This window comes from Neobacillus oceani (assembly GCF_046237595.1).
Lineage (GTDB): Bacteria > Bacillota > Bacilli > Bacillales > Cytobacillaceae > Bacillus_D > Bacillus_D oceani.
Window position 1 is genome coordinate 3,802,169 of the sequence record NZ_CP143543.1, and the last position, 115,343, is coordinate 3,917,511.

Annotated in this window: 125 protein-coding genes, 3 pseudogenes, 1 riboswitch and 2 other annotated features (1 of these 131 cut by a window edge); of the genes and pseudogenes, 33 read left to right on the forward strand and 95 right to left on the reverse strand. The window is 40.9% G+C overall.

From position 1 onward, the window contains the following. The 6 genes from V1499_RS19255 to V1499_RS19280 form a co-directional block, all read right to left on the reverse strand. Positions 1-60, reverse strand: the start of a protein-coding gene (locus V1499_RS19255) for a GNAT family N-acetyltransferase (RefSeq protein WP_409271735.1). Its footprint begins 462 nt before the window's first position; 60 of the gene's 522 nt are visible here — the first part of the coding sequence; it begins with the start codon at positions 58-60; its stop codon lies off the left edge, out of view. Between the two features lie 45 nt (positions 61-105). Then, positions 106-588 carry a DinB family protein gene (locus V1499_RS19260; RefSeq protein WP_409271737.1) on the reverse strand — a complete coding sequence of 161 codons (483 nt, stop codon included), beginning with the start codon at positions 586-588 and terminating at the stop codon, positions 106-108. A gap of 51 nt (positions 589-639) precedes the next feature. Next, positions 640-1,170: a histidine phosphatase family protein gene (locus V1499_RS19265; RefSeq protein WP_409271739.1), complete on the reverse strand. Its 531-nt coding sequence runs from the start codon at positions 1,168-1,170 to the stop codon at positions 640-642. Positions 1,171-1,557: 387 nt separating this feature from the next. Further along, positions 1,558-2,100: an NADPH-dependent FMN reductase gene (locus V1499_RS19270; protein ID WP_409271740.1), complete on the reverse strand. Its 543-nt coding sequence runs from the start codon at positions 2,098-2,100 to the stop codon at positions 1,558-1,560. Then, positions 2,097-2,531: a MarR family winged helix-turn-helix transcriptional regulator gene (locus V1499_RS19275; RefSeq protein WP_409271742.1), complete on the reverse strand. Its 435-nt coding sequence runs from the start codon at positions 2,529-2,531 to the stop codon at positions 2,097-2,099. Before V1499_RS19275 ends, V1499_RS19270 begins: the two co-directional genes overlap by 4 nt. Positions 2,532-2,613: 82 nt before the next feature. Continuing rightward, the gene (locus V1499_RS19280) at positions 2,614-2,952 is read right to left on the reverse strand and encodes an NIPSNAP family protein (RefSeq protein WP_409271744.1); all 339 of its coding nucleotides are present in this window, start codon (positions 2,950-2,952) and stop codon (positions 2,614-2,616) included. Between the two features lie 110 nt (positions 2,953-3,062). Between V1499_RS19280 and V1499_RS19285 the strand changes: the two genes are divergently transcribed. Next, the gene (locus V1499_RS19285) at positions 3,063-3,419 is read left to right on the forward strand and encodes a hypothetical protein (protein WP_409271746.1); all 357 of its coding nucleotides are present in this window, start codon (positions 3,063-3,065) and stop codon (positions 3,417-3,419) included. A gap of 185 nt (positions 3,420-3,604) precedes the next feature. Here the strand turns inward: V1499_RS19285 and V1499_RS19290 are convergent, their stop codons facing one another. Together V1499_RS19290 and V1499_RS19295 are read right to left on the reverse strand one after the other, a co-directional pair. After that, positions 3,605-4,651 carry a DUF1835 domain-containing protein gene (locus tag V1499_RS19290; protein ID WP_409271747.1) on the reverse strand — a complete coding sequence of 349 codons (1,047 nt, stop codon included), beginning with the start codon at positions 4,649-4,651 and terminating at the stop codon, positions 3,605-3,607. A gap of 207 nt (positions 4,652-4,858) precedes the next feature. Then, a complete protein-coding gene (locus V1499_RS19295; protein WP_409271749.1) occupies positions 4,859-5,293 on the reverse strand; it encodes an Lrp/AsnC family transcriptional regulator in 435 nt (144 codons plus the stop codon). A 151-nt stretch (positions 5,294-5,444) separates the two neighbouring features. On the opposite strand from V1499_RS19295, the pseudogene V1499_RS19300 reads away from it, so the two are divergent. Continuing rightward, positions 5,445-6,503, forward strand: a pseudogene (locus V1499_RS19300) (alkene reductase); the annotation flags it as partial. A 141-nt stretch (positions 6,504-6,644) separates the two neighbouring features. On the opposite strand, the gene V1499_RS19305 reads toward V1499_RS19300, so the two are convergent. The 6 genes from V1499_RS19305 to V1499_RS19330 form a co-directional block, all read right to left on the reverse strand. Beyond that, positions 6,645-8,009: an MFS transporter gene (locus V1499_RS19305; protein WP_409271751.1), complete on the reverse strand. Its 1,365-nt coding sequence runs from the start codon at positions 8,007-8,009 to the stop codon at positions 6,645-6,647. Positions 8,010-8,077: 68 nt separating this feature from the next. Then, positions 8,078-8,668, reverse strand: coding sequence for a TetR/AcrR family transcriptional regulator (locus V1499_RS19310; RefSeq protein ID WP_409271753.1), 591 nt, complete (start codon positions 8,666-8,668; stop codon positions 8,078-8,080). Between the two features lie 128 nt (positions 8,669-8,796). After that, entirely contained in the window at positions 8,797-9,279 is a 483-nt protein-coding gene (locus V1499_RS19315) for an NUDIX hydrolase (RefSeq protein ID WP_409271755.1), read from the reverse strand. A 21-nt stretch (positions 9,280-9,300) separates the two neighbouring features. Continuing rightward, positions 9,301-11,181, reverse strand: a complete 1,881-nt coding sequence (locus V1499_RS19320; RefSeq protein ID WP_409271756.1) for an FtsX-like permease family protein — start codon at positions 11,179-11,181, stop codon at positions 9,301-9,303. After that, positions 11,171-11,935, reverse strand: coding sequence for an ABC transporter ATP-binding protein (locus V1499_RS19325; protein WP_409271758.1), 765 nt, complete (start codon positions 11,933-11,935; stop codon positions 11,171-11,173). Before V1499_RS19325 ends, V1499_RS19320 begins: the two co-directional genes overlap by 11 nt. A gap of 94 nt (positions 11,936-12,029) precedes the next feature. Then, positions 12,030-12,644 carry a hypothetical protein gene (locus V1499_RS19330; RefSeq protein ID WP_409271760.1) on the reverse strand — a complete coding sequence of 205 codons (615 nt, stop codon included), beginning with the start codon at positions 12,642-12,644 and terminating at the stop codon, positions 12,030-12,032. 336 nt (positions 12,645-12,980) lie between these two features. Here V1499_RS19330 and cspC point away from each other — a divergent pair, with 336 nt between their 5' ends. Both cspC and V1499_RS19340 read left to right on the forward strand, forming a co-directional pair. After that, positions 12,981-13,181 (forward strand): cold shock protein CspC, encoded by a 201-nt coding sequence (cspC, locus tag V1499_RS19335; protein ID WP_053367965.1) that lies wholly within the window; start codon positions 12,981-12,983, stop codon positions 13,179-13,181. A 610-nt stretch (positions 13,182-13,791) separates the two neighbouring features. Then, the gene (locus V1499_RS19340; RefSeq protein ID WP_316569412.1) at positions 13,792-13,959 is read left to right on the forward strand and encodes a hypothetical protein; all 168 of its coding nucleotides are present in this window, start codon (positions 13,792-13,794) and stop codon (positions 13,957-13,959) included. A gap of 66 nt (positions 13,960-14,025) precedes the next feature. Here V1499_RS19340 and V1499_RS19345 read toward each other — a convergent pair whose 3' ends face one another. The 6 genes from V1499_RS19345 to V1499_RS19370 all read right to left on the reverse strand — a co-directional run bounded on the left by V1499_RS19345 (position 14,026) and on the right by V1499_RS19370 (position 18,541). Then, positions 14,026-14,439, reverse strand: coding sequence for a hypothetical protein (locus V1499_RS19345; RefSeq protein ID WP_409271762.1), 414 nt, complete (start codon positions 14,437-14,439; stop codon positions 14,026-14,028). Between the two features lie 386 nt (positions 14,440-14,825). Next, positions 14,826-15,311 (reverse strand): hypothetical protein, encoded by a 486-nt coding sequence (locus V1499_RS19350; RefSeq protein WP_409271764.1) that lies wholly within the window; start codon positions 15,309-15,311, stop codon positions 14,826-14,828. 30 nt (positions 15,312-15,341) lie between these two features. After that, complete coding sequence (locus tag V1499_RS19355; protein WP_409271766.1) at positions 15,342-16,190, reverse strand: alpha/beta hydrolase; 849 nt, start codon at positions 16,188-16,190, stop codon at positions 15,342-15,344. Between the two features lie 130 nt (positions 16,191-16,320). Then, the gene (locus V1499_RS19360) at positions 16,321-16,755 is read right to left on the reverse strand and encodes a DUF4275 family protein (protein ID WP_409276341.1); all 435 of its coding nucleotides are present in this window, start codon (positions 16,753-16,755) and stop codon (positions 16,321-16,323) included. A gap of 1 nt (position 16,756) precedes the next feature. Beyond that, on the reverse strand, positions 16,757-17,851 hold the full coding sequence (locus V1499_RS19365) for a metallophosphoesterase (protein ID WP_409271768.1): 1,095 nt from the start codon (positions 17,849-17,851) through the stop codon (positions 16,757-16,759). 420 nt (positions 17,852-18,271) lie between these two features. Continuing rightward, positions 18,272-18,541 (reverse strand): hypothetical protein, encoded by a 270-nt coding sequence (locus V1499_RS19370; protein ID WP_409271770.1) that lies wholly within the window; start codon positions 18,539-18,541, stop codon positions 18,272-18,274. 206 nt (positions 18,542-18,747) lie between these two features. On the opposite strand from V1499_RS19370, the gene V1499_RS19375 reads away from it, so the two are divergent. Both V1499_RS19375 and V1499_RS19380 read left to right on the forward strand, forming a co-directional pair. Beyond that, on the forward strand, positions 18,748-19,200 hold the full coding sequence (locus tag V1499_RS19375) for a hypothetical protein (RefSeq protein WP_409271772.1): 453 nt from the start codon (positions 18,748-18,750) through the stop codon (positions 19,198-19,200). A 26-nt stretch (positions 19,201-19,226) separates the two neighbouring features. Next, positions 19,227-19,583 (forward strand): hypothetical protein, encoded by a 357-nt coding sequence (locus V1499_RS19380; protein ID WP_409271774.1) that lies wholly within the window; start codon positions 19,227-19,229, stop codon positions 19,581-19,583. A gap of 97 nt (positions 19,584-19,680) precedes the next feature. On the opposite strand, the gene V1499_RS19385 is transcribed toward V1499_RS19380, so the two are convergent. Both V1499_RS19385 and V1499_RS19390 read right to left on the reverse strand, forming a co-directional pair. After that, a complete protein-coding gene (locus tag V1499_RS19385; RefSeq protein ID WP_409271775.1) occupies positions 19,681-20,607 on the reverse strand; it encodes a phosphotransferase enzyme family protein in 927 nt (308 codons plus the stop codon). 265 nt (positions 20,608-20,872) lie between these two features. Further along, positions 20,873-21,325 carry an NUDIX hydrolase gene (locus V1499_RS19390; RefSeq protein WP_409271777.1) on the reverse strand — a complete coding sequence of 151 codons (453 nt, stop codon included), beginning with the start codon at positions 21,323-21,325 and terminating at the stop codon, positions 20,873-20,875. Positions 21,326-21,516: 191 nt separating this feature from the next. On the opposite strand from V1499_RS19390, the gene V1499_RS19395 reads away from it, so the two are divergent. After that, a complete protein-coding gene (locus tag V1499_RS19395) occupies positions 21,517-21,906 on the forward strand; it encodes a hypothetical protein (protein WP_409271778.1) in 390 nt (129 codons plus the stop codon). Then, positions 21,834-22,328: a hypothetical protein gene (locus V1499_RS19400; RefSeq protein ID WP_409271779.1), complete on the forward strand. Its 495-nt coding sequence runs from the start codon at positions 21,834-21,836 to the stop codon at positions 22,326-22,328. The genes V1499_RS19395 and V1499_RS19400 overlap by 73 nt, the downstream gene beginning before the upstream one ends. Before the next feature lie 110 nt (positions 22,329-22,438). Here the strand turns inward: V1499_RS19400 and V1499_RS19405 are convergent, their stop codons facing one another. The 3 genes from V1499_RS19405 to V1499_RS19415 form a co-directional block, all read right to left on the reverse strand. Continuing rightward, positions 22,439-22,876, reverse strand: coding sequence for a YybH family protein (locus tag V1499_RS19405; protein ID WP_409271781.1), 438 nt, complete (start codon positions 22,874-22,876; stop codon positions 22,439-22,441). Between the two features lie 180 nt (positions 22,877-23,056). Continuing rightward, positions 23,057-23,407, reverse strand: a complete 351-nt coding sequence (locus V1499_RS19410; RefSeq protein WP_409271782.1) for a hypothetical protein — start codon at positions 23,405-23,407, stop codon at positions 23,057-23,059. A 269-nt stretch (positions 23,408-23,676) separates the two neighbouring features. Continuing rightward, positions 23,677-24,132 carry a GNAT family N-acetyltransferase gene (locus tag V1499_RS19415; protein ID WP_409271784.1) on the reverse strand — a complete coding sequence of 152 codons (456 nt, stop codon included), beginning with the start codon at positions 24,130-24,132 and terminating at the stop codon, positions 23,677-23,679. Between the two features lie 196 nt (positions 24,133-24,328). On the opposite strand from V1499_RS19415, the gene V1499_RS19420 reads away from it, so the two are divergent. Together V1499_RS19420 and ileS are read left to right on the forward strand one after the other, a co-directional pair. After that, positions 24,329-24,460, forward strand: coding sequence for a YjcZ family sporulation protein (locus V1499_RS19420; RefSeq protein ID WP_409271786.1), 132 nt, complete (start codon positions 24,329-24,331; stop codon positions 24,458-24,460). Positions 24,461-24,759: 299 nt separating this feature from the next. Then, positions 24,760-24,997 (forward strand) — a binding site (T-box leader). 60 nt (positions 24,998-25,057) lie between these two features. Then, entirely contained in the window at positions 25,058-28,150 is a 3,093-nt protein-coding gene (gene ileS, locus V1499_RS19425; RefSeq protein ID WP_409271788.1) for an isoleucine--tRNA ligase, read from the forward strand. A gap of 114 nt (positions 28,151-28,264) precedes the next feature. On the opposite strand, the gene V1499_RS19430 is transcribed toward ileS, so the two are convergent. The 4 genes from V1499_RS19430 to V1499_RS19445 all read right to left on the reverse strand — a co-directional run bounded on the left by V1499_RS19430 (position 28,265) and on the right by V1499_RS19445 (position 32,478). Then, entirely contained in the window at positions 28,265-29,371 is a 1,107-nt protein-coding gene (locus V1499_RS19430) for a M24 family metallopeptidase (RefSeq protein ID WP_409271790.1), read from the reverse strand. 415 nt (positions 29,372-29,786) lie between these two features. Beyond that, on the reverse strand, positions 29,787-30,803 hold the full coding sequence (locus tag V1499_RS19435) for a serine hydrolase domain-containing protein (RefSeq protein WP_409271792.1): 1,017 nt from the start codon (positions 30,801-30,803) through the stop codon (positions 29,787-29,789). A gap of 350 nt (positions 30,804-31,153) precedes the next feature. Next, a complete protein-coding gene (locus V1499_RS19440) occupies positions 31,154-31,615 on the reverse strand; it encodes a GNAT family N-acetyltransferase (protein ID WP_409271793.1) in 462 nt (153 codons plus the stop codon). A 389-nt stretch (positions 31,616-32,004) separates the two neighbouring features. Continuing rightward, complete coding sequence (locus V1499_RS19445) at positions 32,005-32,478, reverse strand: MarR family winged helix-turn-helix transcriptional regulator (protein ID WP_409271795.1); 474 nt, start codon at positions 32,476-32,478, stop codon at positions 32,005-32,007. A 122-nt stretch (positions 32,479-32,600) separates the two neighbouring features. Between V1499_RS19445 and V1499_RS19450 the strand changes: the two genes are divergently transcribed. Together V1499_RS19450 and V1499_RS19455 are read left to right on the forward strand one after the other, a co-directional pair. Beyond that, positions 32,601-33,458: an alpha/beta fold hydrolase gene (locus tag V1499_RS19450; RefSeq protein ID WP_409271797.1), complete on the forward strand. Its 858-nt coding sequence runs from the start codon at positions 32,601-32,603 to the stop codon at positions 33,456-33,458. Between the two features lie 20 nt (positions 33,459-33,478). Then, the gene (locus V1499_RS19455; protein WP_409271798.1) at positions 33,479-34,117 is read left to right on the forward strand and encodes a DUF998 domain-containing protein; all 639 of its coding nucleotides are present in this window, start codon (positions 33,479-33,481) and stop codon (positions 34,115-34,117) included. A 335-nt stretch (positions 34,118-34,452) separates the two neighbouring features. Here V1499_RS19455 and V1499_RS19460 read toward each other — a convergent pair whose 3' ends face one another. From V1499_RS19460 to V1499_RS19515, 12 genes are all read right to left on the reverse strand, one after another. Next, positions 34,453-34,899: a DUF6376 family protein gene (locus tag V1499_RS19460; protein WP_409271799.1), complete on the reverse strand. Its 447-nt coding sequence runs from the start codon at positions 34,897-34,899 to the stop codon at positions 34,453-34,455. A gap of 194 nt (positions 34,900-35,093) precedes the next feature. Beyond that, the gene (locus V1499_RS19465; protein ID WP_409271800.1) at positions 35,094-35,555 is read right to left on the reverse strand and encodes a VOC family protein; all 462 of its coding nucleotides are present in this window, start codon (positions 35,553-35,555) and stop codon (positions 35,094-35,096) included. Between the two features lie 50 nt (positions 35,556-35,605). Then, positions 35,606-35,887: a DJ-1/PfpI family protein gene (locus V1499_RS19470; RefSeq protein WP_409276342.1), complete on the reverse strand. Its 282-nt coding sequence runs from the start codon at positions 35,885-35,887 to the stop codon at positions 35,606-35,608. Positions 35,888-36,182: 295 nt separating this feature from the next. Beyond that, positions 36,183-36,722 carry a 6-phospho-3-hexuloisomerase gene (gene hxlB, locus V1499_RS19475; protein ID WP_409271802.1) on the reverse strand — a complete coding sequence of 180 codons (540 nt, stop codon included), beginning with the start codon at positions 36,720-36,722 and terminating at the stop codon, positions 36,183-36,185. Then, the gene (locus tag V1499_RS19480) at positions 36,719-37,342 is read right to left on the reverse strand and encodes an orotidine 5'-phosphate decarboxylase / HUMPS family protein (RefSeq protein ID WP_409271804.1); all 624 of its coding nucleotides are present in this window, start codon (positions 37,340-37,342) and stop codon (positions 36,719-36,721) included. Before V1499_RS19480 ends, hxlB begins: the two co-directional genes overlap by 4 nt. Further along, positions 37,339-38,283: a sugar kinase gene (locus V1499_RS19485; RefSeq protein ID WP_409271805.1), complete on the reverse strand. Its 945-nt coding sequence runs from the start codon at positions 38,281-38,283 to the stop codon at positions 37,339-37,341. Before V1499_RS19485 ends, V1499_RS19480 begins: the two co-directional genes overlap by 4 nt. 5 nt (positions 38,284-38,288) lie before the next feature. Next, complete coding sequence (locus tag V1499_RS19490) at positions 38,289-38,942, reverse strand: hypothetical protein (protein ID WP_409271807.1); 654 nt, start codon at positions 38,940-38,942, stop codon at positions 38,289-38,291. Then, positions 38,939-41,071 carry a hydantoinase/oxoprolinase family protein gene (locus tag V1499_RS19495; RefSeq protein ID WP_409271809.1) on the reverse strand — a complete coding sequence of 711 codons (2,133 nt, stop codon included), beginning with the start codon at positions 41,069-41,071 and terminating at the stop codon, positions 38,939-38,941. The genes V1499_RS19490 and V1499_RS19495 overlap by 4 nt, the downstream gene beginning before the upstream one ends. Positions 41,072-41,203: 132 nt before the next feature. Beyond that, positions 41,204-42,487 carry a citrate transporter gene (locus tag V1499_RS19500; RefSeq protein WP_409271811.1) on the reverse strand — a complete coding sequence of 428 codons (1,284 nt, stop codon included), beginning with the start codon at positions 42,485-42,487 and terminating at the stop codon, positions 41,204-41,206. A gap of 87 nt (positions 42,488-42,574) precedes the next feature. Further along, complete coding sequence (locus V1499_RS19505; protein ID WP_409271812.1) at positions 42,575-43,309, reverse strand: sugar phosphate isomerase/epimerase family protein; 735 nt, start codon at positions 43,307-43,309, stop codon at positions 42,575-42,577. Positions 43,310-43,321: 12 nt separating this feature from the next. Beyond that, positions 43,322-43,942: a bifunctional 4-hydroxy-2-oxoglutarate aldolase/2-dehydro-3-deoxy-phosphogluconate aldolase gene (locus V1499_RS19510; RefSeq protein ID WP_409271814.1), complete on the reverse strand. Its 621-nt coding sequence runs from the start codon at positions 43,940-43,942 to the stop codon at positions 43,322-43,324. Beyond that, positions 43,939-45,009, reverse strand: a complete 1,071-nt coding sequence (locus V1499_RS19515) for a LacI family DNA-binding transcriptional regulator (protein ID WP_409271815.1) — start codon at positions 45,007-45,009, stop codon at positions 43,939-43,941. The genes V1499_RS19510 and V1499_RS19515 overlap by 4 nt, the downstream gene beginning before the upstream one ends. A 652-nt stretch (positions 45,010-45,661) precedes the next feature. On the opposite strand from V1499_RS19515, the gene V1499_RS19520 reads away from it, so the two are divergent. Beyond that, complete coding sequence (locus V1499_RS19520; RefSeq protein ID WP_409276343.1) at positions 45,662-46,144, forward strand: nucleoside deaminase; 483 nt, start codon at positions 45,662-45,664, stop codon at positions 46,142-46,144. Between the two features lie 93 nt (positions 46,145-46,237). On the opposite strand, the gene V1499_RS19525 is transcribed toward V1499_RS19520, so the two are convergent. The 6 genes and pseudogenes from V1499_RS19525 to V1499_RS19550 all read right to left on the reverse strand — a co-directional run bounded on the left by V1499_RS19525 (position 46,238) and on the right by V1499_RS19550 (position 51,905). Next, complete coding sequence (locus V1499_RS19525) at positions 46,238-46,900, reverse strand: hypothetical protein (RefSeq protein ID WP_409271817.1); 663 nt, start codon at positions 46,898-46,900, stop codon at positions 46,238-46,240. A 246-nt stretch (positions 46,901-47,146) separates the two neighbouring features. Next, positions 47,147-47,245 (reverse strand): annotated as a pseudogene (locus tag V1499_RS19530) (dihydrofolate reductase); the annotation flags it as partial. Between the two features lie 98 nt (positions 47,246-47,343). Further along, positions 47,344-48,500: pseudogene (tnpB, locus tag V1499_RS19535) on the reverse strand (IS200/IS605 family element RNA-guided endonuclease TnpB). A 326-nt stretch (positions 48,501-48,826) separates the two neighbouring features. Beyond that, positions 48,827-49,756 carry a nucleoside hydrolase gene (locus V1499_RS19540; protein ID WP_409271819.1) on the reverse strand — a complete coding sequence of 310 codons (930 nt, stop codon included), beginning with the start codon at positions 49,754-49,756 and terminating at the stop codon, positions 48,827-48,829. 123 nt (positions 49,757-49,879) lie between these two features. Continuing rightward, on the reverse strand, positions 49,880-50,797 hold the full coding sequence (locus tag V1499_RS19545; protein WP_409271820.1) for a pseudouridine-5'-phosphate glycosidase: 918 nt from the start codon (positions 50,795-50,797) through the stop codon (positions 49,880-49,882). Further along, positions 50,781-51,905, reverse strand: coding sequence for a carbohydrate kinase (locus tag V1499_RS19550; RefSeq protein ID WP_409271822.1), 1,125 nt, complete (start codon positions 51,903-51,905; stop codon positions 50,781-50,783). The genes V1499_RS19545 and V1499_RS19550 overlap by 17 nt, the downstream gene beginning before the upstream one ends. Before the next feature lie 506 nt (positions 51,906-52,411). Here V1499_RS19550 and V1499_RS19555 point away from each other — a divergent pair. After that, a complete protein-coding gene (locus tag V1499_RS19555) occupies positions 52,412-53,506 on the forward strand; it encodes a carbohydrate kinase (RefSeq protein ID WP_409271824.1) in 1,095 nt (364 codons plus the stop codon). Positions 53,507-53,649: 143 nt separating this feature from the next. Here V1499_RS19555 and V1499_RS19560 read toward each other — a convergent pair whose 3' ends face one another. The 8 genes from V1499_RS19560 to V1499_RS19595 all read right to left on the reverse strand — a co-directional run bounded on the left by V1499_RS19560 (position 53,650) and on the right by V1499_RS19595 (position 59,108). Then, entirely contained in the window at positions 53,650-54,168 is a 519-nt protein-coding gene (locus tag V1499_RS19560) for a hypothetical protein (RefSeq protein ID WP_409271826.1), read from the reverse strand. A 553-nt stretch (positions 54,169-54,721) separates the two neighbouring features. Next, entirely contained in the window at positions 54,722-55,705 is a 984-nt protein-coding gene (locus V1499_RS19565; protein ID WP_409271828.1) for an NAD(P)-dependent alcohol dehydrogenase, read from the reverse strand. Between the two features lie 328 nt (positions 55,706-56,033). Continuing rightward, on the reverse strand, positions 56,034-56,645 hold the full coding sequence (locus V1499_RS19570) for a nuclear transport factor 2 family protein (protein WP_409271830.1): 612 nt from the start codon (positions 56,643-56,645) through the stop codon (positions 56,034-56,036). Then, a complete protein-coding gene (locus tag V1499_RS19575; protein ID WP_409271832.1) occupies positions 56,617-57,156 on the reverse strand; it encodes an RNA polymerase sigma factor in 540 nt (179 codons plus the stop codon). The genes V1499_RS19570 and V1499_RS19575 overlap by 29 nt, the downstream gene beginning before the upstream one ends. 224 nt (positions 57,157-57,380) lie before the next feature. Further along, complete coding sequence (locus tag V1499_RS19580) at positions 57,381-57,746, reverse strand: hypothetical protein (RefSeq protein WP_409271833.1); 366 nt, start codon at positions 57,744-57,746, stop codon at positions 57,381-57,383. Then, positions 57,743-57,958 (reverse strand): hypothetical protein, encoded by a 216-nt coding sequence (locus V1499_RS19585; protein WP_409271835.1) that lies wholly within the window; start codon positions 57,956-57,958, stop codon positions 57,743-57,745. Before V1499_RS19585 ends, V1499_RS19580 begins: the two co-directional genes overlap by 4 nt. A 203-nt stretch (positions 57,959-58,161) precedes the next feature. Further along, on the reverse strand, positions 58,162-58,545 hold the full coding sequence (locus V1499_RS19590) for a hypothetical protein (RefSeq protein WP_409271836.1): 384 nt from the start codon (positions 58,543-58,545) through the stop codon (positions 58,162-58,164). A gap of 146 nt (positions 58,546-58,691) precedes the next feature. After that, positions 58,692-59,108, reverse strand: a complete 417-nt coding sequence (locus tag V1499_RS19595; protein WP_409271837.1) for a hypothetical protein — start codon at positions 59,106-59,108, stop codon at positions 58,692-58,694. Between the two features lie 165 nt (positions 59,109-59,273). Here V1499_RS19595 and V1499_RS19600 point away from each other — a divergent pair, with 165 nt between their 5' ends. Continuing rightward, positions 59,274-59,684 (forward strand): GNAT family N-acetyltransferase, encoded by a 411-nt coding sequence (locus V1499_RS19600; protein ID WP_409271839.1) that lies wholly within the window; start codon positions 59,274-59,276, stop codon positions 59,682-59,684. 73 nt (positions 59,685-59,757) lie between these two features. Here V1499_RS19600 and V1499_RS19605 read toward each other — a convergent pair whose 3' ends face one another. The 4 genes from V1499_RS19605 to V1499_RS19620 all read right to left on the reverse strand — a co-directional run bounded on the left by V1499_RS19605 (position 59,758) and on the right by V1499_RS19620 (position 62,632). Next, entirely contained in the window at positions 59,758-59,967 is a 210-nt protein-coding gene (locus V1499_RS19605) for a hypothetical protein (protein ID WP_409271841.1), read from the reverse strand. A gap of 33 nt (positions 59,968-60,000) precedes the next feature. After that, a complete protein-coding gene (locus V1499_RS19610) occupies positions 60,001-60,378 on the reverse strand; it encodes an SET domain-containing protein (protein WP_409271842.1) in 378 nt (125 codons plus the stop codon). A gap of 315 nt (positions 60,379-60,693) precedes the next feature. Continuing rightward, positions 60,694-61,926 carry an RtcB family protein gene (locus V1499_RS19615; protein WP_409271844.1) on the reverse strand — a complete coding sequence of 411 codons (1,233 nt, stop codon included), beginning with the start codon at positions 61,924-61,926 and terminating at the stop codon, positions 60,694-60,696. Positions 61,927-62,014: 88 nt separating this feature from the next. Further along, complete coding sequence (locus V1499_RS19620) at positions 62,015-62,632, reverse strand: NUDIX hydrolase (RefSeq protein WP_409271846.1); 618 nt, start codon at positions 62,630-62,632, stop codon at positions 62,015-62,017. 475 nt (positions 62,633-63,107) lie between these two features. Between V1499_RS19620 and V1499_RS19625 the strand changes: the two genes are divergently transcribed. The 6 genes from V1499_RS19625 to V1499_RS19650 all read left to right on the forward strand — a co-directional run bounded on the left by V1499_RS19625 (position 63,108) and on the right by V1499_RS19650 (position 70,540). Beyond that, the gene (locus V1499_RS19625) at positions 63,108-63,854 is read left to right on the forward strand and encodes a class I SAM-dependent methyltransferase (RefSeq protein ID WP_409271848.1); all 747 of its coding nucleotides are present in this window, start codon (positions 63,108-63,110) and stop codon (positions 63,852-63,854) included. 430 nt (positions 63,855-64,284) lie between these two features. Next, positions 64,285-65,004 (forward strand): GntR family transcriptional regulator, encoded by a 720-nt coding sequence (locus V1499_RS19630; RefSeq protein ID WP_409271850.1) that lies wholly within the window; start codon positions 64,285-64,287, stop codon positions 65,002-65,004. Beyond that, positions 64,997-66,535 carry a gluconokinase gene (gntK, locus tag V1499_RS19635; protein ID WP_409271852.1) on the forward strand — a complete coding sequence of 513 codons (1,539 nt, stop codon included), beginning with the start codon at positions 64,997-64,999 and terminating at the stop codon, positions 66,533-66,535. Before V1499_RS19630 ends, gntK begins: the two co-directional genes overlap by 8 nt. Before the next feature lie 19 nt (positions 66,536-66,554). Beyond that, a complete protein-coding gene (locus V1499_RS19640; protein ID WP_409271854.1) occupies positions 66,555-67,901 on the forward strand; it encodes a GntP family permease in 1,347 nt (448 codons plus the stop codon). 114 nt (positions 67,902-68,015) lie between these two features. After that, positions 68,016-69,422, forward strand: a complete 1,407-nt coding sequence (gene gnd, locus V1499_RS19645) for a decarboxylating NADP(+)-dependent phosphogluconate dehydrogenase (protein WP_409271856.1) — start codon at positions 68,016-68,018, stop codon at positions 69,420-69,422. A 206-nt stretch (positions 69,423-69,628) separates the two neighbouring features. Next, positions 69,629-70,540 carry an EamA family transporter gene (locus V1499_RS19650; RefSeq protein WP_409271858.1) on the forward strand — a complete coding sequence of 304 codons (912 nt, stop codon included), beginning with the start codon at positions 69,629-69,631 and terminating at the stop codon, positions 70,538-70,540. Between the two features lie 173 nt (positions 70,541-70,713). On the opposite strand, the gene V1499_RS19655 is transcribed toward V1499_RS19650, so the two are convergent. From V1499_RS19655 to V1499_RS19680, 6 genes are all read right to left on the reverse strand, one after another. Next, a complete protein-coding gene (locus V1499_RS19655; RefSeq protein WP_409271860.1) occupies positions 70,714-71,163 on the reverse strand; it encodes a hypothetical protein in 450 nt (149 codons plus the stop codon). A 187-nt stretch (positions 71,164-71,350) separates the two neighbouring features. Next, positions 71,351-72,349 carry a nucleoside hydrolase gene (locus V1499_RS19660; protein ID WP_409271862.1) on the reverse strand — a complete coding sequence of 333 codons (999 nt, stop codon included), beginning with the start codon at positions 72,347-72,349 and terminating at the stop codon, positions 71,351-71,353. A gap of 77 nt (positions 72,350-72,426) precedes the next feature. Beyond that, positions 72,427-73,677 (reverse strand): NupC/NupG family nucleoside CNT transporter, encoded by a 1,251-nt coding sequence (locus V1499_RS19665; protein ID WP_409271864.1) that lies wholly within the window; start codon positions 73,675-73,677, stop codon positions 72,427-72,429. A 245-nt stretch (positions 73,678-73,922) separates the two neighbouring features. Beyond that, positions 73,923-74,927 (reverse strand): LacI family DNA-binding transcriptional regulator, encoded by a 1,005-nt coding sequence (locus V1499_RS19670; RefSeq protein ID WP_409276344.1) that lies wholly within the window; start codon positions 74,925-74,927, stop codon positions 73,923-73,925. Positions 74,928-75,293: 366 nt separating this feature from the next. Continuing rightward, entirely contained in the window at positions 75,294-76,550 is a 1,257-nt protein-coding gene (locus tag V1499_RS19675) for a pyridoxal-phosphate-dependent aminotransferase family protein (protein ID WP_409271866.1), read from the reverse strand. Positions 76,551-77,158: 608 nt separating this feature from the next. After that, a complete protein-coding gene (locus V1499_RS19680) occupies positions 77,159-78,388 on the reverse strand; it encodes a serine hydrolase domain-containing protein (protein WP_409271868.1) in 1,230 nt (409 codons plus the stop codon). Positions 78,389-78,829: 441 nt separating this feature from the next. Between V1499_RS19680 and V1499_RS19685 the strand changes: the two genes are divergently transcribed. Continuing rightward, positions 78,830-80,095 (forward strand): transglutaminase domain-containing protein, encoded by a 1,266-nt coding sequence (locus V1499_RS19685; RefSeq protein ID WP_409271870.1) that lies wholly within the window; start codon positions 78,830-78,832, stop codon positions 80,093-80,095. Between the two features lie 263 nt (positions 80,096-80,358). Here the strand turns inward: V1499_RS19685 and V1499_RS19690 are convergent, their stop codons facing one another. The 7 genes from V1499_RS19690 to V1499_RS19720 form a co-directional block, all read right to left on the reverse strand. After that, positions 80,359-82,473 (reverse strand): ATP-binding protein, encoded by a 2,115-nt coding sequence (locus V1499_RS19690; protein ID WP_409271872.1) that lies wholly within the window; start codon positions 82,471-82,473, stop codon positions 80,359-80,361. Positions 82,474-82,696: 223 nt separating this feature from the next. Further along, positions 82,697-83,677, reverse strand: a complete 981-nt coding sequence (locus tag V1499_RS19695; RefSeq protein ID WP_409271874.1) for an SPFH domain-containing protein — start codon at positions 83,675-83,677, stop codon at positions 82,697-82,699. Between the two features lie 52 nt (positions 83,678-83,729). Next, positions 83,730-84,650 carry a TPM domain-containing protein gene (locus tag V1499_RS19700; protein ID WP_409271876.1) on the reverse strand — a complete coding sequence of 307 codons (921 nt, stop codon included), beginning with the start codon at positions 84,648-84,650 and terminating at the stop codon, positions 83,730-83,732. Beyond that, positions 84,647-85,675, reverse strand: coding sequence for a TFIIB-type zinc ribbon-containing protein (locus V1499_RS19705; RefSeq protein ID WP_409271878.1), 1,029 nt, complete (start codon positions 85,673-85,675; stop codon positions 84,647-84,649). Before V1499_RS19705 ends, V1499_RS19700 begins: the two co-directional genes overlap by 4 nt. A gap of 43 nt (positions 85,676-85,718) precedes the next feature. After that, complete coding sequence (locus V1499_RS19710; protein ID WP_409271879.1) at positions 85,719-86,108, reverse strand: PspA/IM30 family protein; 390 nt, start codon at positions 86,106-86,108, stop codon at positions 85,719-85,721. Between the two features lie 302 nt (positions 86,109-86,410). Beyond that, a complete protein-coding gene (locus V1499_RS19715) occupies positions 86,411-88,225 on the reverse strand; it encodes a S41 family peptidase (protein ID WP_409271881.1) in 1,815 nt (604 codons plus the stop codon). A 330-nt stretch (positions 88,226-88,555) separates the two neighbouring features. Further along, positions 88,556-89,263 (reverse strand): DNA alkylation repair protein, encoded by a 708-nt coding sequence (locus V1499_RS19720; RefSeq protein ID WP_409271883.1) that lies wholly within the window; start codon positions 89,261-89,263, stop codon positions 88,556-88,558. Positions 89,264-89,510: 247 nt separating this feature from the next. On the opposite strand from V1499_RS19720, the gene V1499_RS19725 reads away from it, so the two are divergent. Then, positions 89,511-89,984, forward strand: a complete 474-nt coding sequence (locus tag V1499_RS19725; protein WP_409271885.1) for a hypothetical protein — start codon at positions 89,511-89,513, stop codon at positions 89,982-89,984. On the opposite strand, the gene V1499_RS19730 is transcribed toward V1499_RS19725, so the two are convergent. The 6 genes from V1499_RS19730 to V1499_RS19755 form a co-directional block, all read right to left on the reverse strand. Further along, on the reverse strand, positions 89,981-90,325 hold the full coding sequence (locus V1499_RS19730; protein ID WP_409271887.1) for a DUF952 domain-containing protein: 345 nt from the start codon (positions 90,323-90,325) through the stop codon (positions 89,981-89,983). The two genes, V1499_RS19725 and V1499_RS19730, sit on opposite strands and share 4 nt — an antisense overlap. Positions 90,326-90,421: 96 nt before the next feature. Beyond that, positions 90,422-90,688, reverse strand: coding sequence for a hypothetical protein (locus V1499_RS19735; RefSeq protein ID WP_409271889.1), 267 nt, complete (start codon positions 90,686-90,688; stop codon positions 90,422-90,424). Between the two features lie 28 nt (positions 90,689-90,716). Then, the gene (locus V1499_RS19740; RefSeq protein ID WP_409271891.1) at positions 90,717-91,097 is read right to left on the reverse strand and encodes a VOC family protein; all 381 of its coding nucleotides are present in this window, start codon (positions 91,095-91,097) and stop codon (positions 90,717-90,719) included. Between the two features lie 80 nt (positions 91,098-91,177). Beyond that, a complete protein-coding gene (locus V1499_RS19745) occupies positions 91,178-91,771 on the reverse strand; it encodes a YdeI/OmpD-associated family protein (RefSeq protein WP_409271893.1) in 594 nt (197 codons plus the stop codon). 432 nt (positions 91,772-92,203) lie between these two features. Continuing rightward, complete coding sequence (locus tag V1499_RS19750) at positions 92,204-92,545, reverse strand: DUF3147 family protein (RefSeq protein WP_409271895.1); 342 nt, start codon at positions 92,543-92,545, stop codon at positions 92,204-92,206. Beyond that, positions 92,529-92,948, reverse strand: coding sequence for a MarR family winged helix-turn-helix transcriptional regulator (locus V1499_RS19755; protein WP_409271897.1), 420 nt, complete (start codon positions 92,946-92,948; stop codon positions 92,529-92,531). The genes V1499_RS19750 and V1499_RS19755 overlap by 17 nt, the downstream gene beginning before the upstream one ends. Before the next feature lie 129 nt (positions 92,949-93,077). After that, positions 93,078-93,298 (forward strand) — a binding site (T-box leader). Positions 93,299-93,340: 42 nt separating this feature from the next. Between V1499_RS19755 and argS the strand changes: the two genes are divergently transcribed. After that, positions 93,341-95,026 (forward strand): arginine--tRNA ligase, encoded by a 1,686-nt coding sequence (gene argS / locus V1499_RS19760; protein WP_409271898.1) that lies wholly within the window; start codon positions 93,341-93,343, stop codon positions 95,024-95,026. 106 nt (positions 95,027-95,132) lie between these two features. Here the strand turns inward: argS and V1499_RS19765 are convergent, their stop codons facing one another. Both V1499_RS19765 and V1499_RS19770 read right to left on the reverse strand, forming a co-directional pair. Next, entirely contained in the window at positions 95,133-95,333 is a 201-nt protein-coding gene (locus tag V1499_RS19765) for a hypothetical protein (protein ID WP_409271900.1), read from the reverse strand. Positions 95,334-95,412: 79 nt separating this feature from the next. Next, complete coding sequence (locus V1499_RS19770; protein ID WP_409271901.1) at positions 95,413-95,955, reverse strand: GrpB family protein; 543 nt, start codon at positions 95,953-95,955, stop codon at positions 95,413-95,415. A 333-nt stretch (positions 95,956-96,288) separates the two neighbouring features. Between V1499_RS19770 and V1499_RS19775 the strand changes: the two genes are divergently transcribed. From V1499_RS19775 to V1499_RS19795, 5 genes are all read left to right on the forward strand, one after another. Then, positions 96,289-96,663, forward strand: a complete 375-nt coding sequence (locus tag V1499_RS19775) for a GntR family transcriptional regulator (protein ID WP_409271903.1) — start codon at positions 96,289-96,291, stop codon at positions 96,661-96,663. 4 nt (positions 96,664-96,667) lie between these two features. Continuing rightward, entirely contained in the window at positions 96,668-97,528 is an 861-nt protein-coding gene (locus tag V1499_RS19780; protein ID WP_409271904.1) for an ABC transporter ATP-binding protein, read from the forward strand. Positions 97,529-97,569: 41 nt separating this feature from the next. After that, the gene (locus tag V1499_RS19785; protein ID WP_409271906.1) at positions 97,570-98,220 is read left to right on the forward strand and encodes an ABC-2 transporter permease; all 651 of its coding nucleotides are present in this window, start codon (positions 97,570-97,572) and stop codon (positions 98,218-98,220) included. A gap of 318 nt (positions 98,221-98,538) precedes the next feature. Next, entirely contained in the window at positions 98,539-98,814 is a 276-nt protein-coding gene (locus V1499_RS19790; protein WP_409271908.1) for a DUF2935 domain-containing protein, read from the forward strand. Between the two features lie 54 nt (positions 98,815-98,868). Then, positions 98,869-99,336, forward strand: a complete 468-nt coding sequence (locus tag V1499_RS19795) for a DUF2935 domain-containing protein (RefSeq protein WP_409271910.1) — start codon at positions 98,869-98,871, stop codon at positions 99,334-99,336. 52 nt (positions 99,337-99,388) lie between these two features. On the opposite strand, the gene V1499_RS19800 is transcribed toward V1499_RS19795, so the two are convergent. Further along, positions 99,389-99,853, reverse strand: coding sequence for an NUDIX domain-containing protein (locus V1499_RS19800; protein ID WP_409271911.1), 465 nt, complete (start codon positions 99,851-99,853; stop codon positions 99,389-99,391). Between the two features lie 225 nt (positions 99,854-100,078). Here V1499_RS19800 and V1499_RS19805 point away from each other — a divergent pair, with 225 nt between their 5' ends. Further along, on the forward strand, positions 100,079-100,639 hold the full coding sequence (locus tag V1499_RS19805) for a hypothetical protein (RefSeq protein ID WP_409271913.1): 561 nt from the start codon (positions 100,079-100,081) through the stop codon (positions 100,637-100,639). Between the two features lie 45 nt (positions 100,640-100,684). Here the strand turns inward: V1499_RS19805 and V1499_RS19810 are convergent, their stop codons facing one another. Both V1499_RS19810 and V1499_RS19815 read right to left on the reverse strand, forming a co-directional pair. Next, the gene (locus V1499_RS19810; RefSeq protein ID WP_409271915.1) at positions 100,685-101,257 is read right to left on the reverse strand and encodes a GNAT family N-acetyltransferase; all 573 of its coding nucleotides are present in this window, start codon (positions 101,255-101,257) and stop codon (positions 100,685-100,687) included. A gap of 40 nt (positions 101,258-101,297) precedes the next feature. Continuing rightward, the gene (locus V1499_RS19815; RefSeq protein ID WP_409271917.1) at positions 101,298-102,002 is read right to left on the reverse strand and encodes a DUF5694 domain-containing protein; all 705 of its coding nucleotides are present in this window, start codon (positions 102,000-102,002) and stop codon (positions 101,298-101,300) included. 209 nt (positions 102,003-102,211) lie between these two features. Between V1499_RS19815 and V1499_RS19820 the strand changes: the two genes are divergently transcribed. After that, complete coding sequence (locus V1499_RS19820; RefSeq protein WP_409271918.1) at positions 102,212-102,319, forward strand: YjcZ family sporulation protein; 108 nt, start codon at positions 102,212-102,214, stop codon at positions 102,317-102,319. 90 nt (positions 102,320-102,409) lie between these two features. On the opposite strand, the gene V1499_RS19825 is transcribed toward V1499_RS19820, so the two are convergent. From V1499_RS19825 to V1499_RS19840, 4 genes are all read right to left on the reverse strand, one after another. Continuing rightward, positions 102,410-102,811 carry a GNAT family N-acetyltransferase gene (locus V1499_RS19825; RefSeq protein WP_409271920.1) on the reverse strand — a complete coding sequence of 134 codons (402 nt, stop codon included), beginning with the start codon at positions 102,809-102,811 and terminating at the stop codon, positions 102,410-102,412. A gap of 140 nt (positions 102,812-102,951) precedes the next feature. Continuing rightward, positions 102,952-103,317, reverse strand: coding sequence for a YybH family protein (locus V1499_RS19830; protein ID WP_409271922.1), 366 nt, complete (start codon positions 103,315-103,317; stop codon positions 102,952-102,954). A gap of 71 nt (positions 103,318-103,388) precedes the next feature. Next, positions 103,389-103,703: a DMT family transporter gene (locus V1499_RS19835; protein ID WP_409271923.1), complete on the reverse strand. Its 315-nt coding sequence runs from the start codon at positions 103,701-103,703 to the stop codon at positions 103,389-103,391. Then, positions 103,703-104,044, reverse strand: a complete 342-nt coding sequence (locus tag V1499_RS19840) for a DMT family transporter (RefSeq protein ID WP_409271925.1) — start codon at positions 104,042-104,044, stop codon at positions 103,703-103,705. The genes V1499_RS19835 and V1499_RS19840 overlap by 1 nt, the downstream gene beginning before the upstream one ends. Before the next feature lie 69 nt (positions 104,045-104,113). Continuing rightward, a riboswitch (guanidine-I (ykkC/yxkD leader) is annotated at positions 104,114-104,212 on the reverse strand. Positions 104,213-104,578: 366 nt separating this feature from the next. Here V1499_RS19840 and V1499_RS19845 point away from each other — a divergent pair. Next, positions 104,579-105,397, forward strand: coding sequence for a VOC family protein (locus V1499_RS19845; protein WP_409271927.1), 819 nt, complete (start codon positions 104,579-104,581; stop codon positions 105,395-105,397). Between the two features lie 63 nt (positions 105,398-105,460). Continuing rightward, positions 105,461-106,222 (forward strand): MerR family transcriptional regulator, encoded by a 762-nt coding sequence (locus V1499_RS19850; RefSeq protein ID WP_409276345.1) that lies wholly within the window; start codon positions 105,461-105,463, stop codon positions 106,220-106,222. 93 nt (positions 106,223-106,315) lie between these two features. On the opposite strand, the gene V1499_RS19855 is transcribed toward V1499_RS19850, so the two are convergent. From V1499_RS19855 to V1499_RS19890, 8 genes are all read right to left on the reverse strand, one after another. Continuing rightward, on the reverse strand, positions 106,316-106,780 hold the full coding sequence (locus V1499_RS19855) for a hypothetical protein (protein ID WP_409271928.1): 465 nt from the start codon (positions 106,778-106,780) through the stop codon (positions 106,316-106,318). 778 nt (positions 106,781-107,558) lie between these two features. Beyond that, entirely contained in the window at positions 107,559-108,164 is a 606-nt protein-coding gene (locus tag V1499_RS19860) for a YdcF family protein (RefSeq protein ID WP_409271930.1), read from the reverse strand. 441 nt (positions 108,165-108,605) lie between these two features. Further along, the gene (locus V1499_RS19865) at positions 108,606-109,151 is read right to left on the reverse strand and encodes an NUDIX hydrolase (protein ID WP_409271932.1); all 546 of its coding nucleotides are present in this window, start codon (positions 109,149-109,151) and stop codon (positions 108,606-108,608) included. A gap of 31 nt (positions 109,152-109,182) precedes the next feature. Then, on the reverse strand, positions 109,183-109,716 hold the full coding sequence (locus V1499_RS19870) for a hypothetical protein (RefSeq protein ID WP_409271934.1): 534 nt from the start codon (positions 109,714-109,716) through the stop codon (positions 109,183-109,185). A 17-nt stretch (positions 109,717-109,733) separates the two neighbouring features. Beyond that, the gene (locus tag V1499_RS19875; RefSeq protein WP_409271936.1) at positions 109,734-110,261 is read right to left on the reverse strand and encodes an AAA family ATPase; all 528 of its coding nucleotides are present in this window, start codon (positions 110,259-110,261) and stop codon (positions 109,734-109,736) included. Positions 110,262-110,373: 112 nt separating this feature from the next. After that, positions 110,374-112,311 carry a threonine--tRNA ligase gene (gene thrS, locus V1499_RS19880; protein WP_409271938.1) on the reverse strand — a complete coding sequence of 646 codons (1,938 nt, stop codon included), beginning with the start codon at positions 112,309-112,311 and terminating at the stop codon, positions 110,374-110,376. Positions 112,312-112,993: 682 nt separating this feature from the next. Continuing rightward, positions 112,994-113,314 (reverse strand): hypothetical protein, encoded by a 321-nt coding sequence (locus V1499_RS19885; RefSeq protein WP_409271940.1) that lies wholly within the window; start codon positions 113,312-113,314, stop codon positions 112,994-112,996. Positions 113,315-113,780: 466 nt separating this feature from the next. Beyond that, positions 113,781-115,112, reverse strand: a complete 1,332-nt coding sequence (locus tag V1499_RS19890) for a cytochrome c3 family protein (RefSeq protein WP_409271941.1) — start codon at positions 115,110-115,112, stop codon at positions 113,781-113,783. Positions 115,113-115,343 lie beyond the last annotated feature (231 nt).

Consider the following 115,343-nt stretch of genomic DNA (forward strand, 5'->3'; position numbering starts at 1 on the left):
AACATAGGTGAAGTCATCCATGGTTAACGGCCTTAGTATTATGGATGGCGGTTGGGTCATTTTAAACCATCTCCTCAGGAGTTACTGCCTTACATTACCCGTAAATCATGACTCAATCGGCCAGCTCTTTTGCAACTTACGAATATACATAATCTGGCCAATGTGATAAGCATTGTGGGTTGTTAAATTCGCGAGTATTCCCCACCACTGTACATTTACAGAGAACCCCACCACATCTTTTTCCACTTTTTCCACTGTTAATAAATCCTGCCATCGAAGAAGCACGTCGACTAACTGTTTCCTTAAGTAAAAAAATGTTTGATTGTCAGGAATTTTAAAGCTCTGTTCATTGCTTGAAAGTTGCGGCACAGCATTTACGTTGCCGCTTTGATACCTGGTTTGCCATGCTTGGTTCCAGTAAAGGAGATGCTGCACGATTTCAGCAATACTGAAGCTTTCTTCATCCGGTTTCCAAAAGGCTTGTTCTTCGCTCAAATTTTCCACCGACTGTAAAAAAGGAATATACCAGCTGGGGTCATTCGCATTAGCCAGTAGTTGGTCGGCTAAAACATCTTTTGCATGGACCATGATCCCACATCCTTTTATAAGTATAGTAGCTTAAAATCATGATAACTGGGATTATCCATTTAATTGATAGAATTTATAACTCCCCGTGTCCGAAGAGAGCTTCAATATATTTTTATCCTCGGGTATCCCTTCAAAATAAGCACCGATGCAGCCAGTTGTGCACCGATGTCCAGATACAAGTATCTTCAGGTCTTTATTGCCATATTTGGTTTCAAGTTCTCCCATAAAACCAAATACTCTTTTAACAAAATCAATCGGGTCTTCGACGCCTTTATATACTGCCGGATCAGGGAGTGCTCCAGCCCTCTTTAATTCATTTATATGTACTCCATCCGCCTCTCCCAAATCAAAAACATCGAGCCGATCATCAGTAACTGCCTTCTTTCCAGTTACAATTTCAGCTGTCTGGATCGTTCTTTCCTGTGGTGAAGAAAATACATAATCAAATGCAATATGCTGCAATTCGTCCCTTAATGCCTCTGCCTGGTTTTTGCCAAATTCGTTAAGAGGCAACCCGTTTCTTCCTTGCATTTTCCGTTCTTTGTTGAGATCTGTTTGCCCGTGCCTAATCACATAGATCATATTGGACCTCCCGATAATGAGTGAAAAATTCGTCCTATCTGTACATGGATATTAGTAGTTTAATCTTGGGAGTTGGGATTGAAATTGGTGGAGAAAGTTGTAGTATGAGGATGCTCTGGATGAAACGATAGTAGCTTTTGTTAATCTTAACATAAAATTTGGTAATGACGAGGTAAATAAAGCGGCCTTCCTCGACTATGAAGCTACTGAAGGCACCTGCTCTGTGCGAATCTCATTAGGACAACAAAGCTTCAAAAGCCCCGGGCTCCGTCTGAACAGCCCCTCTTTCATAGGGTTGAAAAATAAAAATACGTTCCCACTTTATTGTGGAAACGCATTTCAATTTATAAACTATTTTTTCAAAAAAACACGTACTAACTTACAAGATTACACCGTTTTCATCAAATCGATGAACACTTCGATTTTGCTGTCGAGGAAGCCGAGTGTTTGTTCATCGACCAAGCGGCCTGTTTGGGCATCGAATTTCTGGTTGGCAAAGCCGATGAGCACTTCGTTTCCTGCAGGCGGCATTTGTTTTGCCTGAAGGCCAGTCAAAATTTCACGCAGATGCAATTGCGCGCGGATCGTTCCGAGCGCCCCCATGGTTACGCCCATCGGGAATACCGGCTTGCCGATGAATACCTTCTCGACGCGGGAAGCCCAGTCTAGTGCGTTTTTCAATACCCCGGGAATGGACCAGTTGTATTCAGGGGTGATGATGATGACCCCGTCCGCGTTTGCGATTTTCTGTTTAAACTCTTTCACTGCCTGTGGTGGGTTGTTTTCCTCGTCCTGGTCATAGAAAGGCAGGGAACGAATATCCGCAATTTCGATGTCGAGCTTGTCCTGGTAGCGTTCCTGCATTGTTTTTGCCAGATGCATGTTCAGTGAATCTTTTCTGATGCTTCCTACGATTGCCACGATTTTCATGATGAATGTCCTCCAGATATGTTATGTATTATTTTTGTTAAAATCTTTTGCAGTTGCAGCGTTTCTTCCGCACTGATTCCGTTCATTACGGTCCGGCTCGCCTCATCCAAAATGGGGACTACCTGATATTCAAGCTGCCTGCCTGCTTCCGTTAAATGAACTTTGAACGTGCGTTTGTCGAAAGGGTCATCGATTCGCTTGATGTACTCCTTCTTTTCGAGGCTCACGATCATGCGCGCGATATTCCCTTTGTCCTTTTTCAGGTGCAGGGACAGTTCGTTCGGGGAAATCCCGTCCTTTTCCCACAGCATCATCATGATTAGATTTTGTTCGGGAGCAAGGTTGAACGGCTCGAGCTGCTTTTTGATGTAATTCGCTATCGTCAAGTCAGCGTTCCGGATTAAGAGTCCAATGTATTTATTTTCATTCAAAGGACCCGCCTCCTTAAGAACGTTGATATATCAACAATAATAGTCAGAATTTTTTACAAGGTCAAGCTTGGAGGTTTTCTTTTTAAAATAAAGTAGTCTTTAACTCTTCGTTTCTTACACTCAAAATATATTCTCCTACCACAAAATCCCTGCCGCCATTTGCTTCGTACCACCGGTTGACGCGCGCGACATGTTCGCGATCGCCCCGGACATTGGCTTCGATTTCCTGGTACTTCTCGTAGCTGTCATATTCCCAGATTGCGAAAATCTCGGTTGTCCTTTCGTCGTTCGGTACCATCCATCTGCCCACTAGCCGCGCCCCATGTTTTAACTGATTCGGGAGATTCGTTTCATTGAAATGCTTATTAAAAACCTCCACAAACTCGTTTTTCACGATATAAAATTTCCTGCGATAAAACATGATTTAAGTCTCTCCCATCAATTTTTTTAAACGAGCGATTGAAAAATAATTGAACATTTTAACGAAAAAGATTACAATTAGTGTAAAATTACACCAAGAAGAGGTGCGAAATGAAAAAGAGTTGGGTTTATGTCATTATGATTGCTTATTGCTTTCCGTTTGGCTATTTTGCCATGTATCAAGATTATAAAGACGGCTCCATGCTTGGTTACCTGCTGTTGATTTTAGGGCCTGCCATCCTTGCTTTTATTAGCAAATTGAAAGGTTATCCATTCCTTATATTAATCGGGAACTTTTTGTCGGCTGGCGTATCGTTTTATTTCTCCAACCAGATGGCCGGGATTGATCGATGGGGATATTATTTTAAACCTTTTACAGCCAATTCACTTTTGCTCACTGTCAGTCTTATAAGTTTGATTCCACAGCTTATCGCAGTTTTGCTGGCTTGGAAAAAAGTAAAAATATAAACAGTTCTCTTTATTCTGGTGCAACTTGAAACTTAGCTTTCTCGGTATTAAAAGGAATCGGGACTCACACCAAGTTTTAGGAACCCCCTGTGTCCCGATTAACAACTATTATTTCCACAAAGCTGGACCGCATGGCAGCCTATGTCTCAAACTGTAGTGAAGAAAATAAAATGCCAAGTATTTCCCTACCGGAGCTTCACACTATAATACCTCATTGCCTTCGTCGAGCCCCGGACTTCAAAAACGCCTGCCGTGATTAAATGCCTTAGCCTGTATTCTAAAAAAGAGTCACCAACATATTGTTCAATTTGGCCGATTGCCTCACCAATTATCCTCGCAGCCATCCAAAAGTCCTTTTTCAATTTCTTGCGACTCAGTTCCTGTGCTATCCTTATTAAAATCTGATCGAAATAATCTTCCCCAACATTGCAAACTTTCCCCGCTTCCCAAATCCTCAGGATAGCATCCCCTGCTGATATCTCCTTCCATTCGCTCTCAAACTTTATCCGATTTTCCGGAGTGAATGACATGTTGTTTCTATTTTCCTCAAAAATTGACCACAATTTTTCCGGATGACATTCGCCGGTATGCAACGGCCTATACTCTATTTCTTCAGTATTATATTTATCTCTAAAGCGTGCTGTGGTATTGAATAGTGAGACATCATTCTTTTTTCCTCTTAACAAATGCATGGCGAAGCTGGCACCGGTTTGTTCGTGCGCGTTTTCCCCAGCCCACACATAAACTGGAACGCCTTCAGGTATAACCTTAACCGCTTCAATTGCATTTTCCATCTTCGATATATATTCATCGAGGTAATCCTGGTCGTTATGAATATGATTTTTTAGCCACTCATGCCTGTTGCTTATACCGGCTTCTTCATCCAGCCCGGACAATGGCCCGATTGCAAATAAATCACGGAACCCGATAACTTGTTCCTTATGAGCCTTTCCCGCTGTTTTCAGCACGTGCTTTAGCATGTGGAGAGTTGATTCGCCAAACACAATATGAAAAGCAGTCGGACTTTGAACACTCTCGTTATTGGAATGGCCAGCACTATTTTTCATGAAATCATCATAAATTTCTCTTAGATCTTTACTTAATTGTTCATCCGGGGCTTCTGTCTCCTCAGCCATTTCAATTCTCAATAAAATGAGGTATAAAAGTGATTTTACCTCTTCTTCGCTGCAATTGTTTACTTTATCTTTCAATTCATTTATCAATTCAGCCACTCCCTCTTAAGCCCCCACAGCCAAATATTACCACAAAAATACGGTCTTGGGGTTTAATTTAAGGTCGACCTTGGAACCCAAAGAATCAGCTGTACCGTTCGCAATTGAATTAGCCCAACGCTTCGCAAGTAGTTTGGAAAATAAAATTAACATAGAAAAAATACTTGAAGCATCATCCTATGGCTCCAAGCATTTTATTATCAGTCCCTATTTTATTATTGGAATCAATTTATTATTTTCTATTGGCGATGATAGTACTATTAATGTGGTTGAATCTCCGAAGGTACCCATCTCGTTAATTGCAACCTCAAGCGATTGTAGTGTCTCAGTAACAACTTTCACCAAAAAGTTATATTGGCCGCTAATTCTATGTAATTCCACTACTTCATTTGATTTATTACAGAAGTCCACAAAGTTTTCACAGCTTTTGGTATGGAATAACAGAAAGGCTGTTATAGGTTTGTTTATTTTCTCTGCCCTCACAATAGCCCGGTAGTGGTCAATAATTCCCTTTTCCTCCATTCTTCGCACTCTTTCGGTAACCGCTGGCTGAGAGAGTGCTACCTCTTTTCCTAGTTCCGTCATGGATATTCGACCTTTCTCCTGTAATACTAAAAGAATTTCTTTATCCAATTTATCCATATTGATTCCCACCTTTAATTTATAAGCAAACTATTTAAAATAAAATTAATTTAAAACTAGTAACGACATATTAACTGTGATTCCTTATATAATTACTTCTTTATATTATATAAAATTATTTATGAAGTTCATACTTTAGTAAAGGAGTTAAGACAACATGGGAAAAAATGAGTTATTAAATCCAATTAAGATCGGTAACTGGTTCTTGAAAACGAAAATTGTCATGGCTCCAATGACACGAAGTTTTGCAAATAACAATACAGGCACGGTTGGTAAAGATATTGTCACCTATTATCGTAGAAGAGCCAATGATGGTATTGGTCTGATTATTACAGAAGGTATTAATCCTTCTCTTAGAGGCAGAGGAACTTTTGGTGTTCCAGGGCTGTATACAAATAGCCAAGTAGAAGCATGGCGGAAAGTAACTGAGGCTGTTCATGAGGAAGGAGGAAAAATTGTGGCACAGCTTTGGCATGTAGGAAGGTTGACACACCGAGAACTGACTGGAGGATTCCCACCACAAGCACCTTCAGTTTTAAAGGCTGATGGCCTTGTCCACCGATTGAGAAAACCTTATGAGACTCCTGAAGAAATGTCTTTGGAAGATATAAAAGAAGTCATCCAAGAGTTTGCTTTGGCAGCTAGAAACGCAATCAAGGCTGGATTTGATGGAGTTGAAATACATGCGGCGCATGGTTATTTAATAGACCAATTTAATTCTGAAGTCACAAATAAACGGACTGATGAGTATGGGGGCGATATATCGAATCGCTTATTATTTATGAAGAAAGTATTAAATGCGGTTATTAAAGAGGTTGGCAAAGATAGAACTATTATTAGATTTTCTGAAATAAAAGATGATATCCCAGGTTATAAATGGGCCAATCCTGAAGAGAATATAAAGGCTTTTATTCAAGTGTTTAAAGAAGCAGGAATCCAAATTATACACCCCTCAACAAATAATTTTACTGAAAAAATGGCTAATGACATGACTTTTCATCAACTTGTAAGGAAATATTGGGATGGGATTATTATCGGGGTGGGGAATTTAAATCCAGAGATTGCTTCTGAAGCGATTAAGGATGGTACAATTGACCTTGCTGCCTTTGGACGTCCTCTACTTGCTAATCCTGATTTCGTTTATAAAATAAAAGAAGGATATCCTATTAAACCCTATCAAGGAGCAATTGATTTAAAATACTTAAATTAGAATTTAACAGTGCGTATAAAGAATAACACATGGGCCTCCATGTGTTATTCTCCGATTTTTTAAAATCTTAACTACTTTTTGGTTAACTAACGCACCAGTTGTGCCTCCAATTCCTTTCTTTTCAACTTGCATATGCCTGTATCAATTTTGAGGGATTTTATATTTTTTATGCATCTTCAACTTGTAAACAATCAAAATAACAACATGTAATATAACCAATACAAAGAAAATGTTACTGTATATAGTACCCATTGATGACTGTAGAAATGGATTCCACGAAGTACTTGCTTGAACATCAACGACTCTCCCGTATATCCCGATTGCAATTGAGCCTGCAATGAAATTTTGCATCATTAACAGGCCCATTCCAACACCTGCATGCTCCTTTGGCAATGTTGTTGAGATCGATTTAGACATGACAATCATCATAAATGATTGGCCCACATTGCCCAAGATTAGAAATAGCGCGATGAACCAAGCAGCTGAACCGATTAAAGTTGAAAGCAGGAAAAAACATACTATTAATAAACTGGATGCAAGAAAGAATAAATAGGATGTTCCCTTCGAATCTGAAAGCTTTCCACCTTGTCTATTCAATAGGGCCGATGCAGCAGCAGCGGGTACCATTGCGAATCCAATCAAGCTAGCAGGGAGTTTTTGTACATCTGCTAGAAATAAAGGAGTTAGGAAAAACAGTGAATAGCCAATTCCTGTTATTAAAAACGCTAACACTAAATTGGATGAAAATTTTTTGTTCTTAAATAACTCGGGTTGAACAAATGGATGCTTCGCAGAGTGAATTCGAATGATGAATAAAATCGAAGCGGCTATCCCCCCGATAATCCAAGCTACATTGTTCGTTACACCTAATAATACTTGGGTAACAGCTAAGGCTAACAATCCTCCGCCTAACCAATCAAGTTCCGTATCGGCTTCTTTCTCATCTCCTAAATATTTCAGATAAAATGGCAACGTAAAAATAAGTAATAGAGGGATGCTGAAAAGCCATCGCCAATCCACAACACTGACAACTAATGCAGAAATAACAGGGCCAAGCGCACCACCTAAAGCTGTTCCTACAAACACTGTCCCCATCGCTGTACCTCTCCGTTCAATAGGAAAATATCTTATCGGAATAAGAGTCGCAGTTGCAGGAATCGTCGCCGCACCAGCTGCTTGTAAGCATCTCGCAACGAGCAAAAGCCAATAGGATGTAGAAAAGAAGCCTAGTAATGACGCGAAACTAAAAAGAATTAAACCAAATGTTAATAAATTTTTCAGTTTATACCGATCTGCTAATTTCCCATATATCGCTGTTCCAATCCCATATATAAGGGTATAGGCCGAAGTAACCCAGCTTACTTGAGAATTTGTGAGCTGAAATTCTTCACTTATAAGGGGAAGGACGAAGTTAAAGAGTAATATACTCATAGACGAAAAAGTGACCGTAAGCATCATAATAATTAATAACTTTTCACTCACTTGCTTTTTTATCATGGTTTCCATTATTTATTCCTCCTTTGCGATTTTAAAAGAAAGTCTGTACTGACTGACATTTCGAAGCAAAAAACATACTAGGGAGTTAATCCCCTAGTAAATAACGCAATACTTTCTTCGATTAATTTCGCGAACCTTTCATCAGTAAACGCAGGGTCTCCGTTCATTCTTCCGTGTGCTAAGCCAAAATTCATATAAAGAAAGGTAATCGCAATTTCCTCCGCATCAATGGGAACCGTTTTTTTCCTATTTCTCATTTCTGCAAAATAGTTAGTTAAAAATTCTTTTAATGCCTGAGGGTGTCTGTGTGAATACTGGTGCAAGCCAGGAACATTTTCCCCTATTTTCATAATGATTCGGAGCATTTTTCTGTTCCGATGCATGATCCTATGATAATTTTGGCTAATTAACAGTAAATCTTCCTTAAGGTTCCAGGTGAGCTTACTATCAAAAATGGCACGCATTTCCTCAGCATAATGATATCGGTCAATTGCTTGCTCTAATAAGTTTTGTTTACTTTGAAAATGTCTAAATAGTGTTTTTTCACTAAAGCCAGCTTCCTTTGCAATTTCCTCTGTTGTAACCCCGTTATATCCATTTTTAGAAAAAAGGTCTATCGCGGCAGTAATGATTTTTTCTGTAGTATCCTGTTTTCGATTTGAAGCCATGAATCCTTGTTCAATCCCTTCTAAGAATGTCAGTACTGACTAACATTAATATATTCTATTTACAAAAATATGTCAAATAACACCTCGTTCTAATTTTTCCTCAATATATCCAAACGCATTGTAAAAGATCAAACGGTCCTATTCAGTTTCACAGCAAACTCCGGATGCGTCACATACTCCATGTACTTAGTTTTCCCGTCGAAGTCTAAATAAGCCTGGTAGCGGGTGCGGATAGCAGGTGTTTCGATATAATCAAGGACGGTCTCCTTGGGAACCCATTTGCTATCTGTCGTTTCATCCGATATCCCCAACTCTCCGCCAATAAATTTACAAACAAAGTCGAACATCACCTTAGTCGGTACATCCGTTACGCCGTCATACCATTTATAAATCGCCGTGTTTGAATAAACCCCAATCAAATGGGAAACCTCAACATCGATTCCGCTTTCTTCCTTTACTTCCCTGATTACCGCATCAATCAGGTTTTCACCGACTTCGACCTGCCCGCCGGGAAATACCCATCCCTGATTGTGTGTTTTCACCAAAAGGATTTCTCCTTGTTCGTTCTCGACGATTCCTCCAGCTGCTGCGATATGCGTTGGCATTGCCATGCTATTTCCCCCAGTCATTTTTTATGAAGATGTTAGATGAACATATACTCTTCTCCTTGTAAAAAGGAAGAATCCTAGTTGAATGCAAAAATAGATTCCAGCAACGAGGAAAAAGTGGAGCATTAATTCCTGGTTTTTCATTACCCCTCCAATGTCCTTGGCCATGGCGATAAAGTACAGAAGAGCCAACGTTGTCCCCACAACCATCGGAACAAAAAATATGGGTGTGATTTCCCAGGAAACGTTTCTCTTCATTTCTTTTGGAGTAATTCCTATATAGTTGAGTTTTGTGTATTTCTCTTTTTCTTTATCAATGTCGGAAAACAAATTCAAATACAGTAAGCTAAACGAACCGAAGCAAAATAAAACGCTTAAAAATGTTGATACGAAAAAGAGGATGCCATTTGACTGTTTATTAAGGTTGTGATCTCCAATTTTTGAAGCGACCTGTCCGGTTCCGAGACTGTTCCCTAGTTCCTCGACGAACGGGCCTGTCATTTTCCAATCGGCTACATTAATTAAATGAATTTTTAATTCCTCACCAGCCAGCGACTCTTTTAGCAGCTCATAATTGGCATCATTTACAACCCTCACCTCGTAGAGAGCTGATAAATTGTTCATTTTTTTTGCTGCAATGGTTTCCTTTAGCATAAAGGTGATTTTTCCATTTGGATTTTGGAAACTTAGTTCCCGCTCCGCCGCATTGCTGCCATCCCAATTCTCTTTTTCCACATTGACGAAATAGATGTATTCATTTCTCTTCAAGTCAATATTGAGTGAAGCGATTTTATTAAATTCACTCACTGGCATAAAAACAAACTCTCCTGTCCACCATTCATTTGGCGAAAGATCGTAATGAAAGATGGGCAGCTGGAGATGTGCTTTTACTGGATTTTTCCCCGAATCAAAATAGGGTTCTGCAGCTTGTTTTTCAGTTTCACTAAAGGCTATATCAAATGGATTTTCCGTTATTACCCGCTTTTCGTCCAGCATGTATGTTGATAAAATAATCGTACTATACAGGATTGTTACCATTATTAGGATTGTAACGAGCATAAGGATAGAGGTTAAACGCCTAAATTTATAATCCAAACTGGACAATAGTAACATGCCGCGATAATAAAAGGGTTTGCTTTTTTTCGTAAGTCCAATTAAAAAACTAGTGAATTGAAATAGACTGATGTATAGGCCTATAAAGGTTGCCATAGCCCAAATCAGCAAATAATCACCGCCCATGACGGGATCCGAATAGGTAAAATAAAGGCCGAGGATTGACACAACCATAATCGCAAATCCTACTCCGCCGAATATCGGGCTTCTCATTTTGATTGCCTCGGCAACCTTGTCGCTTTTCAGGCTCTGCAACACATTTCCTTTTAGGATTTGGAAAAGTGACTTTCCCAACGCTGTGAGAAAGACTATTAGATAGGCAAGGATTGTGGATAGAAACATTTTCACCGTAAGCTGGAACGTGATGCCTTGAATCCCTGCTCCCTCCATTAATAGGGTAAAGAATAGCCCGGAAAACAGGGCACCAGCGGTAATGCCGGAAAGAATGGACAACACTGCAACGAGTCCATTCTCTAACAGCAATAATCTTGTAATATCCCGGTTCGACATTCCCAATGTCATGAAAAGGCCAAACTCACTCTTTCTTCTTTTTATAAAAATACCATGCGCATAACTTATGAAAAAAACAGTGAATACAAGCAGTGCGGCCCCGGGAACCGCCAAGACATATTGAATCGATTGCGATTCCTTTACCTGGACTATTTGGCTATTGAAATAGAGGGTAGAAAACATGAAGAAAAACATGACTGCAAAGCTGTTGCATATTAGGTAAAACATGTACTTTTGATAATTAGCTTTCGCCATTTTCCAAACGAGTTCATTAAAGGACATGGGTTTTCCCTCCCACAAGGTCCAGGTTCTCAATGATCTGAGCCAGGAACTCTTTCCTGTTTCCCTTCCTTTCAATCGTGGAGTGGATGAGGCCGTCCTTAATAAAGACAATCTTTTGGCAGTAGCTTGCCGTAAAAATGTCATGCGTTACGATAAGCACCGTTGTTGAAAGCTCATGAACGATTTTCTCAAAACATTCCATAATGATTGCCGCTGATTTGGAATCCAGGTTACCCGTCGGTTCATCCGCGAAAAGAATACTGGGTTCATTTACGAGGGCCCGGCTAACAGCGGTCCGCTGCTGCTGGCCTCCCGATATGCTGTGGGGATACTTGTTTACTATTGCATCAATCTCAAAAAGGGTTGTTAAATCCTTAACCTTTTTTTCAATTACTTCGGCTTCTTTTTTTTCGAGTATCATTGGGAGAATGATATTTTCTTTCACTGTCAAACTATCCAGGAGATTAAAATCCTGAAAGACGAACCCTAATTGCCTTCGCCGGAACAAGGCAATCTTTTCTCCTTCCATCATGCTAATAGTTTGCCCATCAATCACAACCTCACCTGATGAAGGTTTATCAATACCGCTGAGTAAATTAAGCAGCGTTGATTTACCACTTCCCGATGGACCCATGATCGCAATGAATTCTCCTTCTTCGATTGAAAAACTTACGCCGCGCAACGCAGCCGTGAAGCCTTCATCGCCTTCATTCCCGTAATGTTTAACTAGATTAATAGCATTCAGGATGGCCATTTCCCCACCTCCCCGGTCACATTGGCTCTTGAATTTCTAATGGCCCTTTATAAATAGCAAAGGCATCGGCGTCTGCCAATCCCTTTTAAAAAAACTATTTTTTATAGTTTTTCTCTACCTCTGCTTCGAATTTCTCAACAAGCGCTTCGCTGTTTGTGGTGTTATATTTCTTCTCGAGCGTTGGTTTTAACTTTTGCCAGATGACTGCTTTTTCATAAATATCGCGATCGAAGTTATGGTTGTACTCAACCAGGTTCATATTCATGGTTTCCGCAATGGCGAGATGCTGCGGGAGGGTGCTTGTGTCCGGTCCTGCCTCGATATAGCGGTCGACTTCGGCATCACTGATTTTAATTCCATATCGATCCTCGGCCATTGATTTCCACAGTTTATCTTTTTCCATCGCCTCTTTGGCGAGCGTCTTTACTTGTTTGTCGGATAAGTCTGTATCAAAGAGCAATTTTTCCTTGGCTAATGTCCGCATAACCCACTTTTGCAAATCCTCGTCCTTTTCCAGCCTGCTCGCTTCATTCAGGACATGTTCAAAGATGGCTTTATAGTCCTCCTTTGTGTACGTCTCCAAAATTTCTCTTTGTTCCTCAACGCTTTTCATCTTTATTTGGACTTGGCTCCCGGCATTGGCTTCGCAGCCTGAAGCCAGAAGTACGGCAGTTGCAATCAATAAAAGTGGCTTTATCCCGTTTTTCATAACTCTGCCCCCTTTCCATCCTATACCTTTATTTTACCAGAAGGAGGGATTTCCACCATTATAATTCCAATCATATTGATAAAAGATTCTATCTTAAACTTTCAGATAATCCATTGATCAAGCATTAAGACACACGACGGATCCGTTCATAAAAAATGCCCTGACCCAAGATAGTCTATTTGGCTCATTTGCAATATCTTCCGTTTACTGTTATGATAGAGGAGAATTATTTTTGTTCGGTGTAAAGGATTGTATGAGTTTCGACTTTTCGTCTTGAAGTCACTTTGGGCAGAGATAGTAACACATTGTGCGCTAACGCACTAGGAGGCAATAAAAATGGAACAAGGTACAGTTAAATGGTTTAATGCAGAAAAAGGTTTTGGATTTATCGAACGCGAAAACGGTGACGATGTATTCGTACACTTCTCTGCTATCCAAAGTGAAGGCTTCAAATCTCTTGACGAAGGCCAAAAAGTAACTTTCGACGTTGAGCAAGGCGCTCGTGGACCTCAAGCTGCGAACGTTCAAAAAGCTTAATCATAATATTTGGATACTCAAAACAGGCTCTCTGTAGGGCCTGTTTTTTTATGTTATAAAAAAATCTCAATAAAAAACCCTACTCAACGTTCGAGTAGGGGCATGGTGCTGGTAATGTTAAAAAATTTAAAGCTTCAAAGGTTGTTTACAGTATAACATACCAAGTAGCAATATGGGGATTTTAGCAAAACATTTATTTTTTTAGAGAACAATTTCAGTTTTTTAGATAAGGCGTTTACCCTCCGCGTGGCCCGTGTTTTTCTTGTTCATCAGCTCTTGCACGTGTTCCTTTGGATTCCAACAATTGAATTTATAATTTGGTTTCGTTTCATAACCAAGCCGGCTACATGAATAGTTCATGCCTTCAACCTTTTTTTCGGCCCGGAAATGCCTACAGGTCGCACAGCAGTGAAAGTCTTTCATAATGATGCACCCATTTCTTTTGCCGATGAAACAGTAGATCCATCCCCTACTTCAAAGGCCATTTTTAAAAATATAGCTCTTATCTCCGCATTTGTTGAGTACAGGCACAAGGTGAATTCCATATAGTAGGAGTAAGGTTGCTTGACCCATTGGGAACGGCATGCCAACAACTAAAGGAGTGAATTTGATGGGTTATTATCGTTATGGGTATGGTCCTAGGTTCAGGGGTTATCCTCCTTACCGATACGGTCCTCGCTTCCGTGGCGGTTTCGGTCCGGCATTTGCGGGAGGATTTGCGGGAGGATTCCTCGGCGGCTTTACCGGCGCTGCTGTTGCTCCATTTTTCTTTTATTAAAAGTTAAGTGGAAAACTTCATAAAATGTGTCCGCCAAGAGAACTCTGGCGGACGTTTTACATAGATTCAATCGTTTTCTTTCAAGCTGTCCAATAAAACATATCCAAAAACAACCCCAGCCGCTGTCGTTATGGTGGAAGCCCCTAAAGATGCGAACACTGCCGCAAAAGGCATGTAGTCTCCCATTGGGGTGTAATATAAATACGGTGCCATCCCCACATAAAGTGCCGGCAGCCCAACTGCGACAATTTTAGCCCAATCAAACGTCCACTTCTTTTTTTCAATAATCTCCAAAATCAGCTTGGGAATCCGCAGCAGCATCCCAATCACGACAGGAGAAACAATTGTAAAAATCAAAGTCGGAAACATATTGAAAGACATCTCGGCTTCTTTTTTTAAGTTAATGTGATACTTCATGCCCAAATAAAAAATAATTCCGATAACCACCGTGCTACCCAAGTAATAAAGGAACCTTTTCAAAAAATCCCTCCTTTTTCTACCTATATACGAAAACGCGGCCATAATGTTCCATATTAAAAAAGTGTTTATAGGGCCTTGTTTTTCACCATTTTACGTTTTGCAAGTTCGAGTATGTATAAATTAATCCAAGTAATGAGTGGGATGGATAGTATCAACTGGTAAACGTTAGTCGGCCCAAAGCCAAATAGTCTTACCTCGTCGTTTGTCAGGTAAAAAATCCAGGTGGCTGATCCTAAAAATAACGTATTTAAACAAAATGCAACGAACAATGCCAACCACTTGTTGTTACTTTTTTTCAAAAAAAGGATAGAGGCCGCGGTAGATAGTAAAAATGAAACAAAAATGAGAAGATAAATCAATTCGCCACCACCCGTTCGAAATTTCGGTTACTCCCACTTCGGAAGAGAAAGAGAGGCAACAGTATCTATGTTTTTCAACAGCCATGCCTTATCTCCGTCCTCTTGTACTTTCTGAGCTGCCTGCTTTGCCATTAAAATGTTTTCGTCCCGTTTTTGCTTGTCTCCCTGTACGGCATAGGCTCGGGCCAGCGCCTCATAAGCGAAACCTAAATCAAATGCGCCAAGATCGTTGTTCAAACAAAGGTCGAAGGATTTGTTCGCATGATAGAGTGCGGGTTCAGCTCTCCCTATGAGCGAATATACCCTTGAAATTTGCCATTCGCCCCTCGCAAAATTCAGCGGGTTGCCCGCTAGTCCCCAATGAAAACGCGAAGCATGGGCTGCATTTATCATGGATTCGTCGTCTGCTTCACTCCGTTCGATTTTTTCAATTAAGTCCCACGTATAATTGAATAAGCTGATTGCTAATTTCCTATGTGTTTCTCTGTCTACAGATGTTTTCAATTCAGTCATTTTAAATTGTCCTCCTAAAAACAATTTCATCTAAACTGGCCTATTGGTTATTAGTTTTTTAATACTTTCTATCACAATTCCAGGGTTTTCAAGGTGAACGGAATGCCCGGTGTCTACTTCGATGTGCTCGGTGTGTTCCGTTAAATTCAACAATAACTGTTGGTCCCTTTTCCAACTTTCAGGTTGTTTTTTTGCACTTATCACGATGACGGATAAATTTGGCCTCAGAGGATTGGCGTTAATGAGTTGTTGGGCAGACTGTTCGGAATCTACGTATTCACGATAGGCAGATTGATAGGCACCTAATGTATACCCGATGTAGTTCAGCGATTGACCATACTTCTGTTCGAGAAACTTCCTGCCGATTTTCTGTTTAAATATTCTCGGAATGCCGACTAGTGAAGTAACATACCCGGTAGCTACAAGTCTCCTAAATTTACTGATTCGCTTGGTATTCTCCGGTGTTAACAAGTATTGGCTTTCATGGACCGCATCCTCCAAAACAAGTCCAGCCACCTCTTCGGGATACATGCTTGCAAACAATCTCATAGAAAGTCCGCCAAAAGAGTGGCCAACCAAAATGTATGGCGGCTTGATTTTTAGCCGGTCTAGTACTTCTCGTATTTCCTCAACGCTATCCAAGGAAGTCATTGCTTTCCGCCTTGATCTGCTCCACCCATAGTTCCCCCTATCAAAAGAAATGACACGGGCAACCTTGGAAATCTCCGGCTGAACATAACACCAATCGATTGAAACGGACGTATATCCAGATTCCAGAATGACTGTAATCGGTCCTTCACCCGTTACAATCGCATGGAAATCCGAGTTTTTCGTTTTAATAATCTGGCCAGGCGGCTTGACCCTATTTTTCCGATCCATCGCCAAGTTCCATATTGTAAAAGGAAATCCTATTATTCCTAAAGTATTTCTAAGAATTGTTGGGATAATCACGTTTGCCTCCATTCTTTCCAAAGAGTATCCGGAATTTCACTGAGCAACGATACAGTCCTTACCTTTTGCTAAAATAAGGACCGCACCATCCTGTTTCGTGGGTGATCACAAAAGTCCAGCGAAACTGTTTATCTACTATGTATATATCAATGTCTGTTTCATCAAAGAAGTCTGAGGTACTTAGCGTTGCTGCATTCTCAAGGTGCAATGCATAATCAGAGTTTTGATAGAAGATATAGCATTGATTTTTAGGTTCATTGTTAAACGCTTCTTCAGCCTCTTCACCTTCAAGACAATCTTTCTTTTTAAAACTGAACAGATGCCATAAATAGCCACAATACCCGCCATGATCAAATAAATAGATAGCCCTTTTTTCTTCGTCACTTAGATGATCGGCGAAATTAGTTTCCCATTCCTTTCGTAAATACGCTCCCCATTTCGGTAATTCTCTTACTTTTATTGTTTTGTTTTTAAGTATATCTATAATGTCCATCTTATCCCAAGCACTCTGTCGGAATCCACCCAGCCTTGCCGCCTTTTTTAATGAGCGCATATCCGGCGCAGCCCTCATCTATGACAGACACGATTTCCCCTTTGCTTACACTGATTTGGGCGCAGGATACATCCGCTTTAATAGTAAAATCGCCATTTTCGTTTTGTATGATATATTCGTTTTTCACATGAAGGAGCTTGTCCGTTTCTGGTTGCCTGCACAAAGTGAAGAAATCCGCTTTTTCAACAGGAACGATCGTGTAGAACGGATAGTTGATGGATCCCTTCATTGCCTCCTCGGCAACGAAATTCTTGGTGACAGCCCTGGCCAGCAGCTTGTCCACGTACAGATGGGAAAACGAATCGCCTTCCGCAGACCGCTCGATGATAAAGGCGTTTAATTGCCCGGTTGGCTTGATGACGTTGCCGCCGTCGATGGCGATTATTTTTTTCGCCTCATTAATAATTGGATTGTCGGACGGGATATCGGTTGAGTAATTCACAACAGGCCAATGCCCAACGACCACAAATTTGCCAGCGCGGTGCGACTTTTCCAAAAAAGAAGGCATCGTGAGCGCTTTGCTTCGGTCGGTTTCCTTCCAATCCTCCCTGTCCTCCAAACCGGCATGGACAAAGATGTAGCGATCCGTTTCGATGGCTGTCGGCAAATTGGTTAGCCACTCCAATTCTTTTCGGTAGTGGCGGAGCAATACTTCCTTCACTTCCTGGATGGTCGAGTGTTCATTAAGTTGATACCCAATCTCCTCAAGCCATTCCCCGATAAGGGTATTTCCCCGAGCAGCCAAATAATCTAGCAGCTTCGGGTTTTCGTTTAGCAGATGCTCCACGAGCGCATCGCAATTCCCTTCGATGACATGCACTTTCGGATTAGCGGCGGTGAGTTCCATTACATAACGCACAACTTCTTTGCTGTTGCCGCCTTTCTCGCACAGATCGCCATTAATGATTAAATAATCATCACTGCTAAACTCGACTTTCTTTAAAAGCTCTTTAAAAAGCCTGATTTCTCCATGAATATCGGAGATTACAATCACGCGTCCACTTATGGGGAGTGCCAATTCTCTAATTTTGTCCAAAATGTCCTTCTCCTCTATGTATATTGCTTTTGTGAAAAATAGTGTCGAAATACGTTGACCCTTGTTATAAAATTCCACAAAAATTTCGATAATCCTCCCCATTTTTTTCATCATCGCAGTTGTGTAGGTCTGTTAGCGGTTCAGTTCACAGGTTTGCGCAGCTTAGGCATTTTCCAAAAAATGTGGACATGTCCTCGGCATTTTATCCAGCCAATTAGTTTTTCAAAGATTAGATTATTAGGAACGGACAAGGGGGGGAATTACTTGGACAATTGGAATGGAATTCTATTTGGCCGCGGCAGGATAAATCATCCTGAATTTGGAGGTGAATATGATCCCGGAACTATTTTTATAGAAATGGTTGGATAGTTTCACACAACAAAAAACCCGCCATGCAACATGGCGGGCGTATAAATTGATTTAGTCCTCTAGGCGTTGGCGCTGTTCCTGGTCTTGATCCTGGTCAGCTTCCGCACGAGAACGCACGCGAGCCTTAGAATCGGAATCCACCCGGATATCCAAATCAATTTTCGCGTTTCCGCTGTCTTCAATTTTGGCAACGTTGGTGTTGAAATCCCGGTTCTTCACCCTGTTTTCATTGTCAACGTCGGTCCTGTTGTCTAACCGATTGTCAAAATCGACGTCCACATCTGTCCTGATATCAGTTTCATTCCTTCGTCTTCCAGCCAATATAATTCCCTCCTTATCGTTTGTAATTACAGTCTATTCATCGATCCCGAAAAGATATGGACATTTATCCTAGTACAAACATGGAAAAAACAAAAATAAAAATCCTGAATATAATAAAAAAAATCCCCTTTTCTGATGCAGCTGTCCATACTCTTTCCCATATGCGGAATACATTGGTAATAAACATGCAAAGGAGGTTTTTTTCTATGGGAGAAGTATGGTATCCATCAATGGGGCCAAGATACAGTGAAAAAGGAGGAATATCTATGGAAGGCTGGTTTCCCGGGTTAGACAGGAGGAACAGGGACAGACATTCAAGGGTTGAGGAAAGTTCTTCATTTAGGAATTTTCATGATGAGTCAGAAAGTCGCAGTCGTAATTTCTCATCTGGAAATAGAAATAATAACGTCAGGGAAAGAGTTGATGTTGACGTCGATGTCGAAAATGAGTTCGAAAATGAAATCGATGTAGAAAATGAAAACGACGTAACGAATTTCGACCGAAACAAAAACATCGCAAGAATAAGGAAAAGTGGCAACGCGAAAATTTGCCTGGACATCAATGTAGACGCCGATTCCGCGGCAAGGGTACGTTCGAGTGCCGTATCCGACCAAGACCAAGACCAAGAACAGAATCAAAGGGAATCGTTTGATTTCTAAGGTTCTGGGAGTGTGAGGGGAAACGTATGTCAGAGCCAAAGGAAAGGCAAAATGTCGAGCTTTCGGGAAGGCAAAATGTCGAGGTTTCCGAAGACCAAATTCAAAAGAACATCTCAAAATCCTTGGATAAGAATGAAAACAGTTCAAAGATCGGGCATAGTGGAAACTCAAATGTGGACGTGAATGTAAACATCCAAATTGATACAAAGGCAATTGCATATGCCTTGCTCTGTTCCTCATTAGCCAGAAAAGAAATGACCAACGAAGAATTTTCCTTCGCAATTAAAAAATTGGAGGAATTAATGCATAAAGATCAAAAAAAAGAGCCCGAAAACCGAAGGAGACACCTTGGGCCAAGAAGGCCACTTTTCGGGAATTTTTAATCAAACCTCCCCTGTTGAACAGGGGAGGATTTCTTTTTACCTTTGAAACCGATCCCTGACCAAAAAATATGCTACTGTGATGAAATTTGGAGATTTTTCAAAGAGAAAATAACACGTTTGTGTCTATCCTATCCTTGTGGCCATAAATCCACTTAAACATAGCTTTGTTTAATTCATATACACTTGGATCATTTATAAAATAAGCCATAAATATTGTTTGTATGCCAAGCATTACATACCAAACAGACTTAAGTTCACTAACAGATAAAGGATTCACCCGGTTATATGCAGCGACTATTTCCTCGACAAAAAGCATCCATTTTTCCCTTAGAGATTCACTATGGAAAACTTCGCTTAAGATGCTCGTACAGCAATAACAAAGATCAAAAATCCTGACATTTACCTCAGCTATTTCGAAATCGATTACTCCGCTTAGCTTATTATCTATAAATAAAATATTATGTAGGTGCGTATCGCGATGAATGAGCTGCCTTGGCAATGCACCAACATGCTCTTTTAGGCCATTTTCTAATTCTCTAAAAAACCCGCTAAGTTGTCCGCACTCGTCTACATTAACAATTTCTTTAACCGCATAACCGTAAACCATTTTATATAAATTTTTATCATGGAAATCTTCAACACTATCGAAGTCACACATTAATTTGTTCATATGAGCAATTGTTTCACCGAGAAGACGGGGAGCTTCCGGGTTATCCAAGGCCTCTTTTATATCAAAGGGCTTGCCTTCCAAGTAATGATATAAACAATAGTTATTCTCTTTGTCGAAGGCAAAAAACCCACCCGAACTTGTGAGAATTGGAAATTGCGTGATGAACTTATTATCTTTAAGATTTTCTAACAGTTTTATTTCCCTCTCAACTTCCTGGGTGCTCCCCTTCTTCTTTAAAATGAACTTCTGTTGCTCGCTAGTTATTATAAAGGTTGCTCTTTCCGATAAAACTTTACATTCTTTAACCTGAATTCCCCAGAAAGAAGAAATTTGGTTAGCATTATCTAGTTTCAAACATGTTTCCTCCATCCCTATACATGAACAGATACCCTTGGCTATATTTCAACCGCTAATTACTTTCATATTAAAAACAGACAAATACTCCCCTCTAATTTTACCAACCTGTTTACGAATGAGTCGGAGCCGATTTTTGGGAATGACTTCACCGTGAATGAGATACTTTTTATACTCGTCAGGCAATTCCTTACCCGTAATGGTAAATGTAAATTCCCTGCCATCCTCAGATTTGATACTTGCTTTTTTTCCAAACTAAATCACCCTATCCAAAAATTTCAAAAACCCCAGATGGATTCTTCCTGACCAATTTATCCGCAAGCTTAATATAGTCCTTCAAATAGGCCGGTATAGCGGTATGGCCAACAATTTCCTGTGTTGACATCCAGACAACCTCATCCACTTCATCGGGGCACTTTGCAATAGCTTCGCCGGATTTATGGTTGCAAACGAAAACTACATTAACAACGTCTAATCCACTGTCCGTTACGAAAGAAGAACTCGTTACGTATCGGAGATTGGCGACTTCGATGCCCACTTCTTCACCGATTTCCCTGTGAAGTGTTCTCTCCAAAATATCAATTGAAGCTCCTTCCTTCTCCACCTTGCCGCCGATCAGGGAAAGCAATCCCCCTGCATGTTCCTCTTTTTCACTCCGTTTAATTAGGAGCCATTGACCATCTTTATTAATCGCGCCTTCCACATTAACGATGAACATACGTTTCCTCCAAAAACTTTTATTGTCGTGCAATCTCTAGTAAAATTTCACATCCAGTCCTTGCTCCTTCCATACCTATTCGCCACTTTTCCAAAATTCCCCTCTTTCAGCCTTACTATGTTTTTAAAAGAAGGATTCTCCCCTCTCCTAAGCAAATTAGTACTACATACTCTTTAAGGTGGTTGTCGTAGATGAATCCATTTGTATTTGCGTGCATTACTCCGCATGGAAGCGAGATTATTCCTGAATTGCAGGGTGCCTTTCCTGAACGAATGGCGAAAACGAGAGAAAAGATGATGAAGCTCGGAGAATGGATGAGCAGCGCCCGCCCGGACAGTATAATTGTCTTGACTCCCCATGGGACGAGGATCAACGGACGGTTTTCGATATCGGATTCGGAAAGGATGGAAGGATTTTTAAGAGAAAATGAAGCAGACTTTTCGATGGAGAAAAAAGTTGACCGGGAGCTCGCGAGAATGATCAACAAACAGGCAGCTGCTCTGACGGCGTGCCGGCTTCGACAATCAATTATGGGACGTCTGCTGGCCCGATTGCCTGCCTTCCGCTCGATTGGGGAGTGATGGTGCCGCTCGGCTTTATGCCGGATGTTCCGGTGGTTGTGATTACGCCGTCCAGAGAGATATCCTTCGAGGTGCATATCGATTTTGGAAAAGCACTCCGGAAGGCCGTGGCGCAATCCGGAAAACGGGTCGGACTGATTGCAAGCTGTGATTGGGCACACGCACATGATGCCGACGGCCCGTACGGCTTCGACCCGGCCGCGCGCCAATTCGATGAGGAAACGGTTGAACTAATCAAAGAGAATAACTTGGAAAAGATGGCGGAATTCCACGAGGACTTTATCGAAGCAGCCAAACCGGACGGAATCTGGCAAACGCTGATTCTCGCAGGGGCCATTCCTTTTGAGGAGAGAAAGGTCGAATTCCTTTCTTATGAAGCGCCCACTTATTTCGGGCTGATTTGTGCCGCGTATCATACCTAAGAAAATGAATTGAGTGGCTTTCGGGTATCCGATTGCCACTCATCTTTTAGGAGAGATTACGGCTACAATCCCTCCTCCGAAATTTCGTCTTTTCCAAGCAATAATTATTTTTATCTTAAGTTAAAAATCCCTTCGCCGGTTTCACCATTTATCGGCAGTGATGAATGTTCATGTGTAATCGCCCAGACACCATTTTCTTTTTTTAAACAATAGGTGAACCGATTTGTTATCTGACGCAGTTTGTCTCCAGATTCTTCATTATGAGCCGCGAATGTAACAGCACAATGGAAAAATGCCAGATCCGGGTTCTCTTCAACTACTAAGTCAGTAAAAGATACTTTAAGTAAAACCCCCTCCTCACTTAACTCAGTAAACCATCTTGTCACCGTGTCCCTTAAACTGCTTACGCCTTTAACCTCCCAGCTTTCCCAGCAATCAAACATCTGAATATCGGCAGCATATGAAGTTAGGAATTTCTCAACATCTTTTTCATAAACCGAAGATTGATAATTTTCCAAGATATCTTGAACCTTAGTAAAACCAGCCATTTGGGTTCAGCTCCTTTTCTCATTCTTAATCCATGTATAATGCTTGCCATTCATACATTCTTTTCTGGATGATTTTTTCCGCCGAAGTTTGGCAGGCATTCTTGATTGACTTTGCTCTAGAATTATAAAAAGACGCACCCTAATCATTTGCGAATCGGGCTGCCCTGTTTTGTGGGAACCTTATTTTCTCATGCCAACGCCTATTGCTTCGCCGGTTTTTTTATCTAAGTAGACGCTGATAGGTCCTAAATCCCCTTCATCTTTTGTTTTAAAAGAAATGATATAAACTTCTTTGCCTTTGATGTTGATTAAAGTCCTTGTCTTTTCATCCATAATGTTTATGTCTTCGGAAACATTCTCCGTCCTGACCTGGGCGAGATTGGCGTTCAGTATGGATTTCTGTGAAACAGGGCCGACATAGCCATACGCCCTTTTGATTTCACCGTGATATCTAAGCGAATCGCCAAACCAAAAGAACAAGAGCGCGAAAAGTGGAACAGACAAAAGAATTAGAAATCCTGCTTTTCTCATTAATGCCTCCCGGAGTTTGAGAATTAAGTGCTTTTAATAATTTCAAAAACCTTTCTTGTCGTGGCAACCGAGGCAGGGACAAGGATAACGATCGATACAAAAATCTGCCCCATCACCAATACGTGTAGAAAAGATGAATCCAACAACATTCCAATACGCCTATAAAAGAAACTGAAAACATTAAAGTAAGTTACAAAAAAGATTAGTATAAAGAAATAATAGATCAGTTTTTTTGCCATTTTGAATTTCGGCCCCTCCACTTTTTTCCCTTAGTTAATTTCGTAAACAAGCCACTCCGATAGCTTCCCGCCCATTTTTTCGTACAGCGATTGGGCTACCAGGTTGTCTTTTGCGGTTTCCCACGTCATGGACGCGAAGCCGTTTTCCCGGATGTACTCCAAACTAGCTTGAAATAGCTTTTCTCCAACCTTTTTGCCTCTTGCTTTTGAAACAACAAACAAATCATTCAGGATTGCCTGTCTTTTTACCTTTAGGGAGCTGAAGGTAAAATACAAAGTGGCGAAGCCGATTAACTCCCCATTTTCCTCTGCTACAAACTGAAGCCCACTCACAGGCGCCTCAAGTAAATGAGTGATTAAGCCCTTTAACCTTTCCTCACCTGGATCCGGCTGCTTATAAAAATCAACAATGTACTGCTTCATTAATTCATAAAGTCCGCCAACATCTTGTGCCGTTGCCGGCCTAATTTCTATAGTTCTATTCACACGGTTTCTCTCCCAACGGTAGATTTTTATAAATCAAATGCAACAACGCAGCAATGCCCATCAACCGTCCCGATTAACGAGCTATCTTTGCAAGAGGGGTTTATGTTTTTAAAATTCGAATGCTCCGCTCATGCCTATACCTATCCCGGAGACGTGACATAAAGTATCCTATCTTCGTTCAAAGGTGGTGTTGTTCATGTTCGGTTATGGAGGTTTTGGTTATGGAGGTTATGGTTACGGCGGCTGCGGTTACGGTTATGGTGGTTTCGCGCTAATCGTTGTTCTTTTCATTTTATTAATTATCATCGGCGCCACAATTTGGTACTAATCTGTTTCCAAAATCAAGCACCCTAGCCGTACATCCATCCATAATCCTTAAACCGTATCAAAAGCGTTTTCACCAACCTCACTATTCTACTTTCTTTGCGCTGAGACCTACGCAATCTCGGCGTTTTTTTACGAAAACCACTATCTAACTCCCCAAAAAAGGCTTCCCGAAACATTCATATCCCCTTTGGAAATCACATTTTCCTAATTTTAACATAAAATACAATTAATCGTTGCCGTTTAAATTAATATCTTGACGGTTCAACCTCAAGTTGTTACAATTAATTCCAATAAAAGCATACAAATTCGTTGATGAGAAAAAGTAGCGTTTCGTCTTGATCCACAGAGAGCCGGCACTTTGGTGCAAGCCGGCGTTTGAGTGATGCGTGAATATCCTCTCTGAGAAGCCAGGCTGAACATGCAGTAAGCCTGGACGGGAGTCCGCCGTTACAAGGAACGCGTATGATTGTACGTTGCTAAGTGCTATTGATCGGATCAATAGAATTAGGGTGGTATCGCGGTTAACCCCGTCCCTTGCTTGGGATGGGGTTTTTTGTGTGCTTTTAGAATAATTTTTTTAAAAAAAGGAGCGATATCGATGAACTCTAATGAAAAGCAGGAATCTGTTGTTGGGCGTGAGGAACGGATCCGAAACTATTGGACGGAAAAGGATACCTTCAAGGAATCGGTTCGGCTGAGGCAAAGCGATACACCGTTCGTCTTTTACGAAGGGCCTCCGACAGCCAATGGACTTCCGCACGTTGGCCACGCCTTTGGACGGACAATTAAGGACGTGGTCGCCCGCTACAAGACGATGCAGGGATTTCTCGTTGAACGAAAGGCTGGTTGGGATACACACGGGCTTCCCGTCGAGCTTGGGGTCGAAAAGCAGCTTGGCATCTCCGGCAAGCAGGAAATCGAAAAGTATGGGGTTGAGGATTTTATAAAAAAATGCAAGGAGAGCGTGTTCACGTACGAGAAAAAGTGGCGTTCTTTTACAGAGGAATTGGGCTACTGGGTCGATATGGACCATCCATATTTAACGTTGAGCAACGAGTATATCGAAAGTGTTTGGAACATCCTGAGCAAAGTCCATAACGACGGCCTATTGTATAAAGGCCACCGTGTTTCCCCCTACTGCCCGAGCTGCCAGACTTCGTTAAGCTCGCACGAGGTTGCGCAGGGATATAAGGATGTAAAGGATTTATCGGCGACGGTGAAATTCAAGCTGCAAGATCGAGATAATGAATTTTTCCTTGGCTGGACGACTACGCCATGGACGCTACCAGCAAATGTGGCTCTGGCCATGAATCCTGAATTGGCGTATGTCCGGGCACAAAAGGATGATAGGGTCTATGTTGTCGCAAAATCGCTTGCTGAAAAGGTACTAGGGGGTTACGAGCTGCTGAGTGAGCATAATGGCCGGGAATTTGAAGGGACCTGTTATGTTCCACCCTTCAATTATGCCGATGTCGAGAAAGGCCACGAGGTTGTAATGGCGGATTATGTGACTGAGGACAGCGGGACCGGGATTGTCCATATTGCCCCGGCTTACGGCGAGGATGACTATAAAACTGTTCAGCAAAATGGTTTTTCCTTTATCAATGTGGTTGATGCGCGCGGCTGCTATACGGCTGATGTGACGGACCTCGCGGGTAAATTTGTTAAGGATTGCGATGTCGAGATCATCAAAATGCTCGCCGAACGGGGAACCCTTTTTCATAAAGAGAAATACGAACATAGCTATCCACACTGCTGGCGCTGCGACTCTCCTCTGCTTTACTATGCGACCGACAGCTGGTTTATCAAGATGTCTGCGTTGAAGGAAAAAATGCTCTCCAACAATGCCGGAGTCAATTGGTATCCTGACCACATTAAAGAGGGCCGGTTCGGGAACTTCCTTGAAAACCTTGTTGACTGGAACATCAGCCGGAACCGGTATTGGGGAACGCCATTAAATGTTTGGGTGTGTTCAACTTGCGGGCATGAGGAAGCGCCCGGCAGTATCGCCGCCCTCCAAAAACTCTCGGCAACTGATGTGCCGGACGAAATCGAGCTTCACAAGCCGTATATTGACGATGTCCAATGCATATGCCCTACATGCAGCGGGGCCATGTCCAGGACTCCTGAAGTCATCGATGTGTGGTTTGATAGCGGTTCGATGCCGTTTGCCCAGTACCATTATCCGTTTGAAAACAAGGAGAAATTTCATTCTCAGTTCCCGGCGGATGTTGTTATCGAGGGAATCGACCAGACAAGAGGATTCTTCTATAGCCTCTTGGCGGTTTCGACTCTTTATACAGGAAAAGCGTCTTATAAAAACGTGTTGTCGCTTGGCCATGTCCTTGATGAACACGGCCAGAAAATGTCCAAGAGCAAAGGGAATGCGCTCGACCCTGATGACCTTATGAAGGAGTACGGAGCGGATGCCCTCCGCTGGGCGTTCCTAGTTGATAGCTCGCCGTGGAATCCGAAGCGATTTTCTAAAAAGATTGTCCAGGATGCCAAATCCAAACTCGTTGATACACTGGACAATACGTATAAATTCTTTGCCCTGTATGCGAAAATCGACGGCTTCTCCTATAATCCGGACCGTACAGGCAGGCGGACAATATTGGATCAATGGGTGCTTTCAAGGCTGAATCGGACAGTCAGGGAAGTTAATACTCATATGGACCGGTTCCAATTCACCCAAGCTGCCCGGGAGATTGCTGCTTTTGTTGACGAACTGAGCAATTGGTACGTACGGCGGTCGCGAACGAGATTTTGGGCGAGCGGACTTTCGGAGGATAAGGTTGGTGCCTATTCAACACTTTTTGAAACACTGAGTACACTCAGCCGCCTGCTAGCTCCATTTGTCCCGTATGTTGCGGAAGATATCCATTTGAAGCTGCACCAGGAAAGTGTCCACCTTCAGGAATATCCAAAGGCCAATCTTTCAATGTTTGCTCCGGAGCTGGAGGAAGATATGCAGGCTGTTTTGAAAATTGTCGAGCTTGGCCGCAGCATCCGCAATGCCCGCAATCTGAAGGTTAAGCAGCCTTTGCAGCAGCTCATTGTGTGGCGTAAGGATGGAGAACGTGCTTTGGACGGCTATACTGGCATCATCAAAGATGAGCTTAATGTGAAAGAAGTTGTTTATACGGACGATTTGTCACACTATGAATCGACCGTTTTTAAACTTAATTTTAAAACAGCGGGGGTGGCGTTCGGAAAACTTGTAAATTACGTCAAGGAGTATGTTGAGCACATTCCCGAGTCAGAAAAGAAGTTTTTGTTGAAAACTGGCAGGCTGCAAGTTGAGGTCAGCGGAAAGGCGGTTACATTGGAGAAGGAACACGTCCACGTCGACCACGTCGTTGCTGCGGGATTCGAACTGGCTGGCGATCAGCAGATGAAGGTCTTGTTGGATGTAAAACTCACCCCTGCACTCCTGGAAGAAGGCCAGGTCCGGGATTTAATCCGGGCAATCCAGGACACACGCAAAAAACTGGATTTGCCGGTTGAACAGTATATAGACATTGCCTTCTTTGCAACCGTAACGACCCAGGAAATACTCCAGCGGTTTGATAGGCTCATCAAAGAAAACGTACTTGTCCGGAAGGTTGCCTATGGCCCGCTAAGCGAAAATAAGAACCACTTTGAAGTAAAATTCGGCGATGAGCCGGTAAAAGTATCGTTAAGTTATTAAACGTAAAAAGCACTGCGAACAGGGTTCAACTCTGTTTTGCCGTGCTTTTTTAGATGATTTAACCATGAAAAAGAAATCAGCGGTATCGTACCGTTGACTTCTTTTTTTCACCGCCTAGCCAATTCTCATTAACTCTGTTGGAAATGTAGTGAGCAATCTTGCCGTACCGTCTTCATTGATATAGACATTTTCTTCAATACGTACACCACCGAATCCAGGAATATAAATGCCCGGTTCGACGGTAAATAATAGACCACTTTCTACCAATTGCTCGTTGTTCTCATGTACGGAAGGTTCTTCATGAACTTCGATTCCAAGGCCGTGCCCTACCCGGTTGTTAAAATATTGTCCATACCCTGCTTCCTTTATAACATTCCTGGCCGCACGATCAATTTGGCCAATCGGGATACCTGCTTTAGCTGCAGCCACTCCGGTTTCGGTTGATGTTCGGACGATATCGTAAATTTCCCTTTGTTTTTTGGTTTCTTCACCAATTACAAATGTCCTGGTTATATCCGAACAATAACCATCAACTACCACACCCATATCAATTAGCAAAAAATCGCCTTTAGTAATTGGTTTGCTGTCAGGCTTTCCATGTGGCAATGAAGCTTTCGCGCCTGAAAGGACAATCGGGGAAAAGGACGGGCCATCCGCCCCAAATTTCCTCATCAGGAATTCCAGTTCAGCTGTTAGCTCCTGTTCAGCCATACCTTCCTTCACTCTTTTTATCCCTTCCCCCATAACCCTTTCAATAACATGGATGGCATGTTGGACCTTGTCACATTCTTCTTGTGTTTTCCTCATTCTTTGCCGGGAAATGAAATCCCCAATATTTTTGTAGCGATAATCCGCAAAATACTTGTTCAGCTGTTCATGGTGATACAAAGAAATTGTTTTCGTCTCCAAACCTATCGTTTGAAACCCTTCACCCAATGTATTTTTTAAAATTTGATATGGATCCATTTCATCTGATATTGGGATGAGTTCTTTTACAAAAGATTCCTCCTCCGCTATTTCCAAATCCAATGAGGGTACGAATAAATAGTGGCTTTGCTTGTTAAGATCAATTACTAAGGCCATAAATCGTTCATGTGGGTCTGAATTGAAGCCTGTATAATAGAAGACATTTTTCGGATCCTTCACGATAGCCAATTCCACCTGTTGCTGTTCCAAATGCTTCTTTAATGTGTTTAACCGATGTTGATATTGTTCTGTCATTCTTTTTCAGTCCTTTTAGGTTTTTTAGAGTCATCTATAGAATAATTAATTCCTTTGTTGAAGGGGTTAGAACTTCTCGTCCATGGTAACCGAAGCGGAGACCCTTGATTTTTTTATTTCATCCTCTGATTTAATCATTTGCAGAGTCTCAACCACTTCGCTTACAGGGATTAGCTCGGCTGAGAAAAGATCTTGGTTTCACGAAAAAAACCATAGGATTATTGTTCTTGTTCAAACCCGAGTTTACGGATGTTCATTTCTTTAATTTGCACTGCTACTTCATCAAAAATTCTCCCTTTATGTCCGGTATGTCCCGCGTACAAAACTTCGTTCCACTCTGTTTTGCAGTGCTTTCTTTTTGGGGTTTTACAACAACTCTTTTATTTACATTTCTTTATAAACTAATAATGATAATTTATATTTCAGCCTCAATTCCTTTCATAATGGCATATGCCCCTTTAGATTTATTAGAACATATAACAGTTTTAATTGAGGTCTTGGGATAATATCCGGAATGAAAACTAACCCCAGGATCATAACCCATAATATGATATTTATTAATTTCATCATCATTCTTTTCAATCCATACTCCATAACCATAAAAGTGATTTTCTTCATTCGTTGGAACATGCGGAGTAAGTAACATGTTGGTATATTCTTCACTAAGTAATTGATTATTTATAAGTGAATCCCAGAAGTTTGCCATATCATTAACGGTCACATACGCCCCGCCATCTGAACCACCTTTAACAGGCAATGAGTAAATATTTGTTTTCCAAGTACCATTTGGAAGATCAATATAACCAAGTGCTGTATTTTTAGGAAGGGAATCAAATTCAAAATAACCCGAGTTTGTCATACCTGCTTTTTTAAAGATATTTTCTTCAATATAATCGGTAAATTGACGCTTACTTGCTTTCTCTACAATTAACCCAAGTAAAATATATCCAGCATTATTATAATGAAATCTTTCATCTACTTTTGATTTCATTGGCTGATTCTGAAATAGTGGTAAGAAGTTTTCTAAGCTTCTTATATGATACATCGGGTTCTTAACCCATAACTCTTCAAATTCATCCATTACTTCCTCGTCAAAATAATCTGGTATTCCAGCCGTATGTGTTAAAAGGTGATGAATGGTTATATCTTTATCAAATTTTGGGAAGGAAAAGTTAAGGCAATCTTCTAACTTTGTTTCAAAGGTAATTTTCCCACCCTCTACAAGCTGGCAAATTGCTATTGATGTAAACAGTTTGCATCCTGATGCTATTCCATATCGTGTAAATGAGCTATTTTCAATTTGCTCAGAACGATTAGCATAACCATAGCTTACTTCTGTCAAAACTTCTTTATCTTCTTTAACAAGAATACTTCCTGAGAATTTATTCTGATTTTGAATATAAGCAATACTATTAAGAATCTTAGTGTTCACATAATCCCTCCCGAAATATCATTTCTTAAACATACACAATTTCATTACATATTAGCATCATTATCCATAAAGCAGGTATTAAAAGATTCATTATTTCATCAATTAAAACAAATAACATTGTTAATCACATCGTATCAGTTGCAATCACGTTCAACTATTCCCACCATTAGAACTCAAAAGAAGAAGTGCTACAATCCACATTTTCAATAGAAGATTCCATACGATTACTAATTGCAGCTCTCTCCTTCATTCAGACACCAAAAACAGCTGGCCCAGTTAAGCCAGCTGTTTTTACGATTTATCTATAATTCATTTGATCTCACTTAATTTCAGATATTTTTTAAAAAAATTTAAAGTTTCAGCTTTAAACCTTCATGTGTTGCTTTAAAACCTAATCGTTCATAAAATCTTAATGCATCTGGCCTTTTTTTATCAGTTGTTAGTTGTACTAAATGACAACCACGTTCTTTTGCACGTTGAATTGCCCATTTTATAAGTTCAGTTCCTACACCCTTTCCTCTTACAGATGCTGATGTTCTTACTCCTTCAATAGTAGCTCTCCATCCACCTTGATGTGTAATGTAAGGGGTAAACGTAATTTGTTGCACCCCAATCACTTCATTGCCGCCATAAGCAACTATTAACTCGTTATTAGGGTCAGATGTAATAGCCTCAAATGCTTTTATGTAACTAATAGGAAGTGGATGCTCATAACGTTCACGTTTACTTCCTAAAACATCATCAGCAAGCATTGCAACAATACTATCTAAATCTTTTTCAGTAGCCACTCTAAACCTTATCTCCGTCTCCAATAAAACCCCTCCTCTTTTTAGTAAACCTTTAGATACTCACTATGCTAAGGCGGTTAATCCTTCCTATAATCAACTCACTCGAAAATGGTGCAGGTATTATAATGCTCGCAGTGTTGTTTGAGCAGCACAAGGAATAGCAACTGCCTCCACAAATGTTGTGTTCTTCGGCATATAATCTAGAACTCTCTGGGAGAGAAAGACAAATTCTGTATGGAATACGAAACAACTCCCGAAAACACGATCTCCAACCTTGATTCTGTATTCATTTTTGCCAATTTAATTAATGTGCCTACACTACAGGCAGTACCTGCAAATGCTCCGTTACTTTCCTAGAGTTTCAACAGAAGGAATGAAGCGGTACAAAATCCCCATCACTTTCTCTTCTTGTATTACCGCCAGTAGCTCATTAATTTAGCAATTTCCAATCTGGTCAGTTCATTCGTCGAGTGATAAAACTTCACCAAAAATTCAAGTTCCTCAATTGAGTAGGTTTCTAGCAATTTTTCGAAAGCTTCTCCCATTGAACGATATATATTGTTCGTGGAAGATAACTTTTCTTTATTCACGGTAACAATCACTTTGCGACGGTCCTTAATATCCGGTTTGCGTTGAACGAACTCTTCTCGCTCAAGGCGATCGATGACATTTGAAACCGCACCTGTAGTAAGGTTTAGTCGTTTTGAAAGTTGTCCTGCCGTCATCGGACCTTCTTGCAGAAGAGTTGAAACGGCCTTCAAATCCGTGATCCCCAACCCGAGCTTTTCAGCAGCGGTTTGGTGAAATAAAGCTGTTTCGGTACTATTTTTTTGGGCTAAACTTTGCATTTGATTTATAAGGTCTCTTTTTCTCTCGGAATCGTTCATGCAAATTCTCCTTTACCACTTGACAAATAATTATCTTAATAATTAAGATAATTATTAAGATATATCTAAAGACAGTATAATGCCAACCACAAAAATTTTCAAGAAAGGCGGGGCGATCAACTATGCGCACTAGTTTTGTAACCTCCAAAGATGGGACCGAAATTGGCTATCGTCAAATAGGGCAAGGTCCCGGTTTGATCATTGTTCATGGCACTATGGAGTCGTCTCTTAGCCATAGTCAATTAGCCGAAGCGCTTTCAGACAACTTTACAGTTTACTTGTACGATCGCCGCGGACGCGGCCTTAGCGGTCCATATAGTCAAAACCACATGATTCAAAAGGAAGTGGAAGATCTTGAGGCCCTTCTTTCTAAGACGGGTGCTCACTTTGTATTTGGTGTTAGTGTAGGTGCCCTAATCTGCCTCGAAGCGGCACTTGAACTAGCTTCAATTCACAAAGCCGCTCTCTTTGACCCTCCTTTAATTATTGATGGATCAGTGTCGAGTGACTTTATGGTTCGCTATGACAAAGAAATTGCTGACGGCGACCTGGTGTCGGCGTTAGTTACAGCTATGTTGGGAGGTCAAATGGGGCCGCCATTTTTTAAATATGTCCCCCACTGGATTCTCAAAACACTCACAAAGATGGTGATAAAAATTGACGAGAAGAATGTTAAAAAAGGCGATGTAACAATGAAGTTGTTAGCACCGACGATTCACTATGATTTTAATTTATCCTTTGAACTCGAAGAGAAACATGAGCGTTTTAGTGTTATTGACGCCGAAGTTCTTTTGTTGGGAGCAAGCAAAAGTCCGGCATACTTCAAAACAGCTCTTGATGCCTTGACGCGGATTCTGCCTCATGCTGAACGTATTGATTTTCCCAAGCTGAACCATGGTGCCTCTGGTAACAAAAACAGAGGTGGAGATCCCGAACGGGTTGCGCAGGAATTGCTCAAATTTTTTAAACCTACTATGTAAGATAAGGAGAGATATCCGTTATGATGGAAACTTCGCTAGAACATCGAAAGAATACCGTTTCCGAAATTAATCGCTTGCTTGCTCTCGGGGCAGTCACCGGACCGATCTTGTTTTCGTTAGCATATACAATTTTGGGTTTTCTTCGTCCCGACTTTTCAGCTGTCAGTGAGCCTATCAGCGGCCTTGGTGTTGGTACAAACGCCCCAGCCATGAATGCCTCTTTCATACTCATGGGGCTACTCCTTTTCGTTGGTGTTATCGGCATCTTCCAAAACATGAAAGAGTTGGGTAATGTGGCTCGTTGGGCTTGCATTATTTTGCTTGAACTCTCACCGATCGGATGTATTATCTGCGGTCTCTACACCTATGAATTTACCCTTCATTTTGTTGGCTTCTTTCTGGCATGTGGTACCCCGGTAATAAGCTATCTTGTGGTCGGGCTTTTGCTCCGGCGTGTTTCGATTTATCGTCGGATTGGCAGTTGGCTTATCTTAGGCAGTCCCCTTACATTGATCCTGATATATATGTTTATGGCCTCTTTTGACTATCTCAACACTGATGTGGGAGTGGCAGGGTTAATCGAGCGCATCTTAATAATCGAGGTCCATGCATACTATGTGATCTTGGGATGGCTCGTCTTTCGCCGGAAGTCGCGATAAAGTTCAACCCTCAATCAGTGGGGGGTTTTCCTCATCCCTCACTGATTGTTAGTCCTGTTCTACTGCCGCTAATTCGCCGAAGAGCATGCCGACTAAGCGGCAGTACGAACCCGAATGGTTCAACTTTGACAAGTTCGAAAATTGGCCTTATTTATTTATGAAAAGTTTCAAAAATAATTTTAAGAGTCTCCAGCATTCCGTTGGAGATTCTTTTATTAAGGGGCACTTCTTATGTTCACAAAAAAAGACCCTTGGCCAGGGTCAATCAAATACCTTATTACGCCTGATCTCCAAGATACACTCCTTGAAGTAGGCGAAATAGCGATGGGAACGGATTAGCTCCCAAGTTCCTTTATTTGCTCATAAATCGACATGATATCCTGAATTGGCTGGGCAAGTTCTTCATTTTTCAGGACTTCCTCACCAAGGGTTCCGTTTTCAATGTGCTGAAGATAAAGATCAATTTTGTCCTGCAATTGTGCGTTTTTTTCCTCGATTTGAGTGTGAAGGTCCGAGGCGATTCCTGGAGCTTCAAGCTTATCGAATGCCTGGATTTCTGTTTTCATGTTCTCGAGCTCGGTTTTCAGGTCTGCGACAGCCTGTTCATCCTGGAGGGCTTGTTGAGCTTTTTGGGGAGCCTCCTGGGCAAAAGTGGTGGCCTTATCTACATAATTCGAGACACCATTTACGTATGAAAGTATATCATTAGCTTCCTCAAGGAGCGAACAGCCCCCCAAAAGCAGCATCAAAGCCGACGCTAACCCAAATAACTTTAGTTTCATTTACAAAACCTCCCTAATAGCCCCTCATTCTATCAGAATTATTAAAGATAATCCAGGCACCCATATAGGGTAAGTATTGCCAAAACGAGGTATGCCTTATATCTTTTTTTGCATACAGGAATTTCAGAACCTAATTAAAGAATGGAGAACCTATTCATGCTGGACTGATGCACTCTACAGTTCAAGTACATTACTCACGTCTTGTTATGTCGTTCCCATTCTTCTAAAGTCATCATTTTAAATTCCTCTTCAAAATCAATTCTTAAAGGAGCAATTAGTTCTATGCTATTCCCATCCGGGTCCTTAAAGTAAATTGCTGCATGCGCTTGTGGATTATTAGGTAATACTAGTGGTTGTTTTTCAGGAGGGAATCCAAAGTTAGTTGAGACCGCTATTCCTCTTTCTTCTAACCACTCTTTGATATTTTCCAAATCTTCTCGATCAATTCGTAAGGCTACATGCCTTAATGAAGGATGGTAAGGTGTTTGAACTTTATCCGTCTCCCACAAACCTAGCCAGCTTCTTCCTTTTTCAATCCAGAAAAACACTAAGTTTTCTTGTTTGTACGCAATTTCTAAATCCAACTTTTTATAAAACTCTATTGATTTTTCAAGATTACTGACAGGTAAATGTGCCTCATATAACCCTTTAATCAAAATAAAACCTCCTTGTATAGTGCTTGGAAATTTTGAAAAAATCATACTATCTAATGTACAAACTCAATCGTTTTAGCCGTTCTATCAGCAGCAGTTTTGCCCAAAATTTGCTCCACAAGATAAAGTGACATATTAATTCCTGAAGATACCCCGCCGGAAGTGATGATGTTGCCATCATGTACTACTTTGTTATCTGATATCACTTGAATTTCAGGATACTTTTCTTGTAACACTTTTAAAGCTAAATGATGGGTTGTTGCTTTCTTTCCATCTAACAAACCCGTTGCTCCCAAAATATAGGCTCCAGTACAGACTGAACATATGTATTCAATGCTTCAGTGATTAATAATCCAATCTATTATTCTTTGGTTTTTAGCTATGGATTGCACTGCCCTTAAAGGGCCTCCTCATTTGTCGAATCCCCTTTTTAATCAAACATGTTCCCTTCTATTTCTATCCTGACATATTCATTTAGCAAAACGAAAAATAAAGTCCCAAAGAATAAAAAATGCCTAAATCAGTGTAAATCAACCACAAGGTTTAATTTGAAGAGAGGGTTAAAAAGGTTATAAATAAAAAACTCCTCTCAATTGCACATTAGCAATGAAAGGAGCTCTTTTTTTGCAATTACCAATGCTTCCGTGTAGCTGTATCATTGGATACGCCATCACGTTTACTCAAATATAAGCACAATCCATCCAGAACGATGTGAACACTTTGGTCGAACAAAGAACTTAACAATTGAATCGATGTTCTGTTATCGCCCAGGTCTCCTCGTACGGTACCAGGCACTAATACAGACACATCCGCACTGCCAGCCAGCTCGGATTCCAAATTACTCGTAAACGCCAGGACACTTGCTCCTTTTTCCTTTGCTTTTTTCGCATCGGATACGACATTCGCACTTTTGCCAGAGCCGGAAACCGCAACGACTACATCATTTTCTTTAATAGCTGGAGTGATTGTTTCACCGACTACATATACTTCATAACCCAAATGCATGAGCCTCATCGCAAATCCTTTTGCCATAAGCCCCGAGCGGCCTTCACCCACCACAAAGACTCTTCTTTCCTTTGTAATATACGCCGCGGCATCTGCCAATGATTGCTCATCCACTTTCGAAACGACTTCATTTATTTCTTTTAAAATCGCATCAAGCAGGTTCATTCTTCTCCCCCCACTAACGATTTAAACAGTTTCGCTGATTCAGGAATACTAGCCGATTTCGTTATACTGCTGCCGACAATTGCTATTTCAAAATTGGCCTTCTTCATTTCAGCCATATTCTCAGGTTTGATTCCCCCCGCTACAGCCAATCTTGGAAAATCATGAATCTGCGCCAACGTACTTTCGATTAAGGCCTGTAATCCTGTGCTTTTATCGGACGGAAGATGCACACAAAGGATTCCATCTGTAAACTGTTTCAGTTCCAGTTGCTTTTCAGGTGACGTTTCAAGCAAGTCAATCATATAATCCTTCTGGTATTTTTGCGCGACCTTCTGGCAGATTCTGATTGTTTCCAATGAAGCAGCGCCGAGAACGGTGGCAATATCGGCCCCAGCCCGATAAATCGCTTCAAATTCATATTCAGCTTCATCCACTGTTTTGATATCGGCCAAAATGACCTTGTCCGGAAATTTCTGCCTGATTCGCTTCACAGATTCTAGGCCAAAATCCTTAATTAGCGAAGTGCCGATTTCAATAATATCAATATATTGTTCGGCCTCACAAATGATTTCAATCGCTTTTTCAATCGATACCCGATCCACAGCTAGTTGAAGTTTCATTTTTGATGGCTCGCAATAAAGTGGTCTAATTCTTCCCTTGTTGGCAGGCCTTCATTATCGCTTACAAATGTGACCTGAATTGCACCAATCGCATTCGCGCGGGTAATTATATCCTGAATCGACAGCCCCTCCAATTTACCCGTAATCACTCCTACAGCAAAACCGTCTCCGGCACCGACTGTGTCGATCACTTTTTCGACTTTAAAGCCTTCCTGGTAAAAGCTTTCGGATTCAGTTCTGACGTAAGCACCTTTGCTTCCAAGCTTGACGATGACCTCTTTGACGCCAAGATCCTGATAGAAATCAGCAATTTTTTCAGGGTCATCCGTTCCTGTCAAAATCAATCCTTCCGAAACGCCCGGCAAAATCAAATCGGCTTTAGCAGCAATTTCATTGATAACTTTAATCATGACCTCTTCGCTTTCCCATAAGCTTGGACGAAGATTCGGGTCAAAGGTAATGGTGATGCCACGTTCTTTTGCCCGATCGATAAAACGGAAAGTTGCTTCACGGCAGCTTAATGATAAAGCCGGCGGAATCCCAGTTACATGAACTAAATCAACGTCTTCTAAGTTGATTTGATCAATATCAGCGGCGCTCATATGTGAAAAAGCTGATCCCTTGCGATAATAGGCGACTACAGGATCCCCTTCGGAAACCTTACTCTTTAATTGAGTGGCTGTTTTATAAATAGGATCAAAGGTCAAGAACTCAGTCCCGATCCCTTCCCGATTTAAAAAGTTTTTTATATAAAGTGCCATTGGATCTTGCCCAAGCTTTGTTACATAGGATACTTCATGCCCTAACCGGGCAAGGCCTGTACAAACATTCACCTCTGCACCGGCCAATGATCTTCTGAATAACTCGACTTCCTCGAGCGGACCCTCTGTTTCCGCTGTAAACATCGCCATTGGCTCACCAAATAACAATACTTTACTCATTTAGATTAACTCCTTGTGATCGTTGTAATTTCATTGAATAATTGATCCGCTTTCCCTTCATGAAGAGGAAATAACATTAACACATCAAAAACGAATGGGTTAAAGTCAAGCTCCAAGAGGTCTTTTGCAAACTGCATCGCGGCAATCTCACTAAGGGCGGACAATCGGGATTTATAGTGAAATTTCCCGAGTTTCCAAAGGGTTAATTTCGTGTTGTTTGTGAAAATATCAGCATCGTGCTCTTCAATAAAATGAAACAATTCATGGGCGATTAAAAGCTCCTCGACGTCAACATCATTAAGCACGGACCTAAGCTGATGTTCATGGATCAATTTATTGACATGTTCAATATTATCTTTAAATAACGTAATGCTGTCCGGACTGTTATAACAAGCAAACATTATATAATTTTCAGTGCCATATGAATCTTCCAACCTTACTTTTGTGTTCATCCTGGCGGCTATTTCTTTAACGGAATGAACGGGATAGTTTTGCCTTACCTGAACAGCTTTTTGTTTGCCGCATTCAATGGCCTTTTCAATCAGTTCCTGTTTTTCGTGATCCGCCACTTTACGGTTGAGAGGGTCTCTGCTGAACGCATATTGACCCCACTCTTGATCCGTTATGTTTGTCAAAACGTTCACTTTTTCAGCGATCATAGATCATTTTTTGCTCCGACGATAATGATTTCTTCATGCGGCTCCATCGTTCCTAATTCTGTATCAACGACCATGTATAGCTGCTCTTTATCGAGCATGCCGGTGTAATCCAAGACTTTCCCGCCAATACATAGATAAATATCCGGGCTTAATTTAATATCGCTCTTGAAGATGGCTAACGTTTCCCACATTTGGCCGATCACTTCTTGTGCTTGTGCGACTGTGCACTTTTCAGCGATTGCGTCCCCGCGTTGTACTTTAATGAAGCCTTTTTTGTCGATGATTCTGACTTGCTTCGCCCCTTCTTTCTTTCCTTTGGCGGAGAAGACATAGATGACATCGCTCCTCGTAATCAATTCCGCTTCCCCAATCGGAACGCCCATTGATTTGGCAGCGATTTCTTTCGCTTCCTCTTCGCTTAAGGCCATTAACAAATCTGTTGCTTGAACTTCCGAAGACCCCATTGCAATCGCCGTGACTTTATTCGTCTGCGAATCAATTTCGATTTGAACCTCGACAGAATCAGGGACGGCTCCGTTGGCGATCGCCATGCTTGCCGCTTCTTTCTTCAGATCTGCAATATCTTTTTTCGTCGGTGATGGGATAACCCGTTCAACGACGTCGCGAATCATCGCCAGGGCAACACCTATAGAGGAAATAACTTCTGCATTTTCCGGGATGCTGTACTCCAGCTCCATATTTTTCGCGGTAAATGGCAGCAGTGATGCGCATCCTCCCCCAACGCCGACGAGGGAAATTTGGTCTTTTTCGAGCTTATATTTTTCCGCGAAATCTTCAATAACCGGCTTAATTTTTTCATACGATTTTTGTAAAATCTCCGCTGCTACTTCTTCGACCGTCTTATTCATATATTTCGCCAGCGGCTCCATCGCTTTTCGGGCAGCCTCAGGGTTTCCGTATGCATAATGTTCAGGGTTTACGTATCCTAATACGTTCGCCGCGCAGCTATTTGTAATCGTAATTTTGTTGCCGTTTTTCAATTTAATATAGACATAATCAGCAGGGTCGCCCTCTTTTGGAGAGAAGAACTCAACTTGCGGGTCGACAATTTCTTCAATCGGCGTAAAGACGGCATAAGGCATCCCGCCAATATGGGCACTTCTTGGCCCCACGTCAACAATGCCTTCTTTGGATGCGCGGACCATACTTCCTCCGGCTACCCCCAATACGCGGACGTCGAGGGAGCTAATATACGTTGGATGGCCGCCAACGATGGAATAGTCAACAGCCGGGCGTCCATTTTTGATAACGCCGATGTTCGTACTCGTTCCGCCTACCTCGAAATAAATTCCGTTTGATGCCCTTAAATACATCAAGGCGCCAACAACACTGGCAGCAGGGCCTGACAGCATCGTTAGGACGGGACGCTTTCTCATTTCGTCGATTCCCATAACTCCGCCGTCGCCGCGCATGATCATCAATGGCACTTGAATCCCGGCTTGGCGAACACTGCCTTCTGTACTGTTTGCTGTTTCCAGCATTTTTGGCAAAATGCTCGCATTAATGGTCGCTGTTCTCGTTCTTCGAGTCAGCCCGTACAGTTTACTGATTTCAGAGGCAACCGATACAGGAATGCCATGCTCATCGGCAAGTTTTTGAATTTCCTTTTCCTCGGTCAAATCATCGACCCCGAATGCCTTGGAAGCAACAAAAACCCCTGCGCCCTCATCTTTTAATTCTCTTATTGTATTTTTTATTGTTTCCTGGTTTATTTGTTTTTGTTTCATATAGCGATGGTGTGTCTTAATGATTCGGCCAGTTCCTAAATCAATATCATCAATTTTCGTTTGTTTTTTTGCCAGCCAGCCACCAATGCCGCCACTTCCGATTCCTATTACCCCAACCTCGGCAACGTCACCCTCTAACAGTGCGTTTGTTGCTTGTGTCGTACTGTGAGCAATAAAAATAACGTCTTCAGGATGAATATTGTTTTTTGTTAAACACAATTTAAACGCTTCAATAACACCTGCTGCCACCCCACTTGGATGATCATGGGTGGTCTTGACGGAACCTTTGCCGATGATTTCATGTGTTGCATTATCAATTGCGACTGCTTTTGTATGAGTTCCCCCAACGTCGATCCCGACGCGAATAGCTCGTTTGGCCATGATGACTCCTCCATTTCAAAACGTTATCACTTTGCCGAAATCGGCTGCTCCCTCACCAGGAACAACCGATTTCTGGCTGTGATTTTCGCAAAAATTGTCCAGTGGTAATCACCGGTCTCCTTCATCCTTTTCTTATCCGAACATCAAATAGGCAATGGCAATGTTAATGATCGATACACCCCATGCCCACGGTACACCTGAAAGCAAGAAGCTTTTTGTATCTGTTTTCGTATAGTTAATGGACCATAGGTTCCAGGATTGAGTAGGACATGCTGAAATATTCATTGAAATTGTTGGGATATACATTAATGGGAATAAGAATGCCAATGGGAAGTCGCCTACTCCTGTTAAAATCCCGATCGTCGCAGCACCGGCACCAAATACGGTTAATGGGCCACGGAATAAACCAAGCGGCGCAATGACCATAAATAGAAGGGCAACCGTTAATGTGCTCGTTGGCATGACTCCGCCCAAAATACTTTCAAAGAATGGTGAAACCGCCCCTGATACTTTGTTGAACATTGGAAGAATGAACAAGAAACCAAGTAGTCCAGCAACGTCAACTACACCATCATAGAAGGTTTTAGAAATAACCTTTTCAGCATCTTTGTAAGATCTAATTTTGCCAGTAACAAATAGCGCGAATAAAGCGGCTACAATGAAAGCCGGGATTGGCTGCCAGTTAAATCCGATCGCAAGGACAACCGGTATTAATGGCGTGATAAGAGCGATTCCTGGTACATGTTGATTATCACTGCTAGATGCTGTTGCAGCCCAGGCACGGCTAGGTTTTGTTTTGCGAAGTCTGACCGACAACATGAGAATAACAACAAGCAATTGAACAGCCATCGCTGTAAAACCAAATTTCAAATAGTTTCCGTCGTATGGGAAATCTGTAAAGATCGCTTGCATTTGCTTAAATAACACGATGTTGACATACATACCTGAACCGACTGACATGATATAGGAAGAAACAGCCAGAGATTTCGGTACACCTAGTGATAATAGAATTGGAAGAACAATAACCCCAATCGCGACAACGGCGCCTGCACCAAACGTACTTGTAAAAATTAAACCAGTCACGACCGACAATAGGACGGTTGTAATGAGCGGCTTGTCCCCGCCGAGTTCAACAGTCATACGGATAATCTTCGATGCGACACCCGTTCTTACTAACACTTGGCCAAACCAGCTACCAAACACAACGACAACTGCGGTCGGCCCCCAACTTTCAGGCCCGCCCTGGAAAATCTGCGTCATTGTTTGTTCCCAAGTAAGTTCTCCGCCAATCATGCCAAGCGTTGACCAAATAACAGCCATAATCAAGAAACCGATCATGAGGTTTCCGCCTCTAACTGCATAAACGATAAATCCGATAAACGTCAGCAATAATATGATACCGATCGTTAATGCCATTACGTTTTCCCCCTAGTTAATTATTTCAAAATGAATACTTAAATTTTCTAGTTAAAATGCCGTAACAGATTTTTTGAGAATCACCTCCTACACGTTTAGTAGTTTTTGAATCTCGGAAACTAACACGTCTTTTTTCGAAATCGGATACTCTATGGCAGCCGGTATTTCTTTTGGTAAAATCCCGATGATTCTTTTCCAATCGACTAGCCCGTCGTTCAACAGCCTTGTATTTTTCTCTTGATCGATATCCTTTATGTGAATGTAAGTGACAAACGGCTGAAGTAGTTTGGCGTTTTCAACCGGGTCTTCCCCTTGGAACAGCCAATTTCCGATATCGAACGTAAAGGTAATGGGTCCGCCAAGTTTTTTCACCTCGGTCAGGAAATCCAAGATTTTTTGTGATCTTCCATTGCTTTCCGTTTGATCATTTTCGACGGTGAGTTTGACGCTGTATCGCTCAGTCAATCTAGTAATCGCTTTTAAATCCGCTTCAGAAACTTGGCCGTACTCGCCAATATTTAGTTTGATAGCGGAGGCATTCATGTCGTAAGCTTCCTTGCAATACAGTTCCAGTGTTTCAACGTTTAGTTGCTGATTGTCATAAAGCACCTCGGGTATGGAATAAAAGACATTCATTCCATATTGTTCTGATTTCGTTTTAATATCCTTCAGTTCTTGGCGGTCTTTAATAAACTCTCTTCTAACTTCAATATTTTTTAATCCGAGTTCATGAACCCAGTCGAGCATTTCGCTTTGAGGTAGGCCAGCTTTTAAATCTTCAAGATAGACAAGTGTATTAATGGCGATTTGATCCTTTTTCAATTCTTCACACTCCTACTGTAATGCGTGTAATATCTTTTCACATCTTTGCTTCAAAACATCCAGATTGCCGGTATGAATTCCTTTGGTTAAGTACCCGCCTAATCCGACTGCAAAGGCACCACTTGCAAACCAGTCTTTAATATTCGTATCATCGACTCCCCCGGTCGGCATCATTTCAATGAATGGCATTGGTGCTTTAATCCCTTTGATCATCTTCATCGAAACACATTCACCAGGGAACAATTTCACCACATCGCTTCCTGCCAGATAGGCATGATAAGCCTCGGTGGGAGTAGCAGCTCCTAGTGAGCAAAAAATTTGATGCTCTTTGCAATAGGCGCCGACTTCTTCAACAACACATGGAGAAACAACAAAATCTGCTCCGTTTGTGACAGCTAATTCTGCTTGTTCCTTCGTTAATACCGTTCCTGCTCCAATGACGGCTTCCGGAAGCTCCGATTTCAGCGTTCGGATGAGTTCTTCTGCTTTCGGAAGGCTGAAGGTAATTTCCAAAGTGGTAATTCCCGATTGTACGATCGTTTTACAGATTTCTTTGGCCTCATCCAAATCATTTCCTCGAATAACCGCGATGATTTTTCCTTGCAGCTGTGCCTTGACTTCTTGTTTATTCATTTATGATCAGCCTCCTTTAATAGCTCAGGATTTGTAGATCCCCGTTTCACAAGCTTAGCCGGCAACTCTATATATTGTGGTCCGAAGTCGCCTTGTTCTTTAATGCGCTCGATTAATAGCTTGGCGGATTGAACGCCGCACTCATAGGATTCCTGGGTCAGGGTTGTAATTCCAGGTGGGATCAAGGACGCCCAACCCCAGTCATCGAAGCCGCATATTCCCATTTGCGGGGAGATTTCAATATTCAGTCGCTTCATACCATGGAGAACCTTTAGTAACGTCACACCGTTAACGGTAAAAATCGCAGCGGGCTCACCGTTTGAAACGCTTACAAATTCTTTTAAACTATCATCTATATTTTGCGGATCATCAATGTCGATAACATAGGTAGTCAAATTCCCATCCTGATTAAAATACTTTTTCATCGCGTCATTAAACCCTTCATGGCGTTTGTAACGGCTACTAATAACCGTCATATCCTGAGTAAAAAACGCTACCCGTTTGTAGCCCTGTTCGTATAAATATTTCACCAATCCATAGGTTGCATCGTAATTATTCGTCGCTACCGTATCCAGCATATTGGGAGCGCTTAAACTACGGTCGGCCAGGACAATGTTGATTCCCTCATCTTTTAGTGATAAAAGATAGTCATCATTTTTGCCGGTGGTGTTAATAATTAAGCCGTCCACTTTGTTATCCAATAATGATTCAATGCTTTCTTTCTCATATTCCGGATCGTTGCCAATGTTTGCGAATAATACGTTGTAACCTAATTGGTTACAATAATCACTGATGCCTTTTAAAACAATCGATGAAAACGGGCTTCCAATATCGGCAATAATGCAGCCAATGACATCGGAATTCTTCGCTTTCAAGCTTCTTGCCAGATTACTTGGACGATATCCCAATTGGTTGATGACGTTTGCAAGTAATTCCTTTGTTTCTTCGGACATGTATTCATATTTACCATTTAAATATCTAGATACCGTTGTTTTGGAAACGTTTGCTTTTTTCGCTACATCATTGATGGTTACACGGATTTTATCCCCTTGGGCTTTATGCCTCATATAATCAATCACTTCCTTTACTAAAATGATGTTTACCGATTTAGTTAACCGGTTTACAAAAAGACAGTGCTTTTTAAATTCACTCCACAGTTGAAAGGCGGGCGGAAATGAATATATGTAACTACGAATATAGCTAGCTGATTTTTTAGAAACCGGTTCACAAAAAACTTAAAAAAAATATTTATTCGATTGAAGATAAGACGAAGAAGTAAAGTCGAGTAAAAATTGACATATGCGACTGATAAAGGTCCATTGATGAGTTGTTTAGAAACCGGTTTACAAGATTGCTAAAAAAAATAATATTCAATTTTGTTATCGCTTTCAATCAAATTATATACCTATAATTTTAGAATAGTCAATAAAGGTTTATTATAAAATTAAAGACACTTCTGAATTCCTCTTTTAATACTTCTTCATGCATTTCGATTTTTACATAAAAAGGATGTTCCTATTACTTTTTTATAGAAATAAAACCGGCGTGGCGTACCTCTACCCCACCAGCAGGAGTAGGTAGGGTTTGTTTGACGCTTACGTTGAAAATGCTATAGTTGATATAGAATTTAGATTGACTTTTAAGGGAGACCAGTCTTCCGAAAACTGGTCATGTATCAAAAAGATGAAAAATATAAAAAAGGACGAGGAGTATCCAATTATGATAAGCGAATCAGATTTGAAGCACCTGCGACGTTGTATTGAATTAGCAAAAACTGCACTGGAAAAAGGTGACGAGCCATTTGGTTCAGTCCTTGTCTCAGCGAATGGAGAAGTGCTTGTAGAAGACCATAACCATGTTGCCGGTGGTGACCATACCCAACACCCGGAGTTTGCTTTGGCGCGTTGGGCAGCCGCAAACATGACACCTGAAGAAAGAAGCAAGGCGACTGTATATACCTCTGGCGAACATTGCCCTATGTGCGCAGCGGCCCACGGTTGGGTTGGTTTAGGCCGGATCGTTTATGCAAGTTCGTCCGAACAGCTGGTACAATGGTTGAGTGAAATGGGAGTTGCTCACTCGCGTGTACGGAATCTTTCTATTCAAGATGTTATTCGCGATACCCTAATAGATGGCCCTGTTCCTGAACTAGCAGAGCAAGTTCATCAGCTCCATCGCCAGTTTTACGAAAAGAGACGTTGAACAAACCTCTCTTTTTTTAAAGGACATTGCGTTTTTAAAATACTCAACAAAAAAGTGCGTTAATCCTACCTGGATCAACGCACTTTTCAATGATTAATTCTTATTTGCTATGGCTAGTTTTTCTTTCGATGGAGTTTCATATTTTATTGGTTCATTTTTACCAACAATTAACCCGCCGCCAACTCCATAAACACCATAATCACCAGCGGTATATGTATAGACTCGATAAACTTCACCTGGTTCCAAGTAGCGAACAAGTATTTTCTTTCCTTCTTCATTAACCTTCAATAAGGCAGGGGATCCATCCATAACTATTAATCTCCCAATTTGCCCAGGCTTTAGTTCAGCATTATCCCACATTACTGTGGATGACGATGTTTCCGAACTTGATGAAGGCTTGTTTTCCTTTGCGAGTTTTTCTTTTGATGGAGTTTCGTATTTTAGATAACCAGGAGTAGTGCCGGGTTCTTGCGCCACATATAGGCCGCCGCTTAAACCATAGAGAGGGATATTACGATTAACTTTAGTTGTATAGACTCGGTATACTTCGCCAGGGTTAAGATGACGGACAGGAGAAAGATATGAGTTTTTCTCCAACTTAAACAACATAGCTCCTTTGATTATAGTAACTCTCCCAATTTGACCTGGCTTTAGTTCCGCACCGTCCCACCATACCTTTGAAGTTGAAGCCTCTGCGGTTGCGTTGAATGGAGAAACGAAGCATAGTAACATAAATACCATTAAAATCTTCTTCATGCTGCCACCCTTTTTCCTAATTTTAATAATATTTCAATATAATCGTAGCACGCAGAAGGTGGGATTGCCATTTAAAACCTTTGTTAAAATACGCCAAATACTTCTCTTTAGGGTAAATGAGTTTACCTCATTTTTTAAATAATACAACCGTTTATTCGTTACTAATATGATAGCAAAGTTGCACGACGCCAGAGGAAAAACTTCTTGAATGAATCAGTTTTAGATTCATTCGCTGCTCAATGTCAATAAAATAGTATTAATTTGATTTAGGAAATCAGTGGATTTCATTTCTGAATTGATGATACACCAGTCCACTTCGCCATTTTTCCCTTCTTTGAACCTCACATCACTGAAGTGACGTAATTCCTACGCTGTGGCTCCTTTTGGTAGCGAACCAGGTAAGTAGGCTATCCCCGGCAGTCCCTGCGGTTCCTGTGGTTTATTTATACCGACAGAAGCCGTTGGGCTTCGTGCAGTATATTTAAGCTGGCATTGTGGTCACGGTCATGGTGAGTGCCACAATTGGGGCAGTCCCATTCCCGTATTTGTAGGTTCTTGACAGCCTTATGCTGAAAGCCACAGTCCGAACAGATCTGCGAAGACGCAAACCACGGGCTGATCGCAATCACTTGTTTGCCGTACCACTTGGCTTTGTATTCCAGCATTCGGCGGAACTCTGACCAAGAGACCTCCTGGATGCTCTTGGCTAACTTACGATTCTTCACCATATTGGCGACGTGCAACTCCTCGATGGCAATGAGGTCGTGGTTTTTGACCAATGCCGTCGAGTGTTTATGCAAAAAGTCCGTTCGGGCATTCGTAATTTTTTCATGGATGCGGGCCACTATGCATTTTTGTTTGTGCCAATTCGAAGAACCCTCTACCCTGCGTGAGAGAGTGCGTTGTTCTTTTATTAAATTCGCTTCCATTTTCTTCAGAAAATGGGGATTGGGAATCGGGTCTCCTTGGGTGAGAAACGCAAATTCTTTGATGCCCATGTCGATGCCAACAGCTTTGTGCGTTTTCGGTAATTCTTGAATGTCCACTTCCGCCAAGATGGAAATAAAAAATTTCCCGCTTGAATTTATGCGAATCGTCGTATTCAAAATACGCCCTTCCACCTCACGGCTTTTGGCAAAGCGAACCCAACCTAACTTGGGCAGTTTGACTTGGTTGCCGTCAATGGCAATATTGCCATTGATGTATTTGGTGGTGTAGCTTTGCACAGGGTTTTTCTTGCTTTTGAATTGAGGAGATTTATTTTGCTTTTTGTAATAGCGGTCATACGCATCCCCAAGGTTCTCCACTGACTTTTGGAGGGCAATGCTATCCACCTCTTTTAAAAAGGGATACTGCTTTTTAATGTAGGCAGAGCCTTGATGGTGTCATATTTTTTAAAATACGTGCCTTTCCAATTATTTTGAGGCAGTTGACCATTTTGAACCATTGCCTCAACGATGTTCCAATAGGCATCAAGGTCTTTCTGTTTGCCCAGGAAATGGTTAAAGACCAAACGGCTGCAGCCGATGGTTTTGGCAATCAGAATTTTTTGTTCTTTGTTTGGATACAAACGAAAACGAAAGGCTTTGTGCTGATTCAAAAGGGTCACCTCCTATGGAATATTATACCTTTATTATAGCACATACGTTCGGTTTTGGATATTAAAAAGAGGTTCGATTCATCTCATGGCTAAAGCCACAAGTTCTCGAACCCAGTTTTTCGTACAGCGTTGTCACGAATCATTGCCTTTCGTGACAACGGAGCCAGTTTTTCGCACATGGTTGTCACGAATCCAAGCTATCCCCTACAACAAGCCCTGATTTTTTCCGTACAATTGCCACGAATTCTAGCAGTCACGTTCACCGAAGCCGTTTTCGAAACAGCAAACAGCAAACAGGAACAAATGGATGACCAACCACCCTGCCTTTAGTATTTTTTCAACGCGTCAATCATGAGTTTCCAGAAGCCTTCCACATCCAGCTCGAGTCCGAACTTTGCATTCACTTCTCTGCCGGTGACTCCATGGAGGTCAACCAGCATCGTGCCTGCTGTGAACTCGCCTTTCGTTTCCACTGCGATATTTACATCCTTCATCGTAAATAACTCCGGTGCGACCAAGTAGGCAACAGTTAAGACATCGTGTACAGGCGCGCCATCGAAATCGAACATCTCTTTATACGTCGAAGCAAAGAACACTAACAGTTCTCCGACAATTTTGGCAACGTTGTTATCAATATTATTAACTTCATGAATTACTTCTTTAGTTGCCAAGGCCTGGTGAGTAATATCCAGTCCCATTACCGCGATTGGAAGACCACTATCGAATACTTTTTTAGCCGCTTCCGGATCGGCCCAAATATTGAATTCAGCCGTTGGTGTCCAGTTCCCGAACGTCCCTCCGCCCATAAGAACAATTTCTTCGATATTATTTTTAATTTCCGGTGCTTTCGCTAGAGCCAATGCAACATTTGTTAATGGCCCTGTTGGTAAAATCGTAACAGGCTCGTTTGACTCTTTTACTAGTCTAATAATGGTGTCGGCGCCATGTTCATCACTCCAGCTGCGTGATGGTTCAGGGAGCTCCGGACCATCCAGACCTGAATCCCCATGAATGCCAGGTGCTGTTTCGCGGACACGAATCAAAGGATCGCTTGCACCTTTTGAAACTACGACATCTGTCAATGAAACCAAGTCACAAATTTTCAAAGCATTATCGGTTGTTTTTTCAATCTCGGCATTCCCTGAAACCGTTGTGATTCCCAGAATCTCCAATTCCGGCCGTGCGGCAGCTAAAATAATTGCTATTGCATCATCATGTCCTGGATCGCAATCCAAAATAATTTTTCTTTTATCCACTTCATTCACCCCGATTAATAAATTTCATTCCTCTGTTAACGTTTTCAGGACCCTTTTTAATAAAACAACTTCTATAAAGCGGATTACCCCACTTTATAGAAGTTGTAGGTTATAAAAATTTAATTACTTTGTTTTGTTGTTGAAGCTAACTGCGAGTTGGGAACCAACTTTCGCGTTGTGTTTTACTAATTCGATATTGGCGACAAGGCTCTTGCCTTCAGTCATTTCTTTGATTTTTCCAAGCAAGAATGGCGTGGTGTCTTTACCGGAAATGCCTTTTTCTTCTGCTTCTTTAACCGCATCAGCAATAATGCCATTGATGTAATCTTCATCCATCGCATGCTCTTCTGGGATTGGGTTGGCGATTACCGCTCCGCCTTTAAGGTTCAATTCCCATTTCGTTTTCAATGTTTCAGCGATTACATCAATTGAATCAGTGGAGAAGTTTAATTTATATTCACTGCTTCTTGTGTAGAATGCAGGAAGAACTTCAGTTTCATACCCGATGACAGGAACCCCTTTTGTTTCGAGGTACTCAAGCGTAAGAGCAAGGTCAAGGATTGATTTCGCACCCGCGCAAACGACCGCTACATTTGTTTGTGCCAATTCATCAAGGTCGGCAGAGATGTCCATAGTTGTTTCCGCGCCTCTGTGAACGCCGCCGATACCGCCTGTTACGAAGATGCTGATGTCAGCCATTTCAGCACAGATCATTGTTGTGGCAACAGTAGTCGCACCAAGTTTTTTCGTTGCAACAATTGCAGCCAGGTCACGGCGTGATACTTTCGCAACGTCTTTGCTTTTACCAAATAGCTCTAACTCTTCATCAGTTAGGCCAATTTTAATTTTTCCATCAATAATCGCGATTGTTGCCGGAACAGCGCCGTTGTCGCGAACGATTTGTTCAACTTCACGGGCCATTTGGACGTTTTGTGGGTAAGGCATACCGTGGGAAATGATTGTGGATTCAAGTGCTACGATCGCTTTGCCTTCCTCTTTCGCTTTTTGTACCTCTGCAGATAGTTCAATATACTGTTTCATTCTGAAATTCCTCCATATCCAATTTGAATTGTTGTTGGGATAGCTCTTGTCTCACTGTATATTTAGACATAATGGTTTTGTGCGCATTGACTAAACCGGATTTAATAATGTAGTCAAGGTCTTTCTTTTGTAACCAGGAATAAACAACTCCTGAACAAAATGAATCTCCCGCGCCTGTTACATCAACGACCGTTGGGGTTTTAATCGCCGGGTAATAACGTATTTCGCCGTTTTCGAATCCCGCCATAACACCTTTTGAACCATTCGTGATGATGACATTTTTCACGCCTAATTTGAGCCACTTCTTAACTGCTTCTTTCCAGTCATGCTCATCATTGATTTTGATGTCCATGTAGGTTTCCGTTTCATCCCTATTTACAATGAGCCAAGTTAAAGCATTCAGGTTCTTAGGAAGCCTGTTCATTTTAGGTCCTGAAACTGGGATAACGACTAATGGAATGTGATATTTTGATGTAAAACCACTTAGAAAATCAATCGTTTCCCCTGGGCAATTCAAATCAACGACAATACATTTCGCTTTCCTAAGCAGGTTGCTGTTTTTTATTAACAACTCAGGTGTAATATTTTCATAAATATCCATATCTGCCAATGCGACTGTTAAGTCACCATTTTTGTCTAAAACGGCAGTATAGGAACCTGTTGACGAATTTTCAAATGGGGTGACATGCTCCAAATTCATAAAGGGCGATGACAATTCATAAATCATGTCCCATTCTGAATCATTGCCCCTGGCTGATAGTAAAAGTACTTCCTCGCCTAATCTACCCAGGTTTTCAGCAATATTCCTCGCTACCCCTCCTACCGAGGTAGAAGATTTCACTGGATTGGACGTCTCATTCGTAATTTCCTCTTTTGCATAAAACTTACGGTCAACGTTAGCCCCGCCAATGCAAATGATTGGAGATGTTTCATTTAATACAAACGCTTTGCCCAAAACATAGTCTTTCTTAATTAGTTCAGAAATACTGCTCGCTATGGAGGCCATTGGGAGTCCCATTAATTCCGACAGTTCCTCCTGAGAAATAAACGGGTTTGCCCGAACCATTTCCAAAACCAATTTTTCGTTTCTGGTAAGATCATTCGTCACTCCTACAACCTCCCTTCGTGACAAAAGTTTGTTAAATAAACATAAGTTTAGTATACGTTTTCATTATAGAATGTCAACTATATTACCCAAAAAAAATAATCCCATAATTCCCCACCGTCTATGGACAGGCGGTAAAAGCTTTGTATTACGGGATTTATTCGCCTTTCTTCAACTCTAAAATGAAAATGAACAGATACATATTCATTATTTAACTCGCTCCAATCATTTATTCAGCAATAATTTGCATGATGATTTAATGAAGAAATAAGACACAAGTTGGCTATTTGACTACCGTTTGTCTGTCCGATTTCGATAGCGTATAATTTATTTCCAATAGAATGCAAATCTGAATAGGGTGGCACCACAGTGTACTGAATGGGTTGTTTTTTTAAAAACAGTCTTTTGTATGCCAAACAGCACACATTTTGTTAATCGTTGTAAAATTAAGCGTTTACAAACTTCTGTTTATAGAATAAGCTGTTGTTTAAAGGGGAGGGAAAACTTCCATGGATAAAGAGAAACAAATCTTGGATTTGATAAGAATGAATCCTTTCATTTCCCAGCAGGAATTGTCAAGCATTGTTGGCTTGTCACGGCCTGCCGTTGCGAATTATATAAGCAGCCTGACGAGACGCGGCGAGATTAAAGGGCGAGGCTATATCCTGAAGGAAGAATCATCGATTATTTGCATCGGAGGGGCTAACACGGACCGGAAAGCACGAACGGAAAAGAAAGTGCGCTTGTATTCTTCCAATCCGGTGAAAATAACGGAATCTGTTGGCGGAGTAGCGCGTAACTTCTCGGAAAATTTAAGCCGGCTCGGCGTGAGCGCTTCTCTAATGACTTGTCTGGGGGATGACAAGGAAGGGAATTGGATCCTGAAAGAAACGAAGGGCCAGGGAGTTGATGTCAGCCAAGTATGGGTTTTGCCTACAGAACGGACAGGGACTTTTACGACTTTATTGGATATTGATGGGGAAAGCATTGTTTCCATGGCCGATATGAATATATACGAAAAATTGACCATCTCCATGTTCGAGGAAAAATGGTCGCATATCGCTGCCTCCCAAGCTGTTTATTTGGATACGAACATTCCCAGCGATTGTATAAATTACTTGATTACACGCTGCAAAGATGAAAATATTCCTCTTTACATTGACCCTGTGTCCACGGCCAAGGCGCAAAAACTTCCATCTCGCTTGGACGGGGTCGAACTATTGCTCCCAAACCGTGAGGAAGCGGAAATCCTTGCGGGAATCAAGATTGACTCAATTAATGAATGTCAAACAGCTTGTGAAAAAATTAGGCAGCGCGGTGTTGAAAAAGTGATTATCACGCTGGGGGACCAAGGGGGATATTACTGCTCAGCCGAGGAATCCGGGCATTTGCCAGCTTTCCAAAGGGAGGTTGTTGATGTCACTGGAGCGGGTGAAGCCTTTGGTTCATGCACAATATACGGACTCATGAATGGTAAATCGTTAATGAATGCTTGCCAACTGGGCCTTGCCGGCGCCGCCCTCACGCTTCAAACAGAAAAATCAATTTCACCATTTTTAAAACCAGAAAAAATCCATGAACTCGTGGAGGAGTTTTTTGGATGAAATCATATTTGAATTTTCTTCGAAGAATTATTTTCCTTTTGCTGAAAGAGCATCTACCTCACTCCAAAGTAGATGCTCTTTCTTATAGAATTTCTTTGACTTCAAATTTGATCACTGTAATTCATTAGATGATATTCTTTCCTCTAATTCTCTATTACCCCATCTGCCTCAGCATTTCCATATAGGATTGCAACTGACAGTAACTGGTGAAATGGAATAGTACTATGTTTGTGTTTAATGTAATATAATTCGTCAATTAAATCCTTATAATACCCGATATCTTGCTTGAGCACTGGCTTTTCTTTTTTAAGTCCAGTTAGTATATCGGATAGTAATTTTTCTCGTTCATCATAGTCAAGGGATATCCATTGATCTCTAAACATCTCTGCTTTTGTCTGGCTTAGAATCTTAGCAGATAGAGCCGAATCCAACCTAAATAAATTCACGGAATAATCAACGCTTCCACTTTTGTTGGTGTAGATAAGAAAATCTTCATTTATTTTATCGATTTCGACTTCAATGTCGCCAAATTCATCATTGTATTCATTATATACAGAGTTAAAAATCTTTAAGCCATTGGAATCGTATTCCATAAACTCATGAAAAATTGAGTAGCTTGAGATTTTAACATCTTCATAAACAGAAGCAGAAATTCTCTCCAACGTACCATCTTCTCTATAATTCCACAGATCACTAAATTTTTTAATACGAACATCAAGCCATTGTCCCCGAATAAACTCCTCATTTATTGGTATGTAGCTTTCTGGTGATATTCCTTCTGTTTCCCCTTGAGGTACATTTTCATCTTCTTCTGGATAAGAGTTATTTTCTATTGAGTCTTCCCCATCATTTATATCTACTGATTTTTGTACCGTTTTTGGAATGATTTCTTTTGTTAGTTTCTTCAGAACATCCAGTTAATGTGACTCCAATAGCAATTATCACCAATCTTAAAATTTTCATGATGTTCAAATGTCCCCCAGTATGTATTTTCTTTACGTATATTACCATAATTTTTCTATACTGGAAATACAGTTTAATTCAGAATTGGGTATTCAATATCTTTTATATATTTATTTTTTAAAGAGCATTTCTAATAATTTCTTTAAGAGTCTTTCATAGGCTTTAAATAATTTATCGATAATGTCCAACGCTCCTTAACAAAAATTCTTATTGTACAACGTTAGTTAGACTATTATAGGCACTGCCATTGTATTAATTTTCTTGATTATTTTTAACACAGACAACCACCTTCCCCTTTGCATGTCCTTCCCCAAGGTAACGAATTGCTTCTTCCGCTTCCCTTAAAGTAAATAGCCTATCTATAATCGGGACCACCTTGCCTGCAAGGAAAAGCTCTTTTAAAAAGTCCTGGTCCTTTTTGTTCGGCCTATGAACCAGTATGCCGAACTTTTTCCCTTCACTTTTCGCAATTACTGGCCCTAGGAGCACTAGTTGTAAAATAAGCGAAAGCGATCCTCCGACCATCACATATGTACCATTTGGATTTAATGCTTGCTTGTATGAAAAAATTGACCGCGTTCCTACTACATCCAGGATCAGGTCGTACAACTGCCCGTTCTTAGTGAAGTCCTCTTGAGTGAAATCAATAACATGGTCTGCCCCAAGAGACTTAAGCATTGCCAATTTCTTCGCACTATCCACACAAGTGACTTCCGCTTCGTATAATTTGGCAATTTGCAGCGCGAACGTCCCGACTCCCCCGCCAGCCCCATTGATTAAAATCTTTTGCCCTGCTTGAATCCCGCCTTTATCCCGAATCCCCTGCAAAGCAAGGACTCCCGCTTGAGGCATTGCCGCCGCTTCCTCGAAACTCATACTAGCTGGTTTCAACGTCAACGCATCTTCCCGAACACATACATATTCCGCAAATCCACCCCAGCCACACCATGAAATATCCCCGAATAGCTCATCACCGATATGAAGATTGTTCACATCACTTCCAACTGCTTCTACAGTCCCTGCTATATCCGCGCCGAGTATCTTATATTTTGGTTTTAGCAGTCCCCCAAGGCGCGCCAGAAATGGTTTTCCTCTCAAGAGATCCCAATCCCACGAATTTACGGAAACCGCATGAACTTTTACCAAAACTTCATTGCTCTTTGGAGCAGGTATCTCGACTTCTGATAAATTTAGAATCCCTGTTGTTCCGTATTTAGTGTAGACCATTGCCTTCATAAAGAGTTCTCCTTTTAATTTGCGTATCGGCAGGATGCATTTTTGTTAAAAATAACGGTGTGAGTGAATGGTAGTCCTACCAACCAGTTTCCCAAAAGATTTTTCTGGACCTTTCGAACTGGTATTAGTTGATTTTGTCATTTATTAGACGCTAAAGTGGTTGAAAAGATTCAACCATACCTTCTTTTAAAAGAAAAATGTTTTGTACATACTCGCTCGGACAATTTCCTTTTCAGGAGTTTGGACAACTTCGCATTTTAAGGGAGAAAGCTTTAATGGTCCCCATGGATTTGCGCAACTATTTTACTCATTCATTTACTTCACCCAATTAATTAATCCTATTCACACTAACAACCTCATCTATTTTCCATTCACCGTCTTCTTTGATTACTTTAAAGGTGGTTACTTCAGTATATGCGGCTCCGCGAGTAGAAATGGGAACATAGACAGTTGCCGAAACGATAGTGCCCTCTTCGGTTTCTGTATTTAATTCCTGAATCTTTTTCACTTCCACGGTTGGAAAATTTGCACCTTTCCAACTTTTAATAAACTCTTCCCTTGTCATACCTGTTTGTTTCTCTTGAGTTTCCATTAACCTTTTACTTTGCAGGTCATAATAGGCATCATAATCCCTATTGTTATAAGCTTCATAATGTTTTTCGACCGCCTGTATAGCTGTCATGGCTTTTCCTGAATTGATTAAAACACCGCTTAAAAGTCCTGGCATGACTAATATGATGAATAACAAGGCCGCTCCTGATGCAGCTATCATGAATTTCCACGGAATTAAGGGGTTCTTCTGTTTCCGAAGCCCATCTCCCATCCTTGCATTCACTTGCTCAAAAACATGATTTTGTTCCACTTTGGTTAGGCTAATCTTTTTATTCATAGACTTAAATTCCCGATCGAACTCATTCACTTCTCCGGAATACTGTTTCATTGGTATATCCCTCCTTTTCCAGCTCTATTTTCAGTTCTTTCATCGCTCTAAACAAAGTAACCTTTACCTTATTTTCCTTCCAACCCAGGATTTGAGCAGACTCGCTTATGGAAAACTCTTTTATTTTCCTTAAAATAATGACATCCCTATAATCACGCTTTAGCTTACTCATTGAAACATATAATTGCCTTTCCGTTTCATTTAACATGGCAATTTGTTCAGGTCCTGGATCGTTTGATGTTACCAAGGGAAAATAGTCTAAAAAGTATCTAATTGGTTTTTTCCTTCTTAGATGGTCAATTGATAAATTCCGTGCTATCCGAAAAAGCCAGCTCTTAGCATTTCTCCCGTCAAAAGAATTAAAGTTGTTAAATGCGCGGATAAAAGTGTCTTGAAGAATATCCTTTGCCTGTTCCCGTTCACCTACAATAAAAAAAACATAGTTGAAAATATCATTACTGTAATCAAAATACCAATTGTGTATTTTATCCCTAATTATCTCCCGTTCCAACTGCTCATCTCCTTCCTGCATTCCAGTTGATACCATAACAACGGTTGGATTATGTAAAAAGTTACAATAGTTGATATTTTTCTACACAAAAAAAGCACTTCAAGTGCTTAAGAATTTTATCCTCCCCTTTCTAACTATTAGGAGGGACCGAACTCATTTATCTATAATCTTAGAAACCAGCCATCTTGTTCATTTCCTTCAGTTTTCAATCCGATGCTGCCTTTTTAATCCGTTGCCAATTTATACGCGCTAACCCGATTATCTATATCAAAATAGATGACCAGCCAAGCGTCATCCATACTGAAAAAGCCAGGCTCCGCTCCTAAATTATACGCCAGCGCATTGTCGCTCCTGTTTCCTATTGGGCCCAAATCTGTTGGTTCACCATCCGGACCCAACAACTCAACTATTTCCTGTTTTGACATTCCGACCAGTTGATAGGAAGTTAGCAAATCATCAACGATTTTTCCACGTTCGATTGGTTGAGCTATCCATTTTTCGGTTGAAAAATCATTCTGTTTTTCAAACAACAAATATATTCCACCAAGGGCAACAATGCTAATTGAAAGGTAAAAAACAAACCTTTTCATTCTCCCAACAGTCCCCCAGCCATAGCAATCCCAAAAATAATGAGAAGCAGCCCCAGCAAAATGGCTCCGCCCATTATTGAGAACACGAAATCAATCAGAAATGAAAAAGTGCCCATCGCTTTGTTTTCCAATGACTTTGCTTCGTGAACAAAATAGAAAATCACTGCTACTATAAGGAGTAATCCTAGCAATGATACTAACAGCCAAACCATCCGCCGCGCTCCATTCGTTTGTTAATCCAAAATGGTTGTAAATTAAGGTGAGTATACCATTAAAACCCACCCTGAAAACACACATCAAATAATGGAAAAACTCTCCCTAACATCGGAAGAGTTTTTCAAAATCCGCTTTCATCATCTTTGAATAAACCAGAAACCGGCTGGTATGCCCTTCGCAAAACTCCGAAGACAAATCGTTAATCCACTTTTATAAATCCAATAGGTTTTCCCCAAGGATTCATGACGCTAACTTTTTTAACTGGCCTAGAACCGGGTTCAGAGGAGTTTGTGATTTTATAAGTTATGTCCACTCCCACATTATCGGATTTTCTAATCGATACAATTTCAATCCCCTGCCCTGCCTGGCCAACAATAAATGCTTCGGTCTTTATGCCTCTTTTTTCTATCCCAGTAAAGGGGGTTTCACTTGAAGGGAAATTTGCCACTAGGCTGTTTATTTCATTTTCCGAAAGCGATATTTCCTGATAAGATACATCCTTTTTTAAAAATAACACAAAAAATACGATTGCTACCAAGCCTAAGAAACCTATTGCGAAAGCCCTTTTCTTCACCTTCTTCACTCCCTTTTCATCCAAACACATCTTGTTTAGGAATTAGACGTTTATAAGGTTCACAAGGATTCACATCATTCCATTTTCACCGGCATGGTTTATGCGACGAAAATGATTCAATGAAGAACGTCTAAAGGGAAAAACGCAAAAAAGGCCTATTGTATAAAGTTTAACAACTCCAATAATTTGGCTGTATCACCTTTAAAGTTAAAGGCTAATGCCCTGCCTTTATCATCAAAAAACATAAGATGTGGATTTTCATAAGCGGGAAAAATAATGATGACTTCATCCACAGGTCCAGTAAACAATTGGGTTTTCACTTTCACACTCGGTTCCAAAGGGACCCTAATTATAAAGCCTTCTCTCGGAACTGGATTTAATTTAGGATAAGCTCCGGTTATACCAGCAAGGAATTTTCCAACTTCTTCATGTACCTTGGGGTTTGGCTGCGCCGTCATAACGACTTTGCCCTTGGCGATATCGAATAGTTCAATTTGCCGGTTCGTTTGAGCTGCAGTATGTATTGATAGAAAACCCGTTATTAAAATGAAAACGACTATCTTTTTAATCATCCTTACCACCTCCAGAGTAGTATCCCCGTTGGCGGTTAAAATTTCGCCTGAATTTTAATGTCTGATACCGTTGATTTAGAATAAAATGCCCGCAGAACGTATGAAACATTTGGTACCCACCTACGTCTATTTGAAGTGGAAAAATAAGTACCGTGGGGGTTCTATATGGAAATTATCTATACTGAATCACTTCCTTCTAAAGGAGAATTTTTCGAAACGACCGGCTGGAATAAAGCTTTTAATTATTCTGATGAGGTTTTACATAAAGCCATATCAAATAGTTGGTATAGCGTATCCGCGAGATTGGACAATCGTTTAATTGGATTTGGAAGAATCGTTTCCGACGGCTTTTACCAAACCTTTATTTGTGATTTAATCGTCCATCCTGATTTCCAGGGACAAGGAATCGGAAAGAAAATTATGCAACTGTTAATGGACCATTGCAAGAAAGCAAATGTAAAATTTATTCAATTATCCTGCGCTAAAGGTAAAGTAGGATTTTATGAAAAGTTCGGTTTTCATGTACGTCCTTCCGATGCTCCCGGTATGCATATTCTTGTAAAAAACAGCGATTAACAGGTATTTCGAAAAAAATAGCGCCTATTTCTCTAAATAAAGAAATGGGCGCTATGTCTATTGGCAATACGTTTTAGCGTGATGCTTTCGGCGGCTGGCAGACGTCACATTTACGCTGGTGGTTATTTTTGAATTTCGTAAATGTTTTTTCAAAGTTGCTGCCACATGCACATTTAAATAGCAGTTTTTGTGAAAAACCGTGGTATTCCGTCGTCAGCAATTTACTTTCCGAATTCTTCTCAACAAATTCCTTGATCTTGTCAATCGTCCATCGTTTGTTCATTAACTAATTCCTCCGCAATACGTAAGCATCTTTTTAGTCTTTATTAAACCACAGTTCTTCTTTGTCATCTACGTCGCCGTTATAATTGATAAGAATTTCATCGCCTGCTTTTATGTCTGTATAAGCAAAGAAATCGAATGTGTGGTTATCAAAGTTAATCTCATATGTGGCATTCGGTTCATACGAATGGTTGAACAGCATCCCATACCCAAGCAGGATTGCGGTATGGTTTATACCATACTCAAAAGCGTAATCAGCAAGCAGGGTTTTCTCTATATGTTCATGCTGGTCGTTCGGATAAGCAATGACAGGAGCCTCGTGCAAAAGCTCCCCTTTTTTAATATCACGTGTCGCAAATACGCCTCTATTGAATTCTCCATTGCTAAGTGAAGATGTTTTTACTTCAATCATGCAGTTCTCCTTCTCACTTTTAAAATTTTCCTTCTCTACTGTACCATAGTTTGACCGTATTCCGGTCTTTATTAAACAAATTATGCCCAGTCCAGCAGCCGGTTTAAACAAAAATCCATTTTTTAAGGATTCAGTCGGCCTTACAAGCTAGTTTTCCAATCCGCTTTCAAATGCTTTGAATTTTTTCACAAATTGTTTGGACGTTTGGGAATCTGGATTCGAAAATTCATTAAACCTCCAGTAAATCAGCTCATTTGTTTATAAAGAAAGTGCGCCAATTCCTCGAGAATCAGCGCACAGCCTTGAGGAAGATAGTCATCTTTTCTTTTTGTATCTTCCTGGAGTATATTTTTCGCTTGCTTTAAAGTTATAGACAGGCTTTATGATTGTGGCTATTTCAACGGTTTCCTCGGCTTTTTCCAAAATTTCATCCATTGATTTGTAAGCCATTGGTGCTTCGTCCAACGTCTCCTCGGAAACGGATGTCGTCCAAATGCCTTTCATCGTTGTGTGGAAATCGTCCATGCTTAATGCTTTCCTTGCTTTTGAGCGGCTAAGGAGGCGGCCGGCCCCATGCGGCGCGGAGTAATTCCATTCTTCGTTGCCTTTTCCGACTGCAAGAATTGATCCGTCCCTCATGTTGATTGGAATGATGAGGCGTTCCCCTTTTTGGGCGGAAACGGCTCCTTTTCTTAGAATGAGGTTTTCTGTATTAATATAATTATGAACCGTATCGAATCTGTCCACCTCCTCAAACCCCAGATTATCAATAATAGTCCGCGCAATCTCTTCCCTGTTCGCTTTTGCATACGCCTGGGCCAGTTTCATGTCGTGGATGTAACCGTGAAAATCATCGCCTTCCAAATAAGCTAAGTCATTTGGAATGACAGGAGTTTTTTCTTTGTAGCTATGAATGACGCTCTGGATTTCCTTTTGGCGGCCTTCTGCTTTCAGTTTTTCAATAATCTCTGTTAAATCCCTGCTTTGCAGTTTAGAAATTGCGACCTTTTGATAATAGGTGGCGATTCTAGATCCGACATAGCGGCTCCCGGTATGGATGGTCAAATAATGATGTCCGTCAGAATCAGCGGAAACCTCGATGAAGTGATTACCCCCGCCAAGCGTTCCAAGGGAGTGCAAGCTTTTACTTTCGCTTAATATATGCTCTGCTTTAAATTCTTTTACAGGAGGAAAACCCGTCTTGATTTGCCCCACGGTTTCCTCAGTATGAACATCAATTCCACTAGGTACCTTGCTCCGAATGACCTGATCCAGTTTATTGAAGTCTAGTTTTTTATCCTGAAGCTTTACGGTAAGGACGCCGCAGCCAACATCAACCCCGACCAAGTTCGGGACAACCTTATCCTTCAATTGGATGGTGGTTCCAATCACACAGCCTTTTCCTGCATGATAGTCCGGCATAATGCTAATCTTCGCGTCCTTCAAGAAAGCCTGATTGCACAATTCCTCAATCTGTTCGAGCGCGGTATCCTGAGGATAATTGGAAAAAATCGTCGCCTCCGTGTGCGCGCCTTTAATCTTTATCACGAGTTCTCCCTCCCTTTTTTTAACAGTTTCTTATTAGGCTAACACGGAAGGCCCTTTCCAGCAATGGCTTTTGGTGCGACATTTTTTATTAATCAAACCAGACAGGTTCTTGTGGATTATGCAAGTGTTTAAATGCAAGTTGAATTTGGGATTCTGTATTTCTCTCTATTGAAAGAGGCGGCAGGCTATTTTCCGGAAAAAAACCGACTGCGCTTGTTTCAATCCCTTCCTTTGAATGCCCGCCAATGATTTTGCATTGGTAAAAAAGTTTATACGTATGGTAAGGTGATGGAGGATGCGGATGGCGCTTCTTATCTAAGACGCCGATTAGCTTTACCACTTTGACATCAAACCCTGATTCCTCTTTCACTTCCTTGACCGCTACTTCACTTGGAGTTAACCCTATATCAGCCCAGCCGCCAGGAAGCGACCAGCCTCCATCCATTTTTTCTTTGACCATTAAAATCTTATTTTCTTTAAAAACAACGGCCCGTATATCGACCTTTGGAGTTGCATAGCCTGTTTCATTGGCAAATAAGTCCGTAATTATTTGTGAGTCCAAACCAGTGTGTTGGGACATGATCTCAACACTTATTTTTCTTATCTCTTCAAACCTCTCCAAATCATAAACATCCTTGGAATACGTCAGCCCCGCCTGTGCAATCGATTGAAGCTGCTTCGCCCACTCTAGCCACTTAGGCTCCATCCATCAACACCGCCAATCTATTTAACTATAAATTTTATTTGGAATTGCCTTCCTAACCAAATGAAGACAGTTTAGACGACGAAAATCAGTTGAAACTGCCTTCATAACCACGATGAAGACACTTTCGACATGCAAAATCGTTTGTAACTGTCTTCATAGCCTCAATGAAGACACTTTTGACAAGTAAAGTCATTTAAAACTGTCTTCATAACCCCAATGAAGACACTTTCGACATGCAAAATCATTTGAAACTGTCTTCATAAACACGATAAATACGGTTCGGCGGGTAAAATCATAGATGCACTTTGAAAATAATTTTAACAGCCCCTATTATATCCTTTACTTTACCATATCCTTCCGCTCCTTTTCCTATTAACCCGAATCAATACCCAAACTTGTAAAAAATCCACATTTTCAGCAGGACATTCATTCCAAATAGAGAATATATGTTCTATCAACTATTGGAGGGCGAGCTATGGCTATGAATACGCTGATGGTAAATAAACAAAGTTGGGATGAGGTTGCCCATCGTTTTTACGGGAGAAATCCGCTGCCCGAATATGGTCCCTTGGCTCCCAGTGAGGAAGAACTTAACCTTTTCGGTGATGTGAGCGATTTGAAAATTTTGGAGATTGGCTGTGGCAGCGGGCATTCATTACACTACTTGGATTCGAAAAATACCCGCGAATTATGGGGATTGGATCTATCAAAAACACAGATAGGCGCAGCGAAGGAATTATTAAGAAGCGCCAAAACCCCTGTTAAATTATTTGAATCGCCAATGGAGGAAAATCCGGGCATTCCAATTGATTACTTCGATATCGTTTTTTCTATTTACGCTTTGGGGTGGACCGCCGACCTTAATAAAACATTAACAAATGTACGTTCCTATTTAAAGCAGGGCGGCGTTTTCATTTTTAGCTGGGAGCACCCACTGTACAATCGAGTTAAAAATGTTGACGGCACGGTGATGTTTACTAAATCCTATCATGAGGAAGGCCCGTATGATCATGAAGCCTGGGGCCACCCGGCCATTATGCAGCAATTCAGGCTTAGCACCTACATAAATACGTTAATTGAAAACGGATTTACGATTGAAAAAGTAGTAGAAGATGCCTGTTTATCGGAAAAGGACATCCAGCGGCACTCCAATAGCTGGTATTCTTATGAAAAAGCCCAATACCTTCCGACTACGCTAATCATTAAAGCCAGAAAATTATGATGACCATTTAATTTTCCACAAGGTGCGTTTATCTCTGGTAGATTAACGCACCTTTTTTGCCGTATGTAAGGATGCCTTTATGACGTTGCTCATTGTTAAGTTTCAAAAAACTGCAACCTTATATTGAAAACATAATCAATGCTAATGGTACATGGAATTTTAAATTATTTCCTTCTCTTCCCCCACTCTTAAATCGATTCATTTCCCAAACCAAATGCCCAGTTGCCTCTTCCACGGCTAAAACTACATAAAAATTTCGTCCGACAATTTGCTTCCATGAAAAGATGTCTACAAAGGTTTATTCCCCCACCAGTTGGGTAACATCCCATGTGAATTATAGATTTAAATGTAAAAACGTTTACATTCAGAAAAATTATATTATAATACTTGTATACAAGTATACTCGTTCAATTCATTAGGAGGAAAATGTATGGAGAACCTCTATCCGGAGAAATGGCTTTCCAAAGCATCGACAGGCGATCGGATTGCACATGAGCTTAGAATGCGGATTATATCTGGCATGATTGAAAGCGGCTCTACCTTATCAGAGAACAAATTGGCTGCAGATTTTGCTGTTAGCCGGTCACCCATCCGTGACGCTCTGAAAGTACTGGCTTCCGAGAATATTATTCAGCTAGAACGAATGGGTGCTGTCGTTCGCGGCTTAACGGAAAAGGAAATTGAAGAAATTTATGATGTTCGCCTGCTCATTGAAACGTTTGTTTTTGAACGGCTTGTAAGAATCGACGTTACTGAATTGGTCAAAGAACTGAGCAAAATTCAGGAAATGATGAAGGTTGCCATCAAATACCATGATCCGGATGAATTTTCCTATCAGGATGTTTTGTTCCATGAAACGATCATCCGAGCTGTTAATCATTCCTACATCCTAATGATCTGGAATAATATAAAGCCTGTTATGGAAAGCTTCATTCTCTTATCGATGCGCATGCGGTTCAAGGAAAAATATGATGATTTTGAACGAATCCTGGAAAATCACGAATTGTATATCGAAGCGATCAAAACGAAGGACCGAAGCTTGATGATTAAGTCCCTGCACCAAAATTTCGATGATGTCCAAGGCAAAGTTGAAGACCTGTGGAGGTCCCAGCAAATGCTTTCAGAAGGAGTGGAACAAGAAAATGACTAACTTTATGTTAGGAATCGATATTGGCACCACAAGTACAAAAGCTGTGTTATTCAGCGAAAAAGGCGAAGTTATCCAACAGGAGAATATTGGCTATCCGCTTTACACGCCTGATATTTCAACAGCGGAACAAGATCCTGAGGAGATATTCCAGGCTGTTTTGCAAGCGATTACCAATATTACGAAACGGCATTCCGAAAAAAAACTTCTGTTTCTCTCATTTAGCAGCGCCATGCATAGCGTCATTGCGATGGGTGCAAATGACGAGCCGCTGACCCCATGCATCACTTGGGCAGATAACCGCAGTGAAGCGTGGACGCATAAAATTAAAAATGAGCTGAATGGCCATGAAATCTATAAGCGGACAGGAACGCCGATGCACCCGATGTCGCCGTTATCCAAAATTGCCTGGATTGTGAATGAGCGCCCGGAAATCGCCGCCAAAACGAAAAAGTATATCGGGATTAAAGAATATGTTTTCAAAAAGTTCTTCGATCAATATGTTGTCGATCACTCCCTTGCTTCGGCCATGGGAATGATGAATTTAAAAACGCTTTATTGGGATGAAGAGGCATTAACTGTTGCTGGGATTACAAGAGAGCAATTATCCCAACTCGTACCGACAACCAAACTATTTACGAATTGCAACCGGGATTTAGCAAGCCAAATCGGCCTCGATCCACAAACTCCTTTTGTTATTGGCGCAAGTGATGGCGTGCTCTCGAATTTAGGTGTAAATGCAATCAGAAAAGGTGAAATTGCCATCACGATTGGGACAAGCGGTGCCATTCGGACGATTATCGACAAGCCGCAAACAGATGAAAAAGGCCGGATATTTTGTTACGCCTTAACAGAAAACCATTGGGTTATTGGCGGTCCGGTAAACAACGGCGGAATGGTTTTACGCTGGATACGTGATGAATTTGCTTCCGCGGAAGTGGAGACAGCAAAGAGATTAGGGATTGACCCGTATGAAGTTTTAACAAAAATCGCCTCAGGTGTGAGGCCCGGCGCTGACGGGCTGCTGTTTCACCCCTATTTGGCGGGTGAACGGGCGCCGATGTGGAATCCGGATGTACGCGGATCGTTTTTCGGCCTAACATTGTCACACAAAAAAGAACATATGGTTCGTGCCGCCCTCGAAGGCGTTATATACAATTTGTACACAGTATTTCTTGCTTTGACTGAATGCATGGATGGCCCTGTCACCCGAATTCAGGCAACCGGAGGCTTCGCAAGGTCAGAGGTCTGGCGGCAAATGATGTCAGATATCTTTGAGTCTGAAGTAGTCGTACCGGAAAGCTATGAAAGCTCGTGTCTTGGCGCCTGCATTTTAGGGTTGTATTCAATAGGAAAAATTGATTCCTTTGATATCGTTTCTGAAATGATTGGCAGCACGTACAAACATACGCCGAAAGGAGATGCCGTTAAAGAGTACAGGCAATTACTGCCTATTTTTATCGACCTATCAAGAGTATTAACAGAAGACTATTCGAGAATTGCAAAGTATCAAAGGGGATTAACAACAAGATAACGTTAAGGGGGATATTACAGTGCCATTAGTCATTGTAGCAATTGGAATTGTAGCATTACTACTATTAATCATGGGCTTAAGGTTAAATACCTTTATTTCGTTAATCATTGTTTCGTTCGGTGTTGCCCTCGCTCTTGGAATGCCGCTCGGTGAAATCGTCAAAACGATTGAAGCGGGACTTGGTGGAACACTCGGGCATTTGGCGTTAATATTTGGTCTTGGGGCAATGCTGGGCAAGCTGATCGCCGATGCGGGCGGTGCCCAGCGGATTGCCATGACACTCGTGAACAAGTTTGGTGAGAAAAACATTCAATGGGCCGTTGTTGCTGCTTCTTTCATCATCGGCGTCGCATTGTTCTTTGAAGTAGGTCTAGTACTATTAATTCCGATCGTTTTTGCCATCTCAAAACAATTAAGGGTTTCGATTCTGTATCTTGGTATTCCAATGACAGCTGCGTTATCCGTCACACACGGATTCCTTCCTCCCCACCCGGGACCGACCGTCATTGCCGGCGAGTTCGGAGCGGACATTGGTGAAGTATTGCTTTACGGGTTCATTATCGCGATTCCAACCGTCCTTATCGCAGGACCAATTTTTACAAAGCTTGCGAAAAAGCTTGTGCCGGCATCGTTTACGAAAACCGGTAACATCGCTTCCTTAGGTGAGCAAAAATCGTTTAAACTTGAAGAAACTCCTGGATTCGGCATCAGTGTTTTCACTGCCATCCTGCCTGTTATTTTAATGTCGATTGCGACGATTATTACATTGCTTCAAAAAACAATGGGATTTGAAGACAATGCCTTCCTGGCAGCCATCCGTTTTATCGGTGATGCCGGTACCGCGATGCTGATTTCCTTATTGGTTGCTGTCTACACGATGGGAATTGCAAGGAAGATTCCAATTAAAACCGTTATGGATTCTTGTACAACAGCGATTTCGCATATCGGCATGATGCTCCTGATTATCGGGGGCGGCGGAGCCTTCAAGCAAGTCTTGATCAATGGCGGCGTCGGTGATTACGTAGCGGAAATGTTCAAAGGAACTTCCATGTCGCCAATACTGCTAGCCTGGATTATTGCCGCAATCTTACGTATTTCACTGGGGTCTGCTACTGTAGCCGCTTTGACAACTGCCGGATTGGTTATTCCTATGCTTGGACAAACCGATGTGAATCTTGCTTTAGTCGTTCTAGCAACGGGTGCTGGTAGTTTGATAGCTTCCCACGTTAACGATGCTGGCTTCTGGATGTTTAAAGAGTATTTTGGGTTAAGCATGAAAGAAACGTTTGCGACTTGGACATTGCTTGAGACGATCATCTCCGTTGCCGGATTAGGTTTTGTTTTACTATTAAGCTTGATCGTGTAAATTTATAAACTTTATGTTTCTTTATCGGAAAATTGTCCATATGGGCAGTATATCCCCTCATCGTTTTGCGGGGATACACTGCCCCTTATCTGTTAAAAAAGGAGTCTTGCATAAATGTTGAACACAATTGGCGTCATTGGTTTAGGAGTAATGGGGAGCAATATCGCTTTGAACATGGCCAGTAAAGGAGAGCAAGTTGCTGTCTACAATTATACAAGGGATTTAACTGACCAACTCGTTCAAAAAAGCAGCGGGAAGTCCATCACCCCTTACTATGAAGTGCAGGATTTCGTTCTGTCCTTAAAAACCCCACGGAAAATCTTCCTCATGGTTACGGCCGGAAGCCCGATTGATTCGGTCATCCAATCATTAATCCCTTTTCTTGAACCTGGCGATGTGATTATGGACGGCGGCAACTCCCACTTTGAAGATACCGCGCGCAGATATGACGAGTTGAAGTCTAAAGGAATCGGTTATTTAGGAATTGGCATTTCCGGCGGGGAAGTCGGCGCTTTGACTGGGCCTTCGATTATGCCTGGTGGAGATAAGGACGTCTATGAAAAAGCAGCTCCCATTCTTACTAAAATCGCCGCCCAGGTAGACAATCAACCTTGCTGTACGTATATCGGCCCGAAAGGCGCGGGACATTTTGTTAAAATGGTCCACAATGGAATCGAGTATGCGGATATGCAGCTGATTGCGGAGGCCTATACATTTTTACGAAAAAGGATTGCACTGCCTGTCGATGAAATCGCCGACATTTTTGAATCGTGGAATGAAGGTGAGCTGAAAAGTTATTTGATCGAAATTACAGCTGAGATTCTTCGAAAAAAAGATGAACGGACAGGCTTGCCGCTAATCGATGTCATTCTCGATAAGGCTGGCCAAAAAGGAACAGGTAAATGGACGAGCCTTCAGGCAATCGATAACGGCATCCCGACTTCAATCATTACCGAATCATTGTTTGCCCGATACCTTTCTGCTTTAAAAGAGGAAAGAATGAATGCGGAAGAAATCTTGGCTGGTCCCGAAATGAATCAGGGGCATTTGGATAAAGAGGTGTGGATTAACTATGTGCGCCAAGCCTTATATATGGGAAAGGTATGTGCATATGCCCAAGGGTTTACGCAATATAAAATGACTTCCGAGCTATACGGCTGGGACTTACCATTAAAGGATATTGCCCTTATTTTCCGCGGCGGCTGCATCATTCGCGCCGAATTTTTAAACGTAATCGGCGAAATATATGGAGAGCAGCCAAACTTGGCAAACTTATTAATCGCCCCGTATTTCACCGAAAAAGTAAAAGACTATCAAACGGGATTGCGAAAAGTGGTCAGTGAGGGTATAAATTCCGGCATCTCGTTCCCATGTTTAAGCGCCTCCCTTACGTATTACGACAGTTACCGCACAGGTATGTCAAACGCAAACCTGATTCAGGCCCAACGGGACTACTTCGGAGCCCACACGTATGAACGAACTGATGCCGAAGGGTTCTTCCACACAAACTGGCAGAGCTAAAATAAAATGTATATAAGCTTGCTCTAATCTTCGTTCCAGTAAAGGTTGCATCCCCTTTACTGGGGCTTTTTTTGTCCAAAGATTATAGCCGATTCCTTAACCAATATCCCCTGTTACTGAACCTCTCTCAAAAATTTCTAGGAACAGCATATCCCCTATCGTGGTATAATAATTAATTGTTAGTTTTGTATGAAGGAGGATTTATTTTGAAAATAAATAAAGGCATTTTATTTATATTAATAGGCGCGAGTTGTTTTGGCTTTACACCAATATTTGCAAAACTGGGGTTTGGTTATGGCTACTCGCTGGGACAGATTAATATCGTCCAAATGACGATTTCCTTTCTTCTATTATGGTCAATTACCCTTATAAAACGTTCAAGTTTCAAAGGGCTGAATAAAAAAAATATTTTTCAGTTGATGATGACTGGTGGTTTCATGGGATTAACTAGCATTTTCTACTATGGGGCGATGCAGTATCTGCCTGCGTCATTGGCCATCATTTTAATGTTTCAATTCGTTTGGATCGGAATCATTCTCGAGTGGATTTTCAGCAAAATAAAGCCTGCGCCTGTAACCATCTTGTCGATCGTGTTGATTTTGGCCGGGGTCTTTTTCGCTTCCAATATCTTGAATGGAGAAATACAAGGGCTTCCTTTTAAAGGCTTCCTTTTTGGCATACTTTCGGCATTCACGTATGCCGGGTTTATTTTTTTCAGTGGGAAAATTGCCGTTAATGTAAATTCATGGACAAGGACATCCTTTATGGCAACTGGGGCTGCCCTCCTGGTATTTGTCGTATTTATGCGTGAAATTCCGACTGTAGTGCCATTGGAGGCGGACTTATTGACCGTAGCCGCTGGGGCTTCATTGTTTGGGTCTGTCATTCCGCCATTGTTTTTCGCAGTGGGCGTGCCATTGGTTCCAGGGGGCATTGCCAATATTCTTACATCCATCGAATTGCCAATCGCAATCGTATCTGCCAGCGTGATTTTATCAGAAGCGATAACACCGCTTCAGTGGCTGGGCACCGCCATTATATTGGCAGCCATCGTGTTAAATGAACTCGGCGGCAGTCTTTTAAAGTTCAGGAAGAATTTTAAAAGGGAGAGTTTTTAAACAAGGAAATCTGCTGCTTTCCCGATTTCATATCTATTATGATAAAAAGGGGCAAACCTGTTGCTATATAGCCGACAGGCTTGGCCCTTTAAACATCATTTTCCTCTCCCTTTTATCGTTTACGATTTTAAACTAATAAAAAAACCAAACTGTTTTCATTTGAACAGTTTGGTTTAGGATTGTATTTCATCGGTTATCTTTTTAAATCTATAAAGCTCTAAATCTGCGACCCCATGCTGCTTATGTAACTGTTCTAATTCCTCCTCTTCTTTTTCTTCTTCAATAACCCTTATTATTGCTTCTACCCTGCCGGATAATTTCCTATTAACATGGTATTGCAATTGTTCTAATGATTCTTCATCAGCCCCCCTAAAGAAATCCTCGTTTTCTTTAGCCCATTTGTCTACTAAGTGCTCCTTGATAAAATCTTTATGGCTCAACTCTGATTGGCCTCGGAACGCCTTTGTTGATGCCACTGCTTTACATATGGATTCTAGAATCATCCTTAATTCTGAGGATCTAACCGGTTCAGGTGCATTTAGGTAAACAAAATGGTTGTATCTAATCACTCGCATTAATAGTTGTTCGGCATTAAGTTTTAATAGCAGTTCTTTCTCTTCCATTCCTAATCCCTCCTAAAAATTTGTCTATATATACCTATACTCAAGAGACGAAAAAACACACACTACTTTTCAGAACAAAAAAAAGATTGAATGGCTGCTTTTTAACAGCGATTCAATCTTTGTCTTTGCATTCTTTTCCGATAACGGCCATCTATCTCTTAAGATTTCAGTAAACACCTTGTCCCAACTATAAAATATATTTTGTATACTTGGCATACGATTCCGGGAAGCATAGTTTGAAGAAAGCTTTTCTATAGTTTTCGTTGTTGATTCCCATATATACATTCGCATTTCCAGGTTCATCATCACGATTACTAGGAGATAATTGAACCACCGTCTGTCCTTTGCATATTCCTTCGCATTCCATCTTTAAATTGACTCGTTTATAGACGTCATTCTCATCACTTAAACTAGGGTCAATCGCAAGCATGACCGCAACTAAATCATGAACGATAATACCGGTAATACGAAGTGCATCCCAATACATTTTTTTATAGTGATCTGACATTTCACTTAGTAGTGACCCTAAATGCCCGCACTCTGTTCCTAAGAAGAATAAGTCATCTAAAGTAAAACGAGTACTTTGTGTAACATCTAATCCTATCATATTTATTTCAACATCTTCGCCTATCAACTCATACACTTCTTTTGCGGCTTCAGGATCTGCCCAATAATTGAATTCAGCTACAGGAGTTACATTTCCATAACGAACGCCACCACCCATAGACCAAATCTTTTTAACCTTTTTCATCGTTTCTTTATCTTTTCGAATGGCCAAGGCAATATTCGTTAATGGGCCTAAGGTTATGAGTTCAACCTCTCCAGGGTTTGCTTTTACAGTTTCTAAAATAAAATCGACTGCGTGAGTATCTGACAGTTTCGTTAGGTCGGGAGTAAGCGTAACCGTACCCAAGCCGCCTGCCCCATGGACCGAAGATTCTATATTATATGTTTTAGCATTTTCAAGAGCTACCAATGACGCCTGTGCTCCCGGATAAACGCGGCAGTCGGCATTCATTAAATTAACAATCCCTAAAGCGTTATTCACACAGTTATCCAAACCTACATTACCAGCTACAACTGTTATTCCTACTACATCGAATCCACTATAATTTAAGGCGGCTACAATCGCATACGTATCGTCAATGCCTGGGTCTGTGTCAATGATGATCTTTCTTTTGTCCATGTTTGTCACCCTATATAAGAATTTTGTTTACGATTCGTCTAGCTTGGGACAAGGGGACCACTGAGGCCCCTTATCGATTAATAAAACATACCGACGATTGTTGCAGTCAGCATGGAGGCCATTGTGGCACCTACTAAGAGTTTCACTGAATATTTAGCAATAATTTTCCCTTGTTTTTCATCAATGGATTTAATTGAACCTGACACAATACCTAATGTTCCGAAGTTTGCGAAACTAATTAAATAAGTAGAAATCATCGCATTTGCTTTTGGAGACAATGTTTCAGCGACTTTCGCTAACTCACCCATTGCGACAAATTCATTCGTAATTAGTTTCGTAGCCATGATACTGCCAACTCTAACGACTTCATCCCAAGGGACACCTAATACGAATGCAATTGGCGCAAAGACCCAGCCCATAATTTCTGTAAACGTAATATTAAACATAATTTCAAATGAATTATTTAATAATGTCACTAAAGCCATAAAACCGATTAACATGGCTGAGACAATGATTACTAATTTAAAACCATCTAAAATGTAAGTGCCTAACATTTGGAAAAAGGGTTCCCTTTCTTCACTTGCTGCACTTACTTCACTTGTTGCACTTACTTCGCGTTCTGCACTTACCCATTCTGCACCTTCTATACTTTTATTATTAACTGAAGCATCTTCATTGATTGTTTTTGGATCGTAAGGGTTCACAACGCAAGAAATAATTAAGGCAGAAAAAATATTTAAAAATACAGCAACTACTACATATTGGCCTGGAACCATTGTCATATAAGCTCCCAATGTGGCTGCAGCAACAGCCGACATTGCCGATGCACAAATGGTATAAAGTTGTTGCGGTTTCATTTTAGGAAGTTGTTCTTTAATTGTGATAAACACTTCAGGCTGTCCTAAAATAGCTGTTGAAGGAGCAAAATAACTTTCGAGATCTCCCATCCCTGTAATCTTATTGATTAGTTTTCCTGTCCATTTAATAATAAATGGCAAGACCTTGATATAATTTAAAATTCCAAGTAAAGCAGATACAAAAACAATAGGCATTAATACGTGGAAAAAGAAGACAAATTCCATTTGTATACCGCCAAATACAAAGTTGGTGCCACCTTCTGCTTGTTTCAGCAACCAACTAAAAAAGTCAGAAATCGCCCCTAAAATTTTTATCCCAGCGGCAGTGTTTAAAGAAACAAATGTGATAACAAGTTGCAACCCAATCATGATAGCCATCGGTTTATATCGAACATTTTTTCTATCAAAGCTTATCAAATAACCTAAACCAAAAATGAAGGCTAAACCGATGATCCCTCTAATGATGTCCATACTTTTTCCTCTTTTCTGTAGTCAAATTTTGATAGGTTTACACTTATCGAGATAGATTAAACGTTTCATTTTTAAAAAATAGGGGTTACATAAATCCAAATACTTGAAACGTTTCATTTTGCTCTTTAAAAAAATGATGTTACAAAAATCCAAATACTTGAAACGTTTCATTTTACTTCTAAAAAAAGAAGTTACATAAATCCAAATACTTGAAACGTTTCATTTTCATGTTAAAAAAATTTAGATTATATAAGTTCAGCTACTGATCCGCCTTCTTTAAGGGTACAAGTAAAAATCATAGGCGTTTTTTCATAAGTTTCACGTTTTAAAAAATCTAGTAGCCGATATGCAGTATATTCTGCCATTTCTCTTATTGGCTGGATAATCATTGTTATACTAGGATTCACAATTTTAGTTAAATCATCTAGATCAAAACCAATCAATGAAACATCTTTGCCAATTTTTATGTTGTGTTCATTCAAGTATTCGATTACGCCTAACGTCATATCATAGTTTGTAACAAAAATAGCTGATGGGAGATTTTTTAATTGAAAGATTTTTTTGCAGGCTAGATACCCGCCACGTCTAGTAAAATCACTATAAACGATATATTCAGGATTGATTTCAATATGGTTCTCTTCTAAGGATGTTTTATAGCCTTTCATCCGTTCAATCGTCGTATACCCGTCCATATCTCCCCCAATAATGGAGATCAATTTATGTTTTTTATGGATCAGATAGTCAACAGCCATTTTTGATGCGCTTTCATTATTGACTAAAACATATTTCGCTTTATTATAATCCTCAATAATCCGATCAAGTATGATAATCGGAATCGAACTTCTTAGGCTCTTTAGCCAATTCTCTAATGCTTCGTTATTTGTTGAAGGGATAATAATCATAGCATCCGCATTTCTAGATTGTAAATTAATTAACTTTTGATAATCTAAAAACGGGGAATGGCCGATGACTGTAATCATGACCATAAATCCTTTTTTTGATAAAATTTCTTCGACGACGGAAACCAGTTTGGCTGAAAATGTTAACCCAGATGATGGAATGACTAAACCGATCAACTTTGACTGTTTTGTTTTAAGCGATCGGGCAGACATGTTAACATTATATCCCAATTCCTCAATGGCTGTTTCGATTAAATACTTATTTTTTTCCCTGACATTTTTTCCATTTAAAAAGTTTGAAATCGTCCCTAGAGATAAACCCGTCTTTTCTGAAATATCCTTAATTGTCACTCCCAATTCGATTCCCCTTACAAATGTGAAACGTTTCATTTTTTTTGAAAAAATTAAACCGCTTACAAATGTAAATTTACTATACTCGTAGAATTATGTCAAAGGAAATCTTTATAGGAATTCAATCTTAGTAGTTTACAATAAGTCATACGTTCTTAAAGCATTAAATACTAGGATAACGTTTTTCTGTTTTTACTCAAAGCTTTAAACGGCCTTCCTTCATTTCGTTGTTAAACAGTTTTTGCGCTATAATTTTCTAAATAAAAGTTAACACGTCGTGCGTTTCCCATAAGATTTGCACGACGTGTTATTTGTACTATTAAGGTCGTGAAAGGGGTCTTTTACTTTTACAGTTCCAATCGCACTTTAATTTACTTCGGGCTTTTCAACATTCCGCTTTTTATATTCATCATATACGTTCAATGCCGCCTGTAAACTTTCGCCCTTGTTCAAATTAAACCCTTTCCGAATAAGCGTCGCTTCTAATGCTGCAAGAACATGAAGAATATTTTTCTTACGGGAACTATACCCCATCGTTCCAATCCTCCAAATCTTTCCGTGGAGAGGTCCGAAAGAACTGGCAATTTCAACTTCAAAATCCTCCAACATCATGGAACGGACCTCATCGCCGTTAATTCCTTCAGGGATTTCAATTGCTGTAACAACAGGAATCTTGTGTTTTTCATCTCCAAATATCTTTAAGCCCATCGCTTTAATTCCTGCCACCAATGCTTCTTCATTTAACTTATGGCGGGCAAACCGGTTTTCAAGTCCTTCTTCAAGAATAATACGAAGCCCTTCTCTTAATGCATATTGCATACTTGTCGCTTCAGTATGATGATTAAGGCGGACAGGGCTCCAATAATCCATCAGCTGGCCTAAATCAAAATAATTGCTCACAATTCGATTGTTGGAAGGCTCGCTGTTAAATGCTCTTAAGCCCAATTCAATGCTTTTTCTTTTATTGATTACTTCCTCGACCCGTTTGTTAAACGTAATTGGGGCTAACCCAGATGGAACAGATAAGCATTTTTGCGTACCGCCAATGACTGCATCAAGCTTGAGTTCATCCACCTTGAGGTCGACTCCGCCCAATGATGCCACAGCATCGACAACTAACAGAACATCTGCATTTCGGCAAGCTTCTCCAATTTCCTTTAACGGCTGCATGCAGCTAGTTGATGTTTCTGCATGAACGATGGCAACGATTTTCGGAGAAACCTCATGAATCTTGTTGATGACTTCTTGGGGGTCAAAGACCTCCCCCCAAGAAACCTCCATAGTCGTAACATCTGCACCATAACGCTGGCAGATTTCAGTTAAAAGATAGCCAAATCGGCCATAGATGGGAACCAAAACCTTATCACCAGGTTCAATAATGCTGCACAGGACAGCTTCGATACCTGCCCGGGAAGTTCCATCAACCGGGAAAGCCCATTGATTCTCTGTTTGGAATACGGCACGCAGCATTTCCATCGTTTCATTCATGATATTTGTGAAGGCAGGATCAAATTGTCCTAAAATCGGTGTAGCCATCGCCCTCAATACTCGTGGATCGACTTCAACCGGCCCAGGTGTCATTATTGTTCTAAGTGGAACATTTAAATCTGTGTACTTGGTCATATGTCTTAGCTCCTATCACGAATATATTTAAAATCAAATGAATTATTATGAAAACATTTTCGTTTAACCATTACTATTTCAAAAAAATAATAATATGATTTTAGCAGGAGAAAGCGATGAAATCAAAGGAAAACACAATCAATCGCTTAATAAAGCATTTCCAATTCCACCGAGGTTTTATACAAATCGTTACTACGTAAAGACATTTGGTTGTGGTGGTGGCTCATAACCGCTAAATGAATCACCCTTTTTCTAAGGGAAGAATTCATGATTCCCCTAAGACAATCTGACAAATTGGTAAGACAATGTACCTCGACTTTCATTCGAGGACTCCTTTCACATTAAGTAAAACTTTTGCCAGGTTAGTAGTGTTCATTGCGAGGCATAAAATTGACGTGGGGACCTTTCCTGTTAAGCTTTGAAGTAAAAAGACCCAACTAGTGACTATTCTCTAGTTGGGCCATACTTTTACCATTTCAAGAAACATACTGTGTTGGTTCCAATTTTTCCAGAAAAATCGTCATATTATGCATGGTTCACCTTAACGAATCTCAAATGGCGCTATAGCTTGATCCCGTTTACGAACGAGAGCTGTATCCCTTTCCAATTCAAGGTTCTGTATCGGGTTTATATTTACCTACCTCAAAAGATATTTCTTTAAAAATATCCTCCCATCTATCTACATTTCCAGACGAGTTACCCGTTCTTAAAATGACAATATCGTTTTCCGGAGACATATATAGGTACTGTCCATACTTTCCCATCGCAAAATAGTCTAAACCGCCATTATTATTCGGCGTACTATACCACATGTATTTGTATCCTATATTTCTATTTTCTAAGAATGAACCTTTATATTCATCACTATTTAAAGGGAATTGGCTAAGTGTAGACTGTTTTATCCATTTTTCATTTACTATATGCTGGCCATTCCACGTTCCGCCATTCAGCAACATGCTGCCTATCTTTACAAAGTCAATCGCTTTAAAATTAATACCGCTCTCCATTTTTTCAAAGCCTGTTTTTTTACTGTCAAGACTCCATGAAGCATCATTTTCAGCTCCGATTTTATCCCAAACCTCTTGTTCGAAATAGTCAGCTACATGTTTTCCCGTACTTCGCTCCAGTATGATGCCAAGTAATAAAGGATGATAATTGTTATAATGAAATCTGCCTTCGTATTTTTCCGTCAGATTATTATGGGCTAGCGCTAAATTCCGTAAATCAGGCGTATAATACGTTTTCGCATCGTCGCCAAACCAAATCTTCCCTTCCTCATAGCTTATGTTTGAACGCATCAGAAGCAAATCTTCAATTGTAATGCTCTCCATATTCGTTCCTTTAAACTCACCTATAAAATCGGCAATAGACTGCTTTTCACTTTTTATATAACCATCTTCAATTGCCTTTCCAATTAACAACGAATCAATTGACTTAGCCATAGAAAATGAAGTATTAACTGAGTCCTTGTCATATCCGTTGTAATATTCTTCAAGGACTACCTTGTCATCATGGACAATGATAAATGACGTAGTGTTTGTTTCCTTTAGAAAACTATTCAGTGTTTTATTTCTGTGTATTCCCTTATACGTATAGTCGATTGACATGTCTTTAAGAGATTCATCCAGGTTGTATTTATATCGGTAAGGCTGAGAGCTTTTCTGAATAATCCGCTCAGAAAATACTTTGTAATCCATAACATCCGAATTTCCATTGACGATCGTCCTAAAAACATATTGTGGGGAAAATAGTATTGAGGAAACGAATACAAGAAGTAGTGATCCTATCAAGGAAATTGTTAAGAAAATAAGTAATAGCTTCGTAATGACCTTCTTCATTTTACCTCCTTTTTTCCAAGGTGGCTGGAAAGTTGTTATCTCATCTATTTTACTTTTACAATAAGAAAAAATGTTATTAGCCAACAATAAAATCTTTTAATAAAAATAAATAATTTTCTATTTTTTTAAAGTAAAATATAAAACTTGTTAACCAAAAAGACGAAACTTTAATGTTTATTTAGCCACTATTCAAACCTAGGAGGAAAAACTCATGCCATCGTCTACAAAGGTACTTCTTAATTACCTAAGTGCTTCATCCCTCGCGATTGCAGGACTTTTGAATCCTAAGGAAAGATATAACATTAAACAAGGGCAGAGCAAGATAATATCTCCTTGTACATCCTCTGCCCAAGTGTCAAAACTTTTACACATTTTAGCACAATTTTCCATGTTATCCTTTTATCAGGTATCGTGTTTAAACCGATACGAGGGAGGACCGGCATGAAAAAGTTGACTGTCTTACTTGGTTTAATATTATTTATCTATCTTCTGACTCCGCCAGCTGCTAATGCTTACGAAAACTCCGATTGCGCGAAATACTACAAGCGGGCGCAATGGATGGATGCACCAACTGAACAGGTGGTGTGGTGGAATGGGGCAATTCTGAAAGAGGGGCAGATCGGCAGGCTGACTGTTTTGAAAGATACACCGCTGTACAAAGCGACCGGAAGCACCAAAACATTCGTCCGAACCCTGAAAAAAGGAGATTTTTACCGGATCTATGCATTTAAGCAAGGGCTGTTGAGCGTTGGCGGGGGTCTGTACGTTGAGCGGAATGAAGCCGTGAAATATGAGACGCCAAGCAAAGCGAAACTCGAAGAATCCTATTGCAAATACGAACTCAATATTTATGATGAGCTGGAGAAGAAAAAGGCAGCAATTATTAAAGAGGCCAAACTCAAAAAGACCGACCTTGCCAAAATCCTGTATGTTCACGACACCCTGGTAACCATGATTGAGTATGATGAAGAAGGCTACGCGGAAATCATCAGCACAAATAATCTGTGGGGCCCTTATCCGGTCTACCACACCGCACTTGGGGCGCTTGTGTTTGGAAAGGCGTATTGCGACGGTTATACATATGCGTTGAACGACATACTTCGGGAACTCGGCATCACCGCCTATCAAGTTACAAGCAGACCGATGGCTCACTCCTGGAGCATGGTCAAGCTGAACGGCCAATACTACCACATCGACCTGACATGGGCTGATATCGGTAATGAGGCGAGTTACTACAACCTTCTCAAATCTGACGAGGCAATCAAGGCAGCCAGTCATTACGGCTGGGATGGGCCCTTTACGGACGATGGAAAACAAATTAAAGCCACCAGCACGATTTTTGATAGTCTGGGTCAAAACATGGCCTACGATGACAATCAAATGTACGTCTTTACACCTACGTACAGCGAGGAGCGCAACAATTACTTAATCAACACAATCTCCTTCGCTAGCCTTGAAACAAAGCAGCTAGCCGTACTAAACAACACAGAACTCAAAGACATTATTTATCATAAAGGCTCCATCTACACAATCGAACGGAAGGAAGGCTCCGACCGAATTCTAAAATACACAACCACCATGAAACTGCTGGAGGACGTTACCCCGCCTGGTGGTTTTTATATCTATAGATTGTTCCAACTTAACGGAGAACTATACCATTCCTATGTCACAAACGAAGGCAAAGAAGGAATAAGAAAGCTGCAATAAATTAAGATACACACTGAAAAAGCCACCAGCGATGGTGGCTTTTTGTCTGCTATATTCATATCATTGACCACTCACCAAACTACGGGTATAACGATGGAGTGCCATTAGGAGCAAAAGAGTATTATGATATATTCATGAAATTGCTTAATCCCAACATATTAATATGATGTTATAAATTTTTAGGCCTTTCGAGTTAATAAAAATTTCTCATTTACTTGTGATACGGTTCTTCTTATCTATTTTAAGTGCGGTTTTTCCTTCAATTATTTTATTAATACTTCCTCTTTGATTTCAAGTACAGCCTCGTTTGATTCATTATGTTCATCTTCTACCATTTCTTGCTCATATATTTCAGGTACTTCAAAAATCATAGAAGAATTTGATCTAAATGCTTTCCCAGTTGCAATTGCTTGTCTAAATTTTAATTGGGGTAACATAGTAGCAATATCACTACCTAAATAATTTGCTAAAAAATCAACGCTAGTCTTATCAAATTGTTGAAATGCTATTATTGAATTACACTGAGTTAATATAGTTTTGGAAACGTTAGCTGTTCTTTGTGCTATTACTAATAATCCTATATTATATTTTCTACCTTGAAGTGCTATTTGTGCAATTGAATTGATTAATGATTGCGAATTTCTATCATTTACTCCAGCAAAATTCCATTCAGGAATGATGGTATGTGCTTCTTCTAAAACTAAACAAATTTTATTTCCAGTACTTTTTCTTTCTTTAGCAATTTTAAATAATGATTTGAAAAATGTTTGAGTGAATTTCATAGTTTCTGATGAATTATCTAATTCAGGTAAATCTAATATAGCTAATCTTGTATCACTATTTAAAAATTTATCTACACAATCTTGAACCAGTTTAAATACTTCAATCTTTAATCTTTTAGAGTCATCATTATCTTTATTATAGTTAGCATCTACTATCTTTTCTATTTCACTAATTTTAGCAAAAATAACTTTAGATAGTTGAATAGGAATTATATCTATCGGACTCTCAGATGTAAATTTCTCTTTATATTCCCCAGTGAAATCTATGCAAATTACATAAGCACCAGATTCCAAATATTGTCTAATTAAATTTCTAGAAAACACTGATTTACCTGTCCCTGTAACTCCTACAACAGCAGTATGATGTGTTATGGCTAATTCAGTATTTAAAATTACTGGATAATTAGTATTTGGTAAATTGCCAACTTTATATTCATTCGATCCTACATCTATATCTAAAAGAGGATTAGCTAAAAAAATTGGTGAATTTATATTAGGAACCCAACCGTATTTAATGAAGTTTCCAAGTTTATTATCCCAAGTTCCAAGTTGAATAGCTTCTGCTGATATAAACCCTGATTGATTCATCATAGAGAGATTTATTAATTCTGTTTTAGCATCTACCACTTGGTATAAAACAGTATCTTCATTTACTCTGATTTCTAGAACAGAACCTTCGTAGATTCGAAAATTCGAATTATATTGGAATTTTATCTTTCCAATAGTAGATCCTTCTAAAACAATTCCAATTAAATTTGCTAGAACAATTTCTCCCTCATCTTTATTTTGAATAATATATACTTCATCACTTACTAATTTTTCATTTGAACTTTTTTCTACAAATTCATTAGTGATTACTTTCACCCATTTTTCATTATCAAGTAATAATTTTTCAAAAACAATTCCTTTGTAAATCTTTTTATCACCGGAAAACAAAACTTTCACGCTATCAAACTTATTAATGTTTATACTTTGATTATTTACTTTAACTAAAAAAGTATTTTGAGCTATTACTGCAAAAATGTTCCCTATGCTATTACTAGATTTAATTAATTCCTTATTAAATAAATTTAAAAATGCTGATGCAAATCCGATATTATTAAACAATTGAAAAAGTCCCCAGAAGATAATTAATAAATTAAATTCCATAGAATTAAATCCATAGGATGTTTCAATTCCCCAAATAAACAATAATGAAAAAAGCACAAAAGGTTTGCCTAATATTTGGTTTATTTTAGAAAAAAATATTATATATTTATTTTGGTCTAGTTTCTTATTTTTCCGAATAAACATCAATATAAAACTACTTACAGCCAAATAAACTACAAGTATTAATATGAACTTAAAGATATCTGTATTTACTTCAGGAGCTAATAAAATTAAAGGTACTAAAGCAGTTATCGCATTTACAAAAATATTAGAGTCCTTAGAGAAAAATGGTTGATCCACTAAAGATAGTAGTATTACCAATAAAATCCCTGAACTAAACCAAAATTGATTTATTAGATTAAAAATATTTTCTTCAATAAAAATACCAACTGTAATTAAAATTATTATAGTTATAATACTCAATAAAAAACGATAATATTTATTCAATTTCTCACCTTCATCGTCAGTTTTCGTTTTATACATACAAATTATAACATTTATGGAAACATAAAAATAACAGTCCAACAAAAATTGTCAGACTGTCATTTTATTAATATTTTAAATTATTTCATACATTTAGATTAGAAAACCTCATTTACTTATGATACGGTTCTCCACGATGCATCCTAAATGAGGTTATTCACTATATCCTTGATGACGGACACCAATATTAAACAAGCTTTTGTCCGCAGTTTGGGCAGAAATTGGCGCCTTCTGTTTTGTTGCCGCAATTCGGGCAAAAGTTCGGTTTCTTTTGGCCGTCTGCCGGTTCGGTTTTTTCCTCAGAAACAGGCTGATTAGGAGTTGGCTGATTCAACTGATTCATCATTTTACCTGCGATATTGATCCCCATCATCATCCCTGCTATATCGGAGGCTGCTCCCCCGCCGCTCATCTTGCCGGCAGCCATTCCGTCTGTGATTGAAATCTGCTGATAGCGATTAACGTCACCAACCATCCCATGTGAAGCATTTTTCGTAATCATGTCTTGAATCTCTTTTGGATAGCTAAAGCTCATGACATTAAACCCAGTAATCGATATCCCGCTCTTTATCATCTGCATATCCAAATCCTCTTTAATGCCTTTAGAAATGTCGAATGAGTTGGCCTGCAGGTTGTACATATCCTTTCCTTCTCGAGAAATCCACTTCATCAAAAGCTGATCGAGAACCGAAGTAATCCGAATTCGGACATCCTCTACTAAATATTGCTCGCGAACACCAGCAATTTCATCAATCAGGGAAATATAATCATTCACTTTAAAATGAAACGTTCCGTTCGCACGTATTGGGAGGCCGCCTGGAAGCCCTAGTGAGGGGATATTAATCGCATTTTGCGTTCCCCATTTCACGACAAACTCTTTCGTGTTCACAAAAAGCACCTCTACACGCATGCCGCTATTAAACCCGAACTTGAATCCCCTTAAAGTCGATAAAAAGGGAATAATTTGCGACTCGATATCATACTCACCTTCATCGCGGAAGATCCCCTCTATTTTCCCATTTTTAAAAAAGATCGCATCCTGGCCAGGACGGATAATCAGTTTACTCCCCTTTTTAATTTCGTGGTTGCCCCACTTATAAAAGATCATGTCATCTCTGAATTCCTGCCACTCTACTACATTTGCAAATTGGTTTTTAAAAAAAGACACTCCATCTGCTCCTTCCCATTCAATGTTTCCGGGCTAGCTCAAGCAATTCCTTTTAAAACTTCCCTCTGCTGCCGCTATGCGAATGGCCGCCCCTTGTGACACCGCCACCACCGCCACCGCCCCCAATGCCGCTATTTGTATTAGTAGACGGTTTCCTCTGCTTCGTTACTGTTTGTCTGACAAAGTTATCGTACTGGTTCACTACTTTTGATCGATGACTATCCATATAGGTCCGCGCATTTACCGTGACCCTGCCACCAGCACCGTAGGCCATAATCATGACAACCACTCCTGCTATGATCAGTGAAACGATTAATTGAAACCACCATCGAAAAAATATAGTTGTAGAGGGTTGGTCTGCAAATTCATAATGATTATTCACTTGCGGGCTTACAATTGATCCATTGTCCATATAGCTACCGTTTCCGACATCCGACCCATTGCCCGTATAGCTACCGTTTCCGACGTCCGGCTCAATGCCCATATATTCATAAGCTCTATTCATGAATGTTGAGAAAGCAGCAAAATATTGGCCACCTGATAAATCCGGGGTCAATTCCTCGCGAATGAGATCAAGCCGGCTATCATCCAAATACTGCTCAGCTTTTTTAAAACCAGCCAAATAAACATCACGTTCATTCATGTCAATGGCTAGGAATGCTGTATTTCCATGTGGTTGGTCGTATCCTGGACCATGCTCATCATAGAAATCCTCTACATACTGGACAATATCCTTCCCATTTGTGCCATCTAAGGTAATGATGATAAAAGCGGTCTCTCTCTCTTTCCCATATTCACTAGCTACTTGTTGAAGTTCCGCCGACTCATCATCCGTTAACAAATGGGCATTGTCATAAATATAATGATTCCGGTCAAAGGTTTCCGCCTTCGCAGTTGACATCCCCCATGGCAAAACCAACAGCATCATTAATAAAACAAGAAACCTTCGTTTCCGCATATTCCTTTCTCTCACCAAAAACCGCCTCCCATCAATAAAGAGACACATTTTAGAGCAAAGAAGGTTCCCACTGCGATGCCGCTAAACCACGCCGTTACCTTACCTGAGCTAATTGGCGGTTTGCCGACAACCTTACCTGTCTGTCCATTCATCGCAAAAGTATAGTCTGAATTTTTATAATCATAGCTGATCATCCAGACTGGCAATAAAACATAATGGCTTTTTACATTTCTCGTATCAATATGTTTAGATTTATAATGGGTTGAATGATAGCCTGAAAACGTAGATTGAATATAGGACTCTACATAGCTGCTGATTTTTTCCTTCGCCCTTGGGAGCAGCTCTTCATCTGTAAAATTGTATTTTTCCGCAATATACCCAGCCAAATAAGGTGTCCTAAAATCCTTTAATTGATCATAGGGATAGGGCTCCAATTTATCCATCAATTCATCGTTCATTTTGACGGATGCATCAACTGGAATCTTAAGATAATCTAAATTGATATCACGGAAGGCATCATAGTACTTTGTTTCTGTGTAGATATAATCACCTTGTGAGTAGGTTCTAACCTTCGTACATTCCGCGCTTACCTGCACTTTACTATTCAAATCAAACAACCAAAACGGTACATACATCCCTGTAATACTTTTTATCCTGTCTGCTGTCATAAAGTCTTTTGGGGTAAGCAGTCCTTTTCGGCACCATTTTTGAAATGCCGCCATTGCCTCTTCCTTACTAATCGTAAATGGAATGACTTTAGCAGGTGCAAGCTGGCCTGATAGGCGATCGGCAATGACGACACCAGCTCCGCAATAACTGCATCTTGTTGCCGCTGTCTCAGCTGTCGTAATAAGAACAGCCCCACAATTCTCACAATGGTATTCATTTGCCTCATCGGCTGAAAATCTTGTTGTCACCAGATCTTCCGGATAATTTTCAATCGTTTCATGTCTGCCGCAGCTTTGGCAGCTCAGGTTGCCTGATTCAGCTTCAAACCCCATATCACTCCCACAGCCAGGGCATTTATAATGGAGAATCATTGACAAAATCACCCCTTTGTACTAACAATATGTATGGAATCGGTCAAAAACCGTTCCTTTTAATAGATTCCAATTCATTGATATCCGCTATGAGCTGATCATGTATCGGTTTTAACTCCTTGGATTTCGATGAGGCCAATTGAAAGGCTGCTTGCAAATCAGATAATTTTTCCACCAAAACCGACTTTTTCTCTTGAAATGTTCTTGCATCTCCTTCATTGCCCTCATCCAGAGCCTTAACGGAGTATCGTTCCATTTTCTCGATACCTTCCTGGCATTCATTTAGTTCCCGTTTCAAGCGCTGCTCTTGGAGCAAACATGATGCCAATTCCGCTTTTACCTTTCCTAAATCCCTTTTCAGGTCTTGTAAATTCTGCTCAACCATTTTTTCCAAATCTTCATTCTTATCAAATGTATCAAATTTGTTTCCCATTATATCCCTAATCCTTGAAATAAGGCTCACTGTTTTCAGCTCCTTCCAATAAGAGACCACCACTTCATTATACTGCCAAATTTTATTAAAAGTTTCATTTCCCTAAAACAATTCCCGAGTCGATAAAAAAAGCAGTGGATTTCTCAAGTGAAATCACACTGCTTCAAAGATGATGAACATTGGTATTGATTATGAAATTTTCCTTTTTATTGCCCACAATTTCACATTCGTGTACCATTTTTACACGAGTGTTTGCCTGATATGCTAATTCCTTTAGCCGCTCCGTTAAAGGGATTTTTCACTCAATTTTCCTTAATTAATTTTATTGCCGCTTCCAGTTGTTCATCTCTTTTTTCGGTCAGGCCTTTAATTGTATTTTTAACTGGTACAGTAGGTAAAATTCCTACACCATGATGTTGGCTTCCATCATGTTTGACCACCTTTAACCCTGTCCAAAAAAAACTGATGCCCCCTGGCAAGAACATTTGAACCACATTCCCGTTTGTTCCGGCAGTCGGTTCTCCGACAATTTCCCCCAGTTTATAATGCTCAAGAATCCCCATAATGGTTTCGGCATAACTTATAGCACTGGCATCTGTCAAAAATACCACTTTGCCCTTAATTTTCGGTTGTTTTGGTTCAATTGACCAGCTTCCATTTTCATAACCATTTTTATCGCTATGGTCAGGAAAGATCGGCTGAAGTCTTAAGAACCTTGCAGTTTCCAACTTTCTTTCTGTTAAGTGGCTAAGGAAAACAATGGGATTATCTCCTTTTGGATATCCTCTTATATCCACGATAATTCCTTTAGCTTCAGACAGTTGGGAAATCATGTAATCATCTAATTGAAAATCATCACTAAAAAAATTGATGTAAAAAATCCCAGGCTCTATCTCTGAAAAATTTTTCTTTGGATCATAAACGTAATCGATAAGTTTCTTCGGCTGGTAATTATAAGATGTGTTAACGGTTATGGGTTGGCCATTTCTTTCAACTATTAATTTTGCTTCGGGCTGATCCTGGCTCGCCAATAAATTAAATGCCGCTTGCTGCTCTTTCAATTGTATTGTTCCAGAAGTCTGTTTCATTAGATTCTTAAATTCTTTAAGTGCATCTTTTCCATCCAGTTTCAAAAGTACATCTCCAGGCTGAATTTCTTCTACCTCAGAAAAAGTAACAACTAATTTTTTTTCAATGTGCTTTACACTAATAGGAATTTTAAAAAAACCCACGGACGGATTAATATTTTGGATATAGCCAATATGGCCATCTTTAAGTTGTGCTGCCATATTTCTCATAACGTCATAAGTGCCTTCTTCATTCTCAACATTTTTCATCGCCTGAATGCTTTTTGGAAGCTGCCCTACCCAATCAACATCAACCTCTTTAAAATATGGGTAAAAATGCTGAAACGTATTCCATGAAATAATTACATTTGCGATTCGAACATCTTCATTATCATAGGAAGAATCATAATCAGACAAATACTGATGTATCTTGCCCTTTAATTTTTTCAGGCTCTTTTTCGATTCTTTTGTACTTCCAACAGTTTGTTCCGAAACTGAATAGAGAATAGTTGGTAATGAAAAATGTGTTTTTCCGATCTTTTTGTTAATCGTATTGTCACCGTATTTAAAAGATTGATCAAATAGCTTTATAAAATTGGAATTCTCCGAATAGATTCTCTCACTGGAGTAATCATAACTTTGGGGATTACGTTGATGTTGCCAAATGACCAAAACCGCGTTTTTAGGAGCTTTGTCTGTATTATTTGGATTGACTACCTTTTGAGAAGAGAGGCTAATGGTTGGTGCAACTGGCGTGAACAGTTCATTTAAAGCACTTAGGAGTTCCTTTTCATTTTTCGTTTGCTTAATTAGATTCACGCCATATATGGCAAACTCATCCCAATCGATGTTGGAAGCTTCGTCACTAGGATGAAAATAACGGACATATCCGTAAATGCGCGCGAAGACTTCGAGATTTTTCACTTCATTTCCGTATTCTGGCTGATGTTTTTTGCCAATCGTTTCTTTAACCTTGTTTTCAGGAATTAATAAAAGTGCTGCTACGAATATAATAAATACAAAAAGAATCACTTTATTAGAAGTTCGCAAACGCCATCCCACCCGACATATTTATTTTCCATTATAATACAATTATACCAGTTTGTAGGGACGACTGTAATAACATCTTTTAGTATAGGAATGATTACAGAAGTTCACTAGGTAGAAAAACAATTTGGATCAAAAGAAAAAAGAACTTAGCATTCAACTAAGTTCATCAGATTCAGAGATCATTCCAACAGAACCGGTGAAAATCCCGCTCCAACTTCCGATTCTTTGCCTTCACTATCTATGGTACAGCTCACCGTAATTTCACTAATCTCCAAGGGCAGTTTTTAAATATATATCCGCCTTAAATAAGTATCACGTATAATAGTGGTTTCAACATCTTACATACTTCCGTTTAAAGCCTATCCTTCCCTTATCGACATCCTTTTGAATCCGCTCGTAAGCATTCAAGAAACTGCTTTTTTTCTTGTCCCGTTTGACCTCTACAATACCTAACTCCTTTGCGGTTTCGACTGCCTTTTCATGGAGTGGCAAATACGAAAGCCCAACGGTGTATAAAAAATTATTCATTGAAATTTTCGTCCGTTCCGGCGCGTCGTGAATCGTATTTTTCACCCAATCAAGCATTTCGGAAATCTTATTTTCGGAAAACTCAACATCCGGCCGATTTCCTAAGAGCCAGCAGTAGCAGCTCCAGCCCGCCGACATTCTCAGGTCCTCACCGCTTGATATCCATTTATCCGCCACGTCCTGTGCAATATCCGACTCTGATAAAGTTACAGCCACTACAAAATCGGACAGCATGTAAAAATAGGCCCCATCCATCCAGCGATCATAATCCGCTTCAGTCATGGCTTTCGGGTCTGCAATAACGCCAGCGAAGTACATTGCATCGTAATTCCCCGTGGCATAAAGTTCTTCGGCCAATGGTTGATTTATTTTTATTTTCTTTTTGAGTGGTTTCATAGCGCCAGTAGCTACGCCAAAAAGCGGCTCATGCGCGCCATTGGATATGTATATTTTTTTCATTCGTTCATTGCCAAGCGCTTCAAGCTCCTGCATTACAATTTCTACGTTCAATATTTCGCACTTCCTTTTATTTAGAGTTCTCCCTTACTATTTTAACCATCAAATATATTACAATTATCCACGAAATCACCGATTGTTTGGCAACTTTTCTTTTAATCGCTTAACAATCCGGTAATGCCCTTTCCCCACATCCATTCCTATTCGTTCAACTTACCTAAAGTTGGTAAAGAACGTTGACTTTGCATCATGCTATTATAATTAGATAAATGCAGTATAAAAGGATAACGGATGTGAAGAGATGAAAGTATATCGGATTTCATTGCTGGCAATCAGCGTGTTTATGGTGTTTGGAATAGCGTGGTTCGGTTTGGGCATTTTTGCTTTACTTCAAAAGGTGACTGCAGGCCTTTTACTTACTTTAAGTTTTCCTCTCTTATTCATCGTTTACGCCTCTTATCTTTTGCGAAAGCGAATCCAGGGCAACGGTTTTTACTGGGATGAAGAAGGCGTCGTAATTGACCTGAATGGCAATAAGGTTTTCTGGGAGGAAATAGAGAGCATCCGCTATACAAATTTTAGAGGGATGAAATCGACAGTCATTTATCCCCATTATACATTCCATGAGAAAATAAGGGCCCGCCGCAATAAGTGGATGCCAACTACCGCGCACTCGGTAGATTGGTTTTTTATCGAAAAACCAAAAGAATTTCACAAAAATCTGATGAAAGCCTGGGAAGAAAAACAAGCTTCTAAAGCCAGAATGGATTGCTAGTTTTGAAGCTCCTTGTTATAGACAAATTCCCCTTGTTCGTTTTTTAAAAAAGGCAGTACTTTAACAACTGAATTCAAGTTTAGTTCTCCATAGATATGCGGGTATTCTCTGCCGCAATGATCGTGGTCCTCCCATTTTATTTGAGGTTCCACCTTATCGGATTCGATTAATAGGAGGACTAACGGCTCTACTATTCCTTTAAAGTTGGGGGCCACTCTCCAAAAATTTTCGACCGAGGAACAGTGAATGAATCCACAAGCTTCAATAGATTCTTTCCCATAATATTGATCTGTTTTGACTCTTTCCCACGAACTCTCTTTTAAGCAGTGCAAAATTATCATGTCCTTTGCCTCCTGTTTATGTCGCATCTAATTGCCCGGTTATTTTAAGAATAAACAAAAAGCCGCCGGTTGGCAGCGATGAAATAAGAACAAATTTTATGGAAATGGCTTAGGTTCAAGTGTCTTGGGGTCCTTCTTCCACCACTCGGAATCCGGTCCGAAATAAATGTCATAAGCCCACGTTTTGGGAAGTTCGTGATGTACGAGATCATATTCCCTAATAATACTGAGACGGCTCCAAAAACTATTTATTCTTCCCATTGCCTCTTCTTCTGCAATATTAAAATCCTTCATCATAATATCGACTATTTCCAAACAAAATTCTTCGGATACATCATCCGTTTCAAAAATAAATTTACTCATTCGGAATCATTCCCTCAGACCAAAAAAGTCATTTTTTCTCCATCACCGCGAAGTAATTCTCTTCTCCATCGGCAAAATTGAACACCCGGCCGGCTGGCATTGTTACGATATCCCCGACTTTGATATTTTTAGAGGATAGGTCTTCGTACAGTTCCTCCAGATTTTCCGTGAAAAACATTAAAGATGGCGTACCAAGATTTAATCCGGGCGACATTTTCTCGACGAATTCCTTGTTGTGAATGACGATGGAAGAACCGCCACCGTTTTTGGGTGCCGCTTCAATCCACCTGAATCCCTGTCCGTTGTCTTCTTCAGCAATCACGCTAAATCCAAGTTTATTTGTCCAAAAATCCACTGCGTCATCCTGGTTGCTCACATACAGCATTACCTGGCCGAGTTTACTAATCATTTACTTTTCAGCTCCCCTATAGGAATTTTTACGAACTGCTATGTATACATTCAACACTTTCCAGGCAATTCCTTCAGGAACTAATCATTTAAACCCTTTCCGTCCAGAATTTGCTGTACGTATTTTTCCACACGTGACATACGCGTTTTGGATTGTTTTGCCTGTGAAAAATAAAGAATGTATGCCCTTTGCCTTCCCGGAGTCAATGCTTCGAAAGCGGTTTTCAAGGAAGGCATTTCATCGAATTTATGTTGGAGCTCATCAGGGATGCTGTATTCCTCTGTCTTTTTAAACTCCACTTCCAACCCGGCTTTTTCCACCTCAATCGCTTCGATAATATAGTCTTTCAGGATTGGTTCCAGTTCATTTATTTCCTCGACGTTCGTGAAACGAATTTGGCGTGCCGCCTGGACATTTTCCGTTTGCTGAATTAATATCCCGTGCGGATCCTTTAACAAGGCACCTTTCGGAAAAAGAAGCGCGCAATATTCTTTAAATCCATGAATTAAGACGATGTTTTTCCCCTCAAATGTGTAACAAGGATGCATCCACTTAAAATCTTCGTCAAGCTCGCAGTCCAGTGCGATTCCTCTTAACTTCTCATATTCTTCCTCCCACTTATTTGCTTTGCGTAAAAATTCATCAACCTTAAGATTCAATTTCCCATTTGCCATCCAGGGACCTCCTCTTTTTACTTTACTATCTTTGCAGTATAGCCATTATGCTCTCTAGAAAAACGCATTGATGGAGAGATAGATACATAGAGCGGCTGTAACAGTAAAGATGCTGAAAACTATTCGGTTATACCGGAACTTTAAACCATAGGCAGTGAAAAAAGTAGCCGCCGATAGTTTGGATAGGCTTTGGAAATATTCATTCCCTGAAAAATATGAACTACTAAAAAGGATGGAACCTACTAAAGATGTAATGATCAACAGCTTAAACCAGAACGGCTCTTTTAAGAATTGCTTGAGAAAAAATTTGATTCGCATCATAATGGTGATTTCCCTTCTATAAAATCTAAGTTTTATTCATACATATGAAAAATAATTAATTGTATCACCTTTATCTTTTTATGCGATTCAGCCGAAATCAACCAAATTACCTTAGCTAACGAAGTGTTTTACCACAAAATCCTGAGCCAAAAGAAAAATCAGCCAACCCCCCATTCCTAGTCCTAGTGAAACGAATAAATGGATCGAGTTCTTTAAAGCTACTCCTATAATGACCAACATGACAACTGTCGCTGGAATACCCCACACTACTCCTAAAGCAAATTTGCTTAGTTTCTCCATATGTTCGCCTTGTATGTATAGCCATAAAATACTCAATACACTCACAATAGGTAATGCGGCAATGATTCCGCCTTGAACCGGATATCTTCTTGATATTTCAGTAATAACGGCAATAATAATAGCTGAAACAAAAATCTTAACGATTGTAAACATCCGCTGATCTCTCCTTTAATAATGAAAATGCCTCAAGGATGAGTTGTCTTTCCTCCCTACTCATATTTTCAAATAGAATATGTTTAAGTTTTTCTTCGTCAAGGCTGGAGTGCCGATGTAGTACCGCCATTCCCAAATCAGTAAGCCTTAAAATCACCTTTCGTTCATCGTCTGTGCTTCTGGTTTTATATACATACTTTTTTTCTATCAAGCGTTTAATATGTTCAGAAGCCGTGTTGTGGGACACTTGTATGGCAGTTGCGATCTCTTTAATCCCCACATCATTCTCTTTTTGAATTACTTGCAGAATCCTGATATTTTGGTGGGTAAGTTTTTCCTGGTGGTTATAGCGCAACAGATAGTATATATCCGTCCATAGTTCATTTATCTTTTTGATTTCCATATCCGTATTCACCTTAATATATCGTATTTATAGAATATATCTTATTATACGATATATAAAACAAAGAATCAAATAAAAGGAAATTTGTTGCATTTTTCAAATTAATGGCTATACTATTGATAACAAAATATAAAATTGATGATGAAGAGAGTAGTTGTTTTGCCGAAAGAAGCGAGCCAGGGATGGTGGGAGCCTGGCATGAGGCGGATAATGAAGCGCACTTCGGAGATGCTTTCCTGAAAACCAGTAGGGATGGTCGGGGATGGCCCCGTTACAAAGTCGAGTGGTTTTTTCATTGAAAAAACAAGCAGAGTGGTACCACGGGTTTGATTCCAACTCCCGTCTCTTTTAGTAGAGGCGGGAGTTTTTTATTTTTCCGGGAGGGGATCGGGATGAAGAATTTTAAGGACAGTTTTGCGGACGTTCTTTTTGAAGCGCTGGACGGACATTTGGATAAGCAGAAAATCAGTTTGATGATTGAGAAGCCGAAGTTCGAGCATATGGGTGATTTGGCGTTCCCTTGCTACGAACTGGCAAAGATTTTACGAAAATCGCCGCAAGGCATTGCTGCAGATTTGGCTGGAAAAATTGGCTCGCCATTTTTTGAAAAGATTGAAGCTGCAGGCGGATATTTGAACGCATTTCTTGAGAAGGCAACCGTTTCAGCAAGCGTGATTCAGCAGGTCCTTACTGAAAAAGAAACATACGGGGATGCAAATTTGGGCAACGGCCAGGCGATAACAATCGACTTGTCCTCGCCGAATATCGCGAAGCCTTTTTCGATGGGCCACCTACGCTCGACGGTGATTGGGAACGCCCTTGCGCTCATTTCGGAAAAATGCGGCTATCGGGCGGTCCGGATCAACCATCTCGGCGACTGGGGTACCCAATTCGGCAAGCTCATTGTCGCCTATAAGCTGTGGGGTAATGAGGAAAAAGTGAAACAGCAGCCAATTAAGGAATTATTGAAGCTGTATGTCCAATTCCATGAGGAGGCCGAAGCTAATCCGGAGCTTGAGGATATGGGGCGCCAATGGTTTAAAAAGCTTGAGGACGGGGACGGCGAAGCCCTTTCGCTATGGAAATGGTTCCGGGAAGAATCGCTCAAGGAGTTCTCCAAGATTTATGATTTGCTTGGAATTAGGTTTGATTCGACGAATGGCGAAGCTTTTTACAATGATAAAATGGACCGCGTTGTCGAGCTGCTTAAAGAAAAGAAGCTTCTCATCAAATCGGATGGCGCCCAGGTCGTTCAGCTCGAGGACCTTCCTCCCTGCCTAATAAAAAAGAAGGACGGCACGACCCTTTACGCAACACGTGATTTGGCTGCTGCCATTTACCGCCACGAAACGTACGGATCCGTTCAATCGCTGTACGTGGTCGGGAATGAGCAGTCACTCCATTTCAAACAATTGTTTTCCGTTCTGGAAAAGATGGGCTTTACATGGGCAGGCGGATTGGTGCACATTCCGTTTGGAATGATGCTGAAGGATGGTAAGAAAATGTCGACCCGGAAAGGGAAGGTCGTTTTGCTTGAGGAGGTATTGCATGAAGCCATTTCATTGGCACTTGAGGACATCCTGAAGAAAAATCCGAATCTCCCCGCGAAGGAAGAAGTTGCCCGCCAGGTTGGCACCGGGGCTGTGATTTTCCACGACCTGAAAAATTTCCGGATGAACGACATTGAATTCTCATTGGAAGACATGCTGCGCTTCGAAGGCGAAACCGGGCCGTATGTCCAATACACCCATGCCCGCGCTTCCTCGCTTTTACGAAAAGGGAAGTTTGCCGAGAGCAGCGGGGATATTCAGATTGGGGACCCCGAAGCATGGCCGGTCGTTACCACTTTGATGGCCTTCCCGGAAGCGGTAAAACGCGCATTCGCTGAATACGATCCTTCTCAAATCGCCAAATACGTTATCGAACTTTCGCGGGCATTCAATAAATATTACGCATCGGTCCGTTTCCTCGAGGAAAGCAGCCAGAAGCAGGCGCGCCTATCGCTTGTTTATTCCGTTACAATTGTCCTGAAGGAAGGACTGCGGCTGCTGGGGATTCAGGCACCGGAGGAGATGTAGGTTAGAAAAAGGAAATGCTTAGATTGATACAGGGCATTTCCTTTTTTTATGAAGGTAAGAGTCATTGTATTGAAGGAGTAAACTACCCCTCGTTGGTTGGCATTTGTCAGCCGCCTTCTATACAAGTTGATGAAGAACTTCCAACGGTAGAGTTTAATTCTTTAAGAAGTGTAGAAAGGTCCTCCCCTTCAACGATTTCCTCTAACCTATGTTTCGTCAAAGGGATGTTATATTTTTTGAAAATAGATGCCGTCACTCCCCAAACATTCACAATTCCAACTGGTGACATATTTGTTTGTATGACCATTTTTGCTCCCCCTTTGTTTCAATTTTACTACTTCGTCTCCCAAATAGCCCCTGGTTGATTTATGTCTGATTACAGTAGTCTAATTTTTGCTATTGCTCATAGCAAAGATTTTTTTAACAAAGGCTTCTTTATGGTCCGTGTATTCGTTGACTCCTTGTGAAGTCTGCTTGGTATACTCTAGTTTCAGCTCTTCGTATTCCCTTTTCGCCTCTTCGTTTGAGTTTAGGTAATCGCGGAAAAAAATGAGGTTGTTCCATAGCTCGCCGCCGAAATCAACAAGATGGATGAAATGGGTTTTTACCTGGTAGCTGTTATCCGTAAATTTCGCAAAGACGATTTCGTTCGGCCTTTCCACACGAAGCCGGTAAAAGCCCGCGTTCCGCAAGCCTTTGGCTAGCGAATCGGAAACGGATGAATAGTCGCCGATCCCAACGAGTATGTCAATAATCGGCTTCGAGTGGATTCCAGTGATCGCTGTGCTTCCGATATGCTCAACTTGATTGTCTTGTAGATTGGTATGCTGCATAAGATTCTTTTTCACCTTGGCAAATTCCTTCTTCCACTTGGGATGATACGGAACAACTCGTACTTCATTCGATTTTAGTCCCAGTTTCGTAGCCATCCCTCCTTTTTCCCTTATGGTAACTGGAATAGGTGGCTATTTACAGTCTGAAAATTGATTTTTTGTTGTGGTAAAATAGAAGTAGAAAAATTTGTGTTAACACTACCCGCCAGGTGTTCCAAAGCCATTGTCCTATAGTTACCCCGCAATTTTCTATATTTTTTCGCCCCTTGAACGCTCTTAAAACTAGGAGCGTTTTTTAATGGTCTACTTTAGCTGCTTTTAAATGAAGCCTCTCCCCTCCCCTTCTAAAAAATCCACAATTTCGACAAGGATTTTTAATAAACAACTGTATATAATGGATATATACAGTTAATACGATTGGGTGTTGTAATGGATATTATACTTTCAAATAACTCAGATTTACCCATTTATCAGCAAATAAAAAATCAAATGATTCAGCAAATCATGAAAGGTGACCTTAAAGATGGAGAACAGTTGCCTTCCATACGCAACCTTGCCAAAGAGTTAAAAATAAGCGTCATTACAACAAAGCGGGCTTATGATGATTTGGAAAAGGAAGGGTACATCGATACGGTTATCGGAAAAGGAACGTTCGTCTCCGTAAGGGGGAAAAACATGCTAAAACAAAAACAGTTCGAAACGATCAATGGCAAATTGAAGCTGACTGTCAAAGACTGCAAACAATATAACATTCCCTTACATGAAGTGCTGGAAATAATCAAAAAGCTGTACGAGGAGGAATGAAAAGATGGAGAATATTTTGGAGCTGAACCAGGTAAGCAAGAATTATAATGACTTTTCTTTAAAAGAGGTAAGTTTTTCACTTAAAAGAGGATATATTATGGGTTTCATCGGGCCAAATGGATCCGGCAAGAGTACAACAATACGTTGCCTAATGGACCTTGCCCATATTGATGCTGGTGAGGTTAAACTGTTTGGAACTACATATCGGGAAAATATGAAAAATCTAAAAAAGAGAATCGGCTTCGTTTATGATACAGATGTATTCTTTGAGGATTTGTCTGCCGAAAAAAATAAAAAAATCATTTCTTCCTTTTATGATTCATGGGATGATGAAGCTTTTTACCGATACGCGAAAGACTTCAAGATCCCACTTAAAAAACCAATAAAAGCACTCTCAAAAGGAACGAAAATGAAGTTTTCTCTGGCCATTGCCCTTTCCCATCATGCGGAGTTGATTATTTTGGATGAACCCACATCGGGACTTGATCCTGTTTTCCGAAAAGAATTATTGGATATTTTATTGGACGTGATACAGGACGAGAATAAAGCCATTTTTTTCTCAACCCATATTACAACTGACCTTGAACAAGTAGCTGATTTTATTACTTTTATTCTGGATGGCAAAATTATTGCCTCGGAAGAGACTGAGACTCTATTGGAGAACTATGTTCTAGTTAAAGGGCCCAAAAGTTTAATAGGAAGGATAAAAGATCATCAGCCCATTATGATGAAAGAATCCCCCCTTGGATTTGAGGCCTTTTTAAAAAATGATAGGTCAAATGAATTGGAATTGGATTCAGAGTGGAAAGTGGAGCGGCCTTCTTTAGAAGAAATTATGTACTACTTGGTAAAGTCATCCAGATAATAGTTCAAACAGATGGATTTAAGGAAGGGAGATCATTTATTATGGTTCAGCTAATGATAAAAGACCTTTATATTCAAAAGAAAAGTGCTTATTTTGCCCCGCTCCTTCTGCTCACTTTTTTCCTGTCAAAACAAAAGGAAGTCGGCATGGGCAATGCTTCTATAGAAAATGTTACTTTTGGTTTAAGTGTTGGCTTTATTGCCTATTTTATGACAATGTACTCAAACTTCAATACCGGGGAAAGCGAACGGCTGCAAAATAGGTTGATTCTCAGTCTTCCAATCAGCCGTTTGGAAGTCATTCGCGCAAAATATTTGATGATAGCTGTGTGGTGGGTAATTTCCTACGTTACTTATTTTATTATAATTGTCGCTATAAAATATGTTTTCAATCTTTTACCTCAACTTTCGATTGGCCTTCATGGTACACTCCTATCGTTTTGCTTCGCCTATCTTTTGTCATCCGTTTTCTATCCCATCCACTTTAAGTTTGGGTACCGGACTTCAAGTTTAGTTGGAATCTTACTATTTTTCCTTATAACAAGCAGCCTTGGTAAATTTTTGGGCATGAATTCAGGTCTTTCTATTATTCTGCAAAACCATCCAATTTTTTCAATTGCAATTGTTTCCTTAGCTGTTTCCTCTTTATCATACTTTTTGTCAGGAAAAATTTTTGCTAAGACTGAATTTTGATTAGTTCAGGGGATTAATTGACTGGGAGACTGAGGTGAGAGCATGGGTTATAAAACCGTTTTTTTCTATTTGATTGGATTCATCTTGTTAGGAACTGCACTCCTCCAAGCCAAGATCAAAAGCTATTCAGCAATCTTTCCATTTGCCTGTTCCATTATATTTTTCCAAAGAGCTTTACGTAGTAAAAATGACAAGTAATGTTTTTAATTTGAGAAGGACAGCAAATGTATTAAAAACAGATATTCCCGAAAAATCATAAGCACTATAAACAAGGAATACACATTTATAGGGCATAGGATTTATTAAGGGGGGACCGGAATGGCTGTTGATTTTCTAAGAACAGCAAGGGATGAACATCTGTTTTGGCTTCAAATCTTGGGTGATCATGCGCGGTTTATATTCGAAGCGCTGGTGCCTGTCCAAACAAGGGAGATTCAAGAGTCTTCAAGATTCATACAGGTATTTGATACACTGCTTGCTCAGGCGCGGACAGCGGACCCTATGCAGCTTGCTGCCACAACAGAGGCCGAGGTGCTCAGGCTACGGGAATTCAAGCTGGGATTATTACGGGAACATCTTGCCGGAAAAATATAGATTCACCTGTCCCCTACTTTCATCAATCATATGGTTAATGAACTTGAGGAATATTTGCGGATTTTGGAGCATGTAAAGGTTGGCGAAATGCCTCCGCTTTGCCATGAAGTGCACCACCACCTTTTATGGCTGTTGGATGCGGCCGGCCACTCCGGTGCTATCTCATCCAATTTGGACAGCGTGGAGAAACGGCTTAAAATGACAAGCAACACCTTCACAAAGCATTTTGAGCAGTTCTATCTGAAGGCGGTTGAAATGGCTGGATATCTACGCACGAACTTGACGGAATTTCCCGCATTGGCCAGGTTCAATTCGGAGGCACAGCTGGAAATCGTGTTGTTCCAGCAATTTTTAGAGGAAATTGAGGAACTCCGGTTGTCCAAGGAAGCTCTTGGCACATTCGCCCCGCTTATGGCGGACCACATGTTCCGTGAAGAATGTTATTATTTAATGAAACTTAGCGAATCGGCTAATCTTGAAAGGCCAAACTGCAATCCAAGTAAACCGCGGCTTGAAGAGTAATAGAAACTAAAAGGATTGAGGGAGTAGCATCCTCAACCCTTTTTAATTTCATCTAGTTTATATCCCCCAAATACACCGGAGACTTTTCGTTTCTTGTATGTTTGATTATGTGATGTCTAAGCTCTTTTGGATATACATTATTTTCTAATATATCATCGATTGGCAGCCATACGACATCGATCTGATTTTCGTCCGGTCTAGACGGCAATTGGTTGAGGTATACCTCATTTACTAGTTTACAAGCGAAATAATATTCGACTTGATGAAAATTAGAATGCATTGAAGAAAATTCGTGGTTCTTCCCTATGTATTCACGGATATACAGCAGTTCCCCGATTTCAGCGGGCTGGCCAATTTCCTCTATACACTCTCTGAGGAGCGCTTCACGCAGTGTTTCACCGTGTTCCTGGCCGCCCCCCGGAAAAAGATAATAATCCCCCTCGGCATCGTGCTTTTTTATCAATAAAATCTTTTCATCCATGATAATAACCGCTTTAGCCGAGTTTCTGATTTGCATGTGCCATCCCCCTAATTGACTCAACGTTCTGATAGTACTTACCCATCTATTTTACATTATTTAGAAGAGTATAATGAATGCTAAATCATCCATTTAGGATTCATGGGCCTCTATTTCCAAATCTCGGATGGGCAACATGACTATCCGGGCTGGTTAAAGCTATTTCGATAAGTTATTGCCACATGTTCACTCTTCACACCGTCAAATAAATAAGAGGTGATGAGGATGAGAAAGTTGGTTTTTCTTATATGTATCATGATTTTTGCCGGGTCGTTTTGGATTGGCGGGCCAACAAAAGTAGCTGCATGCTCATGCGCTGGGCCGCAGCCTGTCGAAACAGAATTTCAGAACAAAACCGCGGTGTTTTCAGGGAAGGTTCTTAAGATTGAAGACAGGAACTTCAACCTGTTTACCCAGTCTTCGGCTGACCCGCTTACAATTATTTTCGAGGTAAAATCCGTCTGGAAAGGACCGAGCCAAAGCCAATTGATTGTGACTACCGCAAAAAGTTCTGCCAGCTGCGGAGTGAATTTGATTGAGGGAAACGAATATTTGGTCTATGCATCCGGAAAAACGGGCAAATTGGAAACCGGCTTATGTGACCGGACGGAGCTTTTGCAAAATGCCGCAGAAGACTTGCAGACTCTTGGTGCAGGGACAAAGCCTGAGGAAATAGTAAATCTGGAGACAGGCGGTGCGGGAACATCCAAATGGATTGTGGGAAGCGGGCTTGCATTACTGCTCGCCATCGTATTTTATGCTTTTAAAAGGCTTCGAACAAAATAATCAATAAAAACCTTCGTACGCCACGAAGGTTTTTGTTTGAGGATTTTATAAATCTAAATACCAAATAAGTTGAACTTCATCTTTAACCTGAGGGTCATTGATGTATGCATATTCGTCTATTTTTCCTAACACGGCGCCGTGTTTTTGATAAAATTTACATGCTGGGACATTATTATTTTGGCATTCTATTTTCATTTGGATAAATCCTTTTGATTTGGACCATTGAACTGCCATATTAAACAGGTTTGTGCCGACTCCCTGTTGCTTGTATTCATCATCCACCCTTATATCCCATAGCACAGCAAGGTCCTCTCTGCCATCAAGCATATGGACACCCTTCGTTTTTGAAGCAACCGTCACAGCTCCAACAGGCCGTTCATTATGAAACGCCATGAAGAACGCCCAATTTGTTAGATCAAATTCATTTGTATAGTGTGTTGCTTTCTCATATACTCCTAAATCTTTTATGTATCCTTCAACCGGGGTTTCTTTTAACAAAATACCGCCCAAGCCATTTTCTATTTTTTCTAAGCTGAAAATACTCCGTACATGGACAAGCATTGGAATCCTATCATATTTATCAAAATAGGATTCATCTATCTCCTTATATGTGATCACTTTTTCACCTCAACTATCATACATTCATCCTGCCGCAATTTCAGGATAGATACTCCAAGGGTTCCGCAATCCCGCAAGTTTCGCTTTCTTCGAGAAATTTGGTGATGATTGAGCTATGGGAACAGCCAACAATGAACAAAATTCTATCATTATCCGAACTCATAAGCCGGGTTAAATTCGAGAAGATGATTAAATTCCTTTCATACCACCAGCTTAACCAGTTCATTCCTACATAATTATTGAAGTCGCCAATACGCGCCATATTGAGATACATCTTATGTACTTTCGCAAGCCATACAGGGTCATTAAGCTCCCGGTAATACTCAAGGACGCTCTTTCCGCTCCCCAGTTCCGGCAGAAAAATTCTCTCGTGAATTTCCTGATGCAGTTTAGGCTGATTTTCTTTTCCCCACTGATCAACTTCCCCATATCCCATCCGCGCTTTGCCCATCCAATCCACAGCAAAAAGTTGATCATGCCCAAGCCTCGAAGCAACCCGGAAGCCAATCTGATCAATTTCATTCAGCTCCAGGGCGAACTGTCCCATTTTAAAGTGCTGATATTGTTTATTCAATAGATCGTTCTTTTCAGCCGTCATTTCCCCCGCGATTTTTGTCGGCCGGAATTCGATTACTTTAGCTACAACTTCCTCTATTTCAGCTTGCCGTTTTTCTGAAAATAATTCTTCATGCTCGCTCATGTGGAAAGTCCCAAGCACAAGGACAATAGGTTTGGATTGTTTCATGGATAGCACTCCTTTCTTTTTCCGGGAAAGTGCAGGGAGATGCCCGGGGACTATTAAGTTCATAGACTTTGGATTCGATGGCCCTTTGAATCATTTAAATATATCCTAAAAAATAGTAAATGAACCTACTTACTACTCCATGTTTGTCTCTATCATTCTTTATAGGTTTTACATATTTTATACTACATGGTTTGTAAGGCGGTGAGTTTATGGGCTACCAAGGTGGCGGTGGACATGGCACGAGATTCGCTTTAATCGTTGTGCTTTTCATTCTGCTAGTTATTATTGGGGCATCCTGCATGGGCGGATGGTACTAATCAGCCAATACTACTTTATGTAGAAGCGTGTGATATTCACGCTTCTTTTTATATTTCAGATTAAACTATCAGAAAAGTTTTGGCATTTAACTACCTTCTAATGCGATGCATGACGTATTGCGATTTGCTATGCCTGAATTTGCTTTTTTCATAAAAAGGAATCAAGTGTTGTTCGCAAAACAAGCTGATGACGTCGATATTGGCAAGGTCATCTAACACTCTTGATACAAGTTGTGCTCCAATCCCGTCACGTTGATAGGCTGAATGGATCACAACGTCCTCGATATACGCTCTGAATTTTCCGTCCGAAACCGCCCGGGCAAACCCAACGAGCGCTTCGCCATCCCACGCTCCCACGGATTGCCCGTTCGCAAGCATCCACTCAATATCGCCCTCTCCCCTTTCCGGCCACCATCCGGCATCCTCGTACAACCGCATCACGTCCGTAGCCTTAATCGGTTTATCGGAGAAGGGTAAAATTTGAATACTCATGTCGTTTTCCTCATTTGATAGTTTGATAAAATGAACACGTATCAAGACCGTTTCACTCTTATAATCTCCAAAACGGCTTTGAAAGTCTGGTGGCTTGCACTTTTAAAAGAAGTAAACGAAAACCCGCTTTTTAATGAGCTTCAGTTGGGGCTAAGATGCTCGTGGATTAATTTCCATTCCTGGTTGGCGTCTTTTACGAAAACATTGGTTGCCCGTCCGCTCCCGGAAATAAATGTCCCATTGTAAAAACCTTCATAGTGGTACCGGTAAATACAGGTCGCTGTGTTTGCGTCAACGGCAAGCCAATTGATATCGGATGCAGAATATACTTCGTCTTGTATGAGATTCCATGAATTCTCGAAGTATACCTTAATATCGCTTATCGATGTGCAGGTTTTATCCGAGAACCAGTAAACCGCTTCTGGATGGAGAAGTTTCTCGACCTCTCCGAAATTATGCGTGTTTGTTGCTCGGATATAATTTTCCAAAGCCTGTTCGTGGCCCATTGGAAGCATCCCCCCATTAAGGAATTTTCAGATAATCCTATCTAACCATATGGAGGGATTATTTTCCACAGTCATGAAATGAGTTTAAGGCCGATTGCAGAGCCAAGTACCATTGCAATGCAGACAACCCTCTTCCAGTCTTTTGATTCGCCGTAAAACAACATGCCTATGAGAGCTCCGCCAGATGCACCGATTCCCGTCCAGATTGCATATGCCGTCCCCATCGGCAAGAACTTCATCGCATACGATAAAAATAGGAAGCTCGCTCCGAACCCGAGGATCAATAAGACAACCGACTGCCAGTTCCGTTTTTGGTTAAGCCTATTCATCATCGCAACTCCAAACATTTCAAAAAGCCCTGCAAAAATTAATGAAATCCATGCCATTACGATTCCGCCTCCTCTTTCCCGCTGTCGCCTGAGACCATTTTTAAGCCCATAACCCCGGCCAATAAAATGGCAATCAGGAGTATTTTCTCGGCCTTGAATGGCTCTCCAAAAATCACAATATCCGCTAATACTGTTCCCGCGGTCCCAAGGCCGACGAACACAGCATAAACCGTTCCGACGGGCAGGTTCCTACTCGCCAAAATCATATAGTAAAAACTAACCCATATCGCCAGAACGGTTCCTGTCCATTCCAGGAATCCATCCGCATGTTTCAATCCAATCACCCATGCTACCTCGAAAATGGCAGCTATGAAAACTTTCATCCAGTTAGAATTCATAATTCTCACCTTCCCTATAGTAGTTTTGTGCAAAAAAACAAAAAAACCCGAGAGAACACTGTAAACAGTCTCTCCCAGGCTTTTATCCCTCCGTGGCACAGCATTCGCTGTGAGTTTTCTCTCGGACCAGGCTAACATCGCTGTTACGGAACCCTAGAAAACCTTCTTATACAATTAGTTTTTATTATACATATATATTGATTTTTGACAAGTGGACGATTTTTCATGCCGTACAGAGCAATACTGATGCCAACAGGAGCATTATTTATGCCAAACCGAGCGAAATTTATGCCGAATTCACATTTATTTATGCTAAACGAATGCCGAACAATGAGGCATTCCGCATAGCTGGATAGATTGTCGAACTGGCGATTCCTTAATTTTTTATTCTTCAGGCTCCGTTGAAATTTGGAATCGAACCAGGCGTTTATTTTCACTCAAATATTTTTTTAAATTTCTTGACCTTAAAGTAACTTTAACCTTTAGAATAGGAGTTGGAAGATGTTTCCGATTTAGTTAAAAGGGGTTGAAGAGATGGTTTTTAGATGGGATGGCGGGTTTATTATGGTTTCGTGGGATGGGTTTGAGGATGGCGTTAACTGGTATACAGAACATATGGGGTGGACATGCCTCGATCAAGTCGTATCCCCGGTAGGGAAAAAAGCTTTTTTAAAAATGCCCAGGCTTGGAGTTGTGACGCTTAAGTCGTTTGAAGCTGATTTTGAGCATTTTAAATCAGACAGTTCCTTTGAAGGGCATACGCGCGTTGGGTTCGAAGTTGTGAATCTGAAGGAAACACTGGCTTATTTCGAAAGGGAAGGAATCAAGGTTTCGGAAATGATAGAATTACCCACGGGGCAGCTGAGCTTTGATATTTTTGGCTTTGAGAATACAAGGATTACCGCAGTTCATAATCCTTCCCTTGAAGGGCAATTTCCGGAAGCGCGGATTACAGGCTTCAGCGATGTGAATGTGAGGATTGGGGTCAGGAATGTAGAGGAAGCTTCAGCCTGGTATCAAGAGAACCTGGGGTTGAAATTTTCAAAACAATACGGCAGTGATTATGCCCACCTGCAAGTAGAGGATGCCTATGATTGGATTCAGCTTTCTGAAGTGTTTTACGATAATATTTGGCTGGAGCGGATTGAGGATGCCTCTTTTGAAAAAGCAAACCCTTCCATACGGAATTACTTTGATGTCCGGCCTGAATTGTTTTTCGAAACGTATAATCAACTGAAGGAAAAAGGGCTGGAACCCTCCGAAATCGCTGGCAATCCAAATACAGGCTGGGGCGGGTTCCACTTTTTTGATTTAGACGGAAATCGCATCAATGTTTGGTCGTACCAAGCGTAGTTGTCCCTTTTTGCGTGCGATTACGAATGTTAACATGAAACACAGAGGTGAAAGGGTTTGGCAATGACAATACAAAAATTTTCCGAACGGACGGGCCTTACCCCCAGTACGCTGCGATTCTACGACCAGAAAAAATTACTTGAGCCTTCCGAGCGGCTCGAGAATGGATATCGGGTTTACTCAGAGGAACAGGTTCATCAAGCCCAAGTCATTCATTCCCTTCGCCTTGCAGACATCAGCATCCAGGACATTTATAAGTTTTTGGAAGCGGATGAGGAAAAAAAGCAGCACCTGCTCTCCGGCTGGAGGCATGAAGTGGAGGCAAAGCTGGCCTCCCTCCAAGTTGCAAAACAGTATCTGAATGGTATGAATGCCAAGGAACAGCATATGCATCTTGTGAGGTGGGACGAACAACCAACTTTCATTTGGTTCCGACATACCGTTCAAAGGAAATTTAACCCGTTTCAAACAGCCATGCTTTCGGATGTGAGCAAAATTCAGCAATGGGGGCTTGGCGTTCGGCCTGGGATTTACCTTCGGACCCTGGATTCCAAAGGCGATACGCTTACCGGGGCAGTAGGGTTTGTTTTAACAGATAAGCCTTCCCACGTACCCGATTGCGGGGAGATGTATTTTGAGAAACTAAAGCCAATGCTTTACGCCACACTGGAATGCAATATACATGATCCGTTCATCTGTTTTCAGTTCATGAGGCAGGTGCACCGGTTCGGGTTCAAATCCAATGGGGTTAAATTGGAGAAATTTGACTCCCCCACTGCGCAGACATTTCGGTATATGATTCCTGTTTTGGCGGGGGATAAGTAATGGTTGTTTCTAACAAACATTTTGATAGACTCTCCAGAATTAAAAAGACTGGCGGCAACCTAGTTTCAGAGTTGCCGCCAGTCTTTTGAACTTTCACTTTATACTTAAAGCAGTTTTAATAAACTCATCTTTTGCCAGGTATCTTGTCCCTTTATAGTCAATTGAGTATTCAACCTTGCCTTTTGTCCAGCTGAACATTTGAGTGTCATTGGCGCCAACCGTGTAATAGGCGGTGGTGCCATCCGGCAAGGTGAGCGATTCATCCCAATCCGATACATTGTTCCACCCTAGTTTGCTTGTCGCCCAAACAATGACTGATTCGTTCTGATTTTCATAAATCAGCTGTACCTTGTTATAGCCGATGGCCCTAGCATACGTATGATCCGCTTGAATGGGCACGTACGCTGGCGGTTCGACTTTAAAGAATATACCTGCAACCGATACCGGAAACTTCACAAAGGAGACCACCATCCCAAAAGCGATAAAGCAAACAAAAAGAAACGTGAGGAAATTCCGAATTTTATTTGAAATTATGAACCTTCTTTCGATTGCGTTCATTTTTAAAACCCCCTTAACTGAGGTACTCTCTTATACCCTAATTTTACCATGAAATATAACAATAGGTGCCTACAGCAAAAAACCGTTTCTATTTCAGAAACGGCTAAGCTTGAATTTTATTAAATTCCAACCATTAAAAATCCTCGGCCGGAAATTTTTTATAAAAACAAAAAAACCCCTCACAGGGATTAATTATTATTGTCTATAACAGTACCTAAAAACAATATATACTCTTGTATTAGCTCTCTATACTGGGGGTCAGGACACCTTTCAAGGTCCTGTGACAGCCTGCTGATCTCTCTTTTGAGTAATTGCTGTTCGTGTTCGTGCATGTCACTCGCCTCACTGAAGTTTCTCACATTCAGTCATTTATACCCACTACGAATGGAGGTTAAACTTCCTTTCCGGCAAAAACCTGCAATTTTTTCAAAAAATAATGATTGGCTTTGAAACAAGTCTGCTAGTGGGTATTGGAAAACTTTTGCGAAATGAAAAAGGAAAGTGTAGCGATGAACACGGTGCCTAGAAAATAGAAAGTGGATTGACTTGCAAACACTGCATTCTCTCGAAAGCCGCTGCTCATTTTATGTATTTCGGGTGTGTAATGAGCTGTTATAACCAAGCCTGAAATCAACTCAAAAATGATAAATAAAAGAATAAAACTAATGATAAATGCCAGATATTTTTTTATCCTTCTCTTCTCCCTTTTGGTTAGCCTTAGGGTCATTTTATCACAATTGATTAAAAGGTTTATATCGGAATGCCATTTTGTCTTGATTTATACTTCCACATTTTCGTCGATTAGTACCCCAAGTTTTATATAATAGATTAGTTTCTGTACTTCCGTTTCGACGCGTTTTCTGCCAATATCACTAAGAAACCAATTATCTTCATTTGTATTGTTATCTTTAACCGGGCACAATGTATAGCGGATCCACGGCGGCATATACGTTTTCAACGTCAGGTGCATCCGCCGCATGTGATAGGTGCTCGTGACAATAAGGAGCCGGTTAATTTTATGCAAGTAAAACGCACGATCCAATGTTAACAACGAGGCGAGCACGTTTTCCTTTGTGTGAAGCGATTGGTCCTCCACCAATATATTCTCTTCCGGGACCCCGAGGGTGAGCGCCTCATTTTTCAGCATGATGGCTTCCGAAAAATCGTTCCCAGGCCACGTGACGCCACCGGAAAAAAGGATTTTGCCAGCCCGGCCCTCATTGTAAAGCTGCACTGCTTTCGGCAACCTGTACTGGACCGCTTTGTTGCTCCCAGCCACAAAAATGCAGTCGCCCCGTTCCCCATCATCCTCGAGCCCCCGGAATAACAGATTCGTCAACTGCCTATCCGTAAGCGTCCCCGCATCCAATTTTGAGAGAAACATATCTTTTACCACCTCTATGAAAGGATAATTTTATGAGAGTACTTTAATGAACATCACTGGCAAGACTGTCTTCATAAACCCGATGAAGACACTTTTGAACGGAAAACCGTAGTGAAACTGTCTTCATAAACCCGATGAAGACACTTTTGAACGGAAAACCGTAGTGAAACTGTCTTCATAAACTCGATGAAGACACTTTTGAACGGAAAACCGCGGTGAAACTGTCTTCATAAACCGGTTGAAGACACTTTTGAACGGAAAACCGTGGTGAAACTGTCTTCATAAACCAGTTGAAGACACTTTTGAACGGAAAACCGCTGTGAAACTGTCTTCATAAAATTTTCAAAGGCGCCCAGGCACTTAAAAAATATGAATCTACAACCTCAAAGAACGCTAAAGACCGATTCATTACTAAACCCACTCCAATCGGTCTTTAGAACCTTACCCCTCAATATAATCCTTCGCCATATAATACGCGCTCGCGGTAAATAGCTGGGTTTTAATTTCGCCGGATCCCATCAGCCTACCAAAATTTTTAAAATCAACGAGCTTCACTTGGATCTCTTCGGTGCTATCCAAAGTTTGTTCAGATGCCTTATAGGCGCCTTGAATTAGGTAGGTTATTATTTTGTTAGTTTGGGTGGCGGGATTGACCATGAATTCACCTAATTTAACAGGAGCTGTATTTGAAGTGAATCCTGTTTCTTCCCTGACCTCCCGGAGGATTCCTTCCTCATAAGTCTCATTCTCTTCTATTTTACCTGCGGGTATTTCCAGGAAGAAGTCGTTCCCGGCGTGGCGGTACTGTTTAACAAGGACGATTTTGTTGTCCTCGGTAATGACCACGGCATTCACCCAGTCCGCATATTCATTTACGTAATAATCGTTGATTACAATTCCATTTGAAAGCTGGCATGTGTCCTTCCGCAAGTTTCCGAAAGGTGTTTTATAAAAATACTCTGAGGCCAAGGTTTTCCATTTTTCCACGTGCTATCTCCCCCCTATTCTCTCAAAAAACTCACTCGTCCAACACTGGCACCGAAATCTCCTTCCCGCCCTGTACTACAATGAGGTTCCTTAATTTTTCCGAAGCATCTTTTTCAATTTTAATCACAAAAGTTCTTGGTGTGGCATCGGTTGTGCAGACACCGCTTTCCGCCGCCAACTGGATAGACAACTCTTCTCCCCCATTACGGAATACTGCCTCCCTAATTTTATAGGGACAGCTGCCCGATTCATAAGTGCCAATGAAAATCACTGCATTTTTTTGAAAATTAACCGCCTGGATACCGGTAGTATCTAGCTTAAAATGCCTCCACATCTTCAGATAGCCTATCTGATTTACGGCTTTTTTCACTAAATATTCATTACCGGGATGATCTTCGTTCTGAAAGGCGATCTCATCAAAATTGAGTGGGAGGCTTTTCTCGGATGAAAGCAGGTTGATGCCTTCCCCAAGCCTCACTGGGTTTGTGGGCACATTTTTTCCAAAAGCAAAAAAAACTGCGATAATGGCCGCTATCCCGATACCGGCCAAAAGCCATTTTTTCATGTGGCCCCCATCTTTCATCAAAATTTATAGGAGGGATTCTTCATAATCTCCGTGACGATTTCATTAAGCTCGGATGGTTTTAGCCCGGTAGTATTATAGAAAAAGCGCGGTTCGACTCCCTTACTGAGAAACTCTTCAACTAGTTCAAGGCATCTTTCCCCCATCTGGTCGTCAGTGTCCCTGAGGGAATCCCTCCGCAACAACTCGTCGCGCCCGGCCCATAATACTACATAATGAATTTCAACATTCTCAATTTCTTTCCAAACTTGTTCCGAAAATCGCCGTAAATCTTGTGGGAAGGCCACATAATCAATGACAACATCCTTGCCGGCTTGTACGAAATTAATGCACAAATCGGCGAGGTTGTCCCAAACAAGCAACTTCAATTCCCCGCTCTCCCACGGCGGAAGATAGCCCCCAACAACCATGTGATTGACCAAATCGCCTTCAATATAGGCACTGTGGTTAAATTGTTCCGCCAGCCGCCTAGCAGTGGTTGATTTCCCCACGCCTGCCGGACCTGATACGATAAAGATTTTTCTCATACACCGATTTCTCCATTTCCTATAATTAGGAACTTCAATTATCACATCCAGCCTTGAGAATTTCCATTATAAAAAAGTGCGCCAACCCCAAAGGATAGGCGCACTCCACTAATTATACAAGCTCACCCGCCGGCGATTCTTTTCTGAGGGAGCGCTCGTTGATTTGCCGGACAATCATTTCTTTAAACACTTCGAACGGGATGCTTTCGGAGTCTTGCTCGCCATATTTCCGTACATTCACTGCGTTGCCGTTCACTTCGTTGTCGCCAATGACGAGCACATACGGGATTTTCTGCATTTGCCCCTGGCGGATTTTGTAGCCAAGCTTTTCTCCGCTTCCGTCGATTTTCACCCTTACCCCGAGCTCCTTCAATTCTGACTGGAGTTGCAAACAGGCATCAAGGTGTACTTGCGAAACCGGGATGATTTGCACCTGGACCGGAGCGAGCCAAACCGGAAAGGCACCCGCAAAATGTTCGACCAGGATGCCGAAGAAGCGGTCGATGGAACCGAAAATCGCGCGGTGAATGACGACTGGCCTTACCCTTTCATTCTTTTCATTGATGTACGCCAAATCGAATTTCTCAGGCATTTGAAAGTCAAGCTGGATTGTCGCGCATTGATGGCTCCGCTTCAAGGCGTCTTTAATGTGAAAATCGATTTTCGGCCCGTAAAATGCTCCGTCGCCTTCGTTCAAGTGATACGGGATTTTCAAGTTTTCAAGCACCCGCTTCAAAGCGGCCTCGGAAACCTCCCAGAGCGCGTCTTCGCCGAGGGAATCATCCGGTCGAGTCGAAAGTTCGACTGAATAGTCGAACCCGAAAGTCCTGTACACCCGGTCAACGAGCTTGAACACTTCCTTAATTTCATCCTCGATCTGGTCCTCGCGCACGAAAATGTGGGCGTCATCCTGGCAAAACGTCCGGACGCGCAGCATGCCATTCAGCGCTCCGCTGTATTCGTGCCGGTGCACCTGGCCAAATTCGGACAAGCGCACAGGTAAATCGCGGTAGGAATAAAGATTGTTTTTAAAAATCAGCATGTGGCCGGGGCAGTTCATTGGCTTCATCGCAAATTTTGTCCCGTCGACCTCGGAAAAGTACATGTTCTCATGGTAGTGGTCCCAGTGGCCTGATTGCTCCCACAGCCGCTGGTTCATCATGAACGGAGTCCGGACCTCGCTGTAATCAGCGCCGTTTTGGAGCTCACGCGAGAATTTCTCCAGTTCGTTCCGGATGATTTGCCCATTCGGTAGATAGAACGGCATCCCGGGCGCTTCCTCGGAAAACATGAACAGTTCCAACTGCTTCCCAAGCTTCCGATGGTCACGCTTTGCCGCTTCCTCAAGGAAATTCAGGTACTCATCCAGTTCCTTTTTCTTTTTAAAAGCAACGCCATAAACCCGCTGCAGGACTTCATTCTCGCTGTCTCCACGCCAGTAAGCACCGGAAACGCGTGTCAGTTTGAACGCTTTTACGAAGCCAGTGGACGGAAGGTGTGGGCCGCGGCAAAGGTCAATAAATTCTCCCTGCTCATAGAGTGTTATTTTTTCACCAGGCGGAAGGTCCTTCAGGATTTCCAGCTTGAACGGCTCGCCTTTTTCGGAAAAAAGCCGCTCTGCTTCTTCATAGGTTACTTCATGGCGCTTGATTTCCAGGTTCTCGGCGACGATGCGCTCCATTTCTTTTTCAATCGCTAGTAAATCCTCAGGCGACAGGCTGCGTTCAAGCTTCATGTCGTAGTAAAATCCGTCTTCAATAACAGGCCCGATGCCTAACTTAACTTCGCCAAAAAGCCGCTTCACTGCCGGGGCCAAAATGTGGGCCGAAGAATGCCGTAAAATTTGTAGCCCATCTTCGGAATCGAGCGTAATGATCTGAAGCTCCGCGCCGTTTTCAAGCTTAAAGCTCAAGTCGACAAGCTCTCCGTCCACCTTTCCCGCAACTGCATGTTTTCCAAGGCTTGCGCTGATTGCCTGCGCCGCCTCCCCGACTGATACTCCCTTTGAAAATTCCTTCATACTTCCGTCCGCTAATTTTACATTGATCATCGTTTTCCTCTCCTTTTTTAAAATAAAAAACACCCGTCCCTAAGCAAGGGACGAGTGCGAATAACCCGTGGTTCCACCCAATTTCCCGTAAGTCAACCTCGCCTGTGTATTCGGTGTAAAACGGCAGTTGCAAACGGCTTTGGTGCTTTAACGCAGCATATACGGCATCGGATACTCTGGTTCCCCGATGCGGCTCAAAGGCGGTAAATTGTTCTCCTGCGTTAGGAAGCTCGCAGCACCCTTCCCTCTCTGGAAACCGGAAAAACAATTCGTGTCCTTTTCATCGCGATACTTGTATTTTTTTGAAAAATAAAAAACACACCCATCCCTTGGCAAGGGACGAGTGTGTTACCCGTGGTTCCACCCAATTTCCCATAAGCAAACCTGGCCATGTTTTCGCTTTTTCAAGCGGAACATTCCCGTGTAAAACGGCAGCTGCTTACGGCTTTGGCGCTGTAACGTAGCAAAAACGGCATTGGATACTTCAGTTCCCCAATGCAGCTCAGTAGGTGGTAAGATACTTTCCTGCGTTAGGAAGATTCCAGCTTTCCTTCCCTCTCTGTAAACCGAAAAAGTACCCCATGCCCTCGTCATCGCTTTTGAAAATCGTAGTTCTATTGTTGTTCCACATATTACAATATTTATTCGTCGCTTGCAATAGCTTTTTAAAAAATGGGCCAGCCTAAACCCGCGGATCATTGTTCTTCCGATGGAAATCCTTGATCCTGTCGTAATTCCTGTCAAATTTATTATTATTTACAATTCTAATGAACAGGTTCGGCTTTTTCTCGGGTCTGTTAACAACCGCTTTGCAATACTTGCAGGTGAGTGCTGTCTCGTCAATTAATTCAATACAATTTGTGCACTGGGCAAGGCGGGTTTTATGAGGGAAAAAAATAGCAACAATGGACCTGAAAATTAAAAAGATAAAAATGAGTACAGCAATGATAATTGGAATGGCGAGATAGTCAGCCACCGGCATTAGGCGTTCAATTAGCGTCATAGTAAACCTCCCTTACGCATTTTTATAGACTTTTATTTAGAAAAAATAGAAAGAGGTGTCTCCCTAATTTTATTATTCCGCAAGATAATAACCAATTCCTCCCAAAAAATAAAAGACATTCATTAATCTTCAATTTCCCATATAGAGGGAATATTACTACGCTGTAATCATTTTTAATCGAATTTTTAATCTCATGGTAATAGAATTATCATATTTGGGCAGTATGATAGATGTGTGGAAAGGAACCAACTTTTTCATACCCCCTTTAAAATTCTCTTTTTGTCCGGCCGCGTGCCGGACCTTTTTTTGTTCCTACTTCCTATTGGCCCTTTTTTAACTAGAAAAAGCGGCCTTTTTATCACAAATAGGCCGCTTTTTCTGAATTAAGGTGCCTGGGAACACAAGTGGGACGTTTTTTGCCCCAGCATGATTCTTGGCATCCTCGATATTTAAATTGGCTGGAGCATTAAAATGCTGGTTCACCTGGGAAGTCACCTTCATGGCAAAATTCGCAATACACGTCTGAAGGCGCATTAGTTTCTATGCCCGGTTCTGGTTTTTCGTTGTCATGGCAGACGAAGCAGCTTCTTCTTTGTTCAGGGGACTCGGAATTTTTTCGATGAGCATCGAAAAGCCATGTGTGGCGATCCTTGTGATTTTCTGGGCTTTCTGCATGGCACAAGTTGCAAAAATAGTTGCCACGGGATTCCTTTGCTGCTGCCGCAATGGTTTTTTCATAGATGATTTCCTTCGTTTCTTCGGTTAACAATTTCCTAATATCCTGTTTTTGCAGTTTTTTGGACCAGAGAGAGTCTTTGTGGCAGTTTAGGCATTCGCCTAGTTCCTTTACTGCGTTGCTTCCATGGGCTTGGGACCAGTTTCTGCCGCTATGATTTTTTGGTGTATTAATCTCTTGATGGCATGTGAAACATTGCATTGAAAGCTTAGTGTCAGTTTTTTGCTGGCCCATTGCTTCGAGGATTACCTTCTGGGTGTTTTTGGGCAGGCTTCTCTCCGGAGTACCTGCTTTCATTTCAGGCGTTTCCTCAATAGAAGGATCCTTTTCGTCAAGCGCCAGGTCACTATCCACATCCGTGAGGCTGTAAGCTGGATCTTTCCAAGGACGCTTTCCCTTGTTCACCCGCTCATGGCAGTCAATGCAGGTCCCCATATTGGGTTTAACAAATTTTTCACCTATCAGCTTTTCGGCATTTTCTTTCGTCCAGGCCTGATAAGTAAAGGAGTCGCTGATTCCGCGCTCGACCACTTTGGCGTGGACGACACCTCTATGACAGGTGATGCAAGGAATCCCCTTTTCAATATGGCCAACATGGTTGACGATGATGTCCCCAGTGGCAGTAACCAGGCGGTTCCTCGAATGGCATTGCTCGCAATTCTCATTGTTTACGGCCACTTTCTGGACAACCTGGGTGGGCGGGCTGATAAAATGGGCAGCAACCCTTTTGGCTTCTGCGACTTTATTTATTATCGTATTTTTCCCACCGGGTTTGATATGGCATTGAACGCACTTTATCTGATTATGGGCACTAACCTGGAAAGTTGCATGTTGGGGAGCCATTTCGTGACAGGATGCACAAAATGTTGGGGTTGAAGCATAGCTGAGTGCTCCATAACCGAATGCAATGAAACAAATCATTGTTATTAAAAAGCCGACCAGCAGCTTCCATCTTCGAATAGGATTTTTGCGGGTTTCCTGAACTACATCCCCATCTATGGAATCCTCGGTATACTGGCTTTGACTTGGCCGGACTTTACTTCCCCTTTTGTAAAAAAACATCGCCATCCCCCCGCTTCTGTTAGTATCTTACCAAAAGCAGCACGGTTGGATGGGACATTTCAAAAAGTGTTCACAATTTCCTTCCATAATGGTGTTTGGCTCCCATTTATGAGGTCCTCATTTCTTTCCCCTATTTTACATGGGCGAGGTACTCTTTGAAGGTTGGGCATAGTTCGCTCCAGACATCGAAGGCGTAACCTTCCAGTTTCCAACTCTTCACAACCGATATCC

Coding starts and splice junctions, on each gene's coding strand:
- V1499_RS19260 (WP_409271737.1), bottom strand. CDS start 588: ATGGTCCATGCAAAAGATGTTTTAGCCGACCAACTACTGGCTAATGCG.
- V1499_RS19265 (WP_409271739.1), bottom strand. CDS start 1,170: ATGATCTATGTGATTAGGCACGGGCAAACAGATCTCAACAAAGAACGG.
- V1499_RS19270 (WP_409271740.1), bottom strand. CDS start 2,100: ATGAAAATCGTGGCAATCGTAGGAAGCATCAGAAAAGATTCACTGAAC.
- V1499_RS19280 (WP_409271744.1), bottom strand. CDS start 2,952: ATGTTTTATCGCAGGAAATTTTATATCGTGAAAAACGAGTTTGTGGAG.
- V1499_RS19285 (WP_409271746.1), top strand. CDS start 3,063: ATGAAAAAGAGTTGGGTTTATGTCATTATGATTGCTTATTGCTTTCCG.
- V1499_RS19295 (WP_409271749.1), bottom strand. CDS start 5,293: ATGGATAAATTGGATAAAGAAATTCTTTTAGTATTACAGGAGAAAGGT.
- V1499_RS19305 (WP_409271751.1), bottom strand. CDS start 8,009: ATGGAAACCATGATAAAAAAGCAAGTGAGTGAAAAGTTATTAATTATT.
- V1499_RS19310 (WP_409271753.1), bottom strand. CDS start 8,668: ATGGCTTCAAATCGAAAACAGGATACTACAGAAAAAATCATTACTGCC.
- V1499_RS19315 (WP_409271755.1), bottom strand. CDS start 9,279: ATGGCAATGCCAACGCATATCGCAGCAGCTGGAGGAATCGTCGAGAAC.
- V1499_RS19320 (WP_409271756.1), bottom strand. CDS start 11,181: ATGTCCTTTAATGAACTCGTTTGGAAAATGGCGAAAGCTAATTATCAA.
- V1499_RS19325 (WP_409271758.1), bottom strand. CDS start 11,935: ATGGCCATCCTGAATGCTATTAATCTAGTTAAACATTACGGGAATGAA.
- V1499_RS19330 (WP_409271760.1), bottom strand. CDS start 12,644: ATGAAAAACGGGATAAAGCCACTTTTATTGATTGCAACTGCCGTACTT.
- cspC (WP_053367965.1), top strand. CDS start 12,981: ATGGAACAAGGTACAGTTAAATGGTTTAATGCAGAAAAAGGTTTTGGA.
- V1499_RS19340 (WP_316569412.1), top strand. CDS start 13,792: ATGGGTTATTATCGTTATGGGTATGGTCCTAGGTTCAGGGGTTATCCT.
- V1499_RS19350 (WP_409271764.1), bottom strand. CDS start 15,311: ATGACTGAATTGAAAACATCTGTAGACAGAGAAACACATAGGAAATTA.
- V1499_RS19355 (WP_409271766.1), bottom strand. CDS start 16,190: ATGGATCGGAAAAATAGGGTCAAGCCGCCTGGCCAGATTATTAAAACG.
- V1499_RS19360 (WP_409276341.1), bottom strand. CDS start 16,755: ATGGACATTATAGATATACTTAAAAACAAAACAATAAAAGTAAGAGAA.
- V1499_RS19375 (WP_409271772.1), top strand. CDS start 18,748: ATGGGAGAAGTATGGTATCCATCAATGGGGCCAAGATACAGTGAAAAA.
- V1499_RS19380 (WP_409271774.1), top strand. CDS start 19,227: ATGTCAGAGCCAAAGGAAAGGCAAAATGTCGAGCTTTCGGGAAGGCAA.
- V1499_RS19390 (WP_409271777.1), bottom strand. CDS start 21,325: ATGTTCATCGTTAATGTGGAAGGCGCGATTAATAAAGATGGTCAATGG.
- V1499_RS19395 (WP_409271778.1), top strand. CDS start 21,517: ATGAATCCATTTGTATTTGCGTGCATTACTCCGCATGGAAGCGAGATT.
- V1499_RS19405 (WP_409271781.1), bottom strand. CDS start 22,876: ATGGCTGGTTTTACTAAGGTTCAAGATATCTTGGAAAATTATCAATCT.
- V1499_RS19410 (WP_409271782.1), bottom strand. CDS start 23,407: ATGAGAAAAGCAGGATTTCTAATTCTTTTGTCTGTTCCACTTTTCGCG.
- V1499_RS19420 (WP_409271786.1), top strand. CDS start 24,329: ATGTTCGGTTATGGAGGTTTTGGTTATGGAGGTTATGGTTACGGCGGC.
- ileS (WP_409271788.1), top strand. CDS start 25,058: ATGAACTCTAATGAAAAGCAGGAATCTGTTGTTGGGCGTGAGGAACGG.
- V1499_RS19430 (WP_409271790.1), bottom strand. CDS start 29,371: ATGACAGAACAATATCAACATCGGTTAAACACATTAAAGAAGCATTTG.
- V1499_RS19445 (WP_409271795.1), bottom strand. CDS start 32,478: ATGAACGATTCCGAGAGAAAAAGAGACCTTATAAATCAAATGCAAAGT.
- V1499_RS19450 (WP_409271797.1), top strand. CDS start 32,601: ATGCGCACTAGTTTTGTAACCTCCAAAGATGGGACCGAAATTGGCTAT.
- V1499_RS19455 (WP_409271798.1), top strand. CDS start 33,479: ATGATGGAAACTTCGCTAGAACATCGAAAGAATACCGTTTCCGAAATT.
- V1499_RS19460 (WP_409271799.1), bottom strand. CDS start 34,899: ATGAAACTAAAGTTATTTGGGTTAGCGTCGGCTTTGATGCTGCTTTTG.
- hxlB (WP_409271802.1), bottom strand. CDS start 36,722: ATGAACCTGCTTGATGCGATTTTAAAAGAAATAAATGAAGTCGTTTCG.
- V1499_RS19480 (WP_409271804.1), bottom strand. CDS start 37,342: ATGAAACTTCAACTAGCTGTGGATCGGGTATCGATTGAAAAAGCGATT.
- V1499_RS19485 (WP_409271805.1), bottom strand. CDS start 38,283: ATGAGTAAAGTATTGTTATTTGGTGAGCCAATGGCGATGTTTACAGCG.
- V1499_RS19490 (WP_409271807.1), bottom strand. CDS start 38,942: ATGATCGCTGAAAAAGTGAACGTTTTGACAAACATAACGGATCAAGAG.
- V1499_RS19495 (WP_409271809.1), bottom strand. CDS start 41,071: ATGGCCAAACGAGCTATTCGCGTCGGGATCGACGTTGGGGGAACTCAT.
- V1499_RS19500 (WP_409271811.1), bottom strand. CDS start 42,487: ATGGCATTAACGATCGGTATCATATTATTGCTGACGTTTATCGGATTT.
- V1499_RS19510 (WP_409271814.1), bottom strand. CDS start 43,942: ATGAATAAACAAGAAGTCAAGGCACAGCTGCAAGGAAAAATCATCGCG.
- V1499_RS19515 (WP_409271815.1), bottom strand. CDS start 45,009: ATGAGGCATAAAGCCCAAGGGGATAAAATCCGTGTAACCATCAATGAT.
- V1499_RS19520 (WP_409276343.1), top strand. CDS start 45,662: ATGATAAGCGAATCAGATTTGAAGCACCTGCGACGTTGTATTGAATTA.
- V1499_RS19525 (WP_409271817.1), bottom strand. CDS start 46,900: ATGAAGAAGATTTTAATGGTATTTATGTTACTATGCTTCGTTTCTCCA.
- V1499_RS19545 (WP_409271820.1), bottom strand. CDS start 50,797: ATGAAACAGTATATTGAACTATCTGCAGAGGTACAAAAAGCGAAAGAG.
- V1499_RS19555 (WP_409271824.1), top strand. CDS start 52,412: ATGGATAAAGAGAAACAAATCTTGGATTTGATAAGAATGAATCCTTTC.
- V1499_RS19565 (WP_409271828.1), bottom strand. CDS start 55,705: ATGAAGGCAATGGTCTACACTAAATACGGAACAACAGGGATTCTAAAT.
- V1499_RS19570 (WP_409271830.1), bottom strand. CDS start 56,645: ATGAAACAGTATTCCGGAGAAGTGAATGAGTTCGATCGGGAATTTAAG.
- V1499_RS19580 (WP_409271833.1), bottom strand. CDS start 57,746: ATGAAAAGGTTTGTTTTTTACCTTTCAATTAGCATTGTTGCCCTTGGT.
- V1499_RS19585 (WP_409271835.1), bottom strand. CDS start 57,958: ATGGTTTGGCTGTTAGTATCATTGCTAGGATTACTCCTTATAGTAGCA.
- V1499_RS19595 (WP_409271837.1), bottom strand. CDS start 59,108: ATGATTAAAAAGATAGTCGTTTTCATTTTAATAACGGGTTTTCTATCA.
- V1499_RS19600 (WP_409271839.1), top strand. CDS start 59,274: ATGGAAATTATCTATACTGAATCACTTCCTTCTAAAGGAGAATTTTTC.
- V1499_RS19605 (WP_409271841.1), bottom strand. CDS start 59,967: ATGAACAAACGATGGACGATTGACAAGATCAAGGAATTTGTTGAGAAG.
- V1499_RS19610 (WP_409271842.1), bottom strand. CDS start 60,378: ATGATTGAAGTAAAAACATCTTCACTTAGCAATGGAGAATTCAATAGA.
- V1499_RS19620 (WP_409271846.1), bottom strand. CDS start 62,632: ATGGAGCCTAAGTGGCTAGAGTGGGCGAAGCAGCTTCAATCGATTGCA.
- V1499_RS19625 (WP_409271848.1), top strand. CDS start 63,108: ATGGCTATGAATACGCTGATGGTAAATAAACAAAGTTGGGATGAGGTT.
- V1499_RS19630 (WP_409271850.1), top strand. CDS start 64,285: ATGGAGAACCTCTATCCGGAGAAATGGCTTTCCAAAGCATCGACAGGC.
- gntK (WP_409271852.1), top strand. CDS start 64,997: ATGACTAACTTTATGTTAGGAATCGATATTGGCACCACAAGTACAAAA.
- gnd (WP_409271856.1), top strand. CDS start 68,016: ATGTTGAACACAATTGGCGTCATTGGTTTAGGAGTAATGGGGAGCAAT.
- V1499_RS19655 (WP_409271860.1), bottom strand. CDS start 71,163: ATGGAAGAGAAAGAACTGCTATTAAAACTTAATGCCGAACAACTATTA.
- V1499_RS19660 (WP_409271862.1), bottom strand. CDS start 72,349: ATGGACAAAAGAAAGATCATCATTGACACAGACCCAGGCATTGACGAT.
- V1499_RS19665 (WP_409271864.1), bottom strand. CDS start 73,677: ATGGACATCATTAGAGGGATCATCGGTTTAGCCTTCATTTTTGGTTTA.
- V1499_RS19675 (WP_409271866.1), bottom strand. CDS start 76,550: ATGACCAAGTACACAGATTTAAATGTTCCACTTAGAACAATAATGACA.
- V1499_RS19680 (WP_409271868.1), bottom strand. CDS start 78,388: ATGAAGAAGGTCATTACGAAGCTATTACTTATTTTCTTAACAATTTCC.
- V1499_RS19685 (WP_409271870.1), top strand. CDS start 78,830: ATGAAAAAGTTGACTGTCTTACTTGGTTTAATATTATTTATCTATCTT.
- V1499_RS19705 (WP_409271878.1), bottom strand. CDS start 85,675: ATGATTCTCCATTATAAATGCCCTGGCTGTGGGAGTGATATGGGGTTT.
- V1499_RS19710 (WP_409271879.1), bottom strand. CDS start 86,108: ATGGGAAACAAATTTGATACATTTGATAAGAATGAAGATTTGGAAAAA.
- V1499_RS19725 (WP_409271885.1), top strand. CDS start 89,511: ATGAAAGTATATCGGATTTCATTGCTGGCAATCAGCGTGTTTATGGTG.
- V1499_RS19730 (WP_409271887.1), bottom strand. CDS start 90,325: ATGATAATTTTGCACTGCTTAAAAGAGAGTTCGTGGGAAAGAGTCAAA.
- V1499_RS19735 (WP_409271889.1), bottom strand. CDS start 90,688: ATGAGTAAATTTATTTTTGAAACGGATGATGTATCCGAAGAATTTTGT.
- V1499_RS19740 (WP_409271891.1), bottom strand. CDS start 91,097: ATGATTAGTAAACTCGGCCAGGTAATGCTGTATGTGAGCAACCAGGAT.
- V1499_RS19745 (WP_409271893.1), bottom strand. CDS start 91,771: ATGGCAAATGGGAAATTGAATCTTAAGGTTGATGAATTTTTACGCAAA.
- V1499_RS19750 (WP_409271895.1), bottom strand. CDS start 92,545: ATGTTTACAATCGTTAAGATTTTTGTTTCAGCTATTATTATTGCCGTT.
- V1499_RS19755 (WP_409271897.1), bottom strand. CDS start 92,948: ATGGAAATCAAAAAGATAAATGAACTATGGACGGATATATACTATCTG.
- argS (WP_409271898.1), top strand. CDS start 93,341: ATGAAGAATTTTAAGGACAGTTTTGCGGACGTTCTTTTTGAAGCGCTG.
- V1499_RS19765 (WP_409271900.1), bottom strand. CDS start 95,333: ATGGTCATACAAACAAATATGTCACCAGTTGGAATTGTGAATGTTTGG.
- V1499_RS19770 (WP_409271901.1), bottom strand. CDS start 95,955: ATGGCTACGAAACTGGGACTAAAATCGAATGAAGTACGAGTTGTTCCG.
- V1499_RS19775 (WP_409271903.1), top strand. CDS start 96,289: ATGGATATTATACTTTCAAATAACTCAGATTTACCCATTTATCAGCAA.
- V1499_RS19780 (WP_409271904.1), top strand. CDS start 96,668: ATGGAGAATATTTTGGAGCTGAACCAGGTAAGCAAGAATTATAATGAC.
- V1499_RS19785 (WP_409271906.1), top strand. CDS start 97,570: ATGGTTCAGCTAATGATAAAAGACCTTTATATTCAAAAGAAAAGTGCT.
- V1499_RS19790 (WP_409271908.1), top strand. CDS start 98,539: ATGGCTGTTGATTTTCTAAGAACAGCAAGGGATGAACATCTGTTTTGG.
- V1499_RS19800 (WP_409271911.1), bottom strand. CDS start 99,853: ATGCAAATCAGAAACTCGGCTAAAGCGGTTATTATCATGGATGAAAAG.
- V1499_RS19805 (WP_409271913.1), top strand. CDS start 100,079: ATGAGAAAGTTGGTTTTTCTTATATGTATCATGATTTTTGCCGGGTCG.
- V1499_RS19815 (WP_409271917.1), bottom strand. CDS start 102,002: ATGAAACAATCCAAACCTATTGTCCTTGTGCTTGGGACTTTCCACATG.
- V1499_RS19820 (WP_409271918.1), top strand. CDS start 102,212: ATGGGCTACCAAGGTGGCGGTGGACATGGCACGAGATTCGCTTTAATC.
- V1499_RS19825 (WP_409271920.1), bottom strand. CDS start 102,811: ATGAGTATTCAAATTTTACCCTTCTCCGATAAACCGATTAAGGCTACG.
- V1499_RS19830 (WP_409271922.1), bottom strand. CDS start 103,317: ATGGGCCACGAACAGGCTTTGGAAAATTATATCCGAGCAACAAACACG.
- V1499_RS19835 (WP_409271923.1), bottom strand. CDS start 103,703: ATGGCATGGATTTCATTAATTTTTGCAGGGCTTTTTGAAATGTTTGGA.
- V1499_RS19840 (WP_409271925.1), bottom strand. CDS start 104,044: ATGAATTCTAACTGGATGAAAGTTTTCATAGCTGCCATTTTCGAGGTA.
- V1499_RS19845 (WP_409271927.1), top strand. CDS start 104,579: ATGGTTTTTAGATGGGATGGCGGGTTTATTATGGTTTCGTGGGATGGG.
- V1499_RS19850 (WP_409276345.1), top strand. CDS start 105,461: ATGACAATACAAAAATTTTCCGAACGGACGGGCCTTACCCCCAGTACG.
- V1499_RS19855 (WP_409271928.1), bottom strand. CDS start 106,780: ATGAACGCAATCGAAAGAAGGTTCATAATTTCAAATAAAATTCGGAAT.
- V1499_RS19860 (WP_409271930.1), bottom strand. CDS start 108,164: ATGTTTCTCTCAAAATTGGATGCGGGGACGCTTACGGATAGGCAGTTG.
- V1499_RS19870 (WP_409271934.1), bottom strand. CDS start 109,716: ATGAAAAAATGGCTTTTGGCCGGTATCGGGATAGCGGCCATTATCGCA.
- V1499_RS19875 (WP_409271936.1), bottom strand. CDS start 110,261: ATGAGAAAAATCTTTATCGTATCAGGTCCGGCAGGCGTGGGGAAATCA.
- thrS (WP_409271938.1), bottom strand. CDS start 112,311: ATGATCAATGTAAAATTAGCGGACGGAAGTATGAAGGAATTTTCAAAG.
- V1499_RS19885 (WP_409271940.1), bottom strand. CDS start 113,314: ATGACGCTAATTGAACGCCTAATGCCGGTGGCTGACTATCTCGCCATT.
- V1499_RS19890 (WP_409271941.1), bottom strand. CDS start 115,112: ATGTTTTTTTACAAAAGGGGAAGTAAAGTCCGGCCAAGTCAAAGCCAG.